Origin of the sequence: Prevotella melaninogenica (assembly GCF_013267595.1) — a bacterium.
In the GTDB taxonomy this organism is placed as follows: domain Bacteria; phylum Bacteroidota; class Bacteroidia; order Bacteroidales; family Bacteroidaceae; genus Prevotella; species Prevotella melaninogenica_D.
Window position 1 is genome coordinate 346,029 of the sequence record NZ_CP054011.1, and the last position, 115,343, is coordinate 461,371.

The following is a 115,343-nucleotide window of genomic DNA, read 5'->3' on the forward strand; positions in this document are numbered from 1 at the left end:
GTAACTGCCAACATTGTAACTGCACATAAAGCCATAAAGGCTGTTTTCATTGTTCTTTTCATTTTTTTGAGTTTTAAAGTTTATAATAGTGCTTTAATTATATTCTCTTGGTCTCTCCACGCAGCAAGTCCATGAACTCGTTGCGGGTCTTACTTGATTCAAATACACCACTATAAGCACTTGTTGTGGTAATAGAGTTCTGTTTTTCTACACCACGCATCTGCATACACATGTGCTTTGCTTCGATAACAACCATTACTCCTTGCGGCTTCAGCGTGTCATTGATGCACTGCATCACCTGCTCTGTTAGGCGTTCTTGTACCTGTAGACGATGTGAGAAGATATCCACAACACGTGCAATCTTGCTCAATCCTGTTATATATCCGTTTGGTATATATGCAACATGAGCCTTACCATAGAACGGAAGAATGTGGTGTTCACACATGGAGAAGAAGTCAATATCTTTCACAATAACCATCTGGTTGTACTTCTCTTCAAACAAAGCATCTGTCAATACCTTATGTGGGTCTTGTGTATAACCACGTGTAAGTACCTGCATAGCCTTTGCAACACGCATAGGCGTTTTCTGCAAACCTTCTCTTTCAGGGTCTTCTCCTAAGAGTGTAAGCACCTGCTTGTAGTGTGATGCAAGTTCGTCTAATCCTTCACGGAATGGTATTTCTGGCGTCATATTATTTTGATTTCTGATTAATTGTATTTGTTAGGGTTCTCTTTATGATAATAAGGTGGAATAATCCTTAGAAATCTACAGGTTCAGTTGTCTTAATTGTTACCATCATGCGGATGACGTTGGCATGTGGGTAACCCTCCTTACGGAGTGTACGCATTATCTTCTTTGCTGCATTGTAGTTGGTAAAATTACCTACAAGACACATCCAACGTGGTGGGTAAAAGTGTACATAAACAGGTTGATCAGGGAAGAGTTCTTTCGCTTTCTGACCAGCCTTGTCTGCTTGTTGGTGAGCAATACGGGTATTACCACCGCTATAAACTTGTACACGGAAGCCTCTTACTTTCTGTGTACCTTTCTTTATACGTTTGGTCACAATCCGCGTATCTTCAGTCTCATCCCATGAAGGGACGTGCGGTCTTCTGACTAAACGCTTGACAACCTTTGTTCTGATAGGTTGTAAGGTACTGTTGTCGGGGCGTGCAATTTCTGGTTTATGGTCTTCAATCTTTGGTACAACGAGCTGTTTTGTGTCTGGCGTTTTGATTGTCGGACGTGCAGTCTCGTTTTGACTCTCTACTTTCTTTTGGCTTTTATTATTTTTCTTTTGTGCTTTCTTGCCATTTACCAATGCGTCAATCTCGGAACTTTGTGATATCGTTACTGACCCTTGAGCATTAACAGCCACAACAGCTGTCAGCATAAAAACTATGATTGTAAGGAGTCTTTTCATTCTTTAGTGTATAAAAATTGAAATAGAGGTTGTATCAAAAATGCCAATGGTTGTTGACCGAATGACAATTTGATACAGCCTCTTAGATTTTCTTTGAATTACTTCTTCCAAGCATCGATGATAGCCTTGAAATCAGCAGCCTTCAATGAAGCACCACCAATCAAGCCACCGTCGATGTCAGACTTGCTGAACAACTCTGCAGCGTTGCTTGCGTTACAGCTACCACCATAGAGGATTGTTGTGTCCTCTGCAGCCTCTTTGCCATACTTCTCAGCAACGATAGAGCGGATGTAAGCCAACATCTCCTGAGCCTGATCAGATGTAGCTGTCTTACCAGTACCGATAGCCCAGATTGGCTCGTAAGCCAAAACGATGTTCTTCCACTCCTCAGCAGAAAGGTGGAATACAGAACCCTCGAGTTCAGCCTTTACTACCTCGTTCTGCTTCTCAGCCTCACGCTCCTCAAGAGTCTCACCGCAGCAGAAGATAACCTTCAAACCGTTAGCCAATGCCAACTGTACCTTCTCCTTCAAAATCTCTGCTGTCTCACCGTAGTACTGGCGACGCTCAGAGTGACCGAGGATAACGTACTGTGCACCAGTGCTCTTTACCATAGCGGCAGAAACCTCACCAGTGTAAGCACCCTTCTCCTTGTCAGCGCAGTTCTCAGCACCGAGAGCAACACCCTCTGCATCCAATACCTGTGCAACACTTGCAAGGTGAATGAATGGAGTACAGATAACAACATCACAGTTTGGCTTCTCTGCCTTCAATGAGTCGTTGATTTCTTTTGCCAAAGCAACACCTTCCTGCAGGGTCTCGTTCATCTTCCAGTTACCTGCTACAATTTTCTTTCTCATTTGTCTTTTACGTTTTAAAAGTTGATATAATTTATTTGATTGTTCTTTTTGTATTAACCATTGCTCCTTTTGTCTCAACCATTCCTCACGTTTTCTTACCCATCGTGTCCATGACCAAATGCGATCGGCTACGATAAGGAGTGTTAGTGGGAAGATATAACAAATAAGAATCAATACAATTTTTGTCCATGTCTCATTCTCTGGTTCACGTCCTACCTCAATAAGGGACAATGGTGCGTTCAGTTCTGCTTGTTTGGGCAGGTCATTGTGACTCCATTTATTAATGATAGTACCTTTATAAAGCAGCACCAAACCAGGGTTACTTCTAATAATGGTCTTTAGAGTTGTGCCATCCATTGTATAGAATGGATATTCAGCTCCAGTAATATCTCGCCAGTGTTTTACAGCTTTATCTGTACTCGCGGTCAATCCATAGAATCCATAACCATTCTCCTTTGCATATTCATAGATAGCATCAATCTCACCAAAGTTGCTGTCGTCAGCACGCTCCAATACTGGAGCAATGAGTAGGAAAGTATATCCATCCTTGGTTAGAATACTATCGGTAAGGTCCTCTCCCGTCTTTTCGTCTGTAATTGAAAAGTCGTGAATAGGCGGTTCGTAACCCTTTTCAAGTATCTCTTGGTGTGTATCTTTGAATACCCATGTTGAGTCATTGTAAGGGTAATCATTCTCAGTGAATTCTTTTGTTACGCCATTCTTCTCACAAATGAAGGTCGTCTTATAAGTCGTTAGCTTAGCCCCTTTGGGTATTTCCATTCCCTTTTTGATATTCTGTCCGATGTAATAAGGACGGAAATCAAAGATAGGCAGATGATAAAGACTCAGTGTGGAGGCTGTGACAATAAAGACAATCGTGAAATAAAAAGCTATCCACTGATTTGTTTTTGATACAAAGCGTATTTGATAAAGTGGCCAGCATGCAAGGATGATGGCTGCTGTCAAGAGGATTAGATTCTTGATGAATGTCTGCGTATTCGTGAGATGAATGGCATCACCAAAGCATCCACAATCCTGTATTGGATTGCTTACAGTAAGCCAAAGGGTCACAAGCGTCATCACTACCATCATGATAAGAGATATCTTGCTGGCGAGTCGGCGACGAATAGCAAGCAAGAGCATCACACCCAAGGTGAACTCTATTGCTGACAGTCCGACAGATAAAATCAATTGTGCCCAATCTGGAATATATGCCGACAACTGCACCGCCTCTAAGTATTCTGCAATCTTATATTGCGAACCTAAAGGGTCAATCGCTTTGACAAAGCCCGAAAAGATGAATGTCAAAGCAAGTAGGGTACGGCTGAGGTTTACCAGTATAGACTTTATTTTATTCATGTAGTTTGATTGCTCCAAAAACAGCGTAGTTCATTATATCCATATAATTGGCATCGATACCCTCGCTGACGAGAGTGGCACCACCAAGGTATTCAATCTCCTTTATGCGTTCAATCTTTGTCAGGATAAGGTCGGTATAGCTGCTGACACGCATATCGCGCCAAGCCTCTCCATAGTCATGATTCTTCTTTATCATCAACTCATAGGACTCCTTTGCATAGCTGTCATAAAGTGCCAAAGCCTCATCAGGGGTCATGTCAACGCTATCGACAAAGCCCTTTTCCAACTGGATAAGTCCTACGATACTGTAGTTTATCAGCGCGATAAACTCTGGGCGAATACCTTCACCCACCAAACTTTCACCCGTGATCTCCAAAGAACGGATGCGTTTCGCCTTAATAAAGAGCTGATCAGTAAGGGAAGAAGGGCGCAGAATACGCCATGAAGCACCATAGTCATGGAGCTTCTTTTCAAAGAGACTTCTGCACTCTGCGAGTACATCTTGAAATTCCTGCTGTGTCTTTGTCAGTTGACTTGCCATAGTCTTATATTGATTTGACTGCAAAAATACGTAATTTCGCTGTAATAAACGAATGAATTAACAACTATTCCTGTCTTTAAGGTCGGTTCGTAAATCATTGTGGGCGATTGCAGCAAGGACTTGAATATCCTTTGTCAATCTTTGTGTTGAAGATAGATCCGTGTCTTTCGCTCGGATTACGAGGCTTTCTGAGAGTCTTAACCCTAAGTCTTTTTGAGAGAAATCGTATGCCTTAAGGTTCTTCCATTAATTTTTTGGTTGTGAATTGAATAAAGGGTTATACACTTGCATAGTATTACTTTCTTGTATCAGTAAGTCTTACAAAGGAGGATAAACCGCAGGGTAAAATACAAATTGATACCATGTATATCTATTTTCTGTAAACAACTTATTTCCTTTTGTTTGGTATTTGTAAACTATTTTCATACGATTCGAAATCAATACGTGGTCTTTTGGCTTCTAAAAGACGGCTAATTGGCTTGTAAAAGGTGCCCTTTTGAGCTCTAACTAACGCCCTTTGGGAGTCCAATTAAGCACCTTTTCTTGCACTACTTTATAACTAATTGATTTTCTGTTGGTTGCAGACTTGCTTTTTATACGTATTTTTGTCCTTGTTTATAGACGTTTTATATGAAATTATGTAATGCTTTTTCATAGTCTTGCCTGCAGTTTTGAAGTATTAAAAGAGTCTTTTAATCTTCGTAATACTTTGCCTAAAACCATACGAAAGATATAAAATGAAAGAGCGGTAACGCCTGTTAAAGGTGTTTCCGCTCTGTGGATGTATGTGTAAATGCAGTATAGTCTTATGGTGCTACTACTACTTTTACCCAGCTATTAGTGTCATCGTAATTGGCTCTGTTATCATTAGCACTTTCTAAGAACGGCTTTACTTGTTCCAGTTTAGCCTTTTGTGCAGCAGTCATTGTGACAGTAATGTTTGCTAAGAAGCCATTTGGACTTTGACTACCAGCGTAAAATTTCGCCAAGTTTGTCATGTGACGTATGTCTAATGACGAGAGTTTGTTATGGGCAATACTTAATTCTACTAACTTTGTATTGTTTGATAAGTCAAGCGTTGTCAATGGTAGAGAGTATGTTCGCAAATATGTTAAGTTTGGATTATGCGTTACATCCAATGCCGTCATCTCCTTTACATTATACAAGTCAAGATTGGTGAGGTTTGGATTGTTTGATACATCCAATGAACTGACATGTGTGTTCGATAAGAAGAGATTTTGTAAGTTGGCTCCAGCAGCAGATAATCCCTTGATTTCTTTCACAGCTGCACTTGCAAGGTTGATTTCTTTTAACTTAGTTTGAAACCTGAAATCAAAATTTTCTATTTTTGAATTAGATGCTTTAAAAACTTCCAGATTTCTATTTCCATCTAAACCAATAACAGCTGTTAAACTACCATTTGAGGTAGCATTAAATTCTTTAAGCTTGGGAGTGTTAGTTGTGTTGATGGTCTTTACGTTACCACTGCTATAAGTCCAAAGAGTAGTTAGCTCTGGCAGATTACTTGCATCAACCTTTTCTAACTTTTCGTTTTCATATAACTTGGCACTCCCCAGATTATTATTATCCTTCATGATAACCTCTTTTACCCCCTTCATGTCGTGGAAGTCTATGTTCTTAACAGCAAGTCCAGTAATATCAATCTTTGTTACATTTGGGCTGCCAGTAATGGTTACATCTCCTGTCAATTGCTTATATTTTGATAAATCAAGGTCTCCTGCAAGATTCTTGTTATTGCTAAGGTTCAATCCTGTGACATTGCGATAGTATTGCAGTTCGTCAAGAGATGTTAGTTTGTCATTGTTTGCTATTGATAATATGCCCTTATAAGAAAGAATCTTCTCCAAGTTGTCTGCCGCATAAATATCCAAGTGACCATCTGCGGTTCTTGTTAAGCCTGAAACTTTCGCATCAACAGCCTCAATCAAACCCTGGTTTTTGAGGATGAAAGCCTTAGCCTTAGACGCATCAAGCGTCATCTCACCGAGGTCGTAAACCTTGGCACGCTGAATGTTGATTTCTTGCTTAACCTTCTTCAAGATAGCTTTACCATCCTGCATGATAAAGACAAGCGTCAAACCCTGTGAAAGCTTTTGTTCTGGGACCGCTATGTAATATGCCTTATTCTCCTCTAGAGTGCCAGACTCAGCTTTGAGGTTTACCACTGGAGAAGCCGTAGTGAACTCGTTTTTAGCCGCACTAATCTTTCCATCATTAGCAAAAGTGATGGTTGACTTTAAATTACCAGCAAGGTTCTCCTGCCCAATAGAAAGTAACTTTACCTGCTTTACGTTTGAAGTTCCTTTGATAGTAAAACGGAGCAAACCACCAACATTGTATGCAATGAATGGTTTTCCACGCTGTGGAATGATACCAACAGATACATTCGCCTTTGGATCAAATGTGCCTGCAATAGCATTTTGTTCCTTTGGGAAGTTGTATTGGTATATTGCTTGGGTGTTGTTGTTTGCTGAAATCTTTGCATCCTGCTGAAAAGGATACATCATGAAGTATGATACGTTATTGACATTTGGTGCTTGTCCCCAGAAACGCACATCACTTCCTGAGGTAGGAGTGGTGAAGGGATAATTCTTGGGTTGGTTTCCAAAGCCAATACCAATCTTATCGTTTGTCTGCCAAGTAACAGTTGCGCCGTCTGAGCCAAGTACTGTACGTGTGACAGGCTGTAATGAGCCTGCAATAAAGCTCATCTCAACGAGCTCCTCACTGTCACTGTCGCCGTTTCCGAAATCGTCTTGAGAACATGATATTGTGATAAGTGCAAGTCCTAAGCACAGTAAGTATGCTTTAAAATGTTTCATATAATTCTTTTTGATTTTTTGTTCGTTTTGTGATAAACTTAATCTCTATTTGATTAGAATGGTGAGTCGTCATCAGTGCCATCCTCAACTCTAAGGTTAGGATCAGTGGTCTCAGTAAACCCCTCGTGATGAGTACCATGCGCACTATCCATTAAGAAATCATCCTCAGTCTCCATTTTCACCAGAAGAGTGGATGGTCTTTGATATTCTTTCTTCATTTTTGTATTGTTTTATAATCCTAATTACGCTTATAGATGTCGTAAACCCTTTGGATTCTTTGTTATCCTTAAAGAACTTTGTTAAAATAGTCGTACTTAGTTCTCATTCTAAATACTTCTGTCAAATAACACCGTAAGGTTATGACATCACAAATGTGTATTCGGTTGTTATACTTCTTTTACCTGGTCTTAAAAACTTGTTGTCAAGCTCTTTATCTATTTCTTTTAGCGGAGTGCAAAATTAGCAATTCTTCTGTAAACAGCAGATAGTCAGCTTGGAAAGTTTTTAAAACAAAAATATAATTAACATATAAATCGTGATAGAGTTGTAGTAGTTTGCTTTTGTTAACAGTTTAATGATGGTTTATTGTCCTCTAATATGGCTTTTATTATATGAATGACTCAAATATGTTGTATAATCTTTTTACCTAAATACTTGACTTAAATCATGTTGGTTCGATTATCATAGAACAAAGTGTTGTGTACAAAATGCACATCCATTTAGTTTTGAACTTGTGAGAGTTAAGGAAAATATGTATCTTTGCATGACTTTTATTATAATAGATAACATTATTTTATGCGAGATCTTTCAGATGCCGAATTGGCACAGCTTATAGACAAAGATATATTTCATCATATTTCAACTGCAGCCGATAAACTTGGATTAGAATGCTATGTTGTAGGTGGTTACGTTCGTGATTTGTTTTTGGAGCGTCCGTCAAATGACATTGATGTCGTTGTTGTTGGAAGTGGTATTCAGGTTGCAAGTGAATTGAAAGCCATCTTGGGTAAGAAGGCTCATTTGTCTGTTTTCCGTAATTTTGGAACTGCGCAGGTAAAGTACAGGAATATAGAGGTGGAATTTGTTGGTGCGCGAAAGGAAAGTTATAGCCACGACAGCAGGAAGCCAATAGTTGAAGACGGTACATTAGAGGATGATCAGAATCGTCGTGATTTTACGATTAATGCGATGGCGGTATGCTTGAATAAAGCACGTTTCGGAGAATTGGTAGACCCATTTGGAGGCATTGATGACCTTTGGGATGGTATTATCCGTACACCACTTGATCCAGATGTAACCTTCTCAGATGATCCATTGCGTATGATGCGTTGTGTTCGTTTTGCTACACAGCTTAACTTCTTCATAGAAGACGAGACCTTCGAGGCTTTGGAGCGTAATGCAGAACGAATCAAGATTATTAGTGGAGAGCGTATTGAGGAGGAGTTGAATAAGATAATGATGACGGCAACTCCAAGTAAGGGCTTTATTGAGTTGTATCGTTGTGGACTCTTACAACTCATCCTTCCAGAGCTTGTTGCACTTGATGTTGTAGACACAAGAAATGGACGTGCACATAAGAATAACTTCTATCACACCTTAGAGGTGTTAGATAATATTTGTAAGCATACGGATAATCTTTGGTTGCGTTGGTCGGCATTGTTGCATGATGTCGGTAAGGCTAAGTGTAAACGTTGGGATGCAACAGTAGGATGGACCTTTCATAATCATAACTTCGTCGGTGCAAAGATGGTCCCAACTATCTTCCGTCGTCTTAAACTTCCGATGGATAGCAAGATGAAGTATGTGCAGAAACAAGTTGATTTACATATGCGTCCGATTGCTATTGCTGATGAAGAGGTAACAGATTCTGCTGTACGTCGACTGATGAATGATGCAGGTGATGATATAGATGACTTGATGACCCTCTGTGAGGCAGATATAACAAGTAAGAATGCAGTTCGAAAACAACGCTTCTTGGATAATTTTCGTATTGTTCGAGAGAAGCTAAAGGACTTGAAAGATCGTGATTATAAGCGTCTTTTACAGCCTTGTGTTGATGGAAACGAGATTATGGAGATGTTTAATTTGAAGCCGAGTAGGGAGGTTGGAGTTTTGAAAAAAACACTAAAGGATGCTGTGCTCGATAATAAAGTTCCTAATGAACGTGAACCGCTTTTAGCTTTATTGAGGGAAAAGGCAAATGAATTAGGGTTGGTATAGAAATTATTGTTAAAAAAGAAGTTATAAACAGAGTTGAATTAAATAATAATATTAAATTTGTACGCTCAAAACTATACTATAGAATTATAGTTTTAGCGTACTTTGCTTAATAATAAATAAACTTTTAGTATACAGGTTAAGCCTTGTTTTTCCTGTTGAATTGAGATAATAAAAAGAATATATAATTTATTTAGGTATGAAAAAAAGTATCTTATTGTCTGCTATAACAGCAGTGACAGTGTTACTTACCAGTTGTGGTGGAGGAGGTAGACAAAGTCTTCCAACAAACAATGAGTATCCTGTAGTAACGATTGGTGCAGCTAATGCACAGTTGAAAACAACATTTCCAGCTATCATCAAGGGCGTGCAGGATGTTGAGGTACGTCCGAAGGTAAGTGGCTTTATTACAAAGCTGTATGTACATGAAGGCGAATATGTACGTGCGGGGCAGGTACTTTTTGTAGTAGATAATTCTACTTATCAGGCTGCTGTACGTCAGGCAGAGGCTCAGGTTGCATCAGCACAGAGTGGTGTTGCAGGTGCTCAGGCTCGTGTCGTACAAGCTAATGCAAGTCTTAATTCAGCCAATGCCCAGGCTGCAACTTCACGATTGACTTATAGTAACAGTAAGAACCTTTATAATAATAAGGTGATTGGTGATTATGAGTTGGAGGCTGCAAAGAATGCATACGAGACAGCCCAGGCTGCTGTTAGCCAAGCACAGAGTGGTGTTGCATCTGCTAATGCAGCAGTGACACAGGCACATGCAGCTGTTCGTCAGGCTCAGGCAATGCTCTCAACAGCTAAAGATAACCTCGGTTTCTGCTATGTGAAGAGTCCTGCATCAGGCTATGTTGGTAGTCTTCCTTATAAGGAAGGTGCTTTGGTTAGTGCTTCTTCTGCACAGCCTGTTACCACAGTCAGCAACACTTCTTCTATAGAAGTTTACTTTTCAATGACAGAGTCTGATGTATTAAAGCTTAGCCGTACTAATAATGGTTTGAACAACGCTATCAAGTCTTTCCCAAGTGTAAGTTTGATGTTAGCTGATGGTACAACTTATAACCATGAAGGTGTAGTTGTTAAAACCAGTGGTATTATAGATGCAACAACTGGTACAGTGAGTGTTATTGCTCGTTTCCCTAACCCAGAGCATTTGTTGAAGAGTGGTGGTAGTGGTCAGATTGTTATTGCAAAGAATAACAACCGTGCTTTGTTGGTACCACAGGAAGCTACTGTACAGGTTCAGGATAAGATCTTTGTATATAAGGTTGATGGTGATAGTAAGGTACATTATACCGAGATAACTGTTGACCCACAGAATGATGGAATTAACTACATTGTGACAAGTGGTCTTAAGATGGGTGACCGTATTGTTAGCAAGGGTCTCTCAAGTCTTGAGGATGGCGCGAAGATTACGGCACTTACTCCAGCAGAATATGATAAAGCCATTGAGAAAGCAGAGAAACTGGGCGAGAACCAAGGCTCAGCATCAGGCTTCCTTAAAGCTATGAAGGGAGAAGATAAGTAAGTGATGGGTGATAGGTGTTGAATGATGGGTGATGATGAATTGCTTAGCTCATTCGATCTTTACAAACCCTAAATAAACAATTAGGTATTATGACATTTACGAATTTTATCAAACGACCGGTATTGTCAACGGTTATATCAATCTTCTTTGTACTCTTGGGTATGATTGGATTGATATCACTGCCTATTGAACAATATCCGAATATTGCCCCTCCTACGATTTCGATTTCGACATTTTATCAGGGAGCAGATGCTCAGACAGTTTTGAATTCTGTTATTACACCATTGGAGGAAAGTATCAACGGTGTTGAGAACATGACCTATATGGAATCAACCGCAACTAATGCTGGTATGGCAATGATTACGGTTTACTTCAAGCAGGGTGCAGATCCTAACATGGCAGCTGTCAACGTGCAGAACCGTGTGTCACAGGCACAGGCGTTGTTGCCTGCTGAGGTAACACGTGTGGGTGTGACGGTATCAAAACGTCAGAGTTCAAACGTTGTTATGTATTCATTGACAACAGATGACGGACGATATGATGACGAGTTCTTGACGAACTATAACAACATCAATATTGTACCGATGTTGAAGCGTATCAATGGTGTTGGTGACGTACAGACACCGGGTATGAAGACCTACTCAATGCGTATCTGGCTGTATCCAGATAAGATGAAGCAGCATAAGTTGGTTCCATCAGATGTATCTATGGCTTTGGCAGAGCAGAATATTGAAGCTGCACCGGGTTCATTTGGTGAGCAGAGCAATCAGAAGTTTGAGTATACCATGCGTTATAAGGGACGTCTAAAGACTCCAGAGGAGTATGGCAATATCATTATTTCAAGCAATACCAATGGTCAAACAGTTCACTTGCGCGATGTAGCAAAGGTTGAGTTAGGTGGTCTGCAGTATTCAGTTATGATGAAGAACAACAGCCGTCCTGCTGTTATTGGTATGGTAAACCAGGTCGCTGGTTCAAATGCTACACAGATTGCAGATGATGTGAAGACTGCCTTGGCTGATGCTCAGAAGCAGATGCCGCCGGGCATGAAAGTTACAATTGAGCAGGATGTAACAGAGTTCCTCTTTGCTTCAATCGAAGAGGTAGTCTTTACATTGTTTATAACTCTTTTATTGGTATTTTTCGTTGTGTATATCTTCTTGCAGGACATTCGTTCAACGTTAATTCCAATGATTGCAGTTCCTGTGGCTTTGATAGGAACCTTCTTCTTCCTTTGGGTATTTGGTTTCTCCATCAACCTGCTGACACTCTCGGCGTTGCTGTTGGCAATTGCAATTGTGGTCGATGATGCCATCGTGGTCGTTGAGGCTGTACATGCAAAACTCGACTTAGGTTATAAGAGCGCTATGACAGCAGCTATTGATGCGATGAACGAAATCTCTGGTGCTATTATCTCTATTACTTTGGTGATGTCAGCCGTGTTTGTTCCTGTATCCTTTATTGGTGGAACCTCTGGCACATTCTATCGTGAGTTCGGTGTAACGATGGCTGTGTCTATCATTATCTCTGCTTTGAACGCCTTGACACTTTCTCCAGCGCTTTGTGCTATCTTCTTGAAGCCACATAGTAAGGACGAGCATAAGAAGTTGTCACGTGTTGACCGTTTCCACATGGCTTTCAATACGCAGTATGACAAGATAAACACAAAGTATCAGAAGATTGTTGAGAAGATTATCAATCATCGTTGGATATCAAGCCTCACTGTTGTTTTGGGTATTGTTGCGCTTGTTGTGACAATGAATTTCACAAAGACTGGTCTTGTTCCAAATGAGGATATGGGTACATTGTTTGCAATGATTAGTTTGCCACCGGGTACATCACAGGTTGAAACCCAGAAGGTGACCGACCAGATTGACAAAATGTTGGCAAGCAACCCATATATTGAGCGCCGTGAGCAGATTGTAGGTTACAACTTCATCGCTGGACAGGGTTCTAACCAGTCAACCTTTATTATCAAGCTAAAGCCATTTGCCGAGCGTGAGTATGGAATGATAGATCGTATTAAGTCTGTCTTTGATGGTGCAGGTATAGCTGGTCTGTTTATCGATCCAACATCATCGAATATGATTTTGGGTATGATTTACAAGCAGACATCAAGTATCAAGGGCGCACAGATTATAGCCTTTGGTCCTCCGATGATTCCTGGTTATGGTTTATCAAATGGTGTGTCTTTTGTATTGCAGGATAAGACAGGTGGCGATCTTAATAAGTTCTATGCGGTAGCACAGGATTATTTAGCTGCATTGAATAAGCGTCCAGAGTTCAGCCGTGCACTTACCACTTATAATCCTAACTATCCACAGTATATGGTTGATGTTGATGTGGCAAAGGCAAAGCAGGCAGGTACATCACCTTCAGCAATTCTCTCTGTATTGCAGGGATATTATGGTGGTATGTATGCTTCGAACTTCAACTCTTATGGTAAACTCTTCCGTGTTATGATTCAAGGTACGGTTGAGAGTCGTATGAGTGAGAGTGGACTGACCAATATCTATGTAAGAACCGCTGGTGGAATGGCACCTGTAAGTGAGTTTTGCACATTGAAGCGTGTTTATGGTCCATCAAACATTACTCGTTTCAACCTCTTTACATCCATCTCTATCAGTGCTACACCAGCTGATGGTTATTCTTCAGGTCAGGCTATTCAGGCTGCAGAGGAGGTTGCAAAACAAGTGTTGCCACAGGGTTATGGTTATGAGTTCTCTGGTCTGACTCGTTCAGAGCAGGAGTCATCTAACTCTACCGCAATGATTTTCGTTCTTTGTATCGTATTCGTTTACTTGATTTTGAGTGCTCAGTATGAGAGTTACATCCTTCCTTTGGCTGTAATTCTTTCTATTCCTATCGGTTTGTCTGGTGCATTTATCTTTACGTTGATCTTCGGACATAACAATGATATCTATATGCAGATTTCACTGATTATGTTGATTGGTCTGTTGGCAAAGAATGCTATTCTTATTGTAGAGTTCGCTCTTGAGCGTCGTCGTACAGGTATGGCGATTAAGTATGCAGCAATCTTAGGTGCTGGTGCTCGTCTGCGTCCTATCCTTATGACCTCTCTTGCAATGATTATCGGTTTGTTACCATTGATGTTTGCAAGTGGTGTAGGTCGTAATGGTAACCAGACGTTGGGTGCAGCTGCTGTCGGTGGTATGCTTATCGGTACGCTCTGTCAGGTATTCGTTGTCCCAGCTCTGTTCGCCTTCTTCCAGTACTTACAGGAGCGTGTTAAGCCTCTCGTATTTGAGGATGAGGCAAGCTGTGATGTAATCAAGGAACTTGAGCAGTTCTCAAAGGGACCTGCAACGGATTATAAGATTGAAGAGTAGACACTAATAAAGGAATAACAATGAAGAAATTAAATATAATCATCATAGCTCTTGCAGCCCTGTTACTGACAGGCTGTAAGAGTCTCTATGGCAATTACGAACGCCCTGACGTGAAAATGAGTGGCATTGTTCGCGACCCTATTGATGACAAGGCTGCGCTTGAGGGTGCTAATGACTTTGGTAATCTGCCATGGCGCAGTGTCTTTACTGACCCACATCTGCAGACTCTTATTGAGAAGGCGCTTAATAATAATCCAGACTTACTTAATGCTGCATTGAATGTTGATATTGCTGAGCAGCAGGTTAAAGCGGCTAAGTTGTCTTTTTTACCATCAGTAGTCTTTGCACCGACAGGAACTATTTCTCATTTCGGTACACATACATCATCAACTCAGTCTTATACTCTTCCTGTTGCAGCGAGTTGGGAGGTAGACCTCTTTGGTAAGTTGCGTTCTTCAAAGAAGGCTGCTCAGATGACGATGATGCAGGCACAAGATTATAAGGTTTATGCACAGACAACGCTTATAAGTAGTGTCGCTAATCTTTATTATACCCTCTTAATGCTCGACCGTCAAAGGCAGATTGTCGATGACATGTTAGGTCTGACCAAGAATACTTGGGATGTGATGAAACTTCAGATGGAGTTTGGTCGTGCTCGTTCAACGAGTGTACAGAGTGCTGAGGCTGCTTTCTACAGTGTTCAGACACAGGCTGCAGATATCCGTCGTCAGATTCGTGAGACAGAGAATACGCTTAGCTTACTCCTTGGTGAGCCTGCTCAGACCGTAGCACGTGGTAGTCTTGACAATCAGAGTCTGCCAGCTAACTTTGCAGGTGGTATCGGTGTACAGCTATTGAGCAATCGTGCTGATGTACATGCAAACGAAATGGCTTTGGCACAGTGCTTCTATAATGTTCAGACAGCTCGCAGCCGTTTCTATCCAGCGATGACGATTTCACCTACAGGTGCATGGACTAATAGCGGTGGCATGGTGAACCCAGGTAAGCTCCTCTTGAGTGTTGTGGGAAGCCTAACACAACCAATCTTCATGCGTGGTCAACTGAAAGCGGGATTGCGTGTTGCTGAAGATAAGTATAAGCAGGCATACAACACATGGCAGAATAGCATTCTTAAGGCGGGTTCTGAGGTGAGCAATGCCCTTGTAGCCTACAATGCAGCTAATGAGAAAGAACAGTTGCGTCAGCAACAGATTGATGTTTTGAAGAAGAATGTTGAGCACACACAGATGCTCTATACTCAGAGTTCAAGTACTTATCTTGAGGTTATTACCGCACAGCAGAGTCTGCTTAATGCTGAAATTTCACAGGTACAGGAGCAGTTTAGAAAGCTTCAGTCAATTGTCAATTTGTACAAGGCTTTGGGTGGAGGCGCGAAGTAATTCACAATTATGAAAAGTTCGTAAGCTTTCAGCAAAAAGCTCCTAAGCTTTCAATGAAAAGCTCTTAAGCTTTCAACAATTACCGACATAACTAATAAGTACTTTGTTCTTTGAGGTGTTGTTGGTAGACACTGATAAAATTTAATATTTAAGATTATGAGTAGCGAAATTAGTCCAAAAGCTGATATATCTCCAAAAGCAAAGATAGGAGACGGCTGTAAGATATTCCCATTCGTATATATAGAGGATGATGTTGTCATTGGTGATAACTGTATTATCTTCCCCTTTGTGAGTATCTTAAATGGTACTCGTATGGGTAACGGCAACAAGATTCACCAAGGCTCAGTACTTGCTGCCTTGCCACAGGACTTTGAGTTTGTGGGCGAAAAGAGCGAACTGATTATAGGTGATAATAATATTATTCGAGAGAATGTTGTCATCAATCGTGCTACACATCGTGGTTGTAAGACAGTTCTTGGTTCAAACAACTTCTTGATGGAAGGTGCACATATCAGTCACGACACTGTTGTTGGTGACCGTTGTGTCTTTGGTTATGGCGCAAAGGTGGCTGGTGACTGTAACATTGGTACCGATGCTCTTATCTCATCTAATGTTGTTGAGAAAGCCAACACTCGTGTAGGCGAATATGCAGTGGTGCAGGCTGGTACGACCTTCTCAAAGGATGTTCCTCCTTATATTATAGCTGGTGGCTCACCTATTGGTTATCATGGTATAAACACAACCATCAGTAAGATTGCAGGTGTTGACGATAAAGTACTCAAACATATTGCAAATGCATATCGTCTGTTATTCCATGGTCAGACATCGGTCTTCGATGCTTGTATCCAGATAGAACAGCAGGTCCCTGATTCACCTGAAATCCGTAACATCCTCGAGTTTGTACGTGGAACAGAAGAAGGAATCATCAGTAAATTATAATTTTCATACCTATAAATTTTGATGATGGGAGAGCCAGCCGTGAGGTTGGCTCTCCTTTTTTATTTAGTTCATTTATTAATTTGGGTTAGACTGGTGCCTGATTTGTGCTTAAATTTCGTAGATAAGGTTTTGAAAAATTATGACATAAATTCGAGTAAAATATCTAAAAACAAAGGTAAAAAGACGTGTAAAATTCAAGTTTGCAATCAACAGAGATTCAATTAGTTATAAAGACGTAAAGTAAAAGGTGCTTAATTGGACTTCAAAAGGGCGTTAGTAAGAGTCTTAAAGGGCACCTCTTGCAAGTCAATTAGGCGTCTTTTAGAAGCCAAAAGAGCATGTATTGAGATTGTAGGAACAAGAAAAGTTATGACATCTCAGGAGGCTCTGTAGGCTTCTGGTAATGCAAGTATTCCTCAACTTAGTTTAAAGTAAAATATTTTATAAGTAGAAAAGACGGAGAATTTATACATTCGTCAAAATAAAATGGACGCATCAAAAGTGCGTCCATTATGGTTGATTTATATTTTCGTATTGGGTAGTTTTTCTATAAATATGAGTTTTTCTTTGATGGTAATATTAAGAATAGAGAAATGTTAATACGATGCTGTGCAAGGGATTCCCAATGCAATCACACGGTCACGGATCGCATCCAGCTCTTCGTGTGTAGCCTTTTGTAGGTGTAGGTCGGGTGTTTCACGATCGATAGTGTAAATCATTACCTCACGTGGAGCAATCTCTTTGATTGTCTCAAGCCACGGTGCAACAAAGGCTTCAGTTGTGTTGTCAACATCATATCCGCCTTCAGTAGTCCCCTTCATAAACATTGTCTGGATAATTGCTTGTCCGTTGAAAGACTTGATATCTGCAATGATTCGGTTTACATCATAGGAAGGCTGCGTAGGGCGGTCTACCTTATTGATATATTCAGCATTGATGGTGTCGAGTTTCAGAATGTTATTGTCGACCTTTGATAGTGCTTCATGAATCTTCGGACGGTGGATAAAGGTAGAGTTACTGAGGACAGAAATCTTTGCTTGTGGGCAATATCTGTTACGTAGACGGATTGTGTCGTCAATGATTTCATCAAAGTGTGGGTGGGAAGTTGGCTCGCCATTACCTGCAAAAGTCAATACATCAGGGTGAATATTCTCTTGTTGCATCTCCTTTAACTTGGTTTCCAAAGCTTCCGCAACATGTTCACGAGTAGGGTGGGGCGTCTTTGTGCGGTGGTCTTTGTTGAAGCCACATTCGCAATATATGCAGTCGAATGTGCATATCTTACCGTCTTCTGGCATCAAGTTAATGCCTAAGGAAATACCTAAGCGACGGCTGTGAACTGGTCCAAATATAGGGGATGGATAGATAATCGTGCTCATTGAATATTTATTTTATAACAACAAAGGTAAGTATTTTTGCTGAATGTTCTGTTGTTTCTTATAAAAGAAAAGAAGAAAAAGAGAATGAAATCTTAATGTAAGAGGGATGTTTTGATAAGGTTTCTCCACGTTTTAGCCTATCTTTTTTATCGTATTGTGGTCCTTCTCACCATTGTAAAATGTTTTTAGAACTTCTGAAAAGATATCATTTGGACTAATAGCATCAAATAATGTCATTGAAGATTTTAGCTTTAAAGCATCAACATAACTGCCCATAAGTTGTTCTATGTTTCTGTCTTTATGTGTCAGTAGGGTGCAGGTTATCTCACGCAGTCGTTTATTCAAGCATGAGTTTGCAAGGAATGTACGAGTTTCGTCCGCATCAGCTAAGCCGTAATATTGTGAATAGCGACTATGTCCAAGTCCTTTTAGTTGTGGGAAGATAAACCATATCCAGTGTGAGGTTTTATGCCCTCGCTGCATTTCTTCCAACGCTCGTTGGTAGGTGTTGTCAGCATTCTGAGCCTTGATAAATCTTTCAATGTCGAAAGGGTCGGGAGCAAGTACTCCTATACTTTCTTCGAACTTATTGAGAATAGTGCGTAAGTATGGTGTTAGCAGTGCGTAACAATAGGTGGCAAGCTTTAGAGGAAGACCATAAAAAGCTTGTGCAATACTTCCAGCCATTGCTGCTATTGTGTCTGAATCACCGCCCAAGGAGACAGCAATACGTATCACGTCCTCAAAGTCCTCGCCTTCTAAAAATGCCCAAATAGCTGCTGGAACAGTTTTCTGACAACTCATAGCATCGCAGACAATGGAGCGGATATGGTCTAACTGCAGGTTTAAATTATATTTGAAATTTGCCTCCACATAAGCTTTTATCTCTGTTTTTGATGCTCCTGTGCGTGCAAGATAGGTTGCGGAGGCAATTGCTTTGGCACCTTTTATACCTTCTGGATGATTATGAGTAACCTTTGCTGAGATAGTAGCAAGTCTTAAGGTCTCCTCTAAGCTCTGTGCATAGAAAGCAATAGGGCTTACTCTCATAGCCGCCCCATTCCCATAGCTGTTATAAGGTTTTGGTTGCTGATTGTACAGCCACCGCCTAAAACCACCGCCGTAACCAACGTAAGGATAACGTCTACCCAAGTCTTGCATTCGCAGTACAAGTCCTTCTTCACTGTGTTCCTTGTCTTCTGTTAGCCATTCTGCAACAGCCAAAGTCATCACGGTGTCATCTGTAAACCGACTCATCGGTGTAAACAGATGAAAGTCTTTCTGCTTCTTGTTGTTGAACTCATATACTGAGCCGATGATATCTCCAATGATTGCTCCTAACATAGTTAAAACCTTTATTTGCTTAGTGTTTTGTGGCAGAAGTTATCGACTTAACTTCTCTTCTGCTTTCTTTAGACACTACTCTTATTTATACTTGAGCTCTTTATTATCAAATCTACTTGTTAGATACAAAGATAAACAAAAAGTAGCATAGTAAGTAACCAATATGAATTATAATAAAAGTTATTCCTGTTTTAAGCGAAAAAAGACGGCTATCCGTTGTGGACAGCCGCCTTTCTAACTTATTATTAGTAAGATGTCTATTCTTTACTCTCACGTTTACGATCATTATGATCGAGCGTAATCTTGCGCATACGAATGTTCTTTGGAGTTACCTCAACATACTCGTTGCCCTTGATGTACTCAAGACATTCCTCAAGACTCATCTCGGTCTTAGGGATAACGCGTGCCTTCTCGTCAGAACCAGATGCACGGACGTTGGTCAACTGCTTTGCCTTCGTAACGTTGATAACGAGGTCATTGTCGTGAACATGCTCGCCAACAACCTGTCCGCCATAAACTTCCTCACCTGAATCGATGAAGAACTTACCACGATCCTGCAACTTATCGATAGCGTATGCGTAGGCAGTACCAGCTTCCAATGCAATCATTGAACCATTTGTACGACGTACGATTTCGCCCTTGAATGGTTGATAATCTTTGAAACGGTGTGCCATGATAGCTTCACCCTGGCTGGCTGTTAAGACGTTGGTACGCAGACCAATGATACCACGTGATGGTATTTCAAAGGTGATGTTCACACGCTCACCCTCAGCATCCATACCGAGAAGGTCACCCTTACGACGAGTCACCATATCAATCATCTTACTTGAGAAATCTGTTGGTACGTTAATTGTCAACTCCTCAATAGGCTCACACTTCTGACCATCAATCTCCTTATAGATAACCTGTGGCTGACCAACCTGCAACTCATAGCCCTCGCGACGCATTGTCTCAATGAGGACAGAGAGGTGAAGTACGCCACGACCACTAACAATCCACTTATCCATAGAGTCCTCCATAGGACGCACACGCAGTGCAAGGTTCTTCTCAAGTTCCTTGTTCAGACGGTCGCTAATGTGCCGAGAGGTACAGAACTTACCTTCTTTTCCGAAGAAAGGAGAGTCGTTGATGGTGAAGAGCATACTCATTGTTGGCTCGTCAACAGCAATTGGTGGCAGTGGTTCAGGATTTTCAAAATCAGCAATAGTATCACCAATCTCAAACTTCTCTAAGCCGATTACAGCACAAATGTCGCCTGAATCTACGGCATCAGTCTTCTTATGTCCCATACCTTCGAAGGTATGAAGCTCTTTAATCTTAGTGCGTTCCTGTGTTCCGTCGCGGTGACAGATTGTAATATTCTGTCCATCTTTCAATGTTCCACGGTGTACACGACCAACGGCGATACGTCCGGTGTAGCTTGAATAGTCCAAAGATGTAATCAGCATCTGTGGTGTTCCTTCAATCTGCTTAGGAGCAGGGATTGCCTCAATAATGAGGTCGAGCAGATATTCAATATTATCTGTTGGTTTCTTCCAATCCTCACTCATCCAGCCATTCTTAGCTGAACCATAGACAACAGGGAAGTTCAACTGATCTTCTGTAGCGTTAAGGTCGCACATGAGATCGAATACCATCTCATATACTTCTTCAGGACGACAGTTAGGTTTGTCTACCTTGTTAATAACAACAACTGGTTTCAAACCAAGCTGAAGGGCCTTTTGTAGCACAAAACGTGTCTGTGGCATAGGACCTTCAAACGCGTCTACGAGCAACAGACAGCCGTCTGCCATGTTCAATACACGCTCAACCTCACCACCGAAGTCAGAGTGACCTGGCGTGTCGAGGATGTTGATTTTTACTCCTTTCCAATTAATACTTACATTCTTACTCAGAATTGTTATCCCTCGTTCGCGCTCCAAGTCATTAGAGTCGAGAACTTCTCCGCTGTTGTCTTGTCCGTCACGGAAAAGTTTTCCAGCGAGCATCATCTTGTCAACCAAGGTTGTCTTACCGTGGTCTACGTGCGCAATAACTGCGATGTTACGAATATCTTGCATTTAAATACCTTAAAAAGCTTACGCTAAATTTATGCTGCAAAATTACGAATAAAAAATGGAAAACGTTTGTGGTTCCAATAAAAAGTTGTAACTTTGCACAGCATTTTCGGAACGTCCGATGCATTTGATGTCGTAACCCGTTGTGATTAAGGTGGCTAACGACGGAAAGATGTAATTGCAAATCACATTAATCAAAACAAAATTATGTATTTAGACAAGACAAAGAAGGCAGAAATCTTCGCACAGTATGGTAAGGCACAGAGCACAACTGACACAGGTTCAGCTGAGAGTCAGATTGCTCTTTTCTCTTATCGTATCAAGCATTTGACCGAGCACGTAAAGAAGAATCGCAAGGACTACGTTACAACTCGTTCATTGACACAGCTCGTTGGTAAGCGTCGTGCATTGCTTGATTACCTCTACGATCGCGATATCGAGCGCTACCGTGCTATCATCAAGGCTTTGGGTCTCCGTAAGTAAGATTTCTAAAAGCAAAAAAATAGAAGGTAAGAAAGTTAAAGTTGGTTTATCCATACTTTACTTTCTTACCTTTTTTCTTTGTCTCGTGCTACTATTCTATTAGTTCTTAAGAGATAGTTTTGTTTCCTTTTTTATATTATCTCAATATTCTAAGTATTAGAATGTCCGTGTAATAGAGTTTTCTAAAAGATTTTAGAAGCCTTGAATTTTCTTTACATTATCTTCTGATATTATAGTGGAAGTAGCGTGAAAAACAGTCTTTTTATGCACCTTTGTAACTCTTTTATATTGAGGATGTTACAGGAATGGTTTGCAAAAGGTGCTTAATAGGCTTGCAAAAGGGCGTTAATAAGACTTCAAAAGGGCACCTTTTAGAAGCCAAAAGGGCGTTAATTCGAATCCAATTAAGCCTTAATAAAAATCGAAGTGGTGAAAAATATTTACAAAGAGGCTGGCAATTAGGGTGTGATTTGCCTTAACAGAAAATCGGTCATCGCATATTATAAGATAACACACAATGACCGATTTGGATTTAAATCTTTTTGTAGGAGTTTGAAAACTCAGTATTATCCGTATTTGTTATGCAGATAGTCTGTTTTCCTATTTCTTAATCACTTTCTTTCCATCAATGATATAGATACCTGCAGGGAGTTCTTCCCAAGTCTTTGACAGGCGAATACCTTGTAGTGTAAAGATATTCTTTGCAGTATTCTTGTTATTATTAACAGAGTTGATTCCATTAGCTGTATTTAAGTCGCTGATGGTGTTGAAGACATTGCGCAGTACCAGTGGGTTCCATGTATCTTGTCGTTGTCCGTCTCGCTCAAGCTCTAAATGTATTTCGTATGAATGGTTAGGCTCTAACAGTGAAGCAGAGAATGTGATACGTGTCTCGGCTGCATTGTTGTCTACATCACAGGGGAGATAAACATTACGGACTGTTCCCAATTCAATCCACTTGTTACTTGTCAAATCGAGTAGACGATAATGAATTGGACCACGGTAGCCATTCCTAATCTGATAGCCAGATACTTTAGAATGTACTTGCAGACTGATATTCTTTATCTTGTTAAGTTGGAAAGTGCTGTAATTGGCGTATTCACCATCGACATAGTAGTCGAGGAAAGTTAATTCGATATTTCCATTATTGACATAAGGTAATACTTCGATCTCGAATGGCTCTTTCATGTCAATAGGTATCTCTACTTCGGTTCCTTTTCTATTAGCTTTTATTGATAGTTTGACGTCATATTTACCTCTTGGAAGATTCCCTAAACTTGGTTTGTTGTAATATAGTGGAAGCATATTAATGACAAAGGTGGTTCGTCCAAGGCGTTGTGCAACAACGTTTGGAGTAAGAAGATAACCATTATATTCTTTCTTTGTCTCTTGATTTGTAAGTGTCATCACAAGCTCACCACGCACCTCTTCACGTCCAGGGTTGTACATCGTGAAACTGAATGCACCTTTAAATCCAGAACCTTCATAGTAGGGTGCAAGTAGACTTGGAGCCTTTTCAATAACAACTACATCCTTTGGGTTGTTTGTATTGAGCTGTACTGCATTTGGAGTGAGTTTTACTTCTATCTCATTGGCGTGATTGATTGGCTTCCAGTCACCGTGTTTCTTTGTCTTGGTATCGAGCATCTCAGAGAATACTGGAACCAAACGGTAGTTTCCGTCAGCAATACCCTTAAAGTTAATATCAGTAACATCAAAGGACATGGAAGTAAAGATAGATGCCCAAGTCTGGTCGCTTGCAGTTGAGTTGAAGAGTTTTACTCGTTCGTTCTTCTCATTATAGAGGGCAAGTGCAACCTTCCCAGTGAATACACCAAGTTCACCTTTCACCGAACTATACGAGCCTAACTTTTCAATCTTTGCACTGAAATTTTCAGAACGGTTTGCTTCAGACTTGTCAATAGTGAGCGATGTGGTGGTTCTTGCATCTAATCCGCGCTCGATATCCTTAAAAGGTACCGCCTTGCCGTCATTAGGATGGGCAAAGACAACTGAGATGTCGTCCCAGAATGTTCCACTATTGAGGGCAAAGCCTGAAACATTAAGAGTTACTATGTTGATGTCGAAGTATCCGTCGTTTTCGCCTCCCCAGCCCCAATTGGTGTGAATGAAGCCCTGCTCATCATAGCCATCATAAACAAAGGCATGAGGTCCACCTACTACCAAGACAGGATATCCGTCTGAGATTTCTTGCATCACTTCATTGAGGAAGTCATTGGCAGGAAGGAAGTTTTTGTCAAGATAACGTACGGTATAGTCGAACTTGTCGCGAAGTGCATTGCAGGCACGTTGTAGATTTGAGTCACTTCCTTTAATGTAGTATCTCATATGTACAGCCTTACCAATATCATACATCAATACGCCAACGGCTTGTCGAGATTGTTCCGTTCTCATCTCATTAGTCGTGTTCTTCATTTCATCCCACCAATAAGTAGTGCTTTTCTTAGCATCATCACCTGTTGATGCTATATAATCTTGTGGTCGATTCTTAGGCCATTTGTTGTAGAACATCACCTGTGCTGTGGCTGTTGCAACACAACCAGTAGGTGTATGCTGACCATTACTTAGTGGGGTGTACTTATTGAATGGGTCATACTGGCTCCACTTACAAGTAAGCAAGGGTTCTACCTTTCGTTTGATAGGACGCTGTGGGGTAGTAGCTGTAGCTTTAGAACGCACTTCTTTTACAACACGTTCATATTCCTTTAAGAACAGTTTGAAGTATGGAGGCTGGTCATTGGGGTTTTCTGTCATCTTATCTCCATAACCCACGAGCTCGTTGAGTTTACTTTCTCCAGAGATAATAACGAATTTCTTGTCGTTTGGATTTGTAAAGATGTAATAGGCTGGTTGCTCATTAGCTTGTGATGAGCGGGTTTTTGGAGTATCGTTCGATAGTTTTGGGTTGTTGATGTATTTGGTAGCTATACTCAAAGCACGTGCTTTGGTGATGGGTTCTGCGTTAGCAAGTAGAATGTTAGAAAACGCAGTTAGTACTAATAATAAAGTTCTTTTCATTTGTTTATCTTATTAGTCAATTATATTGGTTTGTTATATTTTATATCAGGTTCTATATGTTTAGAAGTCTTTGAAATAGGTAGATTTGACTTGTTTTCTTTTAGACTGATGCTTTATTCTTCCCATATCTCTTTTAAAGGAAGCATTACAAAGTCACGTTCCTTCATTAAAGGGTGGGGAACGATAAGGTCTGGTTCATTGATATTTAGCTTGTCATAAAGCAGGATATCAATATCTATGATGCGGTCTGTATATTGTGCATTGATTGACTTTTTTACTCGTCCCATCTCTCTTTCTATGGCTTGAGTAGTTTCTAATAACTGTCGGGGAGCAAGCGATGTGGAGACACATACACAGGCATTGAGGAAGAGATTAGGACTCTCAAAGCCCCAAGGCTCCGTTTCATGAAAAGAAGATTGGCGCAAAACTATGCCAATCTTTTTTTCTATCAATGCTATCGCCTCGTGCATAATAGCCTTTCTATTGCCAAGGTTTGTGCCGAGGGATAAATAAACTATGTGCATATTAATCGTTGAGAATCAACAATGAGTCGCCGAAGCAACCAAACATATAACCATTCTTTACCGCTTTGTCATATGCTTCCATCACAAGATCATAACCTCCGAAGGCTGCTGTTTCCATCAATAAGGTTGAATATGGATGATAGAAGTTGACCAACATAGAGTCAGCAAAGCCAAAGTTGTATGGAGGGAAGATAAATTCATTAGTCCAACCATCGTACTCTTTCAACATACCATCTGTACCAACGGCTGTCTCTGTAGCCTTAACAACACTCGCACCGACGGCACAAAGGCGATGTCCTGCTTGTTTAGCACCATTGGCAATACGACAAGCATCGGCATTGATGTGCATCTCTTCAGAGTCCATCTTGTGCTTTGTAAGATCTTCTACTTCAATGTCATGGAAGTTACCTAAGCCACAATGTAAAGTGATGAATGCTTTCTTGATTCCCTTAATATCCATCATCTTCATCATGTGTTCAGAGAAGTGGATGTTTGTTCCTGGTGCAGAGACTGCGCCTTCGTTCTTTGCAAAGACTGACTGGAAGTGCTCCATGTCGTCAGCTGTTGCGTGTGCAAACTCTTCACCTTCCTCTTTTGGGCGGTTATCAATGATATAACGTGGTAATGGAGCTTCACCCAAAGTAAACAACTCACGCTTAAATTCATCGTGAGGACAGTCGTAAAGGAAACGAAGTGTGCGACCACGAGAAGTCGTGTTGTCAATAACCTCAGCCACCATCGTACCAGATTCATCAAAGAAAAGCTTGTTACCGATACGAATCTTACGTGCAGGCTCAACCAATACGTCCCAAAGACGCATCTCCTGATTCAACTCACGAAGGAGGAATACCTCAATCTTAGCATCAGTCTTCTCCTTTGTTCCATACAGACGAGCTGGGAAAACCTTAGTATCATTGAAGATAAAAGCATCGCCCTCATCGAAGTAATTGAACACATCTTTGAAGCGGATGTAGTCTTCTTCCTTAGGTTCACCATTGATCTCACCCTTAAACATGTCAATCTTTCCTGACTTACGGTGTAGCACCATCAGTCTACCTTCGTCACGACGTGTAACAGTAAAGGTCTGTGTACTGCCGTCAGTACGAGTCAGTACACGTTCAGATGAATGTGGATATAAGGCTACCTGCTCTTTTGGTAGGTTGAATTTAAACTGTGAAAGCTTCATATTTTTATATTGAGGAGTTTATTATTTTTCTATTGTTTGTTGCTGAAGCCATGCTTCAAACTGGTCATAATTGACGCAGTCTTCCACTCTTACGTCTCCAACACGTGTGCGGCGCAATGCTGTAAGATAGGCTCCGCTATTCACTGCTCGTCCAAGGTCGCGTGCCAATGCGCGGATATAAGTACCTTTACCGCAGACGACACGAATTGATAGTTGCATCTTCTCTGTATCGAAGTCTAATACTTCTATCTCATCAATGCGAATGTTCTTAGGTTTTAACGTGACATCCTTACCTTTTCTACGATAGTCGAAAGCACGCTTACCATCCACCTTTACAGCACTGTAAGTTGGTGGAATCTGCTCGATATCACCCACAAACTGAGGAAGTGTAGCGTTTATTAGTTCCCTTGTTATGTGTTCTGTTGGGAAGGTTTCATTCACCTCATGCTCCATATCGTAGCTCGGTGTGGTTGCTCCCAACTGAAGAGTAGCTGTATATTCCTTTGTGTGTGTCTGCAAGGTTTCAATCTGTTTTGTCATCTTACCCGTAGCAAGGATGAGTACTCCTGTAGCCAAAGGGTCTAAAGTACCTGCATGACCAATCTTTACTTTTCCGTCATTCGCCTGTGTACAAAGGTAACGTACGTGCGCCAATGCTTTGAAACTGGTGATTCCGTAGGGCTTGTCAATAGGGATGATTACTCCTTCTTTGAAGTTCATTAGGGCAATAAGTATATAAGATTAGTCAACCATATTCAGTGGAATATCACAGAGCAGCATTATAATAATGATAACGCCAACGATGATACGATACCAACCGAACCACTTGAAACCATATTTTGCAAGGAAACTTACAAACCATTTCATTGCCAATAGCGCAACGATAAATGATACAACACAGCCTACTGCGAGCATTATAAGGTTGTGAGCAGACGCCCATGTACTGTCACCTTTTAATAAATCAAGTAGGTCGAGCAGTGTTGCACCAGCCATAGTAGGTACTGCAAGGAAGAATGAGAACTCTGCTGCACGCTTACGTGTCAATCCGTTTGCCATACCGCCAACGATGGTAGCCATAGAGCGGCTTGTACCAGGGATAACCGATAAGCACTGGAAAAGACCAATGCTAAAGGCACGCTTTTCTGTTACTTGATTCTCTTCTTTTCCCTTATTGAACAATTTATCACAATAAAGCATGAAGATGCCACCCACAACGAGCATTATTGCTACAACCCAAACTGAGTCGAGCAGCCAGTCAAGTAAACCACTTTTCTTAGCTGCTAAGCCAATGATAACAGCTGGTAGGACACCAATGAACAATAACCAGTAGAAGCGGATTGGATGAATAATCTTCTTGAAAGTACAAGTTTCATCAACAGGTACAGGTGTATGGTCGATCTGGAAAAAGCGTTTCCAATATAAGCATACGACAGAGAGGATAGCACCAAACTGGATGATGAAGGTAAAGGCATGTACAAACTCGTCACCTGATGGTACACCTAAAAGATTTTGTGTGATAATCATGTGACCCGTAGATGACACAGGAAGAAACTCTGTCATTCCTTCGACAATGGAGATAATAATCGTTTGTAAAAGTGTCATTATTCCTCCACTTCTTTAGTTTCTTTCGGCTGATAGAGAATAGCACCAATGATAGAGATAAAACCAATAAAGGTAACAATAGGCGCTACCTTGATGTGACGGGCACTGAAGATGTCTGGATCAAATACGGTTTCAGTAGATGTTCCACCACTCATAAGGATAAAGCCGAGAATAACAACGGCTACACCTATAGCCAACAAAATAAAGTTGGTCTTACCAAAAGCTAAATTTCTTTTGTCCATATTCTATTTTTGAAGAGTCCAAGGGGCTGAGATTGAGAAGTTAAAAAGATTAATTGGAATAATGAGGTATTCTCTTTTCCGTTTATAAGAAACTTTTACTCTCTTATCTTTTCCCCTTTTTACTGTTCCTTTTAAATCTTATATAAGTCACCTGCCTTCATACGCAGGAACTTGTTTACTGACAGCCATGCGCAGAAAGTTGCGATAATCACACCAAAAGCTAACATTACGATTGCTGTGATAATCAATGCATCCCATGACAATAATTTCGTAATCTCTGGTTCCTTTTCGTACAGGAGGCATATTCCGATACCCAAGACTGCAATAGCCAATAGGGCTGAAACTAATCCTTCTAATACTGCACGGCGCAAGAATGGCGCACGGATAAAACTCCATGAACCACCAACAAGTTTCATCGTGTGGATTGAGAAACGATGTGCATAGATACTCAATCGGATAGTATTGTTAATCAGAGAGAATGATATGATGGTGAGCAATACAGCAATAACCAATAACACCAAACTAATCTTACCCAATGTTTGGTTTACACTTTCTACCAAACTCTGTGGATAAGTGATGTCACTCACACCACGATAGGTACGCAATTGCTGAACAATATTGCGGATAGAGTCATTGTTAGCATAGTTAGCCTTCAACTGTACTTCTACCTCACCCGTAAACGGATTTTCACCTGCAAATTCGGCAGGGTTGGCACCTAATTCTTTGGTTCCATCCTTCAACGCCTGTTCTTTACTGATAAAGTTCAAGCTATTGATATAATGCAAGGTGCGAATACGCTCGCAGAGAGCAGTACTCTCTTCCGTATTCATATCGGGTTGGAGAATCATTGTGATAGTCAGATTCTCCTTTACATAAGAACTAAGATTGCGACTGGTAAAGCCTGTGAGTACAACTATACCAATCAGCATCAGTACCATAGCTGTACTGATACATAGTGTGACAACCTGCAGACTATGACGACTGCGGGCTTTGTTTCTTTTTTTTGCCATTTCTTTAATAAGGTATAATACACCAAAGTTGTTGCAAAGATACTGCAAAATAAGGTAACGACAAAGGAAATTATGCTTTATTTAGAGATAAAAGATGAAACTTGTGAGCATATTACTATGGAAGGGAAGGTAGGGGAGTTATGCTCGAAAGTTTAACCCAAATCGGTCATTAGACCACAAAATGTACATTCTTACGATAGTATGGTGTTGTTTCCTAACATTTTTTCTTTTCTTATCGGCATCTTGTTAGTCTTTGTAACTTGACGTAGCCCGCTACGCCTGCGTTCCAAAGGCAAACAATCTGCTCGATAATAAAACAAAATATGTTTAGGCTCTAATGACCGAATTGGGTTTAAAACAATTACGTTGTGTTTTTCCTTCAACCGCTATAGGGTTATTTAATGTCTCCTTTTTAAGCTTATAAGTGGGCATTGTCTCAAGGTGATAATTTTCTATTTTGTAATAAAAAACTTCTGTGTGGTGATGTTAGGACTAACAAATGTTAATATCTTATATTATAGTTTCTCCACTTTATATCAGATGTGTAATTTGCGGTACAATCATATAAGGGGGTATGTGACTTCTTTCCATAACAGTACCCTTTGTTAGGAGAGTACGACAACCACAAGTCTTACATTGAAATGCTTTTCTACCATCTAACCATTTGTGCTCAATATAGCCACATTTAGGACAGGTAATTCCTACATCTTCCCGAATCTGACGAAAATAGTCTATACAGCTTTCTTCGTCAGGAAATATTTGAAAGAAATCTTTAAGTAACATTAAGTTCATCATTTCTTGCAAAAGAAATTGAATTACAGATGTTTATAAAGAAAGATTGTTTAAATTAACATTCTTTAGTCCTAACATCACCACACAGAATAAAAAACTCACACTCGAAAATGAATAGATGCTCTTTAAGGCTCTTAAAGACGCCCAATTAGCTTCTAAAAGGTGCCCTTTTGAGGTCTTATTAACGCCCTTTTGAAGTCCAATTAAGCACCTTTTGCGCTGCTGTTTTGTAACTGTCTGATCTGTATTAAGTTACAAGAGTGTTCGCAAAGGCTGTTTTTTTGTCTTTTTAGACGAATGTTTTAAGAAATAATGTAAATAATTTTCGCGACTCTTGTTGTGGTGATAATACTGTTGTATGTCTTCATAAAATATTCACAAATCGTATGTGCTTTGCAATAAAATCATGCAAAATACGTTTAACATATATAATCTTTAACAAAATAAATAACAAAACCTATGAAACGAATAGCTATTCTAATCGTATTAGTTACATCAACTTTGGTATCAATGGCACAGAATAAATTAGGTACATGGTCAGTGATACCGCATGTAGGAGTGTCTATATCTTCTTTGTTAGGTGGGTCTGGAATCTATGAAATTGGTATTGAGCAAGGTATAGAAGTAAAGACACATGCATTGTTAGGGTTTGTTGGAGGGGCTGATGTGATGTATCAGGCTTCTGATGCTGTAGGTCTTTCCGCTGGCTTATCATTTGTTCAAGCAGGCTGTAAGTTGGAGGATTATACTGATGACCACACTGTAGTTTATGATCGTTACTTGCGAATAAATTATGTGAGTATGCCAATTTTAGTTCATAATAAGTTGTTGGCAGGTTTTTCTGTTAAGGTTGGTATAGAACCAACCTGCGTCTTTAATGCTAATAATCATGAAGTATATCAGTCGTATTCTGTAGATAAAGACGGTAAGAAGACTAATTTCCAAGAGAATACATATGATTTTGATATAAAGAATGGTATGTGTAAGTTTGGTCTTTCTATACCAATTGGTGTAAGCTATGAGTATGAAAACGTTGTGTTAGGAGCATTATATCATGTGGGAGTCTTTAAGATTTACAAGGAAGGCGATTCTTCTCGTAGCAGCGTGTTTGAGGTGTCTGTAGGTTATAAATTAAATCTTTAAGACAACGCTAAGACTTTTCTTGTTTATTAAAGAAATGCGATAACCATTTAATATCGTTGTTCGTTGTCTTTCATTTCAGGAAGAAGTGGAAGACAACTAATTAGGGTCTTCAGGATTTTGGAGTGATAAGGTTTGCCACTTATGTTTAGAGTTTGAAGTAATGTCACACGGAGGAACGGAGAGAACGGAGGATTATTAAATACAAAGCTATAGTAGTAACGGAGGCACCGTCGGTGCATAGAGCAACGGAGCTTGTTTGCCAATTCTATTAGCAATTTATATACAAAACGTTTATTCCAAAATATTTAGCAAGAATCTGTACGCTACACCTCCGTCACTCTTTGTGCCCTCGGCACCTCCGTGACATTGCGTTACCTCCGTCCCCTCCGTGACTCTGTGTGCCTTATATGTAAGAGTTTAGTTTATCACTCCATATTTCGGATAAGTCACTAATTATATGAGTAAATTGCTTATAGTGGTTAAGATTTTCAGTAAATAGGGCTGTAAATTAAAAAAAATACCGTAAGTTTGCACATTATAATAAATATGATGAAACGGAACTTTTTAATCACATTATTTCTAATAGTGAGCTTGGGTACTATTGCTCAAGTGAATCATCCTATCTCTGTTCGTAGCGATGAACGGCCGTCAATGGATAAGATTCAAGCGTATATTGATTCACTAAAATCCCTGAAAGATAGTGTGTTTACACGTAAGATGCCGAAAGTTCAACGCGGGCAGAGGCTTCGTCGGAATGATATGCGATTGTTTTTACCACTGACCTATTATGGTAATGTGGCAGAAAGACTGTTTACACGTGATAGAAAGGAAAGTCCAATTCTCTCAGAGTTGATGCACCTTTACTTGACACGTCCAGACCTTGTGGAGGGTACTGATCGTATGGTACAGCAACAGCAGACGAAATTAGATGATATTAAAGCACCAATACATCATGATCCTACATTGGTAGAAAAAGTGGCTGATCGTCCTGTTGAGCCAACAAATGTACCTGTAGATGTTTTGGTAAAGCGTCCTAATTTCTGGACGTTTAGTGGTGATTATGCTCTACAGTTCCTGCAGAATTATGTCTCTGGAAACTGGTATAAAGGTGGCGAAAGCAATTATTCTACTTTGGCTTCATTGGTCATGCAAGCTAATTATAATAATAAGCAGAAAGTGAAGTGGGAGAACCGTTTGGAGTTAAAATATGGTATGCAGAGTAGCCGCTCCGACTCCCTACACAGTTTTAAGAGTACAGAGGACCTGATTCGTCTTACCTCTAAACTCGGTTTGCAGGCAACAAAGCGTTGGTATTATACGGTTCAGTTTATTGGCAATACGCAATTTAGCCATTCTTACCGTTCAAATGATCCAAAGATTTATTCAGCTTTTGCAGCTCCGTTGAACATAAACCTTTCTATCGGTATGGATTACTCGGTAGACTGGATGAACCATCGTTTGAAGGGTAACTTCCACTTGGCACCATTAGCTTATAATATGAAGTATACTCGTATGTTAGAGTTGACGCGTCGTTTGGGTATCAAGGATGGTAATCATTTCCTGCATGACTTCGGTTCTGAGTTTACGGTTGATTTAGAATGGCAGTTGATGGAATCGCTTACTTGGAAGACACGCCTGTATGGCTATTCGACTTATAAGCGTACGGAGTTAGAATGGGAGAATACCTTTACCTTCCACTTCAATCGCTATATATCAAGTCGTGTGTTTATCTATCCTCGTTTTGATGATGGTGTACGTCGTGATGACCATTATGCTTTTTGGCAGTTGAAGGAGTTTGCTTCTATAGGCTTCCAGTATAGTTTCTAATTGAATGATGCAAGTTAAAAGGTATAGAGGCAGTTTCGTGGGTTCTATCATCAATATAACCTTAAACGTAGAGGAAGATGAAAGTAGCGGAGTATCTAAAACTTGAAACGTAAATACTAACCATCCCCTTCTCGTACAGAGAGGGGATAGTGTGTGTTATTATAACTGCATTTCTTTTACTTTTTTTATAATCAATAGACTTTGTGATTCAAGATTTTTATGTACATTTGCATCGTAATCAATATTAATACCGTTTTTATGTAGATTTTATTGAGCGCACATTTGTGAAGGAATCTAATTCTTTTAATAAGTTAATATCAAAAATAATAACAATAAAGACTAATCAATGAAGTATCATCAACGCATGTTTAGAACTTTAAGAAGGTTACCTTCTTTGGTGTTTCTGACAACTTTTATCTTGATGCTTTCGTGGAGTTCTCCTGCTTCTGCACAAGTAGCGGGTAAGAAATTCTCGATTTCGTTTAAGGATAAGAGTGTTGCTCAGATTTTGGATTTCATTTCTACAAAGGGAGACTACAAGATTAATTACTCTGACGATGTTAAGAACGACACGTTGCTTCTTACGATATCGTTTGAGGATGTAGACGAACTGAGTGCTGTGGAAAATCTATTGTCTCACTCATCTTTCGTCTATAATATCGATGGCAAGGTGATTGATGTGTTCAAGATGAAGAACGCAACACAAGGACAATACACTATTCGTGGCACAGTAAAAGACAAAGACGGATTGGGAGTGCCTTTTGCTATTGTGCAAATTAAGGGTACGTCGCAAGGTGTTACCGCTGATATTGACGGTAACTTCTCAATGCCTGTAGAGAAAGAGGAGGGGACGATTACTATCTCCAGCGTGGGCTATGATGCTAAAACGCTAAAGTATCATGCTGGTAAAGCTATGAACGTTATCCTGACTTCTTCAGCTATCGCAATGGGTGAGGTTACAGTTGTTGCCTATGGTAAGCGTAACACACGTGAGCAAGTGGGTGCTGTGGCTTCTGTAAAAGTTGAGGATTTGCAGAAGGCACCAACGGCAAGTATTGAGAATCTCTTGCAGGGTCGTATGGCTGGTGTAGATGTAACTAACCTCTCAGGTTCACCTGGTGGTGGTGGTTCTCGTATTACTATTCGTGGTTTCAGCTCTCTTAATCAGAAGGGTATCAATGATGGATCCCCTCTCTATGTAATTGATGGTATTCCTGTGTCAAGTAGTGCAGGTGATGCAACGGGTGGTATCAACCCATTGTCAGGACTCGATCCTTCAAGTATTGAGTCTGTGCAGGTACTTAAGGATGCTGCATCAGCTTCCCTCTATGGTTCACGTGCTGGTAATGGTGTTATCCTTATTACAACGAAGAAGGGTAAGTCTGGACGTTCTGAAGTGAGTTTTAATTTCTCACAGTCTCTTTCTTGGTTGCCAAGTACACCAATGCAGACCCTTGGTAAGGGTGAACGCGATATTGCTCTCCGTCTTGCTAAGAGCCAAAGAGGTGCACATTATGACTACATGACAGATAAGTTGATTTATCCGGGTTCTTATAAGGATTCATACGGATGGGATGCTGATAATGATGGTGCATACGACTATCTGTGGCGTAATGGTAAGGTGTTGGATTCAGAACGTCGTCTGCCAGGTATTGCGCAAGATTCACTTAATACTTTCTATAACAACAGAACAAACTGGTGGAAGTATGCCTTCCGTGTTGGTAAGGTGACTAAGGCTGATATGTTGTTAGCAGGTGGTACGGATAATATTAGATATATGGTTAATGCTGGTGTCTATGATGAAACTGGTATTATGATTAGTTCTAACTTCCGTCGTTTTAGTTTGTTGAGTAATCTTGATTTCAATCTGTCAACAAAGTTGAGTGCTTTCACACGTATTAATCTTACATATGCTACGCAGAAAGCTGGAGCAGATGGAGGTCGTGTGCAGGGATTGACATTCGATCCGAAACGTACATCGACTCTCTTGCCGGGTAAGGGTAGTACTGCTGAGCAAGTGGCATTGAGGCAATTGAAGGATATTGATAAGACCAACTCAAACTATAATGTTCGTTTGAGTGTTGGTTTGAACTATAACATCTTGAAGGGTCTGAAGTTCTCTTCTACTTATTCGCTTGACCATTACTTCACACGTGTATACACGTTCACACCTGATTATCTGAAGTATGATAAGAAGTCTGAGGTTCAGGCTTCCAATATTGCAATGACGAATATCCAGACAGAGAATATTCTTACTTATAACTTGGCATTACCAAGTGAGCATAAGTTGGAGTTGATGACTGGTATGACATATAACTATGACCTGTTGCAGAACTTAAGCGGTACTGCAAAGGGCGGTCCTACCAACTCTATTAAGTATGCAGGTGAGGGATGGCCTTCACTCTTTAATGATGGTGGAACAGTAAGAGCAGCACAGAGCTTCCTCACTAACCAGCAGGAACAGTCATTGCTCAGTTTCTTAGGTCGTGCAGCTTATAGCTATAAGAAGCGTTACATGGCAGAGCTTTCTATCCGTGCAGATGGATCAAGTGTGTTCGGTAAGGACGTACGTTGGGGTACCTTCCCTTCTGTTGGTCTTGGTTGGGCATTCAGTGAAGAGCACTTCATGAAGAAGTTCTGGTGGTTAAGCTTCGGTAAACTTCGTGCTTCTTGGGGTAAGTCTGGACAGAAGTTCCAGGAGCCTTATTTGGCATTGGGTGTGATGGAGGAGAGTAACATCTTTAACGGTTCGTTAGGTCTTATCCCGCAATCTATGGCTAATAAGAAGTTGACTTGGGAGGAGAGTGACCAGTATGACCTCGGTCTTGACTTGCAGATGTTGGATTATCGTTTGAAACTCAAGCTCGATTATTACTATAAGTATTCAAGCAAACTGTTGATGCAATCTTATCTTCCAGGTAATGTCTTCCTTGCTACAAATATGTGGGATAATGCATCTGCTATCTCTAACGAAGGTATCGAGTTCGAGGCTCAGTATGATGTTATCCGCAAGAAGAATTGGAACTGGAGCGTAGGCTTCAACCTTTCTCATAATAAGAACATGCTGCGTAAGACATACAATGGCGAAGACCTTAATGATAAAGTCTTAGGTCGTCCAGTCTATGGTATCTATACTTTCAAGGATGAGGGAATCGTTCAGAAGGAAGAGGATATCCCAATGTATCTTAATGCATCAGGTAAGCAGATTCCACTTTACTTCCAATCAATCAATAATCCATTGCGTGTGGGCGGAAGAAAGATTAAGGACCAGAACTATGATGGTGTGATCGATGATAAGGACCTCTATTATGCTGGTAGCACACTTCCTGCAGTTTATGGTGGTTTGAATAGCCACTTGGAATGGAAGGGATTGAGCTTTGATGTACTCTTCAGCTATACCATTAGCCGTAAGGTTATGAATATGTATAAGAACAGTGCCTTCACCTTTACAAAGGACTTCGGTGTAATCATGAACTACTTCCATGCTGGTGACTTCTGGACAACAAGCAACAGAGATGCGAAGTATCCATCACTTGAGTTTGCTGATAAGGATTATGTAGGTCAGTTTGACGGTAATGTAGACTCTAACATCGAGAACATTAGTTTCTTACGTCTCAAGCAGTTGGTTATTGGTTATCAGATACCTAAGAACTGGTTGAAGGGTTCTTTCATCAAAGATGCTAATGTTTACCTCAGCGGAGAGAATTTGTTCTTGCTTACCAATTACTCAGGAGTAGACCCAGAAATTATTAATCCTTATTCTGGTAAGGACGATGGAACACAGTATCCATTGAATAGAAAGGTTACTTTGGGTCTCAACTTAAAATTCTAACAGAAATGAAGAAGATTATAATGCTCTCAATATGTGGTTGTCTTCTGTCCTCTTGCAGCCTTGACTTGCAGCCTGAGAACGGATTGACTTATAGCAACTCGTTTAATAAGGAGAAAGAGCTGAATGCAACAACCACTTCTATTCTATATTATATCAACACTGTTGTAGGTAATAATTACGTTCTTTCAACAGCTGGTATGAAGGCTGACGAGATTCTTGATGGCAAGCAGTTACGCGAGTGGAATCCACGAACAGTAATAAAAAGTGAGTATTCATGGAAGGGTCTTTACGACATTATCTTTGAATCAAATCTATTGCTTGATAATATAGATAAGACAAAAGGCTTGGCTGAAGATCGTCGGAAGTATCATGTAGGGCAAGCTGAATTCGCTCTTGGATTGTCTTATTTCCTTTTGGCACAACGTTATGGTGAGGCAATCATCACTGATAATTCTTCAGAGATAAAGCCTTACTCTCTCTCTTCACAGAGTGATGTGCTTAATGCTGCAATAGAACATGCAAAGAAAGCATTGGATATTTTGCCTACATGGGATAAGTTGACAGACTTGAATGGTGTTTCTATCACTAATCGTCAGACTGCTTCAAAGGGTACTGCTGCAGCCTTACTCGCACAGATTTATGCGTGGAAGGGTAGTGTGACAGAACTTTATAAGTTGCAGGGTAATGCGCAAGAAGATTATCAGAAGTCTATCGATTACTCAACACAGGTTATCGATGGTCAGGTCGGTAATTATCAGCTTTGCTCTTCACCAGAGGAACTCTGTACGTATCTGTCTAATGAGAAGTCTCCTAATCCAGAGGCAATCTTCAGCTTGTACTTTGATAAGACGCGCTCAGAGAATGTAGTTTCTCCTAATGAGGTGGCACAGAACTTTGTGAGCTGGCCTGTAAGAGAGGACCAAACATTAGCTGATTTACCATCAAGTAGTACCTATCAGCTTTATACTTCAACAATAGAAAGATTGTTTCCTGATGCTACTGACCAGCGTCTACAGGCATTTTTCTATCAGTGGGGTACCTCACATGAGGTAGATGGAACTGATTACGCTATTATGTATAAGTTCAGAAAAGCAATTATGGATGCCGATCAGTATTCTGCAAGTGGTAAGACTTACCGTACGGTAGATGCTGACTATGTTTACTGGCGTCTTGCTGATTTCTATCTCTTGAGAGCAGAGTGCTATCAAAAGTTAGGTAATGAAGCAAAGGCTATCGCTGATCTTAATGTGATTCGTTCACGTGCTGGTGCGCTTTCTTATCCTTCAACCTATGATACAGAGGGACTGAAGAAGGCTATCTTCCTTGAAAGAGAAAAGGAGTTTATCGGTGAGAATGATGCACGATATGCAGATGTTATCCGTAATGGCTATGTGAAAGAAGAGTTACAGGGTAAGTTCCGCTTGTTGACTAATCAGGATATTCAAGGTGGTGCACTCTTCCTTCCACTTCCAAAGGATGCATGGCAGGATAAGGATGGGCACATCATTAATACATTGTTGCGCCAGAAACCTTATTGGCAGGCTTATAATTAATGATGGATAAGGATTGTACAAATCAAAAAGTGTTCGATATAATGAAAAAGATTATATATATAATAACAATGTGTCTGACAATGGGAGTCTTCTCCAGTTGTACTCAGTATAACTTTGACGACACTGGGCTTGCTAATGGAAAGCATGATATGACGATGTGGGAATACTTCAAAGGGGACAGCTATAATTGGGATTCCCTTCGTGTAATGGCAGAACGTGCCGACTTAGTGTCGCTCTTCCAAGGTACAAGTCAGTACGGAAAGAACTTCACATTCTTTGGTCCTACGAATCATAGTATTCGTCGTTATCTCTATGATAATCATATGGAGAGAGTGTCGGATATCCCAGTTGCTGACTGCAAGAAGTTTATCTTGAATAGTGTTTTGCCTAACAAGCGAGTGATGCTTGATGATTTTAAGGAAGGTGTTAAATCTTCTGATGCATCAACACCTATTGGTAAGGGAGGTGAGACAGTAGAGATGGCTTCTGGTAAGCAGTTGTGGATTTATACTTTCCACGAGTCTTACAACGGTGTGCCAGCCGCTGGCCCTTTACGTATCCACTTGGTTTCCCCAACGACCACCAAGACTTCTGACGTTGCTTCATGTAATATTGAAACAAACACAGGAGTGGTTCACTCACTTGTTTATGACTTCAACTTAACCGACTTTTAAAAATGAAAAAGATGAAGAAAGGAATCGCATTGCTATGCCTTATGGCCCTTACAATAGGTTTTATGGTATCATGTAGCAAAATGGATGTAGGCTATCTGAGAACAACTGGAGCATCTTTTACTCCCGATTCTCTTAATGCCTTCCATAACGTCGATGCAACGAGTGAGCGTGGTATCAATAAGTTACCATTCGTTTCAACACGTATCCAAGGTGTTGCAGGAACCAACCCTATCAATTATGAGTTGTTTGGGGTTAAGGCTGACAATCAGGAACAAGCACAGTTGTTTATGAAACTCTATAAGGAGGGTAAGATTTCTGTTACTGGTGGTCTGATTGTTGTCACACAAGAAGCTACGCAACAGTTGGCAAACGGCAGATATCGTCTCTCTCTTAAGGTGTATAATCAAGACCATGAGGTAGTCTTGGAAGACATCTTTAAGGTGGTAGTAACAGATGATGAACTGCCTGTCGAGTAATTTCGATAAAGGTATATTGTAGATGTATATACTACGTTCAGCATTGACTTTAAGCGTATTCCTCTCATGTATTAAAAAGATAGATATGAATAAAATCAATGCTGTAAGTAGGATACAGTTTAATGAATAGATTGAATAAAATAATCCATTAAAAACAGATTAAATATGAAAAGAAGAAGATATATCTTACTGCTTGTATCTCTTTTGATGATGGTAGTACAGCTTCGTGCACAGCAGGGTATGGAAGCAGCAAATGGTATTAAGTTCTTTAAGGGAACTTTCAGTGAAGCTTTGGTAAAAGCTAAGCAAGAGAATAAAATTCTGTTTGTTGACTTCTACGCAGTGTGGTGTGTTCCTTGTAAGAAGATGGCAAAGACAGTTTTCACACAAGAGGAAGTTGGAAAGTATTTCAATGAACACTTTATCAGTCTGCAGTTAGATGCAGAGAAGGGTGAGAATGTTGATATCGCTAAGAACTATAAGGTAGCAGCATATCCAACAGTAGCTTTCATTGCACCAGATGGTAAGGCCTTGTCTGTGAATACAGGTGCGATGGATAAGGATGAACTCATGGAGGCTGCTAAGATTGCAGCAGGTGAGAGTGTAAGTTTTGAGGAACTTTACAATAAGTACAAGGCTGATAACAACGACCTTGACGTTCAGCAGCAACTTCTTCTCAAGGCACCATCTTTCTTGCAGGCGCAGGAGGGTATGGATGCAGATAAGTGGGTAACACGTTTGCAGAAACTTTATAAGAACTATGTAGCTGCTAAGGCACCATTGAAGCTTATCAATGAGAATGACTATCGTATCATTCTAACATTGGAGGGTGATGAAGATAAGGAGCACAAGCAGTATATGATTGACCTTATGAACGACCACCTTGATGACTGGATGAAGAAACTTGGTAAGGCACCTGCCTACTACATTGTTGAGGCTAACGACATCTTTGCCGAGGATATGGCAAAAGATGGCAACGTAAAGTATAAAGACTATGTAGAGAAAGTTAAGAACCAGTATGCAAAGGCATACGAGGTTGTTGGCTTGACAGGTATTACTCCATACGAGAAGGCAAAGCTCTACTTCGATGCTCTTTTCAACTTGTATAAGAACAAGAATGTGAATGGCTATGTGAAAGCTATGGAGACCTATTTTGGCAAGATGGAGAACAACCTCCGTTCAGCCGACTATGGTAAGGCAGCACAGAACCTCTATATGGCAGCAGGCAAGAGTCTGAAGGCTAAGGATCATGAGGTAGCTATCAAGTGGGCTGAGAAAGCTTTGTCACAGGAAGATGCTGTGATGGACCGTGTCAACTATATGGTAATGATAGGTGACTCTTATCGTGAATTGAAGAACTATACCAAGGCACGTGAATACTATAACCAGGCATTTGCTGAGACACTCCGTTTAGAGAATATGGAGATGCCACAGGCTATGTTGCAGGGTGCAATCAAGCAGAAGCTCTCTACGCTCGAACTCCTTGAAAAGTAAACAATGACTATGTTCAAGAATATCATTAAATGCCTATCGAGCGTGCCAGTGGCACTGCTCATAGGCTTTTTGTTTTCCCCCCTTAGTTCTGCCAATGCGCAGATGAATGGATTGCGAAAGGGAAAACTGGCAAATGGGCTTACTTATTATATCTATAATGATGGTTCTGCTACTGGTGAAGCACAATACTACCTCTACCAAAATGTAGGTGCTATCTTGGAGAATGATGAGGAAATGGGATTGGCGCACGTGTTGGAGCATTTGGCTTTTAATACGACAGACCACTTCCCTAATGGTGTGATGAACTTCCTTCGCAGTAACAATCTCAATGACTTTGAGGCTTTTACAGGTGTTGATGATACGCGTTATGCGGTTCATAACGTACCAACCAATGATGCGAAGCTAAATGAGAATATGCTTTGGGTGCTCCGTGACTGGTGCCATGGCGTCAAGATGACCCCTAAAGACATTGAAAAGGAACGTGGTATTATCCTTGAGGAATGGCGTCATCGTTCGGGAGTAGACCGTCGTCTGACAGATGCCATTGCCCCTGTTGTTTATAATCATGCTGGTTATGCTACTCATAATGTGATTGGTTCACAGAAGATATTGGAGACCTTCCAGCAGAAGCAAGTAAAGCAGTTTTATGATAAGTGGTACCGTCCTAATATGCAGTTTATTGCTGTTATCGGTGATGTTGATGTCGACCAGATGGAAAAGAATATCCAAATAGTTTTCAAGACATTGCCAGCTAAGCAAGCCTCTGCTGTAAATTCACAGACAAGACAGATTCCTGACAATACCACACCGCTCTATATGCGTTTCATTGATCCAGAGAACAAGAGTGCTTCTTTTGGTCTTTATCAACGTTATGAGGTGAAGGGCAACGCTCCAGAAGAGGACCGAGTACGTCAGTTTATCTTCACTAAGTTCTTCAACACATTGGCTCCAAAGCGTTTTGTGATGTTGAAGAATGCTGATAAGGAGAGTTATATTGCCGCTGAGGTGAGTCTATCTCCTTTGGTAAGAAACTATTATCAGATGGCATGGGACATGGTTCCCTATCAGGGTAATGAACAGAAGGCGCTTCAGCAGATGTTAGCTGTACGTGATAACTTGCGCGACCAAGGCTTTACTGCTGCTGAGTTCAATGCTGAGAAGGAGAAGATGTACAATGGAATGAAGGATGTCCTCGAAGCTAAAGGACTGGGTACACCAGACAATGCTTTGATGCTTTTCCGTCAGAACTTCCTCTATGATATTCCTGTACAAGACTTCCGCGGACAGATTAACCGTAACCTCGAAACTTTGGTTGAGTTAGAGGTTGAAGACATGAATGCTTGGATGAAGTCATTGCTTAATGACAATAACCTTGCTTTTGTCACTTATTCTAAGTCGCAGAGTGAGATGAATATCACTGAGAATGATCTTATGGCTGCATTGAAGGCAAAGAGCTCATTCAGCGATATGGCTCGCGCTGATGGTATGAAGCCTATCAGTCAGTTGATTGACTTCCCTCTGACAGGAGGAAAGATTGTTTCTGAAAAGCAGTTGAAGACTTTGCAGGCAAAGGAGTGGACACTCTCTAATGGTGCAAAAGTTCTTTATCGTAACGTTCCGGAGCTGAGTGGTCAGTTCCTTTTTGCTGGTTCTGCAGAAGGGGGTAAGTCAATTGTCCCAGCACAGGAACTTGCCAACTATAATGCAATGCGTTCACTCTTGATGCAGTCAGGTGTATATAATTACAACCGAAATCAGTTGGCGCAGTGGCTACAGGGTAAGAATATCAATCTCTCCCTCTCATTGGAAGACTACAGTGATGGTATCGGTGGTAATGCACCTGTTGACAAGGCTGACGATTTCTTCAGCTATCTGTATTTGATTCTGTCACGTCAGAACTTCTCAAAGTCTGCCTTTGATAAGTATGTCCAGCGTAACTTCTACGTTTATGAGAATCGTGCAACAACAGGTATGGCTGCCGTACAGGATTCTATCCAGCAGTTACTCTATCCTGTTAGTGCGATGAATCCACGTCAGGATGAGGCTTTCTTTAAGTCAGTTCAGTTTGATAAGTTGCAGGAACAGTTCCAGGCACACCTTGGTGATGTATCACGTTTCACCTATTGTCTTATTGGTGATATTCCAGAAGCAAAGGCTAAAGAGTTGGTGCTTCGCTATATTGGTTCTCTCAAGGGTGAAGGTAAGCCTGTGAAGACAGCTATCCAGCCAATGGACTTCTCTTCATCTACGCCAGTCATTAAGCGTACTTTTGAGACCGAAACAGAAGGTGGTATGGCAGAGATTGAGATTTCATTTGCCAATAAGCAGAAACTTTCTGAGCGTGAGCAAGCTGCTTTGGAAGTGATGCGTGGACTTTTGGAGCGTCGTTATTTTGATGTATTGCGTGAGAAAGAACACCTTACTTATACCGTAGGTGTACAGAGTAACTATACTTCACAGCCAGTAGCTGGCGAGAGCCTTAACATTCATCTTTCTACTGCGAAAGAGAATGCTGACAAAGCTGTTAGCCTTGTTTATAGTATTCTTGATGATGTGAAGGCTGGCCGTTTCACTGCTGATGAGTTCAAGGCTGCAATGGTACCTTTGGCTGTTGATGAGGAACAATCAGGTGCAGCATCACAGTCAAACAGTGACCCATCAGTTTGGATGGCTTTATTGAACATCTATGCTGAGACGGGCAACGAGCTATCTCCAAATGATAATGCCGCTTCCGCACCAGTATTCAAGACCCTCACACCACAAGATATCACTGCTGTAGCTATGAAAGTGATGACAAATGCTAAGCAGCGTGAGATTATTGTTAAGCCTGCTGCGCAGGAAGGTAAGCATACCTTTAAGTAATTAATGGTAAGTAAATATAAAAAAACAGAGGTGTACCAAGAGTGCACCTCTGTTTTTTTGACTTTGTACAAGATGTACTGAGACCATTAATGGTCTATTCTATTATATTGCTGTCCGATAAAACCTCCATATACTGCAATATCCTCTCTCAATCCTGCTGAAATAGGCATGATTAGTTCTAATTTCAAATTCCAAGCCCCCTAGAATAATGACAACTCTTCTGGTGGGGCTTTTACTTGGGTAATCAATCTATCCCAGTCTCTATGTGGCTGCTCAAAGAAACTTTGTATTGCGACATAACTCATAAGTAAAATTCTTATCATTGTTGCCAAGCCTGAGAAGCTCCAAGGTCTCTTTATTTTGTTCTTCACTAGGGTTATAAGCAGATTGGCTATAAGCGTAATCCATATTTGTATTTTTATAGCATTCGCACTCTCTCCATAGAAGTATCTTAGCGGGAAATTCTGTTTTATTTGTTTAAATAAGGTTTCTATTTGCCATCGTCTCTTATAGATAGCTATAATATCTTCTACCGACATCTGAAAATCATTGGTCAGCAGTGATATGAATCTGATTTTCCCTTTCTTGGTCTTATCCTGATATGTGATTTTTCTTGCTTTATGGTAAATATCTTTTTCCTTTGTATGCTTATGGAAGAGAATGGTTTCTACGCGTACAACTCCATAATCTGTAGTCATCTGGTAATCCGTATCAGCAATCCTTTCAAAGCTAAGATTATTTTTCATCTTAGTTACATATATAACGCCTCTTTGAGTCAGTTCAGAGAACTTTTCATAGTTTATATAGGCTCTGTCAAAAGCAATCAGTTCCTCATTGGCGTATCGTTCTGGGATAAGTGCAAATTGATCATGACTAGCTGCAGATGTGAACTTGATATCGCTTGGAACATTCTCATTGGCAAATATCTCTGTATGTACTTTTATTCCACCCTTCTTCTTACCAGTTTTGGGATTACGTCCTACTCCTTTAAAGACCAGGTTAGAAAACAGACTGATTGTCGTAGAATCTATTATCTTTAGATTCTTCAGCCATTTGGGCTGTCCACAATTTCGGCTGTCCGAGTAAAGTTCATGGCGATATTTCTCATATAAGTTCATATAGATCGAACCGAATATCTCGGAATCTCGGCGTTTGTTTGCATCTGACAAGGTACTTCGACAAGGAAAATGCTTTAAACCAAGATGATTAAAGCGATTAACATTAGCAAAGAGAGAGGCCTTTATCTCACGCAGAGAGTCTAAACGCATCATTACTGCATAAAGCATGACGACAAGATGATGCCATGCATCAAACTTCTTTATATAGTGTTCACCTCCCTGAGCTTGGCTCAGAGAGAGAATTTTATCACGATTAAAATAGTTTAACAGTTGAACATATAGTGGCTGTCCGATAAAATGTGTACTTTTGTTCATCTTATTTCATTGTTTTATTTTGACAACTACAAAGGAAATAAGAAGGGCTGAATGTGCAAAACAATCAGCCCGTTTTTTTTATTATTCTGAATTAAAAAGATATGAACGCAAAAAAAGTTTTATCGGACACCAATAATTCTATTATTATCCTCCGATACAGAAAACCTTTTCACCTTTCTACTTAAAAAACGCAGGTAGGAGTTTGAAAAATCATTACATGTTTCCAAACAAAAGCTCTATAGATAACGGTAAAAAGATGTCAAAAAGGTGTGTTTGTAACTTACAGGTAGTCAGTTAGTTGTAAAGTAATGTAGCGAGCGGTGCCTAATTGGACTTCAAAAGGGCGTTAGTTAGCCCTCAAAAGGGCACCTATTGCAAGTCAATTAGGCGTCTTTTAGAAGCCAAAAGGGCATGTCTTGGATTTGAACTATACGAAAATAGTTTACAAATATCGCTTTGTAAGGGAGATAGATTGATTGTAGAAGACGAATAGGCATAGTAACAGGAATTACTTTCTCTTGTGTCCAGCACTCCCCTCTCTCTTGGAGAGGGGTTGGGGGAGAGGTTTTTAATAATCCTCCTTATATTTATCTGTCTCAATATAGATATAAATTTTGTAGTCTGGGAAGGCTGCCCGCATATTCTTCTCAATGTCATTAACCAACTGAGGAACTTGTGCTTCGTATTCGCTTTTAATATCAATCTTTGCAGTGACAAGAATGTCTGTAGGACCGAGATGAATGGTCTTGACGTTGATGAGGCGGTCGATTTCTGTTCTGTTGAATGTCTCTTTGATACGTGTCAGGTCCTTCTGTGTGACACTCTCACCAATAAGTAGACTGTAGAATTCACGTGAGAGGAAAAGAGCTGCTGCACAGAGGAGTACACCAATCAGTACACCCGATAGGGCATCATAGAATGGATTACCTGTGAGGTGGGTCAGAAGTGTACCTCCTAAGGCTATCAGTAGACCAACGACAGCACAACTATCTTCTGCAAAGATGATGAGAATTTCGCTGTGACGGCTCTCTCGTAGGAAACGATAAAGTGAAAGATTGTCCTTATTCAGTTCCTTAATCTCCTTGAAGGCAACCCTTAGACTGACAGTTTCTACTAAGAGTCCGAAGGCCAGAATACCAATGACGAGCCATGTGTTCTCCAAGCTGTGTTCTGGGTGAAATAACTTCTCTGCTGCTTCCATGATACCTAATGCACCACCAGCGAAGAATAGCATCATTGCAACAACCAAGCTATAGAAATACTTAGCACGTGCCTGTCCGAATGGATGTTTATCTGATATCTTCGCTGTTGACTGTCGGTTGCCTACTAACAGTAGTATTTCATTGCCACAATCTACGATACTATGGATAGACTCATTCAACATTGCAGCTGAGCCAGACACAGCAAAACCAACAAACTTTGATATCGCTACCAAGATGTTTGCACCTAAGGCAGCGATAACACTCATCATTCCTTCACTTTTCTTTTCCTTTTCCATATCCTGTTTTAAACTTTTTGATATTGGTATATATTTACCAGATGTATTCTGTAACGTACTTACTATTTTCCTCTTTGTTATTTTTATTTAGTGTTGTCACCACTTCTTCAATGCGGGTGGGACGTCCTTCCTTATCATACTCCGTTGTCAGTTGCGACTTGAAATTGAAGTCTTTATCTTTTGAACTAAAGCTATAGCTGCTAATATCTCCTTTCGGAATAACACCCATATAGCCCAAGGTGATGAAGGGGATGGGTATTCTTATACCACTACCAAACATCCAAAAGTAATAGAGGTTATGGTAGTTCGTTTTCTCTCCAGTATCTCTGTATGTGATATTTAATGATTTGTCAGGTAATATCTTCTCTCCCTTCCATTGGAGGATGTTGGTTTGTCTCCCACAGAGTGTGTTAGGTGTGTCACGACAAACGAGTCTTCGCTTATTGTCGTAGGTGTATGTATAATAGCCGGGAGTGTTATTCGCTTCTACGATAAGTCCGTTCTTAACTATATAATAGCCATCAAGGAGTTCGTCTAACTGGTCTTTAATATGCGTCTTATGAATGTGAATGGTATCACCAGCATAGGAGTAAGTGTAATCATCCAAGCTGTCTGTACCCACACGCTCTATGATGAGCTGCCCTTTTTGGTTACAATAATAGGTGATAGTGTCCTTACTCCTCTCCGCTTTCGATGTTACGTCTTTGATAATCGTCAGATAACGATGCAGTTGTTCTCCGTGATAAGTTATCTCTTCTGCTATTCCAGAAGGGACAGACGAACATGAGAAAAACAAACTAACAACTATGATAGCTAATAAGAGCAGTCTGATGTCTTTGTATAAGTCTTTCTTCATTTGTTCTTGATGGTTAAGGAGTTTGTTTATATATGCGGAGTTCTGCAATGTTGAATAGGAGATAGTGAGTAGCAGTAAGGGACAAATACTTCTCTTTTAGAGGGAAAACGAGCTTGTTCAAGTCTTGTTCTTCGTACAGTTAGCCTTACTTCTTCGCAGCCTTCTGTGCCTCTTTCACCATCTTTAGACGTTCCTCGTAGATGGGGCGCCACTTGTTGATCATTGCTTGAAGGTCTTTACTTCTCTGCTCCAATTCACGGTATTCGTCTGTATCTGTTTCGTTGTTCTGACTCTTCATTAGCATCTGTTGCAGCATTAGTTTCTGTTGTTCATCAGCCTTTTGAAGCTGTGCACCAAGCTTTTCAAGATTCTCCATAAACGCTAATGCACGGTCAATATGATTTTCTTTTTCCATCTTTTGACTATCTTTTAATGTCTTTTTTCTGCGTACAAAGTTACAGAAAAAGTTCAGTATCACCACTGCTTCCAAATTATTTTCACGAAGAAAAGAATTTCTTTTCATGAAAAAAAATATTTTTCTTCACGTAAATAAATTTTTCTTTTCATGAAAATAATTCGCAGTTGGTTGTTTTCTTTGTAATCTTCGTGTGTAAGACGGGATTTTATAGTATCTTTGCAAGTAGATAAAAGAACACATTTAGATGGAAAAGAAGAAACAGATAGATTGCTTTCTACCGTATAGCACAACTGCAATGATGGAGTCACTTGCTGCGCAGTTGTACGAGTTAGGTGTGGTAAAGAATATATATACGTTAGCTGCAGATGTCCTACCTACAGAGGCATTGCCTCTGTACACCCATCAGCTGCAGACAGGTGGTTTGCTTTCCCTTGCTACTATGCGCCTTATAGCGACTACAGCAACAGCCGATTATGCCCTGCTTTATTTGAAGCAAGGACCTATCACGTTAGGTTATCATGCGCTTGAGCGTATGCTGCAAGTAGCTGAGGAAACTGGTGCGGGAATGGTTTATGCTGACCATTACTCTGTGAAAGTTGGCAAGACGGTGAGGCATCCTGTTACAGCCTATCAGTTGGGCAGCATCCGTGATGACTTTGATTTTGGTTCTGTCGTACTTCTCAAGACTGGGTATCTGAAGGAGTATGCAACAAGAGAGGTGGAAAAGGACTATCAGTTTGCTGGTTGGTACGACCTTCGTCTATTCTTAAGTCGTAAGGGAGAACTCTTCCATCTGAATGAATATCTCTATACGGAGGAGGAAGACGACCTACGTGCAAGTGGCGAGAAGCAGTTTGATTATGTGAATCCACGCAACCGTGAGGTACAGATTGAGATGGAGCAGGTGGCTACAGCACATCTCTCTGCTATCAATGCCTTGGTAGATACAACGCAATATGCACAGCCAGACTTCTCTGCTGAGGCTTTCCCTGTGGAGGTGTCGGTGGTGATTCCTGTCTTTAATCGTGAGAAGACAGTACGCGATGCGGTTGTATCAGCACTCTCACAGAAGACAGACTTCCCTTTTAATGTCATCGTTGTCGACAACCATTCGACAGACGGAACGACGGAGATTCTCTCTACTTTGGCTGCTGATGAGCGTCTTGTGCATCTTATTCCTACACGCACAGACCTCGGTATAGGTGGCTGTTGGAACTATGCTATCAATGATGCGCATTGCGGTCGCTTTGCTGTTCAGTTGGATAGTGATGATCTTTATTCCTCAGAAAATACTTTGCAGACCATTGTCGATGCTTTCCACGAACAGAAAGCAGCGATGATAGTAGGCTCTTATCGTATGTGTGACTTTGATCTTAACACCCTTCCACCAGGTTTGATTAGCCATAATGAGTGGACGGAAGATAATGGTTGCAACAACGCCCTACGTATTAATGGGCTCGGTGCACCACGTGCTTTCTTCACTCCTTTGGTTCGTCAGCATCAATTCCCTAATACAAGTTATGGCGAAGACTATGCTATGGGCTTGGCTTTCAGTCGTCGTTTCCGTATCGGACGAATCTATGATGAACTTTATCTCTGCCGTCGTTGGGGTGGAAACAGTGATGCCGTACTGAGCATTGATAAGGTTAATGCCAACAATCATTATAAAGATCAGCTGCGTACAGTTGAGATTTTAGCACGTCAGAAACAGAATCAAGATAGAGAGAAAGGGCTAACTGATTTTTTTCATAACCAGCTGAACCAATGGAAAGACGTTGCAAAACGTTTTGAAGAGTTGAAGGGTGTGCAGACGCGTGAGGTGGGTTCAGCCCTTGCGCAATTCAATCCTGCACGCTTGGTGAGTACAGGTGCGAAGATTGATAAGGCTACACTGGCTAAGCGTCCTTGCTTCCTTTGTGAGAAGAATCGTCCAAAAGAACAGATTGTTCTGCCTTTTGGAAACGACTTCGATATCCTTGTCAATCCTTTCCCAATCCTTCCAGTACATTTTACGATACCTTCTCGTCATCATCAACAGCAGGCAATAGCGGATAATTACGTACAGATACATCGCTTGCTAAGAGCTTATCCGCAGCTGATGGTATTCTATAATGGACCGAAGTGTGGGGCGAGTGCACCTGATCATCTCCACTTTCAGGCAGGAACAAGTGGTATTCTCCCTTTACAACGTGACTGGCAGTGGCTTTATGCGACCTCTGTTCCGCTCTTAAAACTGAATGATGTGGAGGGAATCTACGAGATAAAAGACTATATCTGTCCCGTTTTAGCTATCGTGAGTCATACAGAGAAGCACGATGTTGAGCTCTTCAGCCGTTTATATGAGGCACTTCCAATGAAGGAAGATGAAACTGAGCCGATGATGAATATCGTGGCTTGGCGCAGTGGGGAGGCATTTATTTCAGTTGTATTCCCACGTGAAAAGCATCGTCCTGATTGTTATTCTGCTGACGGAGAGGCACAGTGTCTGGTTAGTCCAGGTAGCTTGGATATGGCAGGGTTGATGATATTGCCTCGTCAGATCGACTTCGAAGGGATGACAGCAGAGCGTGCTAAGGACGTTTTACAAGAGGTTTCACTGTCAGATGAGGCAATGAATGAAGTCGTGAAGCGTCTTCGCAATAAGGCAGTTGACCTCGCTTTCGATGATTGGAAGTACGAACCGATTGTCTCAGTAGGTATCGTTAGCGGCGACGAAATACGTTTCCAGCTGAATGGTACTTATACAATAGGAAACAAAGAGGTGACTGGTAAGCAGATTGTAAAGTCCAAAGATGGACAGATTCTGTGGAATTCTACGGTCTATCAAGAACTTTGCTTCACCCCGCAAAATGATGATATATCCTTTACTTTAGAGGATGTTACTATCGGAGTAGACTTCCATTGGGAGCGCAAAGAGGCACAAACCTTCCTCGGAAAGCTACGTTTTGTTGTCGATGGAGATAAGCTCTGGGCTATTAATGAACTACCTGTAGAACGTTATTTAGCAAGTGTTATCTCAAGTGAGATGAGTGCTACCTCTTCATTAGAGCTTTTGAAGGCACATGCTGTAATCTCTCGCAGTTGGCTTTTGGTACAGATGAGAAGACGAAAAGCTATCGAAATGGGTGTTCAGACAGCATCTGCACCTGTAAAAGTGTCGGATGAAGAAGGTGTGGTTTGGTATGATAGTGATGCTCACACACTGTTTGATGTCTGCGCAGACGACCATTGTCAACGCTATCAGGGTATTACAAAAGCAACAAGTCCGCATGTTGAAGAGGCTATTAAGGCTACACGTGGTCAGTTGTTGATGAATGGTAAGGGAATATGTGATGCCCGTTTCAGTAAGTGCTGTGGTGGTGTTTCAGAAGAGTATGAGTACTGTTGGGACAATAACCATAAGCCTTATTTACTCTCGATAGTGGATAATGCACCTTTAGGAACAGCTCCTACAATTGACCTCACGGATGAGGCGGTGGCGAGGGAGTGGATTCTTTCTTCGCCAGAGGCGTTCTGTAACACAAAAGATGCGACAGTCTTGGGTCAGGTACTTAATAACTATGACCAAGAAACACAAGACTTTTATCGCTGGACAGTAGACTTCACGCAGTCAGAACTTGCTGAACTAATCCGTCGTAAGAGTGGTCTTGATTTCGGAGAGATTATTGACCTCCAACCTTTAGAGCGCGGTAAGAGTGGTCGTATTACGCGTTTGAAGATTGTAGGAACGAAGCTCACACGTATTATCGGTAAGGAATTAGAGATAAGACGCACGTTAAGTGAGAGTCATCTCTACAGTTCTGCTTTCGTGGTAGAACGTAGTGAGATTGTGAATGACATCCCACAGCACTTCCGTCTTGTTGGTGCAGGGTGGGGACATGGTGTTGGTTTGTGTCAGATTGGTGCTGCTGTGATGGGCGAGAAAGGCTATCAATATGACGAAATCCTCCATCATTATTATCAGACAGCAGCTATTGAAGCACAATACAAATAAAGCATACGAAGATGCACGAGGAACAGAAGATAATCAATGGAATTCCTATTGTAGACCAGTGGCGTAGCTATTGGCTCTGGCTTCCTACGCTCTATTTGACACGTGGACTACCGTATGTTATCTTGTTGATGACTTCATTAGTCTATTTCAACAGAATGGGCTTGTCGAATGGTTCTATCACACTGACGACATCGTGGTTAATACTGCCCTTTATCCTCCGACCTTTGTTAGGTAGATTGGTCGTTGGCTATTGGAGTAAGTATGCATGGGTAATTCTGACAGAGTTTGTTATGGCACTGAGTCTTGGTGGATTGGCGTTTATGGCATCATCTGTTGATTGGTTTGAGTGGACAGTCTTCTTCTTAATGATAATCGCAACGATGGCTGCCTTACATGATGTGGCTATCGAAAGACTGTATAAGCGTGAAACGGTCTTGCATAATCGTCCTGCTTTTATTGGTACGCGTGCCATTTCTTATATGCTTTCTATCATCGTGGGAATGGCTATCCCTGTTACAATAGCAGGAAACTTAGAGGTCATTTATAGGACGGTAGCCCCTTCATGGGCAACTATTTTTAGAGTTCTGTCAGTCTTATTGACCTGTTTGATGCTACTTCATGCTATCATACTTCCCAAAGATAATATTCATGCGAACCTCCCTATATGGACAGGGGTGACACGTCAATGGTGGCATGATGTCAAGGCTGCCTTTGTCCGCCATCCTCATTATGTGGCAAACTTGTGTTTCCTTTTTGCCTTTCTCATACCCGAAGGGATGTTTTTTAGAATAGCACCACTCTTTTTGATAGACCCAGGAAGTAATGCAGGATTGGCTCTTTCACCACAGGAGTTAGGATTAGTCTTGGGAACAGTGGGTACGTTCTCGTTAATTGGAGGAAGTGCCTTAGGTGCTAATTTGGTACGTCGTGACGGCTTGAAGCGTTGGTTGTGGCTGTTTGTTATAGCCTTGACCTTGCCAAAGTTTGTCTTTGTTTATCTCAGTTATTACTTTGTCTCCACCTTATCAATTATCAATTTGTGTGTGATTATCGAACAGTTTGGAGCAGGTTTGGGATTAACGTTTTATGTTGTATGGCTCGCTCATTGTACAAAAGGGGAGCACTCCACATTTACTTATTCAATAGGTACGGCAATAACAGCCTTCTCGTTGGTGATGACAGGATGGTTTACAGGTTTCTTGCAGGAGTATGTAGGCTATCGTCTATTCTTCCTTCTTGTGGCAATGTTGGGTGTTATCAGTTTTATAGTGACCTACTTTCTCCCTGTAACAAAGGAGATAGGAAAACGAAAAAGGATGGTTTAAATCCATTTAAAACGACGGTTCTGATGTTTTGTTTTCAGCCGTTAACCTTTATAAAAAGGTCATGATTTTATTTGTACCTCACGAAAAATGTTGTACTTTCGCAAGTAGATAGTTATAAAAAACAGTAAATAAAATGAAGATTAAGTATTTCTTAATGGCAGCTGTTGTCGCTTTGATGACAGCCTGTGGTACGGCTTCAAAGGTTCCTTTGACGGGTCGTACACATCGTATCAGTATTTCTGATGCGCAGCTTCTTAGCCTCAGTAATCAGGAATATACAAAGTTTATGGCATCAGCAAAACGTTCTACTGATGCAAAGAATACTGCTATGGTTCAGCGTGTAGGTCGCAACCTTGCCAATGCGGTGGAGACTTACTTACGTAATAATGGTTATGCTAATGAGATTAATAACTTCAAGTGGGAGTTTAATCTCGTTCAAGACAAGCAGGCTAACGCCTTTTGTATGCCTGGAGGTAAGATTGTTGTTTACGAAGGATTATTGCCTTACACACAGAATGAGGCAAGTTTGGCAATCGTTTTAGGTCATGAGATTGCGCATGCTGTAGCTAAGCACAGTGCTGAGCAGATTACAAAGCAGATGAATCAGCAGATGGGAACCAATATATTGGGTACTGTCTTGAACTCTACTGTTGGTAGTGGAGTAGGCGATATCGCTTCACAGGTAGCGGGAGGATACTTCTCTTTCCGTAACTTGAAGTACAGTCGTGATAATGAAAGTGAAGCTGACTACATGGGATTTATCTTTGCTGCGATGGCTGGGTATGATCCTGCAAATGCCGTAACATTCTGGCAACGAATGGCTGCAGCAACGAATAGCAATCGTTCTGAGATTCTGAGCGACCACCCTTCTGATGCTCGTCGTATTGAGAATATCAAGAAGTGGCTGCCAGAAGCAGAGAAATATTATCGTGGTCGTGGCTCTAATCGTGTCTCTTCTGCGGGATATTCACAGTCGTCTGGGACGTTACATATAGGCGGTTCTTCGTCTTCTAAACGCTCAAATAGGCGTTGATAAAGTTGATTAACTATCATTTATGATATCTTCTTACGGCTATTTGCTTTTTCAAGAGCGAAAGCAAATAGCCGTAATTTTTATATGATTATTACTGTTTGATAAAAAACGAAATGACATTCTTTTGTATGTGGAACTCCTCTCAAATTAACATAATCATATAAGGCTTGGAAAAATAAAACTCTTCAGACCAAATATCTGTCTTTGTTTTTTGCTTGAATAGCTTACTTTTGACGGCTGATTAACCCCATTTTTATAGTATATTATAAGCTGATGAGTACTCCGCACCATTGGTGCGAAGCACTAACACGACATGTGCTAAGCATTAACACGTCATGAGCTAAGCACGAATACGTTGGTTGGATATACAAAGATGCGAGCATAATGGTCATCATATTGAATATCAAAAGCCACTAACGGCTAACTTATACGAAATGTTTATTAGGCGTTATGATTTGTATTATATTGTCATCTTGTAAAGAAATACTTTTCTGATAGTTGGTGAGTAGCTGTTAAAGTGTTATTTTTTTTGTGAAAGATTTGATGGAATCATCTTTTATTATTATCTTTACAAACGAAATTAAACCTTTAAAGCTATGATGGATTATCTGATACAAAACCTGTGGTTAACATGGTTATTAGTAGGTCTTGTTTGTCTGATTTTAGAGATGATGAACGGAGATTTCTACATTATGTGTTTTGCAATAGGCAGTTTCTGTGCTTCACTTGCTTCTGCATTTACGGATAGCATAGTTGTTCACGTGATAGTCTTTGTCATTTTCTCGGTATTGAGTATATTCTTAGTACGACCGATTGCACTTAAATATCTTCATCAAGGTGCAGATAACAGACTTAGCAATGCTGATGCGTTGATTGGTCGTGAGGGAAAGGTAACAGATACGATTGAGGCTGGTGGATACGGCAGAGTAAAGGTAGACGGTGACTCATGGAAGGCACAGTCTGTTGATGGAATGGAAATCGATTCGGGTGCTGCTGTGCGTATTTTACGACTTGACTCTATTATCGCAACGGTCGAACGTTGTTAAACAGTAATCTGAAAATAATTAAATAACAAATAATAACCTTCGGTTTCTTGCCCCATTAAGATAACAAAATACTTAGGGTGAGGAATTAAAAACTTTAATGCTTATGGATATAATAGCTTATGTGCTGATTGCATTTGTTGTGTTAGCACTCGTTTTTGCTAAGATGTCAATCGTGATTATCTCACAGAGTGAGACAAAGATTATCGAACGTCTTGGTAAGTATTACGCAACCCTTCAACCGGGTATCAACATCATTATTCCTTTCATTGATCATGCAAAGGATATTGTGGCATTGCGTGCTGGACGTTATACCTATACAAACTCAATTGACTTGCGTGAGCAGGTGTACGACTTTGATCGCCAGAATGTGATTACAAAGGATAATATTCAGATGCAGATAAATGCACTGCTTTATTTCCAAATCATCGATCCATTTAAGGCTGTGTATGAGATTAATAACTTGCCAAATGCTATTGAGAAGTTGACACAGACTACACTTCGTAATATCATTGGTGAGATGGAACTTGACCAAACACTGACTTCTCGTGATACGATTAATACTAAATTGCGTGCCGTTCTTGATGATGCTACAAATAAGTGGGGTATCAAGGTTAATCGCGTTGAGCTTCAGGATATTACTCCTCCAGCAAGTGTTTCTGAAGCAATGGAGAAGCAGATGCAAGCAGAACGTAATAAGCGTGCAACAATTCTTACCAGTGAAGGACAAAAGCAGTCGGCTATCCTCCAGTCTGAAGGTGAGAAGCAGGCAGCCATTAACCGTGCTGAAGCTAACAAGCAGCAACAGATTCTCATTGCAGAAGGTGAGGCACAAGCTCGCATTCGTAAGGCTGAGGCTGAGGCTATTGCCATTCAGAAGATTACAGATGCTGTTGGTCAGAGTACGAATCCAGCAAACTATCTTATTGCACAGAAGTACATTCAGATGCTTACAGAACTCGCACAGAATAACAATCAGAAGACTGTTTATCTCCCATTTGAGGCAAGTAATCTCATGGGTTCTATCGGTGGAATTAAGGATATGTTTAAGTAAGGCTTCTTTTAAGCATCGCTTTTGCTGCGAATAATTAAATATAAACACTAAAATAGATGACTACTCCGTAAGCTTCTCTTGCTATAAAGGAACTTACGGAGTGGGTCTTTGAAGAAATGAAAAAACTTTGTATCTTTTGTGGTGCACGTCCTAACTTTATAAAGGTAGCACCAATCATCAGGGTAATCAATAGACTTTCTGAGGAGAATAGTTCTCATAAGGTTTCTTATTCATTGGTTTATGCAGGTAGTGAGAATGATCCTACACTCGAAGATCAGCTCTTTGATAATCTCTCTATTCGCAGGCCAGATGTTTATCTTGGTGTTGAATGTGAGAACTTGAATGAACTTACAGGTCAGGTGATGTCTAAGTTTGAGAAGTATCTACAAGAGAATCCATCTGATGTGGTTATCGTTGTGGACGATCTTGCTTCTACAATGGCGGCTGCTATTGTGACAAAGAAGCAGGCAATCACCCTTGCGCATATTGCAGCTGGTACTCGTTCATTTGATATAACGATGCCTAAGGAAATCAATCGCTTGGTAATTGACGGTCTTTCTGATATACTTTTTACAGCCGGATTTAGCAACAATAGCATTGCTAACAAGGAAGGAGCAGAGTTGTCAAAGGTTTATATGGTGGGTAATATTCTCATTGATAATATCCGCTATGACCGTGAGCGTATTGAGGGTATGAGGCTTTCGGATATTGACGAGTTGGCAGGTTTACCTTTGAAAGAGGGTAACTATCTTGTCTTTACATTGAACCGTAAGGCGTTGTTGGCTGATCAAGACAATCTTGAACGAATGTTACACGTGTTGAGTGAGACAGCAGGTGATACCCCTATCATTGCTCCTCTACGCGACTCAGCAGTGCAGGTTATCATGGCACTTAGCTTGAAGAAGAACATCAAACTCCATAACCTCCATATCGTAAAACCATTGGGTTATCTTGAATTTGCTTATCTTACAGCTCATGCTAAGGGTATCATTACTGACTCAGGTAATGTTGCAGAGGAGGCAACATTCAATGGTGTACCATGTATTACGCTTAATAGCTATACTGAACACATTGAAACTGCAAAGGTAGGTTCAAACGTTTTGGTTGGTGAAGACCCAGAACTGCTCCGTTCTTCATTGAGCGATATGGTTGCAGGAACATGGAAGAAGTGTGGTGTACCTGAGCGTTGGGATGGCCGTTCAGCTGAACGTGTTGTTCAAATCCTACTCGAACGTCATTAATTCGCATTTATATTGAGAGTGGCTTTAACGCTCTTAATGTAGGGACAGATATTCTTGTTGTTCGCTATTATTATAGAATAGTCGGACAATAGAGGATATCTGTCCTTATTGTTTCTATAGGATAAAAGTGCAAAAGACTAAATGTTGCTTTTATGTATGCAGTATTAAGTAATTAGGTTAGTAAGAGATTGCGCGGTAATTAGTGCTTAGCACTATTGGTGTTTACCACCAGCACGATATGTGCGGAGTACTAACACGTCGGCTGAGGGTGGGAGGGTAGGGATGTTACGGTTATCATTACAAATATAGTATGACGTTAATGTTTGTCTAATATTGTAATTGTTTGCCAGACAGATGTATTTCTTAATCCATGAATCTTTCCTTGCCAGTAATCATAATTATGATTTGTGAATTATAAATTATGAATTAAAGAAGTAATCATAATTATGGATTTTAGATTTTGAATTCTGAATTATTTAGTACCTTTGCATGAGTCTTTTAAATGGCAAAAGTTTATGCATGGACATACAGATAATTATACCTTCCTAACGCAAGCACCAGTTCATCGAGTCATTGTCACGATGGCTATACCGACTATTATCTCAATGCTTGTGACGGGATTATATAATATTGCCGACACGTTCTTTGTTGGTAAGATTGATACACAAGCAACTGCAGCAGTGGGAATAGTGTTCTCTCTAATGTTTTTTGTGCAAGCAATGGGCTTTTTCTTTGGGCATGGTTCGGGCAATTATATCTCTCGTGAGTTGGGCGCACGTCGCCATGAGAACGCTGTGAAAATGGCTTCAACAGGTTTTTTTAGCTCGTTCTTTTTCGGATTAGTTATCCTTATTCTTGGCGAGATATTCCTCACTCCACTTTCCTTGATGCTTGGTAGTACAGCTACCATCCTTCCTTACACAGAAGACTATATGCAAGTCATCCTACTTGGCGCACCTTTCTTGACCTCATCACTTACCTTGAACAACCAGATGCGATTGCAGGGAAACGCCAAGTTTGCTATGTTTGGAATCGTTACGGGAGCTATGTTAAACGTAATTCTTGACCCAATCCTCATCTTTACTTGCGGTTTGGGTGTTAGCGGTGCTGCGTGGGCAACAGTGATAGGACAGGCTGTGTCCTTCGTTATTCTTTTCTTAATGACGCGCAGAGGAGAGAATATAGCCATTCATTTTCGTAATTTCTCACCCTCATTACAGCGTTATAAGGAGATATTCTATGGTGGCAGTCCTTCCATGATGAGGCAGGGATTGGCTTGTATTGCCACAATGTCCTTAAACTTAGCAGCAGGTGTTTATGGCGATTCGGCTATTGCAGCGATGAGTATTGTTGGGCGTATTGCCATGCTTTCCTTTGCTGTTGTCATCGGATTGGGACAAGGATTTCAGCCAGTCTGTGGCTTCTGCTATGGTGCAGGCTTATATGACAGGTTGAAGGAAGCCTATAAGTTTACTGTAACTATTGGTACGATTTTTCTTATCGTGTTAGCTATTATTGGCTGGATGATAAGCGGAACGTTGATAGGTGTCTTCCGTGATGACCCCGAGGTGATTGCTATTGGTGTTGTAGCCTTGCGATGGCAGCTTTGTGTTTTTCCTGTTAATGCTCTTATTTTGGCAAGCAATATGCTTGCTCAGACCTGCCGTAAGCCGTGGCGTGCGAACTTTTTGGCAGCAGCCCGACAAGGTTTGTTCTTTATTCCGCTGATATTTATTCTTCCATCTTATTTTGGGCTGTTAGGTGTTGAGATGTGCCAAGCCGTCAGTGACGTACTCTCTTTCACGCTTACAGTACCTATTGTTATTTATACCTTCCGTGAGTTTACACGTGAAGCAGCAGCAAAGAAAACAACAGTATGAGTACACTTTATATTAAGAATATGGTTTGTGATCGCTGTAAAATGGCTGTTAGCCAAACTTTGCAGCAGGTCGGACTACACCCCCAAAAAGTTGAATTAGGTGAGGTTAGTATTGAGGAAGACCCTTCTTCTGTCCAACTTTCTACCCTTCGGACAGCCCTTAAAGAGCTTGGTTTCGAACTTCTTGACGATCGTCGTCAGCAAACCATCGATCACATCAAGTCTGCTTTAATCAGACTTGTACATTACCATGATAATCAAAGTTCAACTAATCTTAGTGATTATCTGTCATCTGAACTTCGTCAAGACTATAGTGCGCTTTCAAAACTCTTCTCTGAGGTCGAAGGAAAGACTATCGAAAGATATTATATTGAGTTGCGTATAGAGCGAGTGAAAGAGTTCATTCGTTATGATGAGTTGACTTTGACGCAGATAGCGCTTCGTATGAATTACTCTTCTGTGGCTTATCTTTCCAGCCAGTTTAAGTCTGTAACTGGCATGACTCCCAGTCAGTTCAAGGGAATGAAAGATAATCTTCGAACACCTTTGGATAAACTTTAGACTGCTATTTACAATGTTAAGTCTACTGCTTATAGGTGGAATATAATTTTTGTTCTTACTGTCGGGATGGAAAATAGACAGATGTTAGGAGGAGAGTGAGCATATGTTTAATGATGCAAAGAAGAATGTTTTGTTGTAATATTTTACTTGTCATATTTTAATAAAGCACTAATAGCGTTTCAATTGGGCCTTAATTGGCTTCTTAAAGACGCCCTTTAGGAAGCGAACTAACGCCCTTTTGCACTCGTGTTAAGCACCTTTTGAAATGCGATTTTGTAACTAATTGATTTGCTGTTGGTTATAAACTCGACTTTTATATCTATCTTTTAGCATTATTCTAAGGCTTTAGTTCGAAATTATGTAATAATTTTTCAACATCTGGATAATGATATTTCAGACTCTTTTCTTACCATGTTATGAATGAACCTCTTGTAGAACCGATGCGAGAAGTTATAATCTTTATCCATAATTCTATAAGACATGATAGATAATATATGTGTAACTTTGCAAACGATAAGAAGAAAATAGAATAGTAATCACATAATATTAATAGAAAGGAAAGACTTATGAAAAAGAATGTTTATGCAGTAAGTGGTATGAAGTGTGTACATTGTAAGGCAAATGTTGAGAATGCCTTAAAAGCACTCAATGGTGTAGTGTCTGCTGAAGCTAATCTTGAAGATGCTAATGTCACAGTAGAATATGACGAAAGTAAGGTTAATCCTTCTGAAATCAAGGAAGCTGTAGACAATAGCGGACGCTATGAGTTGAGTTTGTAACAGCTTATTTATACTCTAAAGAGCATATTTTATGCTCTTTTCATTTGTAGAATCCTTCCCCTTCGTTGGTAAGGGGAAGATAAAAATAGTATCATTATGAAACAGACAATTCCAGTTATAGGTATGGCTTGTTCCTCCTGTTCAGCCAATATAGAGAAGAAGTTGAATACACTCAAGGGTGTTAATTCTGCTTCTGTTTCGCTACCTGGTCGTTCAGCCTTGATTGATTTCAATCCTCAGGTAATCTCACTTGAGAAGATGAAGGCTGAAATCAATGCACTCGGATATGACTTAGTGATAGATAAGGAGACGTCGGTAGACGAGATAGAGAAGCGTGAGTATGTACTCCTAAAGCGTAAGACAGTGTTGTCATGGTTGTTCTCAATCGCTGTGATGTGTGTGTCTATGCGATGGATAGACTTGGGTTCTCGTGATATTACCAATCAGGTTGCATTATTGATAGCTTTGGCAAATATGCTTTATTGCGGTCGCCAGTTCTATGTATCTTCGTTTAGACAGTTGCGTCATGGCAGTGCAAACATGGATACATTGGTGGCTTTGTCTACGGGTATTGCCTTTCTTTTCAGTGCGTTTAACACGTTTTGGGGAGATGCAGTATGGGCAAGTAGGGGAGTTGTATGGCACACCTACTTTGATGCTTCAGTAATGATTATTACCTTCGTTTTGACTGGTAGACTGTTAGAAGAGAAGGCTAAAGACGGTACGGCATCTTCTATTCGTCAGATGATGGGTATGGCTCCGAAGACAGCACATATCGTTGATGGCGACAAGATAGAGGAGGTTCCACTCTCAACCATTGAGGTTGGGGATGTTTTGGAGGTTCGTCCTGGTGAAAAGGTACCTGTAGATGGTGAGGTGATTTGGGCAGAAAGCTTTATGACAGCTGATGCAGCCTACGTTGATGAGAGTATGATAACGGGTGAACCAACGCCTGCGGAGAAGAAAAAAGGCTCAAAGGTGTTGGCAGGAACAATACCAAGTCAAGGTAAGTTCCGTATGCGTGCTCGTCAAGTTGGTGAGGACACAGCCTTAGCTCACATAATTAAAATGGTGCAAGAAGCACAAGGTTCAAAGGCTCCAGTCCAACGAATCGTTGATAAGGCAGCCTTAGTATTTGTACCAGTGGTAGCTTGTATTGCTCTTGTTACCTTCCTTTTATGGTGGTTGATAGGTGGGAATAGTGCTTTACCACAGGCAATCATGTCGGCTGTAGCCGTCTTAGTCATTGCTTGTCCATGTGCAATGGGATTGGCAACACCTACTGCGCTTATGGTTGGTATTGGTAAAGCTGCTCAGAAGCAAATCCTTATTAAGGATGCTGCAGCCTTAGAGAGTCTGCGTAAGGTAGATGTGTTGGTGACCGATAAGACTGGTACTTTGACCATACCTAATAAGAACATCGACTTTACAAAGGCTGATAACCTTCCTTTTGAAGAGCGTGAAACATTAAAGCCTAATGCTCGTGAGGCAATGGATGAGCTGCAGAAGAAGGGGATTGAGGTCTATATGATGAGTGGAGATAAGGACGAGGCGGCTCGTTATTGGGCTGAAAAGGCTGGTATAAAACACTATCATAGTAAGGTGTTACCACAAGATAAGGAGAATCTTGTTAGACAGCTGCAAGCCGAAGGGAAGCGAGTAGCAATGGTTGGTGACGGTATTAACGATACACAAGCCTTGGCTTTGGCAGATGTAAGTATTGCTATTGGTAAGGGAACGGACGTAGCTATGGATGTAGCACAGGTGACACTCATGGGAGATGATTTGTCTGCTATCCCAGAAGCGATACAGTTGAGTCGCAATACAGTACGTATGATTTGGGAGAATCTCTTCTGGGCTTTCATCTATAACATTGTTTGTATCCCATTAGCAGCAGGTTTGCTTTATGCTTTTGGCATTGATTGGCAGATTACTCCATCGTTGGCAAGTGCGCTGATGGCATTCTCCAGTGTTAGTGTTGTACTTAACAGTCTTCGCTTACGGTGGATGAAATAGGATGAATTTAGTATTATAAAAAATAGAGTTTACTAATTACTCGTTCAGCAATGTGCTGTAGTAATTGTAAACTCTATTTTCTTATGTAAACCTGTTGACTGTTTATCTTACAGGATAATCGTATCGATTATTATTATAGAAACCATTACGTTGCGAAGGGAGGCGGTCAAACTCTACGCTAACAGAAATTGAATTCTGATTGTTTGAGCCCCATTGATAGGTCACACCACCACCAATTCTATCCATGTAGCGACTAACTCCGGTACCATAAGCCCAAGCCATTGGTCCATATCCGTATCCCATTGAAGCATAACCATAGCCGAAAGGTGAATAGCCAAAGCCACCATAGCCAGCCCAATAAGGTGAACCATAACCTCCGTAGCCAAAGGCATCTCCGAAGTTGTTAGATGTAAAAGCTTTCTGCACGAAGGCGTATGCACTCCAATGTTCATTGAACTGATATCCAAAGACAGCATTGATACCACCCACGAAGTAGTTATCACCACGATAGGTAAGATGGTTTACATATCCACCCACAGCCAATGTAGCCTTCTTTGATAGGTTCGTTACATACATTAATGACACATCCTGTGAGAAACCTGCACCATGATTGCTACCGTGACCAAAGCTTGCAAAGGCCGATGCACCAAGGTTGATGTTCAACCCCTTATGTAATCTCCATGCTCCAACACCATAACCCCAAGCCGGATAATAGAAATCATTGGGTGTAACGGTTTGTCCGTTCTCAGTAATGAGAGGTAGATTGTTGTCTATTTGTGCCTGTTGTGCACGGTCTTCAGCCAATCGTCTGGCATACTCCTTCTCAGCCTCTGTGGCTTCGCGTGGTCCTTGCAGACGTGCTGACTCTATAGGTTCCACAGTGGAAGTACTTCCATTGTGGTCTCCTTTTGTATTCTGTGCATACAATGGTATACAGAGAATAGCCGCTATTATGAAACTATATTTCCTCATTTACTTGCAAATATAAATATTTGGCAGTCAACTGCCAAGGATTTTAAAGATAATTAGTGCTTTTTCAAACTGGGGATATAAATACTCGAGTAATCCAGAAGTTCTTAATCCTTATAGTTTTATTTGGTGCGCATTATCAATGGAGGATCAGTCGTAAAGAAGAATACCGTTGCCCCATGGAACACCTGTCCAGGATACAATTCGTTACTTACTTTATCCATACCACTATTATATCCAGCATGTATTGGCTGTAATGAGATACCGCAACTCTCCTTACCATATGTGTTAATATTGAGTGTTGGTTCACTTGAGTAGACTGTCATAGCACGTCCACTCTGTGCATCAAAGAGGATTGCTGCAGCCTTCTGCATGTTATCAGGATGTCGCAACTGATAGGCATTGTCGTATCCCTTACTCGTACTCTTGATACGCTCACCAATTTCTCTTGGTTTGGTAAAGTCGAATGGAGTGTTTTTTATACGTTGAAGCACACCTGTCAACTGTCTTTTAATGTTGTAGGTGTTTATCTGAACAGCATCAATCCAGAGATGTTGTTTGAGGATAGAGCGGTGCATCTCTCCTGACAAGTTGAAGCAAATACCATTTGTTACTTCCAATTTGGTTTCGGCTGTCGTTGCAATACGATAGTCTACATCAAGGGCGTTTTGGTCAGATAGGGTGTAAGTAACTGTGGCGTTTAACTTTCCATCTAATCCATTCTCTCCTTGTGAAGTCACATATCGTAGTGTAACTGATTGGTTGTCAGAACTAACAAGTTCCCATGTCTTTCCAGACAGTGTCTCCTCATTATTTTTACCAAAGTAGATGAGCGTAGCACCTAAAGTCCGATCTTTCAAATACTCCTCCTTATTGGTATATCCTTTTACGACAGGCTCTAACCTACCATTCCAGTTGTGGGCAGTAAGTGAGACAAGGCGAGCACCATAGTTACTGATAACTGCCTCCATACCATTTCCGTTCACAAGTCGGATTTGTACCTGCTCTTGTGCGTGTGAACAGAGAACAACGCTAAGCATTGCTACTGTCAGTATTGCATATAACTGCTTCATAGGTTTCTTTATATGTTTATGCAAAGATAGTACCAGCGAGTGCAATGAAAGTTTTACTTTTGTATTGCCGAGTGCAGTCTATCTTATGCAAAGATAGTAAAAAAGATGATATGTGACTCAGAATTTCTTTATTTTAATAGAAGAGTATAACGTATTTTAGTGATAGAATTCATCGTATGAGTTAGCAGTTAGCGTTTTTCGGTCTTTAATTGGGTCAGTCCTAAAACCCAGTTGCAAGTCTACCCTCTTAAGCACATAATTTCATAAGTATTTATTAACCTGAACTCGGGATAAGAAAAGTCTGTAAAAAGTTGGTAATCTCATTATATTTTTGTAACTTTATAGTTGAAAATCAATCAATTACAATAAACATAACGATGATTACCAAGGACAAAATTACTGAAATTTTCTGTATTGCAGATGATTTCTGCAAAGAGTTTGAGTTAGAAACTGATAAAATAGGTCTCTCAGAAAAGAATAAAGGATGTCATCGCCATCGCAGGTGGCGTATGAGTAAGTCTGAAATCATAACGATTTTAATTTGCTTCCACTTTAATTCCTATCGTAATTTTCGTCACTATTATACCTTTTTCGTTAAAGAGCATTTAGCAGATTTATTTCCAAATCAATTGTCTTATAATCGTTTTCTTGAATTAGAGGCAAGAGTCTCTGTAGAGATGATGATGTTCCTGCAGATATGTTGTTTTGGGAGGTGTACTGGTATTAGTTTTATTGACTCAACTTGTATTCCAGTTTGCCATAATAAACGTATTTGTCGCAATAAGGTTTTTAGAAATTATGCAGTAAGAGGGAAAAGTACAATGGGATGGTATTTTGGATTCAAACTACATCTTATCTGTAATGAAAGAGGTGAGATTCTAAACTTTATGCTCACTAAAGCAAATGTTGATGACCGAGACAAAAATGTATTTAATAGGTTGACAGACAAAGTGTTTGGTAAATTATTTGCAGACAAAGGGTACATTTCTCAAGGATTATTTGAGCGATTGTTCAATGATGGAATAAATTTAGTTACTGGCATTAGGAGTAACATGAAAAATAAACTGATGCCACTTTATGATAGACTTCTTTTAAGGAAAAAATCTGTAATAGAGACTATCAATGATGAGCTAAAGAATGTAGCTCAATTAGTGCATTCAAGGCATAGAAGCATATTTAATTTCGCAATGAATGTTCTCTCTGCTATTGCAGCCTACAGCTTCTTTGAGAAGAAGCCAGCAGTGAACATAGACTTTGCTATAGAGCAACATTCGGGACAGCTTACATTATTCTAAAGTAATCTGTTTTATTATTATCTTTAGGCTCAATCAAAAGATTGAGTCTAAAGAGCCGTTGTACTAAACCAAACAGAAGAGTGGGATGATACTTATCCCGAGTTCAGGTTATTACCTTTGCATCATGAAGAGTCACCAATTATTACGTTGCATCTTTCCAGATGTACTTGCCGACTACTTTGATGTTGTCGATATTCACGAGAGTGTTTCGCAGTTTGACTTTTGGCTTGACGAGCGTAACTTTATGGAAAAGTCAGACCATAAGTTAGGCACTGTAAGCAGTTATGGTTTTACCAGCGAGCGTGTAATTCAGGACTTCCCCCTTCGTGGCAAAGCAGTTTACCTCCATGTTCGCCGTCGCAAGTGGCGTGACAGTTCCAACGGAGAGATATTTACTTATTCATATGATGACTTGACGGCCGAGGGCAGTAAACTATCCCCCGAGTTCGTTTCTTTTTTAAAAGAATAGAATTGAGTCCACTGCAGAGAGCATCGCAAGTATCGGTGCGCACTATGGCGTAAATGGTAAGCTGTTATCCACACAGTACAAGGAATATTTCAGTGATTACCGTAGCTGGGATCAGTTGGATCATGCTCAAGACTGGCTATTGTTTGAAGATAACATAGGTGAGAGTCTAAGTATTGATGAGACCTGTCTAAGCAGTGGCGAGGTTTATACTTTTCTGACCAACAAGGCGGGAAAGGGAAGAAAAGGGACTTTGGTAGCTGTGGTTAAAGGGACCAAAGCAGAGGATGTTATTCAGGTTCTCAAGAAGATAAACCTTTCTAAACGGAAGACAGTCAAGGAGATAACACTCGACTTGTCATCTTCTATGATGCGCATAGCCCGTGCCGTTTTTCCCAAAGCACTTATTACCAATGACAGATTTCATGTGCAGAAACTATATTATGATGCCCTGGATGATATGCGTATCGCTTACCGGTGGACGGCAAGAGATAAAGAAAATGAGGAGATAAAAGAAGCTAAATGTAAGGGAAAGGAATATATACCATTTAGATACAGCAATGGTGACACGCGTAAGCAGTTGCTCGCCAGAGCAAAGATCATATTGACCAAGCACAAGACCAAGTGGACTGAAACACAGAAAGGTAGGGCACAAATCATCTTTGAACATTATCCGACACTGAAAAGGCATATGATTTGGCTATGAAACTTACCGATATTTATAACATCAAGAGCATCAAGGATGCTGCAAGGCTGAAGCTGGCTAAATGGTTTAATGAGGTTGAAGAGCTGGGAGTGGACAATTTCTACACAGTGATTGACACGTTTGAAAATCATTATCAAACCATACTCAATTTCTTTGTAAACAGAGCTACGAATGCAAATGCCGAGTCATTCAATGCTAAAGTTAAGGCATTCAGGGCATAGTTCAGAGGAGTCACAGATTTTCCTTTCTTTTTATATTATTGCTGTCTGGTAAAAACAAACTGAAAGCTCTGTATCTTTTTACTCATCGGTGTTGCAGCCGTTTTACTTATCCAGGGGGCTTGGTTTTCAGTTTCAAACTGTAAGCATTATAAAATGTGCTTATATTGACAAGGAGAGCCCTATAATAACCAGATAAATTAATGAAATCATAAGTTTAAGTCTATTTTAACTAACACAGATAACTCCAAAAAAGTTTTATCGGACACCAATATTTTTATATAGACTTCACTAGTGTCCACTAAAAGTGGTCCTAGTCAAAATTAAACAATAGCAGTTCATTTGAACTAATTCGTTCTTTGTCATTATTGAATATAGTTTTGTCAAAAGGTTCTCTCAAAGGAGTCTTGTCTGTTAATGAGATACTAAGTATCTGTAATACTTCATAAGTACTCCTTTCGAGTCTCATGTCATGTTGGATAATAGCTACCAGACAATAAGCCGATATTGCTGAATAGATTTGTGTCCTAACGGCGTTTTCTGTTGTCCCCCAGAATTTCTTAACCTTGAGATGCTGCTTGAGCCATTTGAAGAAAAGTTCGACTTACCACCTATTTTTATATAGGTTTGCAATCTGCAGTGCTGAGAGATGTTTAGCATTAGTCAGATAAGTAAACTCTCTGTTCAACTCTTCATCCCAGTACTGGCTAAGCCTGAGAGATTCAGGATAGTATTGGTGAGGATAATATCCTGTCAATTTGATTTCAGCATCCGAGAGTATATTTTTGGGGAAGTCTACGGCTCCATTTAACACACTTCTACTGGAGATTCTTCTTGGACCTGACCACAAAGAAAGAATCTAATGTCTTGATTCTATAGAGTCGTTTAAAGTCATTATAACCTCGATCAAAAACATAGTATGAGCCTATTTCATAAGGGATTACGTCCATTGCATTGACATCATTCACTTTAGCACTCGTGATATGGAAGAATGTTGGTATTTGAGTCTCAATGTCGTAGAGAGTATGTATTTTAATACCACCCTTATGTTTGCGAAACTTTGCCCACCAGAATACGTCCAGACACAAATCTATTGTCTTAGAGTCGAATGCATAGATATTGCCAGCTAGCTTAAAGATGTCAACGGCGCACTTACGCCTAGCTTCATCAACAAGAAAATAAGCAAAATCCTCAGAGATGCGATAGTCTCGATTCTGATTTGCTTTGGCAAGATTACTCTTTGTCACATGTTTGCCAAATCCTAGGTGATAACTTTTCTTTTGGTGAGCATTGATAGCGACTATTAGATCACGAAGACTTTCTCGATTACTAAGTTGACCAAATATGAGGGTAAGCAACTGATTCCAGCAACTAAAGAACTTCACATACTTATCACCTCCGTATTTACGTACGAGATAATTGAAGTGATTTCTGTCAAGAAATGAGACTAACTGAGCGAAAACGTATTTGTCTTTATACATATGCAGAATCTGATGATACCCTGCAAAGGTACAAATTCAAATCCGTTGACTCTGAAAACCTTTGCAACTAGCTATTTTTCAACTATTTCAAAGAATAATTACTGATTTTAAGTGGACAGCAGTGTATAGACTTATGAAATTGTGTGCTTAACCCAAGTTTAACACCCACTTTCGCCTAATTGTTACTGTCACCGTACTTTTCTCGTTTTTCTTATGGGCTCTGTGTCCTACAAATTTTATTCTTTTTGAATGGTGAGTGTTTTAAGTTCAACTTATCGTATATTTGTTTTGCTTGCTTCGAAGGACTACCACATTGGCGCATCTCGATGGTTTCACCTAATGGATTCTTCCCTTTTGTGGTGACGAGCTTTTGGGTGCTCATACGTCGTACTATCTCGGTCCAGTAACAGGATTCTCCTTCTCGTTTTAATTGACAACGGATGGTGTTTACCACCCAGTAGGCTAATAAACCGAAGAAAAGGTGTGCGTCGCTTCGCTCATCTTTCTGATGATAGATAGGACGGAGGTTGAGATCATTCTTTAGTTGTCTGTTCGTACATTCTATTTCACGAATGAGATTGTAGTATTCCCATGTCACACGCTCAGAAAGTGTCCTGACATTGCTGCGGAGGAAATAGACTCCGTGACCAGATTCCATTGCCGAGAGGTCTTTTATCTCCCAGTCTACACGCAGCATCTCCTTGAGTATCTTCTCATTTTTTATGTAGCTTATCTGGTAGAATTTCGCTATAGAAGGGTACTTCTGTATGGCACGTCCTGTACGTTCAACAACCTTTTCATAGGTTTTTGTTCCACCTTTCTTGGAGATTCCATCGTTTATCCTCTGCAGTTCCATCTCAAAACGCTCTTTCCAAACCCTGTTCATGGACGACTCTGTCATAGCTTTCGAAGGAGATGTTATTTCGAGATAATAATCCTCATCATCCTCTGTCTTAACCTCTTTCAGCGTTATCTTCTGCCGACGGGCATCCATTACCGTAACACTCTTGTTATCATCACTGAGCGTATAGTCTTTCATTTTCGTACGGGATACGCAGAGATAATTGTAACCCTTTTTCTTTATTAGCTCCAAGTTCTCTTCCGTGGCAACACCTGCATCCATGACAACAAGCGTATCCTTGGTTCGTGATGGATTCCTCTTTGCCAGCGTATCAATCATATTGGGTAGAGACTTGGGATCTGCTGTATTACCCTCTAAGATAGAAGAATAACGTATAAAACCTTCTTGATTGATACATAATGCAAGTACAAGTAGCTTACAGTCAGAGCGTTTTTCTTTTGAACGACCGAACTTGGCTTTATCGCTATTACGCTTACTACCCTCGAAATAGAAGTTGGTTAAGTCGAAGAGCATCAACTTGTTGTCTATATTAAAGATATCGTCAGTAACGCTGCACAGATGACGCTCTAACTGTTCCTTTAGTTCATACAACTTGTCAGTGATTTTATACAGAGAATTGATCCCTGGTGTCCAGCCAGGAACTCCACTGTAAAGTTCGCCAGCAGCTGAGTTATCGCGCAAATAATAATAAGATGAACGTTCAGAGACTGCATATACCGTGCGAACAATCAATGCTGACAAAGCCGTGTGTATCGCATTCTCCGTCCACCCGTTTTTGCGCAGAAAACCCTCTAACTGCAGCTTGTCTATCGTCTGCTTGCAGAGCCACTCTGCACCAACATTCCTTGCGTCAGTATAGTTTGCCGTCTCGAGGTCAATGTAGTTCTCATATTTTCTCAGCGACTTCTGCTCTTCCTTATTAAACCGATCGATTCCACCTTCTTTCTCCATACGGCTCCACCATTCGTCAGCCTTTGCCTGTTCAATAGGAGTAAGTCCCTCAAGGCGTTCTTTGAAAAGCGAGGGTGTACTTCTGGTTTTGAAGCGTTCGGTAAGAGCGTATGCAATTTTTCGAACCTGTACAGCAGTAAGTGAAGGTTCAAAACCTATGTTCAACAGAATTAGCGAATGTACATGACCCTGCACGTCACGATATGACTCCTTGATGCGATAATAAGGAGCCATGTCGCCTGTGGCAGGGTTGAATCGTGTCTGTACATTTGCGTGCATGAGTGCAAAGTAACAAAATATTTTTGATATGGCTGTGTCCTACAAATCAGATTTTACTCCTCGTTACAATACCCTATACTTGATTATCAATCATTTATCAAATTGATACTACACAAAACATCCCGAAAATTTATGAAAAATAATTTTGCCGGTTAAACTTGGGTTAAATATTGTAGTTTACTGTCTTTTATCGTTTCTCCAATAAGACAACGTTCTCAACGTGTGGTGTTTGTGGGAACATGTCTACAGGTTGGACGGCAGAAACTTTATAGTCTGCATCGAGCAGAGCAAGGTCACGCGCTTGTGTTGCAGGGTTGCAACTGACGTAAACAATTCGCTTTGGACTTGCTCCGAGTATAACGTTCACAACGTCTGGATGCATACCTGCACGTGGAGGGTCTGTGATGATAACGTCCGGACGTCCATGCTCACTGATAAAGTCCTCTGTAAGAATGTCTTTCATGTCACCTGCATAGAATAGTGTGTTGTCAATCTTGTTGACTTCTGAGTTAACCTTTGCATCTTCTATTGCCTCTGGAACATATTCAATACCAATTACTTTCTGAGCTTTCTTTGCTACGAAGTTAGCAATTGTACCCGTACCCGTATAGAGGTCATATACAAGCTCGTTACCTGTAAGGTTGGCAAATTCGCGTGCAACAGAATAGAGGTGATATGCCTGTTCTGTATTGGTCTGGTAGAAACTCTTTGGTCCCACCTTGAATCTTAAGTCTTCCATCGTTTCAAAGATATGGTCATTACCTTTGAAAAGTGTTAGTTCAAGGTCGTTGAATGTATCGTTACCTTTCTGATTATCAACGTAGAAGAGCGAAGAAATTTGTGGAAAACGGTCTGCAATATGCTGCATTAATGCCTTTGCACGCTCATCGTCTCCCTCCTCATCATAGTGGAACTGTACAAGTACCATCCATTCGCCTGTATTAGAGTTGCGCACCATAATATCTCGCAATAAGCCATGTTGTGCACGAATATCGTAGAACTTCATTCCAGTAGAGAATGCATAGTCGCGTATAGCCTTGCGAATCTTGTTGCAGAGGTCGTCCATCAACCAGCATTTCTCTATAGGATATACCTTGTCAAAGGCACCTGTAATATGGAAGCCAATGGCTCCTTCAGCCAAGCCAACGCCTTTTGGTAGAGCTTTTAACTCTTCTTCTGTATACCAACGCTTATTAGCACAACCAAATTCGAGCTTGTTACGATATTCCTTGGTGTGTACTGAACCCATGATTGGACGAAACTCAGGGAGCTCAACCTTGCCAATACGACTCAGTTGATCATATACTTGTTGTTGCTTTGCTTTCAACTGTTCTTCGTAAGGAAGGTTTTGCCACTTACATCCACCACAGATGCCAAAGTGTTCACACATAGGTTCCTGACGTACAGCACTTTTACTGATGAAGCGTATGACTGTAGCTTCACAATAACTACGCTTCTTCTTGCGCACCTGAAGGTCAACTATGTCCCCTGGTACAACAAAAGGAACAAAAATAACTTTATCATCAACATGTGCAACACATTTACCTTCGGCCGCCACAGCTTCTATTGTGACATTCTCCAGAATGGGTAATGGCTTTCTTTTTCTACTCATAATCTGTTTTGTATTTCGCTGCAAAGTTACTAAATTTTTCCCGTTTGTAGTCTGCTTGATAGTTTTTATCAAGTCTGTGTTCGCTAACAAAGCAAAAATGTAAGGTGAAGATAGCAATTTTTATAGAAAAGTTTGTTACTTTACCTATTTATTGGTATATTTGCACTATAGAAATAACTAAAATTCATTATCATTTTTAACTTATGAGCGAAAAGAGAGTTTATACCTTTGGTAATGGTAAGGCTGAGGGTAAGGCTGATATGAGAAATCTCCTTGGTGGCAAGGGCGCCAATCTGGCTGAGATGAATCTCATCGGTGTACCTGTTCCTCCAGGTTTCACAATTACCACTGACGTATGTACTGAGTATTATGAGAAAGGTAAAGAGACTGTAGTAGGCTTGCTGAAGGCAGAAGTAGAGAATAGTGTTAAGCATGTAGAAAGCTTGATGAATTCAACCTTCGGTGACCCAGCTAATCCTCTCCTGATGAGTGTACGTTCTGGTGCACGTGCTTCTATGCCAGGTATGATGGATACAATTCTTAACCTTGGTCTTAATGACGCAGTGGTTGCTGGATTGATTGAGAAGACGGGTAACGAGCGTTTTGCTTACGATAGTTACCGTCGTTTTGTACAGATGTACGGTGATGTTGTTTTGGGCATGAAGCCTGTAAACAAAGAAGATATTGATCCATTTGAGGCAATTATCCAGCAGGTTAAGGCTGAGCGTGGAATTAAACTCGACAACGAGATGACTGTTGAAGACTTGAAGCAGCTTGTAGCTCTCTTCAAGAAGGCTATCAAGGAGCAGACTGGTAAGGACTTCCCTGATGATCCAATGGAGCAGTTGTGGGGTGCTATTTGTGCTGTGTTTGATTCATGGATGAACGAGCGTGCTATCCTTTACCGTAAAATGGAGGGTATTCCACAAGAGTGGGGTACAGCAGTAACAGTTCAGGCAATGGTATTCGGTAATATGGGAGAATCATCTGCAACAGGTGTTTGCTTCTCTCGTGATGCTGGTACTGGTGAGAATCTCTTCAATGGTGAGTATCTTATCAATGCACAGGGTGAGGATGTTGTTGCAGGTATCCGTACTCCACAGCAGATTACAAAAGAAGGCTCACTCCGTTGGGCTGCACAGCAAAATATTGATGAAGAGACTCGTGCAACTAAATATCCTTCAATGGAAGAGGCTATGCCTGAGTTGTACAAGCAGCTCTATGCACTCCAAGATAAGTTGGAGAAGCACTACCATGATATGCAGGATATGGAGTTTACAGTACAAGAAGGTAAGCTTTGGTTCCTCCAGACTCGTAATGGTAAGCGTACAGGTACTGCAATGGTTAAGATTGCTATGGACCTGCTTCATGAAGGTGAGATTGATGAGAAGACAGCGCTTATGCGTTGTGAACCAAACAAACTTGACGAACTCCTCCACCCAGTCTTCGATAAGGAGGCATTGGCTCAGGCACATGTGTTGACACGTGGTTTGCCAGCTTCTCCAGGTGCTGCAAGTGGTCAGGTTGTATTCTTCGCTGACGATGCTACAAGGTGGCATGAGGATGGTCGTCAGGTTATCATGGTTCGTATTGAAACATCTCCAGAGGACCTCGCAGGTATGTCTGCTGCTGAGGGTATCTTGACAGCTCGTGGTGGTATGACTTCACACGCAGCCGTTGTTGCTCGTGGTATGGGTAAGTGCTGTGTCAGTGGTGCTGGTGCAATCATGGTTGACTATAAGGCGCGTACCTTAGAGATTGATGGAACTATTATCCGTGAGGGTGACTATATCTCTTTGAATGGTTCAACAGGTGAAGTTTATCTCGGTGAGGTTAAGACTCGTCCAGCTGAGGTAACAGGTGACTTCGCTGAGCTGATGGATCTTTGTAAGAAGTATAGCAAGTTGGTTGTTCGTACCAACGCAGATACTCCACACGATGCAGAAGTAGCAAGCAACTTCGGTGCTGTTGGTATCGGTCTTTGCCGTACAGAGCACATGTTCTTTGAGAACGAGAAGATTAAGGCTATGCGTGAGATGATTCTCGCTAACACTACTGAGGAGCGTGAAAGAGCACTTGACAAGCTCTTGCCTTATCAGAAGCAGGACTTCTATGGTATCTTGAAGTGTATGGACGGTTTACCAGTTAACATCCGTCTGCTCGATCCTCCTTTGCATGAGTTTGTTCCACATGACCTTAAGGGACAGGAAGTTATGGCTGAAGAGATGGGCGTTAGCGTTCAGTTTATTCAGAGTCGTGTAAGTGCACTCTCTGAGAGCAATCCAATGTTGGGTCTTCGTGGTTGCCGTTTGGGTAACACATTCCCAGAGATTACTGCAATGCAGACTAAGGCTATCCTCGGTGCAGCTGTTCTGTTGAAGAAGGAAGGCTTCAATCCTAAGCCAGAGATTATGGTACCATTGGTTGGTATTGTTAATGAGCTGGATATTCAAGAGAACATTATTCGCAAGACTGCAAATAAACTTTTCAAGAAGGAAGGCGTTGAGGTCGAATTCAAGGTGGGTACGATGATTGAGATTCCTCGTGCTGCTTTGACAGCTGATGTTATTGCACAGAAGGCAGAATACTTTAGCTTCGGTACAAATGACTTGACTCAGATGACCTTCGGTTATAGCCGTGACGATATCGCAAGCTTCTTGCCAAGCTACTTGGAGAAGAAGATTCTCGATGTTGACCCATTCCAGGTTCTCGACCAGAAGGGTGTCGGTCAGTTAATTCAAATGGGTGTTGAGAAGGGCCGCAAGACTCGCAAGAACCTCAAGTGTGGTATCTGTGGTGAGCATGGTGGTGAGCCAAGTTCTGTTAAGTTCTGCCATCGTGTAGGTCTTAATTACGTTAGCTGCTCTCCATTCCGCGTGCCTATCGCAAGACTTGCTGCGGCACAAGCAGCAGTGGAAGAAATGAAGTAATTTCTTAGAAATATATTTTTTAGGCGGTATACCATGTTTTTACGTAGGTATACCGCCTATTTTTATATTTTATAAATGTATACCAAAAGAAGTAGAGCCTTTACCTTTCGCTCTCACTTCTAATTTACTAAGTTCATTACAACAATCTTACTTTATACCAATATGCAATTTATTAAATCAGCGTTTATAGCACTTGCGTTGTTCTCTACGATAGGAGGAACGACTGCTTCTACAAAGAGAAATACGAATATTCAGTCTGGAACGGTTTACATTTGTACGGGTCCAAAGGCAAGAAAGTATCATTCAAACCAAAATTGCCGTGGTCTTAATAGATGCTCTGGCAGTATAAAAAGCCTTTCTGTGAGTGCGGCAAAGTCAAAAGGCTTTAGTCCATGCAGGATTTGTTATAGATAGTTTGTTTATAAACTATGTTTTAAAACATAGCAAGAAGTATGTAATATGCAGTCTTGAACCTTTATAGTTAAGTGTAAAGCAACGCTTTTTATATTCGTTCTCTACTTTTTACAGTTTCTTTTTACTATGAGTAGAAGGCTATTAGTGCTATACACTATGTTTAATTTATGAATAGAATTATTTTTACGCGAGAAGAAATATTAATCTTACTAACGTAAGAGTTGAGTACGTCTAATAATCCTGTTTATATGTTGTTCTTTGAGAAATGAAAAGTTGTTTGCTCTCTTAAAAATGTAACGATATAACTATAGTATTTTTAATTTCATTTTGCTGTCACTTTTAATACTTTATGTAAACGTGTTACAAATCAGTAGGTTATAAGCTATTCTCTTGTGACACGAGTGACAGGAACTTTCATATTAAGGATTTCTTTCATTGTAGAAAAAATAGGGATATTATAATGAATGTGAGAAATAGCGTTTCTGAGGCGGACTCGTTCTTGGCAGTAAGGATCTTAGAGGTGTTTTTACAGTTATGATACATCTTATTTTTTCTCCATAGTGGATGAGCCACAATAGCCCTTTTTATCATGTCATATCATCGAGCGGATACTTAGCACCAATGGTGTGGACGGTGAACACTAATAGTGCGGACGGTTATGACACGTAGAATCACTAAGGATAATAAAACATGTTGGTCACGAATAAGCCTAAAGGAGAATAGAGGTTTACCTCATAAATATCTATAGTAGTATCACTTTAAATGGCCGATGAAACAAAAAAAAGGAGTGTGCCAAATGACACACCCCCTTTTTATATTAGTTTCTAAATACTAAGCCTTCGCCGAAGCTGTCGATGATGACAGGCTTGTCACGGTTGACTGTACCTGCAAGCAATGACTTACTGAGGTCGTTCAATACGTAACGTTGGATAGCTCTCTTGACAGGACGTGCACCGAACTCTGGGTCGTAGCCAACATCTGAAAGATAATTGATGGCTGGGTCGGTCCACTGAAGTTCAATACCCTGTGGCTCTAACATATCCTTAACTCTCTCCAACTGTAGACGAACAACATCACCAATCTGCTCTTTTGTCAATGGCAAGAACATGATAGTCTCGTCGATACGATTGAGGAATTCAGGACGAATTGTCTTCTTCAACATATCCATTACTGCAACTTTTGCCTTGTCGATTACCTCCTCACGGTTAGTATCGTTAAGATGTTCAAACTGTTGCTGGATATATTGTGAACCAAGATTAGACGTCATGATGATAATCGTATTCTTGAAGTTCACTGTTCGTCCCTTATTGTCTGTCAGATGACCATCGTCCAACACCTGCAGAAGGATGTTGAATACGTCTGGATGTGCCTTCTCAATCTCATCAAAGAGTACGACAGAGTAAGGCTTGCGACGTACAGCCTCAGTCAACTGACCACCCTCATCATAGCCTACATATCCTGGAGGCGCACCGATGAGTCGAGTTACACTGAACTTCTCTTGATACTCACTCATATCAATTCGGGTCATCATAGACTCGTCATTGAAGAGATAATCAGCCAATGCCTTTGCCAACTCGGTCTTACCAGTACCCGTTGTACCTAAGAAGATGAAGGAAGCAATTGGCTTCTTTGGATCTTGCAATCCTGCACGTGAGCGACGAACAGCATCTGCTACAGCTGTGATAGCCTCATCTTGTCCGATGACACGCTTGTGTAGTTCATCCTCCAAGTGGAGTAGTTTATCCTTCTCACTCTGTAACATTCGTGTGACAGGAATACCCGTCCAACGGCTCACAACCTCAGCGATATCATCTGCTGTAACCTCCTCGCGCACTATTGCTTGCCCATCTTGTGTGGTTTGCAACTGCTGTTGGATGTTCTTGATATCGTCTTCTAATTGCTTTAGTCGTGAGTATCTAATCTCGGCAACACGCTCGTAATTACCCTCACGCTCGGCACGGTCAGCCTCATACTTGAGCTGTTCAATCTCTTGTTTGTCCTGCTGAATTTTATTCACCAGTCCACGTTCGCCTTCCCACTTTGCACGGAATCCATGTTCCTGCTCTTTGAGTTCAGCGATTTCCTTGTCGAGTTGTGCAATCTTTTCTGTGTCGTTCTCGCGCTTGATAGCCTCACGCTCAATCTCAAGCTGCTTCAATCTACGAGTGATTTCATCCAACTCCTCTGGTACAGAGTCACGTTCCATACGCAGTTTTGCAGCAGCCTCATCCATCAAGTCGATAGCCTTATCTGGCAAGAAACGGTCTGAAATATAACGCTCAGAGAGCTTAACAGCTGCGATACAAGCATCATCTTGGATACGTACCTTGTGATGATTCTCATAACGTTCCTTCAATCCACGAAGGATAGAGATAGCATCCAACTCGTCTGGTTCATCTACTAATACGGTTTGGAAACGACGCTCAAGCGCCTTATCTTTCTCAAAATACTTCTGATATTCATTGAGTGTTGTTGCACCGATAGCTCTTAATTCGCCACGTGCTAAGGCTGGTTTAAGGATATTTGCAGCATCCATGGCACCTTCGCCACCACCTGCACCAACCAATGTGTGAATCTCGTCAATGAAGAGAATGATGTTACCATCAGCCTGCATCACTTCCTTAACAACGCTTTTGAGACGCTCCTCGAATTCACCTTTATACTTAGCACCAGCCAACATCGCACCCATATCCAATGAGTAGAGTTGCTTGTCCTTTAAGTTTTCTGGCACATCACCACGAACGATTCTCTCTGCTAATCCCTCAACGATAGCTGTCTTACCAGTACCTGGCTCACCAATGAGAATAGGGTTGTTCTTTGTACGACGAGATAGAATCTGTAATACTCTACGAATCTCCTCATCACGACCAATCACTGGGTCGAGTTTTCCTGCACGAGCATCTTCAATAAGGTTGCGTGCATATTTCTGTAATGACTGATAGTTCTCATCACCACTTTGCGACTGTACCTTCTGACCTTGTCTAAGGTCATTGATAGCAGCTGTCATTTCCTTCTCTGTACAACCCGCATCTTTCAATATACGGCTTGCGGTTGAGTTCACAGCAAGTAGGGCGAGTAGCATCGGTTCGATACTAACGAATTCATCACCCATCTTCTGGGAGGTCTCTACTGTACGCTGCATCACCTGATTGGTTTCAGAAGAGAGGTAGGGTTCACCACCAGATACTTTTGGTAAGTGGCTCATCTCATTCTGAATGGCAGTCTCCACAGCTTGTGCATTGACGCCAATTTTCTGGAAGACGTAATTTATTACGTCCTTTCCTTTATCCATTACACCAGCTAATATGTGTACTGGCTCAATGGTCTGCTGTCCATTTCGCTGTGCAATGTTTATCGCACTCTGAACAGCTTCTTGTGCTTTGATTGTAAATTTCTCAAATGTCATATTCAAATCTCCTTCCTATAGCTCCTACACCTTTATAATAGGCTTCAGAACTTGTTCTTATTTTTTTGTTTCTATTGCCTATATCTCAAACCTTGTGCCTATAGGTGTTTTGTGTCAAATTGTCGCTTGTGTTAGACAATTTGGCAGTTGTTTGTTTCTTAAAAAGAGAGGGAAGGGAGGTGGGGAATGTGCTTTTCAATGTTTAGTTCTCTTGGCGTTGACAGTATATAAATGCACAGATATAAATAAGTAAGCCCCAAAGAATATAGAAAACCTTTCGTAAAGCATATCTGTTTGTTCCATCCAAAGATAAGAAAAGATATCAGGCTCATCCAATATATAGAGTGATAAACTGAAGCATTTATATTATAAGGCACACATAGCAACTCTAAGTTTGCAGTAAGAAACTTAAAGTTGCTCTGTTTGATATTTCTTATAATTCTAAATACAAAAGGTAAACTTTATCATTTCCAAGTTTTGAAGACGCATTTTTGTCCGTATTTTTCGTATGATGATTTTGTAAAGACCATAAAACGGCTTGCAAATAACACCCAATTGGCTTGCAAAAGATGCCCTTTTGATGTCTAACTAACGCCCTTTTGAAGTCTTACTAAGCACCTTTTAAAATCTGTTTTTGCAACTTATTGATAACAAGAAACTTACAGGGGTACTAAAATAAATAACTTTTAGTCTATTTTTCTACCTTTGCTTTAACTGTTTTGTCAATATATTTCTTTATCTTTCTACGTTAAAACTCACACAGATTCATCGAAGGCTTAGAGATCAAAGGAGTATAATTGCAATGTTTATTGGCAAAAATAACAAAGATGTTAATAATCTGTGTAGAATATCTCTATTACTTTTTTTGTTTCGTCGGAACCTCCATGTATTGTTTTTAACTCCGTCTTTTCTCTGCTTATCTGTGTGCCTTATTATGTAATAGGTTTGTTTTTATCACTCCATATTTTGATAGAGTCAAATATAAGAATAGGTATAAGATTATGGCTGTTGTTTATTATTTCTTACATAAGCTTCACTGTTACTGGGGTTACTTCTTTGATAATAAACGGTGATAGTATCACCAATATGTAGACTTTCATATTCTCCATATTGTTTACCCCTACCTTCATAGGTTTTCTGATCTACGTTATATGAATAGGAGTAGTAAGGAGTTGCGCGAATTTTATAAAGTCTATTGACTACACCTTTAGTGTAAGCTGGGTTCTCAGCAATCTTGCTACTCTTCCATACATGCCATAAAGAGATTCCTAACAGTGCGATAACAAGATAGGCTATTGAGCGTTGATGCTTTCCTTTCATTTGTCAGATTGAGCTTTATTATTCAACTTCTCCTTCATATAGTTATGAAGACGGTGTGTAAACTCATAGTTTTTCAGTCCCCATTTGGGTGCTATGAGGAGGTCGGGGGGGCTCTGACTGACAAAGCGTTCGAGTACAAGGTCGGGGCGAAGAAGGCTAATGTAATCTGCTATGAGCTTGATATACTCTTCAACCGTATAAAGGTGAAATGGCTTTTCAGCGTACATCTTTGCCAGACGAGTTCCACGAATAATCTGTAACTGATGAATCTTCAATGTCGTTAAGGGAAGAGAAGAGATGATTGGAGCTTGTCTTAAACTCTCTTTTGCATCTTCACCAGGTAGTCCGAGAATGATATGTGCACCGACACGGATACCACGTCGGGCAGTCTCTTCTATAGCTTTACGTGCACAAGCAAAGTCATGCCCGCGATTAACCAGTCGTAATGTCTCATCATTGCAGGTTTCCACACCATACTCAACGATGAGGAATGTGCGGCGATTTAGTTCTTCAAAGTAATCTAAGAGGTCATCATTGATACAGTCGGGACGTGTACCGATAACGAGTCCAACCACATCCTCCACAGCAAGTGCTTCCTCATAGAGCTTTTTAATATGGTCGTTAGTGCCGTAAGTATTGGTATAAGCCTGGAAATAAGCAAGATATTTCATTTCAGGATACTTGCCAGAAAAGAATCGTTTGCCGTCTTCAAGCTGCTGGGTTACACTCTTTCCATTATCGCAATAGGCTGGGTTGAACGTCTGGTTGTTACAGTAAAAACAACCGCCACGCCCAATCCTACCATCTCGGTTAGGACAGGTAAAGCCAGCATTAACTGATATCTTTTGTACTTTATAAGGGAACTGAGAGCGCAACCAGTTCCCGAAATCGCAATAATATTGTTCCATTCTTTTGCAAATATACGGAATATTTTATATTTTTGTGCTGTTAAAACTTGAATTTATGAAACGTATATTACTTCTGTTTGCAACAATGCTAACCGTATTTCAGTTGATGGCTGGAGAACCTATCTCTTTGAAAGACATTACTAATGGTGCTTTTGCAACTAAGCGTATCTCGGGTGTTAATCCTTTAAAAGGAACTTCTGAGTATGCACAAATCTCGTCTGATGGTCGTCAGGTAGTTAAGTATTCTTTTAAAACAGGTAGCTCTACAGGGGTTATCTTTGACCTTGCTGATGCAAAAGGCGAGCAATTAAGCTCCTTTGATGATTATCAGATCTCGTCTGATGGAAGTCGACTGTTATTACAAACGAATACAAATCGTATCTATCGTCGTTCGTTTACAGCAGACTTTTATCTCTATGATGTAAAGACAAAACAGTTAAAGAAACTGTCAAAAGATGGCTCTGAGCAGATTCCGACCTTCTCTCCTGATGGTCGTCAGATTGCTTATGTTCATCAGAATAACATCTATATTACAGATGGTGAGAATGTAAAGCAGGTTACTACGGATGGTGAGTTTAATAAGGTAATCAATGGTTTACCTGACTGGGTTAACGAAGAGGAGTTCGGCTTTAATAATGCACTTGCTTGGAGTGCAGATAGTAAGACGCTAAGTTGGATTAGATATGACGAGAGTGAGGTAAAGAGTTATACTCTACAGTTTTACAAAGGTTCTCACCCTGCATATGATATGTTTGATATCTATCCTGGTGATTACAGCTACAAATATCCAAAGGCTGGCGAGGCAAACTCAAAGGTTAGTGCATGGTCTTATAGCTTGAGTGATGGTGCTGTGCGTAAATATGATTTACCATTAGCTGCAGATGGTTATATTCCACGCATCAAGTCTACCTTTGATGCAAATAGAATTATCCTCTATACAATGAATCGTCATCAGGATGAGTTGAATCTCTATGCTGCTAATCCTCTCACAGGTACATGTAATCTACTGATAAAGGAGAGTGTACCTAAGTATGTGAAGGAAGAAGCTATGGAGGGTATTAGCATCATGAAGGATTATATTCTTGTTCCTTCTGACCGTGATGGCTATATGCACCTTTATTTATATAATAAGGATGGTAAGCTTTTACGTCAGATTGATAAGGGAAATTATGACGTAACTGAAATCTATGGATATGATGAGAAGACAGGAAATACCTACTTCCAAGCAGCAGCACGTAAGCCAATGCAGCGTGAGATATATGTTGCAGACAAGTCGGGTAGGTTGACTTGTCTTTCTGCTCGTGCGGGATGGAATGTTGCTTCGTTCTCAGGCGATTATAAGTATTTCCTCGATACATGGAGCGATAGCAATCATCCATACGTATTTGCTATCTATGATAACAAAGGTAAGGAGATACGTGAAGTGCTTAATAATAATGAACTGCAGGCAAAGTTGGCAAAGTATGGCAACACTGGTGTTGAGTTCTTTACATTTACAACCTCTGAAGGTGTGAAACTTAATGGCTGGATGGTGAAGCCTGCTAACTTCGATGCAACAAAGAAGTATCCTGTAATTATGCACCAGTATAGTGGTCCGGGTAGTCAGCAGGTTGTCGACAACTGGGGCGTTGGGTCTATGGGTAGTGGTGCAATGTTTGACTACTACTTAACACAAAAGGGCTATATCGTTGTTACTGTAGATGGTCGTGGTACTGGTGCGCGTGGTGCAGAGTTTGAGAAGTGTACTTATTTGAAGCTTGGCGATTTGGAATCAAAGGATCAGACAGAAGCTGCATTGTGGTTGGGCAAGCAAAGTTATGTTGATGCTTCGCGTATTGGAATATGGGGTTGGAGCTTTGGAGGCTTCAATACATTGATGAGTATGAGCGAGGGACGTAATGCGTTCAAGGCAGGTGTAGCTATTGCTCCACCAACGAACTGGCGCTATTATGACTCTGTTTATACTGAGCGTTATATGCGTACACCACAGGAGAATGCTGCTGGTTATGCTATTAATCCAATCAATAGAGCAGAGAAGCTTCATGGTAAACTCTTAATATGTCATGGCTTAACGGACGATAACGTACATCCGCAGAATGCCTTTGAATATTCTGAGGCTTTGGTTCAAGCTGATAAGGACTTCAAAGAGAATCTTTATACCAATCGTAACCATGGTATTTATGGTGGTAACACTCGTAATCATCTTCTGAGACAGGTTACTGAATGGTTTATCGAGAACCTGTAATAGGCGCTGATAAAAGAACTGTGCTGTTTGCTAAGCGCCCTTATGTATAAATGAACCATGCGTGTCTTACTACATAATATGATGATGACAAGGGGCTTTTAATTCATCTTTTACTGATGTGTTAATGCTCAACACATAGTGTGCTGATGCTTAACACGTCATGTGCGGATGGTAAACACCAATGGTGTTGAGTACTTAGTGTAGTGCAATATGATATTATCAGGGAACAAATTGTTGGTATTAAGGAGTTGTTCTATCAGATAACTGTAAATCAAAGGTGATGTCATATGGACGAGTATATTGTTCAAAGGTCTATCAGATAGCACTAATAAAGAAAAAACTCGGACACTGAATTGCTATAATCAGTGTCCGAGTTTTTTATGTATAGTTAGTTTTATCTTGCTCCTTAGCCAAAGAGACGCTCAAAGAAGCCTTTCTTTTTAGGCTTTTCTTCGCTTGTAGCTGCCTCGAGGTGTGTAGAATCAGCTTTCTTAGAGATTGTTTCCTTCTTAACAGCAGAATCATTTGCAGGGATGTCTTCACCCTCGATGATACCCGCAGTACCCCATTGTGCAGCAAGTATTGTGGCATCCTTGCGAGCCGTATCCTCGTCAATTTCATATTGACCGCAGATTAACTCTACGAGGTTATCTACTGTAAAAGAATCCATCTTCTGCACCTCTTCCCATAAGTATGCAGAACTTTCGTTCATAGATATAATATTGCTGAAGTCAATATTCTCATCTCCTTCTGCAACGATAATATGTTCTCCGCATACTTCACGGAGGTTGAAGCCATTCTTTACTTTCATTCTTATTGATAGTTTATATTATTATCTTTCTTTTTATATTCCATTAAATGGTGCCAAAGATAGGAATCCAGATACGTCTGTAAATACCTAATAAATATCTTCGGATAGGAAGAAGTCGAGTCCAAATAAAACTATATGACTTCCATTTCCAAGCATTTGTAGCATCCATCTTGTTTCGTCCTTTACGGTAGAAACCAATGACTGCTCCAACAATATTCTCTTTCTTACAATGCTCAACACCAAGGTTGCCATCACCGCGTAAGGTCACGTTGTCACCTTCTATGCTGTCAATACGATGTAAGACGAAGTGTCGTGGTGTTATCTCCGCTAAGACTGGGTCGCCAACTTTTATTGTGGAAGGCTTGACAAGCAAAGCTTTGTCACGGTCATTTTCAAGGAAAGGACGCATAGAATAGCCACGAAGGCGTAACGTAACAGTATGTCCTTCATTTAACATCTTGACAACTTCTGGTAGAAACTCTGCATTAGCAAACTGGATTTCAGAAGTCGTAAGTACTGTTTTTGACATAAGTTTTATCTTTTCGTTACGGTTTGATAGCACACTTCTGCTGCTTCTTGATTAGGCAAGCAATGTAACGTAAATATCCTCCCAGCTTCTACAATTTTTGTAATAGTATCACAAACGCCATTGTAAATGTCTGAATCCCACTTCATGCTGGAGCAAGAGGGGAGTAGTGAAGCAAATGCTGCAATAGGATTGGGCTTCTCAACAGAGTTTGTTGTAGCGCGGTCAATACGTGTAATAGCACCTAAACGAGCCTTGACATTGCGATAGCATGGTGTCTTACCACTCCATGGGCTACCATATATCCATGTTTCTCCATCAATGATTCTCACGATAGGATTGTCATCGTTCATGAGGTCACTGCCTGGAATATAGCGTAGCCACATACTAACCTGGGTTGACTTACCTGTTCCGCTCTTGGCAATGAAGGCATAGCCATAGCCATTGTTACGAACAAGAGATGCGTGAATCAGCAAGGTTTTCTTATGTGCACCAGCAAAGGCAAAGATAAGCATCAATGCATTATTAAGTCCAAAGGTGCGCATATTCTTGGTGCCATTGAGTGCACAACGACAGTCAGAGAAGTCTTTATTACTCTGTAGCAGACAACAATCAGAGCCATTAATGTCCTTGATAATATACTGATAGCTACCATCATCAACACGATCCACAATAGTATCACCATTTCCTGTATCGAAAGCACGGATACGTTGTCTCCTTTCCTTTGGAACTGGTCGAAGCGTATCGTCAACCGTTAAGCGGAAAAAGACATTCTCTGAAACCTCTTTGATTCTGAAAGGTTCAAACGAACTTAGCAAGTGCATTCCGTTGACATCAGTCTCACGGAATATAATTTGTATATCAAAGTCTGCTATTCTGAAGTTATTTATTTCCATCTTTAGAGGCTCTGCTTACTTTGACTTTGTGGTTTTAGTATTCACTTGTGTCTCTTCGTTTGAAGTATAGTTGTCTGGTGTTATAGTCTTATAGCTGAACTCTGCATCAGAGATAGACTTAACTATATATTTCTTCTTACCCTTTTCGTATTTATTTTTCAAAGCTGTGAACTGTTTCATAGCTTTATTCTCATTCTCAGCATACATCGTAACGCAAGTTGGATAGCTTACCAAACCATTGTTCTGAAGGTAATAACGGAGTTGATATGAGTAGTCTTCACGATTAGCAAGGAACTTAGTACGGTCGTTTGCAAGGTAGGCATCCACTTTCTGGATATTGGTCATATAAACCGTTGAATCATTAAAAGAGGCTGCAAAACCAAACATATATACCTTTGCAGGCTTGTATCCTTTTGCGTTACTACTATTTACCCATCCCAGCAGGAGTATTGCTATAATTAATACCTGACGTAATTTCATCTTAAATTAATATCTTACAATGTTAATGTTATTGTCCTAAATAAGCCTTCAAAACCTTGCTATTGGATAGTTGGCGTAGGCGTCTTATTGCTTTTTCTTTAATCTGTCTTACCCGTTCACGTGTGAGATTATATTTACTTCCTATCTCTTCCAATGTCATTTCACGTTGGTTAATTCCGAAGTAAGCCTCTATAACCACCTTCTCTCTATCCTCAAGTATCTGTAAAGCTCTTCCAATTTCTTCCCGTAGACTCTCTTCAACCAACTCTTTATCAGTTGATGGTGTGTTATCATTAGGAATAACGTCAAGTAAGCTACTTTGCTCGTCGTCATAGAATGGAGCATCTACCGAGACATGACGTGAATTAACTTTCATTGCATCAACAATCTTGTCTTCTGGTATATCAGTGTTCTGTGCTATCTCATCAATACTCGGACGGCGTTCGTTCTCTTGTTCAAACTGTGTCAATATCTTATTGATTTTATTGACAGAGCTTACTTGATTTAGTGGTAATCTGATGATACGACTTTGTTCTGCTATTGCTTGCAAGATGCTTTGTCTTATCCACCATACAGCGTATGAGATAAACTTGAAGCCGCGTGTTTCATCAAACTTCTCTGCTGCTTTGATTAATCCTACATTACCTTCGTTAATAAGATCGGGCAGAGAAAGCCCCTGATTTTGATATTGCTTTGCAACTGAGACAACGAAGCGCAGGTTAGCTTTCGTCAGACGTTCTAAAGCTTTTCGATCACCATTTCGAATCTTTTGAGCAAGCTCAACTTCTTCTTCGATACTGATCATTTCTTCGTGACCGATTTCCTGCAGATACTTATCAAGAGAAGCACTCTCTCGATTCGTAATCGATTTTGTGATTTTCAATTGTCTCATGTGCTTAGCATTATTTTAAGTGATGGCAAATTTACACAAATTCAATGAGTTAAACAAATAAAAAAGTAAAAAACTCACATAAGAATCTATAATGATTTTGTGTTGTGTATTAGGTTTTTGGTCTTTTAACGGTTTCTTGTTGACTGATAGGTGTTTTATTGGTTTGTAATGGTTGAATATTCTTTTCATGTTCATACAACGTCTTTTAGTGCGATAAGAGGTGGTTAGATTTGGATTCTTGGTGGTTATTATGTTGCGTTTATAGGGTGAGAAGAGGGTTCTTACGATAAATGCATAGAACGTTAATAGAATAAGATTAATCCACTTACATGCTATGATTAGCTCCGATTAGATGGTTTTATAAAAGGGGATAAACTACATGATACGTGTAATTAGGTGTGATTTCCATTCGGTTTCTACAAACAACTTATTCCCTTATTAGTTGAAGTTTGTAAACTATTTTCATGTGATTCGAAACCAATATATGCTCTTTTGGCTTCTTAAAGACGCCTAATTGGCTTGCAAAAGATGCTCTTTAGAACCCTTATTAACGCCCTTTTGGAGTGCAATTAAGCACCTTTTGTTTTGCTGTTTTATAACTGATTGATATACTGTTGGTTATAAAGCTGCTTTTCATATGTGTTTTTGCCGTTGTTTATAGATGTTTTTACTTGGTATTATGTAATGATTTTTCAAGGTGTTGCCTATCAAAAAGTAATCCCCCATTCTTGTATCTAAAACCAAGAATGGGGGAATTCTTATTTTGTCAGCTTTTCAGCTGAAAGTTATCTGTCGTTAATCAGCAAGAGGAATAGCGAAGTAAGCCTTCTTACCAGTTGGGTAAATACCCTGAACGTAGAGAACTGGGTCCTTGCTGGTAGATGCCTTCTTAACGATATTCTGCAAGTCGTCAATATTCTTCACCATGGTCTCGTTTACATTCTGAATGATGAAGCCACGATTGATTCCGGCAGCCTTCAATGCACCATTGTTAACCTTCAGTACCTCAAGACCATAGTTGATGTTCAACTGCTTCTTAAGGGCATCTTGTACTGGACGGAACTGACCACCAAGAACGTCGATGTCAGCCTGCTCAATTACCTTTGTCGTACCCTGTGCATTCTTCAGTGTGATAGTCTTTGAAATCTCTTTCTTATTGCGGATGAAAGTAACGGTTGCCTTATCGCCAGGACGCTTGCTGTTGAGTGCCTGCTGAAGCTCAGACATACGTGTTACCTTTTGTCCGTCAAACTTAGTGATAACATCACCCTTTGTCAAACCTAAGGCTGCACCATTTCCTTCCTCTGAAACCTCGCTAACGTAAACACCTGCATTTGTACCAAGGTCAACGTTCTTGCCTTCTTCTTTCTGAGCATTGATGAAGTTCAGTACGTCACCACCTTGAATGCCGAGCATTACACGTTGTACGCTACCATACTTCTTAATATCATCAACAACCTTATTCATTATTGATGTAGGGATTGCAAAACCGTAACCACTATATGCACCAGTCTGTGAGTAGAGCATAGCGTTGATACCTACTAACTCACCCTGGGTGTTAACCAATGCACCACCAGAGTTACCTTGGTTGATGGCTGCGTCAGTCTGGATAAAGCTCTCGATACCATTGCGCGTAGCACCCAAACCACGTGACTTAGCACTTACGATACCAGCCGTTACGGTATTGTTGAGGTTGTAAGGGTTACCTACAGCAATTACCCATTCTCCAACTTTCAACTTGTCTGAGTCGCCAATAGGAAGGGTAGGGAGGTTTGTTGCGTTTACCTTTAGCAGTGCAAGGTCAGTCTGCTTGTCAGTGCCAACGATGCGAGCAGAGAACTCACGGTTGTCATTCAGTGTGACTGTCAATTCATCAGCACCCTCAACAACGTGATTATTCGTTACGATATAACCATCAGGTGAAATGATAACACCGCTACCTGTAGCCTCCTTCTTAGGAGTCTGAACCTGCTGACGGCGTGAACCATTACCTTGGTTAGGATTTCCAAAGAAACCGAATGGGTCAAAGAAACCACCAAATGGGTCATCTTGAACCTCAACGGTTTGTGTCTTAGAATTCTGTACATACTTAATGTGAACGACAGCTGGAAGCGCTTTCTCAGATGCGTATGTGAGGTCAACTGGCTGACCAGGAGCTACAACTGGGGCTTCTGCAGCATACACTTTGATGAAGGCGCCAGTAGAAAAGGCGAGGGCTGTAACACATGCCGCGCCTGCCAAATACTTTGATAAATTCTTCATATTCTTAATTATTTGTTCGTTAATTACGTTTTTATGTGTCAAGCCGTCATTATTTGTAAATGTCTTGTTGACATATTCTGGAATGCAAATATAGGAGCAAATTTTGTAAAACCGACAATTTGTCAGTTATCTTTATCCGATTTTAACAATTAAAATTTAACACTTAACGACTATTAATCTGATGTGATGTAAATTTTGCATTTATTTGTTTTGGGTAGTTGTTTTATTCCTAATTATCATCTTATTGTTTTAATAAGTTGACAAAATGAAAGGAAATGTAAGTCGTCGTATCATGTGGTTGATGTAATTCGACTCTTTGGAGAGGGCTTTTGGTGAGTGAATAATTTAATACTTATAGGCACTTAAAGGTATGGCAGAGATGCTAAAACTACTGTATGTTGTGATTATTTTTATGAAAAGAAATATTCATTGTCATGAAAATAATTTCGTAAAGGTATACTCTAATGTGTGTAAAGCATTGTTTTATAATACGTAGAGCATAGGTATAAATAGGTGTAAAGGTAGCTTTAAGAATCTTGTTTATAGCTTGATATGCTATTATGTTGTTATAATTATCTTAATGTCTATGTGTTTAGGTTCACACAATAACTTCTTTCTGTCTTTTTATACTATCTCTTTTCGTGGCTAAGTTTAGATTATCATTGAAATATTTTGGCTTTTCCATGTTTTCCATTATCTTTGCATTCTGATAAGGCAGTGTTCCGGCTCTGTCGCTGGCATCTGTAATGGATGCGAGAGGAAAGTCCGGGCAGCATAGGGCATCCTGCTTCCGAAAATAGAAGCTATTGGTGACAGTAGATGTAGGCAGAAGAAAATAACCGCCACGCAGTAATGTGTGGTAAGGGTGAGAAGGTGGTGTAAGAGACTACCAGCAGGCGGGTGATCGTCTGGCTGTGCCGTTCAGGAGCTGCAAGTTCATGTAAACCGTTGTTTGAGGGTAGCCCGCCCAAGCGCAAGCACAATGGAGGGTAGAATGCTTTAATTGCAAGGTGACTTGTAATATAGATAAATGACAGGCATCTTCCTATTATCGAAAGATGAGGAAGAAACAGAACCCGGCTTATAGGAACACTGTTTTATTTTTCTTTCATATACGCCCATCTTCTCACATTCTGTTTGGAATGATGGAGGAGAGTTGGGAGTTTTTTATTAATATAAAAACATTGGAGAATCATGAAAGATTTAGAAGAACAGTATGTAACTGTGTTGGATGATTTTCAACACACTGTAGAAAATAAAATCAGAAACCATAAAGATGAAGTGGGCTTCCCTCAGTTACCAGATAATGTTAGTGAGGAGGAACTTTCTAATTATCTTTTTGATTACCAAGCGGCTTTGGATAGTGAGGGTACAGAGCGGTCACGTTATACAATAGCGGGCTTCCTTTTGTGCTTACCGATATTGATAATGTCGGCATTTCCAGACGATTCGCTACCTTTTAAAGGAATACTGAATGTGTTGGCTGCTATCGGTGTCGGCTTGGTTCTCTTCCTTCTTTATAGGGTAATGATGAAAGTTTTAGTGCGTAATAAGATTCGTCGTGCTAATCAAGACTATCCAGAGGCGAAGGCTTATGTAGACCGAGTTATGGATTTTAAGTAAGTTTTGTTAATGATTTAGTTGTAGTATGGAATTACCTGATTTTCAAAAGTATAAAGATAAGTTTACCCAACAGGGTTTCTTTGATAAGATTCAACGTGTAGCAAAGCGTGCTGGTGCTAAGTTGGTATATGTGGCATTGATTTTGTATTATTTGATACAAAGTGATAAGGTGTCACTTAAGGATAAGGCTATTATCATTGGTGCATTGGGTTATCTAATCTCACCGCTTGATGCTGTGCCTGATGCTATTCCTATTGCAGGACTATCAGACGACCTTGGTGTTTTGCTTTACGTATTAAATAAGGTGTGGTCTTCTGTTGATGATGATATGAAAAAGCAGGCACGCGAAAAGCTGTCAAAGTGGTTTGATGATGATGAGATGGAGGTAGCAGAAGATATCTTTACGGAAGATACTACTAATACTCCAGTGTGAAAAGTAGAATAAGTAGGAAAAGATGTGGCAGTATGTTGTCTTAGCCATAGTGATTTTATCAGCTGTAGGCTATGTGGTTTATCGTACGTGGCAATCGTTTCGAGCAGCAAGTGATCCATGTCATGGATGCTCAGGTTGTACCATTCATAATCAGTTAAAGAAAAAGCAAAAATTGGAAGGTCGTAAGAAGCCCGCTTGTTTTAAATAGTTTCATTTAAGAAACCTATCAATAGGATTACTTGAACTTATCTTTTTGCTCGATGTCTGTGAAAGATTCTTGGTATCTTACATGAAGAAGATTTTACGTAATCTTTATTGAAAAAAGTTTCTGAATTGTTTGGTTAAACCGAAATAATTGATTATCTTTGCACTCGCAAATCGCAATTATGATTTGTAATAGAATGGTGCTTGGGCCGGGAGGTTAGGCAATGGTCTGCAAAACCATGTAGAGCGGTTCGATTCCGCTAGGCACCTCAAAAGACTCTCAGTATTGGGAGTCTTTTTTATTTCTATAACTTTGTCAGTACATCATTAGTTGCCCCCCATACAGTCCAATGTTTCGTCAGCGGTATGATGGTAATGGGTATAGAAAACAAAAGAGTTGTAATCAAATGATTATAACTCTTTTGTGGGTAGTGATGGATTCGAACCACCGAAGCTAGAAGCAGCAGATTTACAGTCTGCCCCATTTGGCCACTCTGGAAACTACCCAAGGTGGTGGGCGTTGACGGATTCGAACCGCCGACCCTCTGCTTGTAAGGCAGATGCTCTAAACCAGCTGAGCTAAACGCCCTTACTTTTCGTAAGCGGTTGCAAAAGTAGTCATTTTATTTTAATTGTGCAAACTTTATCATGGTTTTTTCTTCTTTTTTCTATTATATGACAAAGAAATGTTCTTTTAGAGTAGGTGCGGTATGGTGATATAAATAAAAACTCCCTATGAGTAGCTTTATGACTCATAGGGAGTTGCTTATTTAAAAGGCGTTGTTAGCTTCTCACAAAGTTCAGGATAAAGAGAACTGCTAATACAACGAGTGTCCAGTTCAGATCCTTCCACTGACGTGTAAACGTCTTCATGAATACATATGCAATGATTCCTAAGCAAATACCATCAGCGATAGAATAGCAAAGCGCCATTGTAATCATTGTGATGAAAGCAGGGAAAGACTCTGTAATATCCTGAAGATTGATTTTTTTTACAGAGTCAATCATCAGTACACCTACCATAACCAAAGCTCCACTTGTTGCAGCACTTGGGATAAGTAAGAAGATAGGGGAGAGGAAGAGGGATACAATGAAGAAAAGACCTACTGTAAATGCTGTTACACCAGATCTACCACCTTCTGCAATACCGCTTGCGCTCTCAACGTATGTTGTCAGCGTTGAACTACCTAACATAGCACCACAAGTTGTACCGATAGCATCACTCATCATGGCTTCCTTTACATGAGGGATGTTGCCATTTGGTTCAACTATACCTGTTTTATCAGCTAAGCCCATCAGGGTGCCGATAGTGTCACAGATGTTTATTAAGAGTAGAGAGAATATTACCAATACAGTCTTAAGATTCAGAAGACCTGAGAAGTCAAACTTACAGAAGATAGGAGTTATGTCCTGTGGTGCAGAAACTGGTAGCCATCCATTAGGAAAAACTGTTACGCCCATTGGTATACCTATAATTGTTGTGATGATGATACCCCAGAACAAAGAGCCTTTGACGTTTCTTGCCATGAGCGCACCACTGAGTAAGATAGCAATGATACCAAGAATACAGGTAGGTGTGAAGGCTCCTAAGCCAACGAGGGTTGCATCGTTATTAACGATAATGTTTGCATTCTTCAGACCGATAAAAGCAATGAACATACCAATACCAGCTGATATGGCATAGCGTAAATTTGTCGGAATGGCATTGAGAATCATCTCTCGCACGTTGAAAAAGGTAATTGCAATGAAGAGAACACCCTCAATGAGCATGATAGCAAGCGACTGCTGCCATGTAAACTTTAAAGATACGCAGAGTGTATAGGCAAAGAAGGCGTTAAGACCCATAGATGGAGCTTGTGCAAAAGGAAGCTTTGCCATAAATGCTAACAACAATGTAGCTATAGCTGCTGCCAGTGCTGTACCTGTGAAGAGTGCTCCCTTATCCATACCAGTACTTGCAAGAATACTTGGATTGACAGCTAAGATATAGCTCATAGTTAAGAATGTTGTTGCTCCTGCAATAATCTCAGTGCGGAGCTTCATAGATTTGGAATCAAATCCGAGGGCTTTTTCTAAGAAAGTCATCATTGTTTTAAGGTTTAAATACTCTTTAGTTTATATTGATGTTTTATTTATCCAATCATCAAGAATCATTCGTGCTATTGATAAAGGCTCAGGAATGGTTGGTAGATTGTCTTTGGTAAACCAGGCTCCTTTTGATAGTTCGCTTTGTTGTAGATGAATGTCCCCACCGTCATAATCGGCATTAAAGCCTACCATCAGACCACAAGGATAGGGCCAAGGTTGTGAACCAAAATAACGGATGTTCTTTATCTTGATTCCTGTTTCTTCTTTTACCTCACGATGTACAGCCTCTTCGAGTGTTTCACCAGTCTCAACAAAGCCCGCTACAAGTCCATAGAAATCGGTCTTGAAGTTACGAGCATGTACCAAAAGGACTTCGTCGCCTCGGTGTACAAGAACGATAACTGCTGTTGCCAATTGTGGCCATACTTCTTTTCCACAATTCGTACAACGCTTTGATATATCAGTGTGCATCTTCATTGGTGCACCACAAACGCCACAGAACTTAGTGTTATTATCCCAGTAAAGTAATTCATGACACTTGCCAGCCTTAAGATAAAGTTCCTTGGAAAGGTGGTAGAAAGATGGACGTAAGCCACACATCTCATACAGAGGATTGTCTGTAATTGGTTGGTCTATCATGACCGCCTTCACTTCTGTACCGTCTTCCATTGGTGTGACGTTTAGCACATGTGTCCAAGGATGTAGTGTTACTGGAGCTTCTTCAGAAAGTGGAATGGTATAATGTTCACTCTCTTTCTTAAGCATGATATCTGTTTTGCAGAAAACAAACCAGTATTTCTTCATTGGTCTAAGTATTAATCTTTGCCTAATTCTATTAACCTTAAACTCTAAACTGTCATTATGTTTATTGCTCTTTGGTTACTTTCCTTTCTTTCTTGTTTATTCTCCAAAAAGAAGTTTACGGTCACGTGCTGCAGCAGGAACGGTCCATGTCTCTGGAATAAACTTCCAATTATGGTTTGGCTGTGGATTCATCACACCTGCCTTCTTTATCTCTTCCATCAAATAATGGCGTTGGTCTTTTGGACTTTCCCAAATGATTCGACTCTTCAAAGAGTCACGTGGAATACCAGCACCCTTGGTTAATAACTCACCACCACCATTAGCACGATAGCTATTAACTGCTACTGTATACCACTTATTCTCATCAAATGGTTCTCCATTACTCATGCGAAGGATACGCACTTTTTGTCCGTCAGGTTTCGTAACGTCTACTTCATAATCAATGCCAGCTGCTGAATCAAAGTTGAACGAGAAGTTTTTGAAGCCAAGACGTTGTGCATCATTCTGTGTGTTAGAGAGCAAAAGTAGATGATCTTCAGGGCTTTTCATTGTGTTACACCATAGGTCATAACTCATTTCAAGATGCTTACGAATCTCTTTACCTGTCAAACGCATGGTACAGAGGTTATTCTCATACTTATAAAGATTGAACATATCAGCAACAGTGATAGGACCAGCCTTGATAGATGCGTTGAATAATAAAGGTGCATTGAAAGCAATATCTGCCTTAGTAATCTCCAACTCCAAGTTGAGGATAAGGTCGTTGAAAGCAGAGTTGCCGAAGTAACTATCTTTTGTATAGATAGTATTTTCAAATCTTCCAATTACCTGATCGCTCCATGCCTTTACAGCATCAATCTCTAGTTGGAAGTGTTGAATGAAAGCATCGTCAGCTTTGAGTTCCTTTACATCAACTAATTCACCTGTAGCTTTTGTTACGGTGTATTGACGCTTACCTTTGACAGTCTTAGGTCTAAGGGTTAATGTTGCTATCGCTACACGTTGTGCATTGTTAGCAGGGTCAAGGCAGATTACGTCTTTACCAACAATATTCTTTTCAATAGAACTATGTGGAGTATGGTCATGACCGAAGAAAACAATATCAAAACCAGGCACTTCCTTTGCTACTTTCTTTGAAGCATCTTCATCGTATTCAGGTGTCTTGATACCACCATCCCAGCCAGAATGGAATAAACCAACAATAACATCTGGCTTCTCTTTCGTCTTCACCTCAGCCATTGTTCGCTTGGCACAAGAGACCATTTCTTCAAAGCGTAGACCACTCCAAATGCTCTCTTTTAACCAGTTGGGTATAGCAGGAGTGAGCATACCAATGACACAAACCTTAATACCATTCTTTTTCTTGATAGTATAATAAGGTAAGATATAAGGCTTATTAGTCTTTGTGTCAATAATATTTGCACCAAGGATAGGGAACTTCAGCTCCTTAAACCATTTGTCATAAACCTTATGTCCTGTTTCAATATCGTGGTTTCCAACCGTTGCTACGTCATATCCCATATAGTTAAGTACGCTTGCTGGGATGTTAGTCTTCTCTGGTGCAACGTAATTATAATAGTAGGAGATAGGCTGACCTTGTAGGATATCGCCATTATCCAATAAATAGACATTGTCTTTTCCATCCTTCTTACGCAGTTCTTCTACTAATGTATAGACTCTTGCCATAGAACCGCTTTTAGGCTTTCGAGTGATGAAATCGTATGGAAAGAAAGAACCATGCACGTCAGTTGTTTCGATAAGTTTGATGGTAACATCCTTCTGTTGTGCCATAGTTGAAGAACTGAGTCCTAACATGATGGAAAGTACTATTGTTGAAAGTTTCATAATCTTAATTTTAATTCAGCTACAAAAGTACTAAATTATACGGAAAAAAACGAACTTGATTTGTTATGTTTCAAAAGTCTTTTTGAAGGTTAGTTGAGTTGGGGTAGGCGTGTTCTATGGGTTAATATAGAATTGTTTAATAATGTAGGAATATGTAATTCATTTAAGGTTGATTGTAGGAAAATAACAGGAGCACATAACTTAGAATCTTTTATCACGCTTTCAAACATTCATAGTAGAGAATTTACCGATTGAATTCTTTGAGCATGTATAAAAGTTTAAGTTGTGTACTCCAGTTCTTTTATTGCGGTTCTAACTGTGAAGAATCTAAATAACGCCTTGCGCCATCATTGCCTTAGCAACCTTAATGAAGCCTGCGATATTAGCACCCTTTACATAGTTGATATATCCATCAGACTCTGTTCCGTATTTTACACAGTTTGCGTGGATATCATCCATAATCTGATGGAGTTTCTGGTCAACCTCTTCACGGCTCCACTTCAGACGTCCAGAGTTCTGACTCATCTCAAGTCCTGACACTGCTACACCACCAGCATTACTTGCTTTACCTGGGCAATAGAGTACCTTTGCGTCTTGGAAAATCTTTACTGCCTCTGGTGTAGAAGGCATGTTTGCACCTTCTGTCACAGCAATAACACCATTCTTTACGAGTTCAGCAGCTGCTTCTCCGTTGATTTCATTCTGTGTTGCGCATGGAGTTGCGATGTCAGCCTTCTCAGACCAAGGTCTTCCTCCTGGAACATACTTGACATTATACTTTTCTGCATACTCACGAATACGTCCACGCTCAATGTTTTTGAGTTCCATTATATAAGCCAATTTCTCCTCATCTATACCATCTGGGTCGTAGATGTAGCCATCTGAATCGGAACAGGTAAGCGGCTTAGCACCTAATTCAAGCAACTTTTTTATTGTGTATTGTGCTACATTACCCGAACCAGAGACGAGGACGGTCTTACCTTTGAGGTCAATGTTGCGAGTCTTAAGCATGTTCTGTAGGAAGTATACATTACCGTATCCTGTTGCTTCAGGACGGATAAGTGAACCACCGAACTCCTGACCTTTACCCGTAAGGATACCAACAAACTGATTCGTCAGTTTCTTATATTGTCCAAACATATAGCCAACTTCGCGTCCACCAACACCGATGTCACCAGCAGGAACGTCACAGTCTGGACCAATGTAATTCCACAATTCTCTCATGAAAGCTTGACAAAAACGCATTACCTCTGCATTTGACTTGCCTCGAGGAGAAAAGTCTGAACCACCCTTAGCGCCACCCATAGGGAGTGTTGTCAGTGAGTTTTTAAATGTCTGTTCAAAGGCAAGGAACTTCAAGATAGACTCATTAACTGATGCGTGGAAGCGAAGTCCCCCTTTGTAAGGACCAATCGTGTTGTTATGTTGTACACGGAAGCCCATATTGGTTTGTACATTTCCCCTGTCATCAACCCAGTTTACACGAAACTTAATGATTCTATCTGGCACACAGAGTCGCTCGATAAGATTGGCTTGTTCAAAACCAGGATGTTTATTATATTCATCTTCGATCGTATCTAATACCTGTGAAACAGCCTGAATATATTCTGGCTCATTTGGAAAACGATGTTTTAATCTCTCTACGACTTCTGTTGCTTTCATAAATAGTTGTTTTTATTATTATACCCTGAAATATTTTATTTTTATAATTACGCTTGTTTATGTTGCAAAGATAACGATTTTTACTTAAATATCTATCATTTCGTAGTAGAATGTTTGAATATAGTGTGAATAAGTCATTATCTATCCTCTTATAGCTTGAATAGATGAGCATATTATCTTTTGAAGCATATAGAATTCGCAAGTCATCCTACTCGTTTTTATTTTTTTCTCGATTTGTTTTGGCGTTTTAATATTTTTTGTTACTTTTGCGTCCGAATTAGAGATTGATAACGATGATACAAGCAATAAATTTTAATTTTTATAAGCGTAGCACCTTACAAAACAAAGGTGTTCGCCACGCTATTGCTGTATCTAATTCATTGATGGACGAGAGTAAGAAAGTTGAAAAAAAGATAGCTAATTATTTGGTAGTTCCAAATAATTTTATACTCTCTCTCTCTCTCTCTCTCTCTCTCTCTCTCTCTCTCTCACACATAGAGCAGGCTTAATTTATTTTTTAATTTCTTTCGTACGCGCGCGAGGCTCGCCGTGTATAAACCATAGTAAACAAAGGACTTTTAGGAGTTTCCTTTGTTCTTTTTTTGTGTTCTTATTCAAAGCACAATATAGAGAATTTAAGAATGAAATAACGACTAATTTAAATCAATAAAGTTTATGAGATTTAAAACTAATAGTTCGCAGTTTATTAATACTTCTAAAAAACAAAAATGTATGATTGAAACAAAGAAATGGGCTTATTTAAAACCCGAATGTAATGTTATGCCTACCGAGTTAGAACACTTACTCGCAAATGTAAGTGGAAGTGCAGGAACCATCAGTCATGGTGAACAGCATGGTGATGCTAAACAACAAATTCTGTGGCAGGAAGTATCCGAAGATTTTGAGGAAGAAAAACCTTAAGAACTTCAATTCTTCAGAAGAATCAATATATAACATAAATTTAAAGTATATATAGTTAAGAAAATAAATTATATGATTATGATTAAAGGATTGATAAAGCAACTATTACAGTTGTCGGCTTGTATTCTTATAACTGTTGCTTTTTTTGCTTGCTCAAGTGACGAAAATGCAATAGAAAATAGAAGAAGCGAGCAAGCATTGGATGGAGGTGCAAACTTTATAGGCTCACAACCAACAAGTAATCCTGTAACTCGTACTTCTGCGATTTATACCCTTGGAGGTACAGCAAAGGTGTTTTGGGATACAGCAGATAAAATTTTCGTACAAGATGACGCTGGCATTTTCCACCAGACGACAGCTGCTCAATTTGTTAATGCCTCAAATAAGACAAGAGCAAACTTTACGTTAAATACTGGTACATTCACACAGAATAATCGTGAAGTTCGTTATACAGGATTGAATGGTACAAATGCTAATACTGTTACAATAGCTTCGGCACAAGTACAGTCTTCTCCTAATAATTTTGAACATTTAGGTGTATCTGGTGATTGTGGTATAGCAACAGCAAAAGGTTCTAATGGTAGTTATGATTTTACATTGGAACATAAGTCTGCATATCTTTGCTTTCTCCCACGAACAACAAATACAGCACTTCAATCTTGTAAGCTAAGTCGTATTGTAGTATATTCTGACCAAGAAATTGCAGGTAACTTCACTCTTACAAATACAGGGCTTTCTTCAGCTCCTGTAAGTGCAGGTTCTCATGAGATTACTTTAACTACTGGTAGTGGATTTCCATTGACAAACTCTACTACAGATGTTTCAACAAATGGTGCTTATATGGTAATAGCACCAGGAACACACGCTCTTACAATACGCTATTGGCTTGAAACACCAGATGGAAGAACTGGAACAATATCAAAATTTATATCTGCCACAAATTTTGATGCAGGAAAAATCTATGACATAACAGCTAATTTTGATAGCCGTGTTTATTCCAGCAATTTATATGCTTGGGATGCAGTATCAAATGCATATCCATCAGGTGATGTTAACATGACTTATCCGACTCATTCAAATGGAGTAGAGGCTACTAATATGGCAAAAATTGCCCCTAATATGCACGAAATGTATTGGTATGCTGTTAAGGGCGATATTCATTGGGATGACACAGAAGAACTATTTGTTGTAGATGGCGTTATTTATAAAGGTGGTATTTGGATTAAAAGAAAAGAAAATATATCAGGTTTTAGTTCTACTATAGATCCACCAGGGGTAACTTATTATGGGTCATCTACATACGTAACTACTCCTCCTACAAATAATATTCTTAACCAATATTTTTATCTACCTGCTTTAGGTGCTAAGGGCATAGAGAATTTTGGATATGGTCGCATTGATAAACCAATTGGTACTTGTGCAGCCTATTGGACCTCAACTGGTACAGGAATGGATAACACCGTTTTTCGCTTGCGAGCTTACCGATTAATGATAGAAAAGGGTACAACACTTCTTAATTGCATATATGATGTACGAGCTAATGGTTATGCAATTGCAAAATTTGAGTAATTTTTGTTTGTAAAGTATAGAATTCTTAATCTATTTATAATACAAAATAAAGGCTCTAATTTATATTATAGTAAGAACTCTATAAGTAACCCTCCGCAAGTTTAAGGTCTCTGACTTGCGGAGGTTAACAAGAGGAGACCACCTTAATAATAATATGGCTAATAAACCTATTCAATTTGTTTTAAAAGAGCAGAAGTTGAACATTGGAAAACAGGCAGGAAAGACTGTAATCGTAGCGCGCCCGACAGGCAGACAGCGTGTTGACTTCCGCAACTTTTGTGAACGTATTGCTAAGTCAACAACCTTTAATGCACAAGAGGTAGCAGCCGTGCTTAATCTTGCGAGTGAAACCGCTCGTGACATTGTAGCCAATGGCGACATCGTAGAGTTTGGCGACCTTGGTACTTTGACTCCTTCGTTTAAGAGTAAGGCTGTCTTAAAAGGTGAACAGTTTCGTGCACAGCAGCATATTGAGAAGCCTGTAGTGAAACTCCTTGCTTCTCGTAAATATTTCACGCTGAACGATGTTACCTTTGAGCAAGTAACACCAGGGGAAAAGAAAGCAAAGAAGGAAAAGAAGACAGAGAAAAAGAACGAAAATCCAGGTCCAGTTCCTGCAGATTAATAAAGATATAATTCTTTTACCTAAGACATCCAATGTAGAGTTCGCGAACAAATCGAAAAAAGTTCGCGAACTTTTTTGAATTTGTTCGCGAACTTTTTTGTGTTTATCATAGTAGTATTTTACTTCTTACCAAGTCCACGAAGCCACTTCAGAGGCTTTTTAATAAGTGCCTTTAAGCCTGATTCGTTGTTGGATGTTGATGGCAACTCCTCACGAATATCATATTTTGTACTTCTTCTTACAGACTTGTCTTCTGGTGTACGCTGGCGGTTGTTACGCTTCTTACGCTTATTGTTAGGCTTCTTGTTCTGCTGATTGGTAGTGTTTTCAGCATTACCTTTATTATTAGCAGGTTTCCTGTCATTGCGCTTCTCGTTGTCTACTTTTGGCTGACATTCCTGCTGCTTACCCTTATTCTGACGGTTATTCTTCTTGTTTACTGGTTTACCCTCAGTTGCTGCAGGATTGTTATCTTGCTGCTTTTGAGGTCTATGGTTCTGTTTGTTTCCAGCCTTACGCTCCTGTTGGTTCGCGTTGTTCTCGTCAGTGTTGTTCTGTGTCTGCGGTGCAGGACGTCTGTTGCGCTGCTTGTTGTTTCCTTGTTTCTTGTCCTTGTGGCTCTGATGATCACGGTCCTTACGACGACGGCTCTTTGCACTATTTCCAGCCTTCTTAGGCTTTCCGTTGCTCTTATATTCAGGACCTTCGCCAAGTTCTGCTGGTAGTTGCGCCTTCTCAACCTCCTTCTCTAAGAACGATTCAATCTGTTGGAAGAAATAGATATCATCTTCATTTACGAAGGTAATCGCCTTTCCGTCACGGTCAGCACGTGCTGTACGACCAATACGGTGAACATAATCCTCTGCGTCATGAGGTACATCATAGTTGATGACCATTGCAATGTCATCGATATCAATACCACGTGAAACGATGTCGGTTGCAACCAACACATCAATCTGACCACTCTTGAACTTGAACATAACGTCATTACGCTGTTCCTGATCAAGGTCGGAATGCATCTCACCACAGTTGATGTGCATGCGATTAAGCGATCCTGCAATCTGCTTTACCTTCTGTTTTGAACCTGAGAAGATAATGACACGCTTGAGATCTCCAGCCTTGAAGATATCCTTAATGATACCCATTTTCTGCGTTTCATAGCATACGTATGCTGTCTGCTGAATCTTCTCAGCAGGTTTACTTACAGCGAGTTTAATCTCAACAGGATTCTTTAGCAATGTCTTAGCAAGTTCTTCAATCTTTGCAGGCATCGTAGCTGAGAACATAATTGTCTGACATGTTGCAGGCAATTTCTTTGCAATTGTCATAATGTCATCAGAAAATCCCATATCGAGCATACGGTCAGCTTCGTCAAGGATAAAGAAACTCACCTTAGATAAGTCTACGTTACCGAGAGAAATATGAGAGATGAAGCGCCCTGGGGTAGCAATTACAACATCTGCTCCCAATGCGAGACTCTTCAACTCTTGGTCGTATCTATTACCATCATTACCGCCATAGACAGCAACACAAGATACACCATTAAGATAGTAGGCAAAGCCCTGCATACCTTGGTCAATCTGCTGTGCTAACTCGCGAGTAGGCGACATGATGACACAATTAATTGCTGACTCAGGGTAGCCACCATCAGCCAGTTTAGAGAGAACTGGGAGTAGGTAAGCCGCTGTTTTACCTGTTCCAGTCTGGGCAACACCCAATACGTCGTGTCCTTTTAATATTTCGGGAATGCACTTCTCCTGAACTGGAGTACATTCATCAAAACGCATGTCATATAGTGCGTCAAGTACGTTATCGTTTAAATCTAAATCTTCAAAATACATATTTTACTGTTTTGCCCTTCTTTAATGAGGGTAGTTTTACTTTAGTTTTATTCGCCTTATTAACTTGGTGCATGTCTATAGCAGAAGTAGGCGATGATAGCAAAGATAATGTTTGGTATCCACGCTGCCAATATAGGCGGTGTGTCATCCTGAATAGCAAAGGTTGCTGAAACGGTCTGGAGCATGATATAGCCGAAACTCAATGCCAAACCGATTCCAAGATAGAGTCCCATTCCACCTTTCCTCTTACGTGAAGAGAGGGAGAGACCAATGATGGTGAGGATGAAAGACGAGAACGACATCGCTATTCGTTTGTGGAACTCAACTTCATACTGTACCACATTACCAGAGCCACGGCTGGTCTGCTTGGAGATATAGTTTAGTAGTTCTGGAGAGGTAAAGGTTTCTTGTTGACCTTTAGAATAGACAAGGTCGGTCGGTTCCATGAGTAGAACGGTGTCCTTTGAGGCTCCACTTTGGATATGCTCCTTTAATCCTTTGAGTGTACGTATCTTCCAATTACTTACCTTCCAATGATACTTTGTGTCAGCAACGGTATCATACTGAATCTCCATTGCAGTCATGTGGCTGACGATCTTCTTGTTTTTAGTCTTTACAAGTGAGAATCCATAGCCCCGTTTATACTGGTCGTCGTAATGCTGAATATAAGCGGTAGTATTCTTTGCAACAAACAGTTGTACGTTCTCTGCCGATGTGTTCTTTTTAGAATTACGATAGAGAGACTCAAAGTTTTGGCGAATAACAGTCCCATGAGGTATCACAAAGCTGTTAAGATAGAATGTTAAGCCTGCGATGAGAACACATGATATCATGTAAGGGCGCATCAGTCGTCTAATAGACACGCCTGCTGCCATCATTGATATAATCTCAGAATTACCCGCCAGTTTGGAAGTAAAGAAGATAACTGCAATGAATACGAATAGTGGTGAGAAGAGATTAGAATAGTAAGGGACGAAGTTGGCGTAGTAATCAAAGATAATTGCTCGCCATGGGGCATGATATTGCGTGAACTTAGAGAGGTTCTCGTTGAAGTCGAACACAATAGCAATGGAGATAATCAATAAGATAGCATAGATGTATGTACCTATGAATTTCTTAATGATATACCAGTCCAGAATACCGATAAAACGAGAAGGGGAGAGCATCTGAAGTAGATGTCCTACCTTCTTCAAGACAGGAAAGCGTGCAAAAACACGTTGCCCGAAATGGTTAATCAGTTTCTTAACTTTATCAACAATCTCTTTAACCTTACTCATTTGGTTTCTTCTTAAATTCTTCTTCCTAACTGTTCAATGACAGAAGCTTTCCACTGTACGAAGTCACCTTGCTCAATATGTGTACGTGCATCCGTTACGAGACGGAGATAGAACGCAAGGTTGTGGATGCTGGCAATCTGCATTGCGAGCAATTCTCCTGCTTTGAAGAGATGATGGAGATAGGCTTTACTTGTGATAACATCAATATCACAGCCATCAGAATCAATCGGTGAGAAATCGTTTTCCCACTTCTTATTCTTCATGTTCATCGTACCATTGTAGGTGAAGAGCATTGCATTACGGCCGTTACGGGTAGGCATAACGCAATCGAACATATCCACACCGCGCTCAATAGCTTCAAGAATGTTCTGTGGTGTACCAACTCCCATCAGGTAACGAGGCTTGTCCTTTGGAAGAATCTCATTGACTACCTCAATCATCTCATACATCACCTCTGTTGGTTCACCAACTGCCAAGCCACCGATAGCATTACCATCTGCACCCTTGTCAGCCACAAACTTAGCTGCTTCACAGCGTAAGTCTTTATATGTACACCCTTGAACGATAGGGAAGAGACTCTGGTTATGACCATAGAGTGGCTCCGTCTCGTTGAATCGTTTGATACAACGGTCAAGCCAACGCTGTGTCATTTCCAAACTCTTTTTGGCATATTGGTAATCGCTCTGTCCAGGAGGACACTCGTCGAAAGCCATCATAATATCGGCACCAATGATTCGTTCGGTATCCATCACATTCTCTGGTGTGAAGATATGCTTAGAACCATCGATGTGACTTCTGAACTCACAGCCCTCTTCTGACAGTTTGCGAATACCTGTCAATGAGAAAACTTGGAAGCCACCAGAGTCTGTCAGGATTGGACGATCCCAACCATTGAAACCATGCAGACCACCTGCAGCCTTGATGATATCAAGTCCCGGACGCAGGTAAAGGTGATAGGTATTACCCAAGATAATCTGTGCCTTAACTTGTTTTCGCAACTCCTCAAAGTGTACACCCTTAACAGAACCGACGGTACCAACAGGCATAAAGATAGGAGTCTTTATCTGTCCGTGGTCGGTTGTGATGATACCTGTGCGGGCATCACTGGCATTATCTGTATGCTGAAGCTCAAATGTCATTATTTTGTTTCCTCCTTCTTTTCTTCAACAATCGTAAAGTCTACAGGGTGTTCTACCTTTTCATCGGTCAAAGCAAAGTCCCATACCTGCTGAATGTTCTCAACGAAGTGGAATTGAAGTCCCTTACGATAAACCTCAGGAATCTCCTCAACATCCTTCTTATTCTCTGAACACATCACGATATCTGTAATTCCTGCACGTTTAGCAGCAAGTATCTTCTCCTTGATACCACCCACAGGAAGAACCTTACCACGTAGGGTTATCTCGCCCGTCATAGCTGTGTTCTTACGTACTTTACACTGTGTGAGTGCTGAAGCAATACTTGTTGCAATCGTTATACCAGCTGAAGGACCATCCTTTGGAGTTGCTCCTTCTGGTACGTGGATATGGATGTTCCACTGTTCAAAGATGCGATAATCTACGTTCAATGCGCTGATATGTGCCTTGACATACTCCAATGCAATGACAGCAGACTCTTTCATGACATCGCCAAGGTTACCGGTCAGGGTTAACTTACCCGCTTTACCCTTAGAAAGTGAGGTTTCAATAAAGAGAATCTCACCGCCAACACTGGTCCATGCAAGACCTGTTACCACACCAGCATATTTGTTGCCCTGGTAGATATCACGTGTGAAAGGTGGCTTACCTAATAAGTCCTCTAACTTATCTGGAGTAATCTTCGTATAAGGAAGTTGCTTATCCATTGCCTGCTTGAAAGCCAACTTGCGCATAGCCTTGTTGATTTGCTTCTCAAGTTGACGCACACCACTTTCGCGTGTATAGCTTTCAATAATCTTTTCTAACGTTGCCTTGGCAAACTTTGGTTTCTCTTCTAACTGGTCTAAACCTGTATTTTCGAGTTCTTTTGGTACGAGGTGGCGTTTTGCTATCTCAACCTTTTCTTCCGTAATATAACCTGAAACCTCAATAAGTTCCATACGGTCGAGTAGTGGACGTGGAATAGTATTGAGGTCGTTTGCCGTAGCTATGAACAATACCTTTGACAAGTCATAGTCCATATCCAGATAATTATCATGGAAAGCGTTGTTCTGCTCAGGGTCGAGAACCTCCAACAAGGCTGATGATGGGTCGCCATTAACAGTGTTCTGAGTAACTTTGTCAATCTCGTCAAGAATGAAAACAGGATTTGATGAGCCTGCCTTTTGGATATTCTTGATGATACGTCCAGGCATAGCACCAATGTAAGTCTTACGATGTCCTCTGATTTCAGATTCGTCGTGTAGACCACCGAGAGATACACGCACATACTTACGCTTCATAGCTTCCGCAATACTCTTACCCAAACTGGTCTTACCAACACCTGGAGGACCATAAAGGCAGAGGATTGGCGACTTCAAATTGCCACGCAACTGAAGGACTGCAATGTATTCAAGGATACGTTCCTTGACCTTCTCCATACCATAGTGATCCTTGTCAAGAATACGCTTTGCACGCTTCAAGTCAAGATCGTCCTTAGTATATTCATTCCATGGTAGGTTGACCATTGTCTGCAGATAATTCACCTGCACACTATAATCAGGGCTCTGTGGGTTTAAGGTGTCAAGTTTGTCTAATTCCTTTTGGAATATCTTGGCAATATCTTCTGACCACTTTTTATTCTTAGCCTTTTCAAGCAATTCTTTCTTGTCAGGTGCAGAATCGCCATCACCCAATTCTTCCTTAATGTTCTTAATCTGCTGATGTAGGAAGTATTCGCGCTGCTGTTCGTCAAGGTCCTCACGTGTTTTTGAGCGTATATCCTGACGGAGATGCTGGAACTGAATTTCACGATTCAACACCTTCATCAACGCAAACAGACGATCTTTGATAGAATTTTCTTCTAACATTTGAATCTTGTCTGTTACTGGGAATGGCATAGTTGAACACACATAATTCACTGCGACAACAGGATTATTGATATTGTCGAGTGCAAACTGTGTGTCATCTGGGATGTCATCGCTACCATGAATATACTCCTTAGTGACCATCTTCATGTCCTCAACAGCCGTAGAGAATTCCTTGTCTCTCTTTGGCTCAGCTTCTTCTGGTATAGCAACAGTATATCCTTTCATGTAGGGTTCAGTAGTTGTGATGTCCTTAATCTTACACTTACCAAGTCCCTGTAAGATGACCGTGCGGTTGTTCCCCTCGTAATTGCCAGGCATATCAAAGGCACGAACGAATCGTGCGTAGATACCTGTCATATAGACATCGTCTACTTGAGGGTCATTAATATTGCTATCTTTCTGACTTACAATTGCTATAATCGTGTTAGGGTTCTCTTCCAAGTGTTCGACAAGAGCCAGAGTTGGTTTTCTGCCAACGAGGATAGGGGAGAGAATACCTGGGAACATAACGAGGTTACGGGTTACGAAAATAGGGATTTCGCCATCAACTTGTACGTCCAAGTTTGGCATGTCTCCTTCGTAATCAGTAATCATTTGTATAGAGCTATTTTGTTTCATAAAGTTCTTTTATACCTGCTTTTAGCTTGCAAAGGTACAAAATAAAACCGAAAGACTAAAAGAATAATTGTGCTTTAATTAGCTATCTTGTAAAAAGGTGGGGTTATGTGCATAAGAAACAGGTGGCAAATAGTAGGGTGTTTGTACTCCGCTCATTTGGTGTTGATGCTTCGCACCATTGGTGTTAAGCCTCCGCACTATGTGTGCTAAGCCTCTTTGATCCGATAAAAGCTGGTGAGTAAGTCTACTATTGTAGGAACAATAAGCTACAGTAAGCCCTTAATGTCTTACTTGTCTGTTAATGTGTTTTCGGATGATAATAGCTTTAAATACGTTTCTTTACTGAATGTTAGTTATTATCTTATCATTTATAGCCTTCTTACTTACTTAATGTAGAATGCTTGTGTAAGATTTTGATACCACATTGTGCGTACTCCATTATCGTCGTTTAGTACTTGTTCTTCTATCTTATATACTGTGGTAGTATCCTTTCCAAACTCTATTAAGCAGCGTTTAGCAGGTTTTGAAGATTTTGTTTTAATATTAGTTATCTTTAGGATTGATAATCCGTTAAATATAGCTTCTGCTTCAAGTATATCTTTGTTGTTATAAGGGATGATAACGGATAGTGTTCCGTTTGCTTTAAGGAGCCTTTTAGAATGGTAGATTAGTTCTTGGTGAGAGAGGGTGTCAGTGTGTCTTGCAGTTGTTCTTTGTTGTAAAGGATTTTTTAATGAATTAATAAAATAAGGTGGATTGCATACAATTGCATCGTAAATTCCTTCTTCTTGGGTTTCACTGCATGGGATGTAATCTTGTAGGGAACTATTGAGAATATTTATTCTATCATTAAATGGAGACGCTGAAACATTAAGATGTGCATCTTCAAGCGCTCCCTTGTCAATCTCAATAGCATCAATCTGTGCTATTGAGAAACGTTGTGCCATCATAAGGGCAATAAGTCCAGTTCCTGTTCCTATATCAAGGATTCTTGTACCACCTTTTGCCCAAGCTCCGAGCAATACGCCATCAGTCCCGACCTTCATGGCCGTGTGATCATCAATGATATGAAATTGCTTGAAAGTAAATCCCATTCGTCTCGTTTCTGGACTTATACACCCAGTTTACGGAGCAGATTTTTGTTGAGTGCCTGTACCTTTCTACTTTGTTTAGTAAGGTCTTGTCTCATCAAGTCAATGTTGTAGAATATTTCGGAAAAGGCAGTTTGCAGCATGTTGGGTTGTCTACAATCTTTCCCTCCCTTAGGATTGACTACGATATTTATTCCCTTTGGTACCACAGAGATGTCTACATCAGCGTCAGATGTGATAGGATCGCCGTCGTAATGAATAACTCCTTCTTTCTTGCGGCGTATATGAATATGTTTGGCTCTAAAAGTCTTTATCTTTAAGTTTTTATCCAACGTTTTATTGAAAAGCTCAATGGCAACCTGTGGGGCTTCGATGAGGTCAAATGGTTCCATGATAATAATATCCAACAGACCATCGCTCATAGATGCTTGCGGAGCGATATAGGCATTGTTACCATATTGTGAAGCATTGGCTGCTGATACGAGGAAAGCCTTATAACGATGTGTTCCATCCTCATCTTCTATTACATAAGTTTCAGGCTCATAGCTTAATCCTTCTTCAAGAACTTTCTGCATGTAAGTGATAGGTCCACGTTTGCCAGCTTCTGCAAATTTCATCGAAATAAAAGCATCAAATCCCATTCCACACGTGCAGAAGAACGGATGGTTATTGATGATACCATAGTCGAGTGCTTTAACATCATAACAGTTTATGATGTCAATACATTTCTTTAGATTCATCGGTAGGTTTAGATGCCTTGCAAGCCCATTTCCTGAACCGCAAGGGAGTATGCCTAAAGCAGACTTAGTATTGATAAGTGACCTTCCAACTTCGTTGACCGTTCCATCTCCACCCACAGCCACAACGAGGTCTACGCCTTCTTCCACGGCTTCTCGGGCAAGGTCGGTCGCGTGACCCGCATGTTGCGTTTCTGCAATGCGATAGTCAAACTTGTCTTTATCGAGTCGTTCTTCAATAAGGTCTGGAATACCCGCCTTACTAATTGTACCCGATATAGGGTTTAGGATAAAAACTACTTTTTTCTTATTCATTGTGCCAGATAATCAGCGCATGGTTTATTTGTACAAAGATACATATTTATCAGTTATATCGTGGATATTATGAGAGTAAAAATGTTTAAAAATCACTTTTCTAATCAAAAAGACTTTTTTGTCATTCTAAATTAGTATCTTTGCAGCCTAAAATAATATTTAAGTAGTCAATGACTACACCACATTAAAAAATAATGGGACAGTTACAAGACAAGTACAAAAGCTACCGCGAGCCGCAGAAGTTTATGGATGCAGGTGTTTATCCATACTTCCGCGAGATTACAAGTAAGCAAGGAACAGAAGTTACAGATATTGATGGCAACGAGATTCTTATGTTTGGTTCTAACGCCTATACAGGTCTTCCAAACGATCCACGTGTGATTAATGCTGCTCAGCGTGCCCTTGAGAAGTATGGCTCAGGTTGTGCTGGTAGTCGTTTCTTAAATGGTACACTCGATCTTCATGTTCAGTTGGAGAAAGAGCTTGCTGCTTTTGAAGGTAAGGATGAGGCGCTTGTTTTTTCAACAGGTTTTTCTGTAAATGCTGGTGTCCTCTCTGTTGTAGTAGGACGTGGTGATTATGTTATCTGTGATGACCGTGATCACGCAAGTATTGTTGATGGACGACGTTTGAGTTTTGCTACTCAACTTCGTTACAAGCACAATGATATGGAAGATTTGGAGCGTGTTCTTCAGAGACTTCCTCATGAAGCTGTTAAGCTGATTGTTGTTGATGGCGTCTTCTCGATGGAGGGTGATTTAGCTAATCTGCCAGCAATTGTTGAATTGAAGCACAAGTATAACTGCTCAATCATGGTTGATGAGGCACATGGTTTAGGTGTCTTTGGTCGCCAGGGTAGAGGTGTTTGTGATCATTTTGGCTTGACAGATGAGGTAGACCTCATTATGGGTACTTTCTCAAAGAGTTTGGCTTCAATTGGTGGCTTTATTGCTGGTGATAAGGATACTATTAATTATCTCCGTCATACCTGCCGTACATATATCTTTTCTGCAAGTAATGCACCTGCAGCAACAGCTGCTGCTTTGGAAGCTCTCCATATTATAGAGCAGGAGCCAGAACGTTTGGAGCAGTTATGGAAGGTGACAAATTATGCTTTGAAGCGATTTAAAGAAGAGGGTTTTGAGATAGGTGAAACAGAGAGTCCGATCATCCCACTTTATGTTCGTGATATTGAAAAGACCTTTGTGGTTACAAAGTTGGCGTATGAGGCTGGTGTGTTTATCAATCCAGTAATTCCTCCAGCATGTGCTCCACAAGACACCTTGGTGCGTTTTGCTTTAATGGCTACTCATACAGAAGAGCAGGTTGAACGCGGTGTTCAAGCTTTGACTAAGATTTTCAAGGCGCAAGGCATCATTAAATAAGTATTATCTGTTTCCTTATCTAAAAGGATTTGTAATATTAAAACGATGGGGTTATTCTTATAGAGTAAGCCCATCGTTTTTTGTTTATACCTTATATATATAGTGTTGGGTGATGGGTGTTGGGTGTTGGGTGTTGGGTGTTGATGTTTTGTAGATACTTGAGTGTAGAGGGCGTGAATAATTAAGATTATGGTATTATTAGGCTAATTAGCCCAATTAAGCCCAATAAGTCTAAGTCTAATAAGCCCAATAGGTTATATATATAATAACTGTTTCTTGGGATTATTCGGCTTTTATTTTGTTTATTGTATAGGATGATTCTTCATGATGAGAAGTTTTTATGAAAAGAATTTAATGGTAATGAGTATAAAAGTTGTAGTCGGACTGCTATTATGCAGTGAAGATATAGATTTTTTTTTGTGATTTTGGACTTACATGGATTAGAAAGTTTGCTTTTTTGCATCTATTGTCGTCTTACTTGAAAAGTACATTGGCTTATGATAACGTTGACTTGATTAAAAATAAAATATTTTTTTGAGTTTAGTCATCATAATTCCTTTTTCTTCTTACTTGCTTGTTTATCAATAACTTTGCGTCTATTTGAAATTATATGCAAACGGGATTCGTAAGAAAAGTATTATTTTTTATTGAAAAAAAACATGTAAAAGTTTGGAGGTGTCGGAAATATGTAGTACCTTTGCACTCGCAATTCAGAAATGAGTCAATTATTAATGAATATGCAACGGGGTGTAGCGCAGCTCGGTAGCGCATCTGGTTTGGGACCAGGCGGTCGCAGGTTCGAATCCTGTCACCCCGACTTTTTGTCTAACTCTTTAGAGAAAGAGAGACGTTAAATGCGGCAATAGCTCAGTTGGTAGAGCACGACCTTGCCAAGGTCGGGGTCGCGAGTTCGAGCCTCGTTTGCCGCTCTTTGATATTCTGAATTATATAGAAGTTTTCTTCTAAGTAAATGCCCAGGTGGCGGAATTGGTAGACGCGCACGTTTCAGGTGCGTGTGTTTCACGACGTGCAGGTTCGAGTCCTGTTCTGGGCACTTTCTAAATCAGAATGTCTCGTATATGCTGGAGAGGTGGCGGAATTGGTAGACGCGCTACTTTGAGGGGGTAGTGAAAATTGTTTCGTGGGAGTTCGAGTCTCCTCCTCTTCACATAGAGTTTTGAAGTAAGTCGTTACTTACTTAGTAAATGCGGCAATAGCTCAGTTGGTAGAGCACGACCTTGCCAAGGTCGGGGTCGCGAGTTCGAGCCTCGTTTGCCGCTCTTTTTTTAGAGAAACATACATAGCATTTCTTTATGAATTTATATTTGCGATATTTCGATAATGAAGTATTAGTACACAATGTTGAGGAAGCTTTGGATTTTTTAAGTTCTATTCCTGACATTCAACTCACTCCAGAATTGGAAGATGATATTAGAAATTATGCTTCCAACGATGTCTTTTATCCAAAACGTTATAAGGTTCGTCCTCGAGTTTATTTTATAGTTATTAAGACTGAGGCAGCTACTATGATGGATTTTAAGCAGAAGAAAGCTCTTCGTCCGGTTGTTGATGGAATCGTGCGTAAGGATAATCCAGCTATTATGCATCTCAATGAGGAACGTGAGGGATGGTATGAAGGTGAACTTGATTTTAAGCGTGTCGTCCTCATTCCTACTTCTGGTAAACATGAATATCGTGATACTCATTTTGTAGCACAGTGTAAGGCTGTTTCAGGATGGGATTGCTATAATCGTATCGTTGAGTATCTAAAAGATAGGGTTGACAATAGAAGTCAGTTCCCTTCTGCTAAAGGTAAGAATTTTAAGTTTAGATATTTAGGTATGTGGAAGTAATTTCACATGCCTTTTTGCTATTGCTTTCTTATGAATAAAGTAATGTTAATTGGTAATGTCGGTCGAGAACCAGAGATAAAATATTATGAGGCAGACCAATGTATTGCCTCTTTTACTTTGGCAACAACGGAGCGTGGATATACACTTCCAAATGGTACGGTTGTACCTGATCACACTGATTGGCATAACATAGTTCTCTTTAAGGCATTGGCTAAGTATGCTGAGAAGTATATTCATAAAGGCGATAAACTTTATATTGAGGGGCGTGTGCGTTATCGTACTTATGATGATAAGAAAGGTATGCGTCGTTATGTTACAGAGATTTATGGTGACAACCTTGAATGGCTTTCCGCATCCCGTAAATCTGAAAGTGTGTCTGGAGAGAAAGTAGATGATAATACTTCTGATACTACAGATAATTCTAATTTACCTTTTTAATGGATAGTTTTTTAGTAGTTTTTTCTTCTTATATAAGTATTAATCCAATAGATATTAGTGTGATTCTTGCAATTCTATTGGCTGTTTTTCTACTAAGTCTTTCGGCTTTTGCAAGTGCGTCGGAGATAGCTTTTTTTAGTTTATCTCCAACTGATATAGAGTCGCTTGACCCGGATAAGAATACTTCTGATAAGCTTATTCAGCAGTTTAGAGACGATAGTGAGCGTACGTTGGCAACAATTCTTATTACGAATAATCTTGTCAATGTTGCGATTATTATGCTGTGTAATTATATCTTTTCCAGTCTGTTTACCTTTAAGGAAGAGTGGTTACAGTTTCTTTGTGTTACAATTCTTTTAACCTTCTTACTTTTACTTTTTGGTGAGATAGTTCCGAAGGTTTATAGTAGAAGAAATCCATTGGCATTCTGTAGAAGTGGTGTCAAAGGCATTGTTTTCTTTCGTAAGTTGTTTTGGCCTATCGAAACTATATTGTTGAAAAGTGGTGCTTTTGCTGAAAAGGTAGTTCAAAAGGAGAATCGTCAGTTGTCTGTTGATGATCTTGAACAGGCTTTAGAATTGACTGATAAGAATGATATTAAGGATGAGCAGGGTATGCTGCAAGGTATTATTCGCTTTGGAGATGAGACTGCAAAAGAGGTAATGACTTCTCGTCAGGATATTATAGATTTGGATATCCGCTGTTCATATGAAGATGTCTTGAAATGTATCGTTGATAATAACTATTCTCGTATTCCTGTTTATCAAGATAATCAAGATAACATACGAGGTGTACTTTATATTAAGGATCTCCTGCCTCACCTATCTAAGCCAACTAACTTTAGATGGCAGAGTTTGATTCGACCACCTTATTTTGTTCCAGAGACGAAGAAGATAGACGATCTCTTACG

The 115,343-nt window shown here is 40.3% G+C and carries 83 protein-coding genes, 8 tRNA genes, 1 other RNA gene and 2 pseudogenes (2 of these 94 cut by a window edge); 46 read left to right on the forward strand and 48 right to left on the reverse strand.

The features are described from left to right. The 7 genes from FIU21_RS06645 to FIU21_RS06675 all read right to left on the reverse strand — a co-directional run. On the reverse strand, positions 1-62 hold the beginning of the coding sequence (locus FIU21_RS06645) for a DUF4840 domain-containing protein (RefSeq protein ID WP_004360490.1). Its footprint begins 577 nt before the window's first position; 62 of the gene's 639 nt are visible here — the first part of the coding sequence; its start codon is at positions 60-62; the stop codon falls past the left edge of the window. Between the two features lie 35 nt (positions 63-97). Further along, positions 98-691, reverse strand: coding sequence for a GTP cyclohydrolase I FolE (folE, locus tag FIU21_RS06650; protein ID WP_004360491.1), 594 nt, complete (start codon positions 689-691; stop codon positions 98-100). Between the two features lie 67 nt (positions 692-758). After that, the gene (locus FIU21_RS06655; RefSeq protein WP_036886402.1) at positions 759-1,424 is read right to left on the reverse strand and encodes an SPOR domain-containing protein; all 666 of its coding nucleotides are present in this window, start codon (positions 1,422-1,424) and stop codon (positions 759-761) included. A gap of 98 nt (positions 1,425-1,522) precedes the next feature. Next, positions 1,523-3,643, reverse strand: a complete 2,121-nt coding sequence (locus FIU21_RS06660) for a BT_3928 family protein (RefSeq protein ID WP_036886403.1) — start codon at positions 3,641-3,643, stop codon at positions 1,523-1,525. Further along, the gene (locus tag FIU21_RS06665; protein WP_004360494.1) at positions 3,636-4,184 is read right to left on the reverse strand and encodes a DUF1599 domain-containing protein; all 549 of its coding nucleotides are present in this window, start codon (positions 4,182-4,184) and stop codon (positions 3,636-3,638) included. Before FIU21_RS06665 ends, FIU21_RS06660 begins: the two co-directional genes overlap by 8 nt. An 806-nt stretch (positions 4,185-4,990) precedes the next feature. Beyond that, positions 4,991-7,027: a hypothetical protein gene (locus FIU21_RS06670; RefSeq protein ID WP_172891335.1), complete on the reverse strand. Its 2,037-nt coding sequence runs from the start codon at positions 7,025-7,027 to the stop codon at positions 4,991-4,993. Positions 7,028-7,080: 53 nt separating this feature from the next. Continuing rightward, positions 7,081-7,203 (reverse strand): single-stranded DNA-binding protein, encoded by a 123-nt coding sequence (locus FIU21_RS06675; protein ID WP_254361450.1) that lies wholly within the window; start codon positions 7,201-7,203, stop codon positions 7,081-7,083. 619 nt (positions 7,204-7,822) lie between these two features. Here FIU21_RS06675 and FIU21_RS06680 point away from each other — a divergent pair. The 5 genes from FIU21_RS06680 to lpxA all read left to right on the forward strand — a co-directional run bounded on the left by FIU21_RS06680 (position 7,823) and on the right by lpxA (position 16,467). Then, positions 7,823-9,247, forward strand: a complete 1,425-nt coding sequence (locus tag FIU21_RS06680; RefSeq protein WP_004360498.1) for a CCA tRNA nucleotidyltransferase — start codon at positions 7,823-7,825, stop codon at positions 9,245-9,247. A gap of 196 nt (positions 9,248-9,443) precedes the next feature. Next, entirely contained in the window at positions 9,444-10,778 is a 1,335-nt protein-coding gene (locus FIU21_RS06685) for an efflux RND transporter periplasmic adaptor subunit (protein WP_036886404.1), read from the forward strand. 89 nt (positions 10,779-10,867) lie between these two features. Continuing rightward, positions 10,868-14,128, forward strand: a complete 3,261-nt coding sequence (locus FIU21_RS06690) for an efflux RND transporter permease subunit (protein WP_036886405.1) — start codon at positions 10,868-10,870, stop codon at positions 14,126-14,128. Positions 14,129-14,148: 20 nt separating this feature from the next. After that, complete coding sequence (locus FIU21_RS06695; protein WP_004360501.1) at positions 14,149-15,528, forward strand: TolC family protein; 1,380 nt, start codon at positions 14,149-14,151, stop codon at positions 15,526-15,528. 156 nt (positions 15,529-15,684) lie between these two features. Continuing rightward, positions 15,685-16,467, forward strand: a complete 783-nt coding sequence (lpxA, locus tag FIU21_RS06700; protein WP_004360502.1) for an acyl-ACP--UDP-N-acetylglucosamine O-acyltransferase — start codon at positions 15,685-15,687, stop codon at positions 16,465-16,467. 596 nt (positions 16,468-17,063) lie between these two features. On the opposite strand, the gene FIU21_RS06705 is transcribed toward lpxA, so the two are convergent. The 3 genes from FIU21_RS06705 to typA form a co-directional block, all read right to left on the reverse strand. After that, positions 17,064-17,846 carry a radical SAM protein gene (locus FIU21_RS06705; RefSeq protein ID WP_004360503.1) on the reverse strand — a complete coding sequence of 261 codons (783 nt, stop codon included), beginning with the start codon at positions 17,844-17,846 and terminating at the stop codon, positions 17,064-17,066. A gap of 132 nt (positions 17,847-17,978) precedes the next feature. Beyond that, on the reverse strand, positions 17,979-19,190 hold the full coding sequence (locus FIU21_RS06710) for a DUF1810 family protein (protein ID WP_036886406.1): 1,212 nt from the start codon (positions 19,188-19,190) through the stop codon (positions 17,979-17,981). Between the two features lie 257 nt (positions 19,191-19,447). Then, entirely contained in the window at positions 19,448-21,250 is a 1,803-nt protein-coding gene (typA, locus tag FIU21_RS06715) for a translational GTPase TypA (RefSeq protein ID WP_004360505.1), read from the reverse strand. Positions 21,251-21,454: 204 nt separating this feature from the next. Here typA and rpsO point away from each other — a divergent pair, with 204 nt between their 5' ends. Beyond that, positions 21,455-21,730: a 30S ribosomal protein S15 gene (gene rpsO / locus FIU21_RS06720; RefSeq protein WP_004360506.1), complete on the forward strand. Its 276-nt coding sequence runs from the start codon at positions 21,455-21,457 to the stop codon at positions 21,728-21,730. Positions 21,731-22,330: 600 nt separating this feature from the next. On the opposite strand, the gene FIU21_RS06725 is transcribed toward rpsO, so the two are convergent. The 8 genes and pseudogenes from FIU21_RS06725 to FIU21_RS06760 form a co-directional block, all read right to left on the reverse strand. Next, positions 22,331-24,769: a C10 family peptidase gene (locus FIU21_RS06725; protein ID WP_004360507.1), complete on the reverse strand. Its 2,439-nt coding sequence runs from the start codon at positions 24,767-24,769 to the stop codon at positions 22,331-22,333. Between the two features lie 113 nt (positions 24,770-24,882). Continuing rightward, positions 24,883-25,293 (reverse strand): 2-amino-4-hydroxy-6-hydroxymethyldihydropteridine diphosphokinase, encoded by a 411-nt coding sequence (gene folK / locus FIU21_RS06730; RefSeq protein WP_004360508.1) that lies wholly within the window; start codon positions 25,291-25,293, stop codon positions 24,883-24,885. A 1-nt stretch (position 25,294) separates the two neighbouring features. After that, positions 25,295-26,479 (reverse strand): S-adenosylmethionine:tRNA ribosyltransferase-isomerase, encoded by a 1,185-nt coding sequence (locus tag FIU21_RS06735; RefSeq protein WP_004360509.1) that lies wholly within the window; start codon positions 26,477-26,479, stop codon positions 25,295-25,297. A gap of 21 nt (positions 26,480-26,500) precedes the next feature. Continuing rightward, entirely contained in the window at positions 26,501-27,199 is a 699-nt protein-coding gene (truB, locus tag FIU21_RS06740; RefSeq protein ID WP_004360510.1) for a tRNA pseudouridine(55) synthase TruB, read from the reverse strand. Positions 27,200-27,220: 21 nt separating this feature from the next. Beyond that, complete coding sequence (locus FIU21_RS06745; RefSeq protein WP_004360511.1) at positions 27,221-28,081, reverse strand: undecaprenyl-diphosphate phosphatase; 861 nt, start codon at positions 28,079-28,081, stop codon at positions 27,221-27,223. Further along, a complete protein-coding gene (locus tag FIU21_RS06750; protein ID WP_004360512.1) occupies positions 28,081-28,323 on the reverse strand; it encodes a DUF3098 domain-containing protein in 243 nt (80 codons plus the stop codon). The genes FIU21_RS06745 and FIU21_RS06750 overlap by 1 nt, the downstream gene beginning before the upstream one ends. Positions 28,324-28,454: 131 nt before the next feature. Continuing rightward, positions 28,455-29,333: a cell division protein FtsX gene (locus FIU21_RS06755; protein WP_004360513.1), complete on the reverse strand. Its 879-nt coding sequence runs from the start codon at positions 29,331-29,333 to the stop codon at positions 28,455-28,457. A gap of 564 nt (positions 29,334-29,897) precedes the next feature. Continuing rightward, positions 29,898-30,116: pseudogene (locus tag FIU21_RS06760) on the reverse strand (transposase); the annotation flags it as partial. A gap of 468 nt (positions 30,117-30,584) precedes the next feature. On the opposite strand from FIU21_RS06760, the gene FIU21_RS06765 reads away from it, so the two are divergent. From FIU21_RS06765 to FIU21_RS06800, 8 genes are all read left to right on the forward strand, one after another. Next, positions 30,585-31,268, forward strand: coding sequence for an outer membrane beta-barrel protein (locus FIU21_RS06765; protein ID WP_004360514.1), 684 nt, complete (start codon positions 30,585-30,587; stop codon positions 31,266-31,268). Positions 31,269-31,817: 549 nt separating this feature from the next. Then, positions 31,818-33,095, forward strand: a complete 1,278-nt coding sequence (locus FIU21_RS06770) for a DUF3078 domain-containing protein (RefSeq protein ID WP_036886434.1) — start codon at positions 31,818-31,820, stop codon at positions 33,093-33,095. Positions 33,096-33,441: 346 nt separating this feature from the next. Continuing rightward, entirely contained in the window at positions 33,442-36,927 is a 3,486-nt protein-coding gene (locus tag FIU21_RS06775) for a SusC/RagA family TonB-linked outer membrane protein (RefSeq protein WP_036886407.1), read from the forward strand. 5 nt (positions 36,928-36,932) lie between these two features. Continuing rightward, positions 36,933-38,480 (forward strand): RagB/SusD family nutrient uptake outer membrane protein, encoded by a 1,548-nt coding sequence (locus tag FIU21_RS06780; protein WP_036886408.1) that lies wholly within the window; start codon positions 36,933-36,935, stop codon positions 38,478-38,480. Positions 38,481-38,521: 41 nt separating this feature from the next. After that, a complete protein-coding gene (locus FIU21_RS06785) occupies positions 38,522-39,154 on the forward strand; it encodes a fasciclin domain-containing protein (protein WP_036886436.1) in 633 nt (210 codons plus the stop codon). A gap of 2 nt (positions 39,155-39,156) precedes the next feature. Beyond that, positions 39,157-39,630, forward strand: a complete 474-nt coding sequence (locus FIU21_RS06790) for a hypothetical protein (protein ID WP_004360519.1) — start codon at positions 39,157-39,159, stop codon at positions 39,628-39,630. 165 nt (positions 39,631-39,795) lie between these two features. Further along, positions 39,796-41,124 carry a thioredoxin fold domain-containing protein gene (locus FIU21_RS06795; RefSeq protein WP_036886410.1) on the forward strand — a complete coding sequence of 443 codons (1,329 nt, stop codon included), beginning with the start codon at positions 39,796-39,798 and terminating at the stop codon, positions 41,122-41,124. 9 nt (positions 41,125-41,133) lie between these two features. Then, positions 41,134-43,986 (forward strand): M16 family metallopeptidase, encoded by a 2,853-nt coding sequence (locus FIU21_RS06800; protein WP_036886412.1) that lies wholly within the window; start codon positions 41,134-41,136, stop codon positions 43,984-43,986. Between the two features lie 200 nt (positions 43,987-44,186). Here FIU21_RS06800 and FIU21_RS06805 read toward each other — a convergent pair whose 3' ends face one another. From FIU21_RS06805 to FIU21_RS06820, 4 genes are all read right to left on the reverse strand, one after another. Further along, positions 44,187-45,419: an IS4 family transposase gene (locus FIU21_RS06805; RefSeq protein ID WP_172891336.1), complete on the reverse strand. Its 1,233-nt coding sequence runs from the start codon at positions 45,417-45,419 to the stop codon at positions 44,187-44,189. A gap of 568 nt (positions 45,420-45,987) precedes the next feature. Next, positions 45,988-46,917, reverse strand: a complete 930-nt coding sequence (locus tag FIU21_RS06810) for a cation diffusion facilitator family transporter (protein WP_004360522.1) — start codon at positions 46,915-46,917, stop codon at positions 45,988-45,990. 34 nt (positions 46,918-46,951) lie between these two features. Next, positions 46,952-47,773, reverse strand: coding sequence for a hypothetical protein (locus tag FIU21_RS06815; protein WP_004360523.1), 822 nt, complete (start codon positions 47,771-47,773; stop codon positions 46,952-46,954). A gap of 145 nt (positions 47,774-47,918) precedes the next feature. Beyond that, complete coding sequence (locus tag FIU21_RS06820) at positions 47,919-48,188, reverse strand: hypothetical protein (RefSeq protein WP_036886439.1); 270 nt, start codon at positions 48,186-48,188, stop codon at positions 47,919-47,921. A 247-nt stretch (positions 48,189-48,435) separates the two neighbouring features. Here FIU21_RS06820 and FIU21_RS06825 point away from each other — a divergent pair, with 247 nt between their 5' ends. The 10 genes from FIU21_RS06825 to FIU21_RS06870 all read left to right on the forward strand — a co-directional run bounded on the left by FIU21_RS06825 (position 48,436) and on the right by FIU21_RS06870 (position 63,116). Further along, positions 48,436-52,185 carry a DUF4922 domain-containing protein gene (locus FIU21_RS06825; protein ID WP_172891337.1) on the forward strand — a complete coding sequence of 1,250 codons (3,750 nt, stop codon included), beginning with the start codon at positions 48,436-48,438 and terminating at the stop codon, positions 52,183-52,185. Positions 52,186-52,196: 11 nt separating this feature from the next. Next, the gene (locus FIU21_RS06830; protein ID WP_004360526.1) at positions 52,197-53,510 is read left to right on the forward strand and encodes an MFS transporter; all 1,314 of its coding nucleotides are present in this window, start codon (positions 52,197-52,199) and stop codon (positions 53,508-53,510) included. A 133-nt stretch (positions 53,511-53,643) separates the two neighbouring features. Continuing rightward, positions 53,644-54,543, forward strand: a complete 900-nt coding sequence (locus tag FIU21_RS06835; RefSeq protein WP_036886418.1) for a M48 family metallopeptidase — start codon at positions 53,644-53,646, stop codon at positions 54,541-54,543. 596 nt (positions 54,544-55,139) lie between these two features. Beyond that, complete coding sequence (locus FIU21_RS06840) at positions 55,140-55,589, forward strand: NfeD family protein (protein WP_004360528.1); 450 nt, start codon at positions 55,140-55,142, stop codon at positions 55,587-55,589. A 103-nt stretch (positions 55,590-55,692) separates the two neighbouring features. Continuing rightward, positions 55,693-56,640 (forward strand): SPFH domain-containing protein, encoded by a 948-nt coding sequence (locus FIU21_RS06845; RefSeq protein WP_013263822.1) that lies wholly within the window; start codon positions 55,693-55,695, stop codon positions 56,638-56,640. 116 nt (positions 56,641-56,756) lie between these two features. Continuing rightward, positions 56,757-57,881 carry a UDP-N-acetyl glucosamine 2-epimerase gene (locus FIU21_RS06850; protein ID WP_004360530.1) on the forward strand — a complete coding sequence of 375 codons (1,125 nt, stop codon included), beginning with the start codon at positions 56,757-56,759 and terminating at the stop codon, positions 57,879-57,881. A gap of 515 nt (positions 57,882-58,396) precedes the next feature. After that, positions 58,397-59,761: an MATE family efflux transporter gene (locus FIU21_RS06855; protein ID WP_004360531.1), complete on the forward strand. Its 1,365-nt coding sequence runs from the start codon at positions 58,397-58,399 to the stop codon at positions 59,759-59,761. After that, positions 59,758-60,321 carry an AraC family transcriptional regulator gene (locus FIU21_RS06860; protein WP_004360532.1) on the forward strand — a complete coding sequence of 188 codons (564 nt, stop codon included), beginning with the start codon at positions 59,758-59,760 and terminating at the stop codon, positions 60,319-60,321. The genes FIU21_RS06855 and FIU21_RS06860 overlap by 4 nt, the downstream gene beginning before the upstream one ends. A 566-nt stretch (positions 60,322-60,887) precedes the next feature. Further along, complete coding sequence (locus FIU21_RS06865; RefSeq protein ID WP_004360533.1) at positions 60,888-61,100, forward strand: heavy-metal-associated domain-containing protein; 213 nt, start codon at positions 60,888-60,890, stop codon at positions 61,098-61,100. Between the two features lie 96 nt (positions 61,101-61,196). Next, complete coding sequence (locus tag FIU21_RS06870; RefSeq protein ID WP_004360534.1) at positions 61,197-63,116, forward strand: heavy metal translocating P-type ATPase; 1,920 nt, start codon at positions 61,197-61,199, stop codon at positions 63,114-63,116. 102 nt (positions 63,117-63,218) lie between these two features. Here FIU21_RS06870 and FIU21_RS06875 read toward each other — a convergent pair whose 3' ends face one another. Then, a complete protein-coding gene (locus FIU21_RS06875) occupies positions 63,219-64,088 on the reverse strand; it encodes a hypothetical protein (RefSeq protein ID WP_036886422.1) in 870 nt (289 codons plus the stop codon). A 119-nt stretch (positions 64,089-64,207) separates the two neighbouring features. Beyond that, complete coding sequence (locus tag FIU21_RS06880) at positions 64,208-65,158, reverse strand: aldose epimerase family protein (RefSeq protein WP_004360536.1); 951 nt, start codon at positions 65,156-65,158, stop codon at positions 64,208-64,210. 377 nt (positions 65,159-65,535) lie between these two features. Here FIU21_RS06880 and FIU21_RS06885 point away from each other — a divergent pair, with 377 nt between their 5' ends. From FIU21_RS06885 to FIU21_RS06895, 3 genes and pseudogenes are all read left to right on the forward strand, one after another. Next, complete coding sequence (locus FIU21_RS06885; protein ID WP_172891338.1) at positions 65,536-66,453, forward strand: IS982 family transposase; 918 nt, start codon at positions 65,536-65,538, stop codon at positions 66,451-66,453. A 124-nt stretch (positions 66,454-66,577) separates the two neighbouring features. Continuing rightward, on the forward strand, positions 66,578-66,922 hold the full coding sequence (locus tag FIU21_RS06890) for an ISAon1 family transposase N-terminal region protein (protein WP_007369112.1): 345 nt from the start codon (positions 66,578-66,580) through the stop codon (positions 66,920-66,922). Between the two features lies 1 nt (position 66,923). After that, positions 66,924-67,846 (forward strand): annotated as a pseudogene (locus FIU21_RS06895) (ISAon1 family transposase). A gap of 815 nt (positions 67,847-68,661) precedes the next feature. Here the strand turns inward: FIU21_RS06895 and FIU21_RS13535 are convergent. From FIU21_RS13535 to rlmD, 3 genes are all read right to left on the reverse strand, one after another. Continuing rightward, on the reverse strand, positions 68,662-69,324 hold the full coding sequence (locus FIU21_RS13535) for an IS4 family transposase (RefSeq protein ID WP_004360818.1): 663 nt from the start codon (positions 69,322-69,324) through the stop codon (positions 68,662-68,664). A 211-nt stretch (positions 69,325-69,535) separates the two neighbouring features. Further along, a complete protein-coding gene (locus tag FIU21_RS06910) occupies positions 69,536-71,416 on the reverse strand; it encodes an IS1634 family transposase (protein WP_172891341.1) in 1,881 nt (626 codons plus the stop codon). A 187-nt stretch (positions 71,417-71,603) separates the two neighbouring features. After that, the gene (gene rlmD / locus FIU21_RS06915) at positions 71,604-73,028 is read right to left on the reverse strand and encodes a 23S rRNA (uracil(1939)-C(5))-methyltransferase RlmD (RefSeq protein WP_004360820.1); all 1,425 of its coding nucleotides are present in this window, start codon (positions 73,026-73,028) and stop codon (positions 71,604-71,606) included. 203 nt (positions 73,029-73,231) lie between these two features. On the opposite strand from rlmD, the gene ppdK reads away from it, so the two are divergent. Then, on the forward strand, positions 73,232-75,958 hold the full coding sequence (gene ppdK / locus FIU21_RS06920; protein ID WP_004360822.1) for a pyruvate, phosphate dikinase: 2,727 nt from the start codon (positions 73,232-73,234) through the stop codon (positions 75,956-75,958). Between the two features lie 1,231 nt (positions 75,959-77,189). On the opposite strand, the gene clpB is transcribed toward ppdK, so the two are convergent. From clpB to mnmL, 3 genes are all read right to left on the reverse strand, one after another. Next, a complete protein-coding gene (clpB, locus tag FIU21_RS06925) occupies positions 77,190-79,778 on the reverse strand; it encodes an ATP-dependent chaperone ClpB (RefSeq protein WP_004360824.1) in 2,589 nt (862 codons plus the stop codon). Between the two features lie 999 nt (positions 79,779-80,777). Beyond that, positions 80,778-81,098: a DUF3592 domain-containing protein gene (locus FIU21_RS06930; RefSeq protein WP_004360826.1), complete on the reverse strand. Its 321-nt coding sequence runs from the start codon at positions 81,096-81,098 to the stop codon at positions 80,778-80,780. Beyond that, positions 81,095-82,006: a tRNA modification radical SAM protein MnmL/YtqA gene (gene mnmL, locus FIU21_RS06935; RefSeq protein WP_004360827.1), complete on the reverse strand. Its 912-nt coding sequence runs from the start codon at positions 82,004-82,006 to the stop codon at positions 81,095-81,097. The genes FIU21_RS06930 and mnmL overlap by 4 nt, the downstream gene beginning before the upstream one ends. 55 nt (positions 82,007-82,061) lie before the next feature. Here mnmL and FIU21_RS06940 point away from each other — a divergent pair, with 55 nt between their 5' ends. Further along, complete coding sequence (locus FIU21_RS06940; protein WP_172891342.1) at positions 82,062-84,251, forward strand: S9 family peptidase; 2,190 nt, start codon at positions 82,062-82,064, stop codon at positions 84,249-84,251. A 406-nt stretch (positions 84,252-84,657) separates the two neighbouring features. Here the strand turns inward: FIU21_RS06940 and FIU21_RS06945 are convergent, their stop codons facing one another. The 6 genes from FIU21_RS06945 to FIU21_RS06970 form a co-directional block, all read right to left on the reverse strand. Next, on the reverse strand, positions 84,658-85,062 hold the full coding sequence (locus FIU21_RS06945; RefSeq protein ID WP_004360830.1) for a PqqD family protein: 405 nt from the start codon (positions 85,060-85,062) through the stop codon (positions 84,658-84,660). 43 nt (positions 85,063-85,105) lie between these two features. Continuing rightward, positions 85,106-85,591 (reverse strand): S24/S26 family peptidase, encoded by a 486-nt coding sequence (locus FIU21_RS06950; RefSeq protein WP_004360831.1) that lies wholly within the window; start codon positions 85,589-85,591, stop codon positions 85,106-85,108. 5 nt (positions 85,592-85,596) lie between these two features. Beyond that, complete coding sequence (locus FIU21_RS06955; RefSeq protein WP_004360832.1) at positions 85,597-86,484, reverse strand: hypothetical protein; 888 nt, start codon at positions 86,482-86,484, stop codon at positions 85,597-85,599. Positions 86,485-86,499: 15 nt separating this feature from the next. Further along, a complete protein-coding gene (locus tag FIU21_RS06960; RefSeq protein ID WP_004360833.1) occupies positions 86,500-86,964 on the reverse strand; it encodes a hypothetical protein in 465 nt (154 codons plus the stop codon). Positions 86,965-86,992: 28 nt separating this feature from the next. Further along, the gene (locus FIU21_RS06965; RefSeq protein ID WP_004360834.1) at positions 86,993-87,856 is read right to left on the reverse strand and encodes a sigma-70 family RNA polymerase sigma factor; all 864 of its coding nucleotides are present in this window, start codon (positions 87,854-87,856) and stop codon (positions 86,993-86,995) included. 795 nt (positions 87,857-88,651) lie between these two features. After that, positions 88,652-90,118: a trypsin-like peptidase domain-containing protein gene (locus FIU21_RS06970; RefSeq protein WP_036886623.1), complete on the reverse strand. Its 1,467-nt coding sequence runs from the start codon at positions 90,116-90,118 to the stop codon at positions 88,652-88,654. Between the two features lie 714 nt (positions 90,119-90,832). Here FIU21_RS06970 and rnpB point away from each other — a divergent pair. From rnpB to FIU21_RS06995, 4 genes are all read left to right on the forward strand, one after another. Next, an RNA gene (rnpB, locus tag FIU21_RS06975) (RNase P RNA component class A) lies at positions 90,833-91,218 on the forward strand. 94 nt (positions 91,219-91,312) lie between these two features. After that, entirely contained in the window at positions 91,313-91,741 is a 429-nt protein-coding gene (locus FIU21_RS06980) for a hypothetical protein (protein ID WP_004360836.1), read from the forward strand. A gap of 25 nt (positions 91,742-91,766) precedes the next feature. Beyond that, positions 91,767-92,174 carry a YkvA family protein gene (locus FIU21_RS06985; RefSeq protein ID WP_004360837.1) on the forward strand — a complete coding sequence of 136 codons (408 nt, stop codon included), beginning with the start codon at positions 91,767-91,769 and terminating at the stop codon, positions 92,172-92,174. Between the two features lie 403 nt (positions 92,175-92,577). Continuing rightward, positions 92,578-92,648, forward strand: a tRNA-Cys gene (locus FIU21_RS06995). 155 nt (positions 92,649-92,803) lie between these two features. Here FIU21_RS06995 and FIU21_RS07000 read toward each other — a convergent pair. From FIU21_RS07000 to FIU21_RS07025, 6 genes are all read right to left on the reverse strand, one after another. Continuing rightward, positions 92,804-92,885 (reverse strand) — tRNA-Tyr (locus tag FIU21_RS07000). 4 nt (positions 92,886-92,889) lie between these two features. Beyond that, positions 92,890-92,967 (reverse strand) — tRNA-Val (locus tag FIU21_RS07005). 194 nt (positions 92,968-93,161) lie between these two features. Further along, entirely contained in the window at positions 93,162-94,463 is a 1,302-nt protein-coding gene (locus FIU21_RS07010) for an NCS2 family permease (RefSeq protein WP_004360838.1), read from the reverse strand. A 30-nt stretch (positions 94,464-94,493) separates the two neighbouring features. Next, positions 94,494-95,270: an NAD(+) diphosphatase gene (nudC, locus tag FIU21_RS07015; protein WP_004360839.1), complete on the reverse strand. Its 777-nt coding sequence runs from the start codon at positions 95,268-95,270 to the stop codon at positions 94,494-94,496. Between the two features lie 96 nt (positions 95,271-95,366). Then, entirely contained in the window at positions 95,367-97,115 is a 1,749-nt protein-coding gene (locus tag FIU21_RS07020; RefSeq protein ID WP_004360840.1) for a bifunctional metallophosphatase/5'-nucleotidase, read from the reverse strand. Between the two features lie 327 nt (positions 97,116-97,442). Beyond that, positions 97,443-98,777 (reverse strand): NADP-specific glutamate dehydrogenase, encoded by a 1,335-nt coding sequence (locus tag FIU21_RS07025; protein ID WP_004360841.1) that lies wholly within the window; start codon positions 98,775-98,777, stop codon positions 97,443-97,445. Between the two features lie 293 nt (positions 98,778-99,070). Between FIU21_RS07025 and FIU21_RS07030 the strand changes: the two genes are divergently transcribed. From FIU21_RS07030 to FIU21_RS07045, 4 genes are all read left to right on the forward strand, one after another. After that, entirely contained in the window at positions 99,071-99,286 is a 216-nt protein-coding gene (locus FIU21_RS07030) for a hypothetical protein (protein ID WP_172891343.1), read from the forward strand. A gap of 166 nt (positions 99,287-99,452) precedes the next feature. Further along, the gene (locus FIU21_RS07035; RefSeq protein ID WP_004360842.1) at positions 99,453-99,698 is read left to right on the forward strand and encodes a hypothetical protein; all 246 of its coding nucleotides are present in this window, start codon (positions 99,453-99,455) and stop codon (positions 99,696-99,698) included. A gap of 72 nt (positions 99,699-99,770) precedes the next feature. Beyond that, entirely contained in the window at positions 99,771-101,267 is a 1,497-nt protein-coding gene (locus FIU21_RS07040; protein ID WP_004360843.1) for a hypothetical protein, read from the forward strand. 154 nt (positions 101,268-101,421) lie between these two features. After that, positions 101,422-101,892, forward strand: a complete 471-nt coding sequence (locus FIU21_RS07045) for an HU family DNA-binding protein (protein ID WP_004360844.1) — start codon at positions 101,422-101,424, stop codon at positions 101,890-101,892. Positions 101,893-102,011: 119 nt separating this feature from the next. Here FIU21_RS07045 and FIU21_RS07050 read toward each other — a convergent pair whose 3' ends face one another. From FIU21_RS07050 to FIU21_RS07075, 6 genes are all read right to left on the reverse strand, one after another. After that, entirely contained in the window at positions 102,012-103,733 is a 1,722-nt protein-coding gene (locus FIU21_RS07050) for a DEAD/DEAH box helicase (protein WP_172891344.1), read from the reverse strand. Between the two features lie 59 nt (positions 103,734-103,792). Beyond that, a complete protein-coding gene (locus tag FIU21_RS07055) occupies positions 103,793-105,010 on the reverse strand; it encodes an LptF/LptG family permease (protein ID WP_036886629.1) in 1,218 nt (405 codons plus the stop codon). Between the two features lie 11 nt (positions 105,011-105,021). Further along, positions 105,022-106,149, reverse strand: a complete 1,128-nt coding sequence (tgt, locus tag FIU21_RS07060) for a tRNA guanosine(34) transglycosylase Tgt (protein WP_172891345.1) — start codon at positions 106,147-106,149, stop codon at positions 105,022-105,024. Then, positions 106,149-108,614 carry an endopeptidase La gene (gene lon, locus FIU21_RS07065; RefSeq protein ID WP_004360848.1) on the reverse strand — a complete coding sequence of 822 codons (2,466 nt, stop codon included), beginning with the start codon at positions 108,612-108,614 and terminating at the stop codon, positions 106,149-106,151. Before lon ends, tgt begins: the two co-directional genes overlap by 1 nt. A 383-nt stretch (positions 108,615-108,997) precedes the next feature. Continuing rightward, the gene (locus FIU21_RS07070; protein ID WP_004360849.1) at positions 108,998-109,708 is read right to left on the reverse strand and encodes a tRNA1(Val) (adenine(37)-N6)-methyltransferase; all 711 of its coding nucleotides are present in this window, start codon (positions 109,706-109,708) and stop codon (positions 108,998-109,000) included. 17 nt (positions 109,709-109,725) lie between these two features. Beyond that, entirely contained in the window at positions 109,726-110,757 is a 1,032-nt protein-coding gene (locus FIU21_RS07075; RefSeq protein ID WP_004360850.1) for a diacylglycerol/lipid kinase family protein, read from the reverse strand. 194 nt (positions 110,758-110,951) lie between these two features. Between FIU21_RS07075 and spt the strand changes: the two genes are divergently transcribed. From spt to gldE, 9 genes are all read left to right on the forward strand, one after another. Beyond that, positions 110,952-112,142, forward strand: a complete 1,191-nt coding sequence (gene spt, locus FIU21_RS07080; protein ID WP_004360851.1) for a serine palmitoyltransferase — start codon at positions 110,952-110,954, stop codon at positions 112,140-112,142. 743 nt (positions 112,143-112,885) lie between these two features. Further along, positions 112,886-112,959: transfer RNA gene (locus FIU21_RS07085), tRNA-Pro, on the forward strand. Positions 112,960-112,998: 39 nt separating this feature from the next. Beyond that, positions 112,999-113,071: transfer RNA gene (locus FIU21_RS07090), tRNA-Gly, on the forward strand. Between the two features lie 43 nt (positions 113,072-113,114). Continuing rightward, positions 113,115-113,196 (forward strand) — tRNA-Leu (locus FIU21_RS07095). Positions 113,197-113,226: 30 nt separating this feature from the next. Continuing rightward, positions 113,227-113,310: transfer RNA gene (locus FIU21_RS07100), tRNA-Leu, on the forward strand. A gap of 39 nt (positions 113,311-113,349) precedes the next feature. Continuing rightward, positions 113,350-113,422 (forward strand) — tRNA-Gly (locus tag FIU21_RS07105). 33 nt (positions 113,423-113,455) lie between these two features. Beyond that, entirely contained in the window at positions 113,456-113,995 is a 540-nt protein-coding gene (locus FIU21_RS07110) for a hypothetical protein (RefSeq protein WP_004360852.1), read from the forward strand. A 30-nt stretch (positions 113,996-114,025) separates the two neighbouring features. Continuing rightward, on the forward strand, positions 114,026-114,433 hold the full coding sequence (locus tag FIU21_RS07115; protein ID WP_231291364.1) for a single-stranded DNA-binding protein: 408 nt from the start codon (positions 114,026-114,028) through the stop codon (positions 114,431-114,433). Beyond that, positions 114,433-115,343 carry the 5' portion of a gliding motility-associated protein GldE gene (gene gldE, locus FIU21_RS07120; RefSeq protein WP_172891346.1) on the forward strand. The gene runs 409 nt beyond the window's last position, so only the first 911 of its 1,320 coding nucleotides appear in the window; it begins with the start codon at positions 114,433-114,435; the stop codon falls past the right edge of the window. Before FIU21_RS07115 ends, gldE begins: the two co-directional genes overlap by 1 nt.

Coding starts and splice junctions, on each gene's coding strand:
- folE (WP_004360491.1), bottom strand. CDS start 691: ATGACGCCAGAAATACCATTCCGTGAAGGATTAGACGAACTTGCATCA.
- FIU21_RS06655 (WP_036886402.1), bottom strand. CDS start 1,424: ATGAAAAGACTCCTTACAATCATAGTTTTTATGCTGACAGCTGTTGTG.
- FIU21_RS06660 (WP_036886403.1), bottom strand. CDS start 3,643: ATGAATAAAATAAAGTCTATACTGGTAAACCTCAGCCGTACCCTACTT.
- FIU21_RS06665 (WP_004360494.1), bottom strand. CDS start 4,184: ATGGCAAGTCAACTGACAAAGACACAGCAGGAATTTCAAGATGTACTC.
- FIU21_RS06670 (WP_172891335.1), bottom strand. CDS start 7,027: ATGAAACATTTTAAAGCATACTTACTGTGCTTAGGACTTGCACTTATC.
- FIU21_RS06675 (WP_254361450.1), bottom strand. CDS start 7,203: ATGGAGACTGAGGATGATTTCTTAATGGATAGTGCGCATGGTACTCAT.
- FIU21_RS06680 (WP_004360498.1), top strand. CDS start 7,823: ATGCGAGATCTTTCAGATGCCGAATTGGCACAGCTTATAGACAAAGAT.
- FIU21_RS06685 (WP_036886404.1), top strand. CDS start 9,444: ATGAAAAAAAGTATCTTATTGTCTGCTATAACAGCAGTGACAGTGTTA.
- FIU21_RS06690 (WP_036886405.1), top strand. CDS start 10,868: ATGACATTTACGAATTTTATCAAACGACCGGTATTGTCAACGGTTATA.
- FIU21_RS06695 (WP_004360501.1), top strand. CDS start 14,149: ATGAAGAAATTAAATATAATCATCATAGCTCTTGCAGCCCTGTTACTG.
- lpxA (WP_004360502.1), top strand. CDS start 15,685: ATGAGTAGCGAAATTAGTCCAAAAGCTGATATATCTCCAAAAGCAAAG.
- FIU21_RS06705 (WP_004360503.1), bottom strand. CDS start 17,846: ATGAGCACGATTATCTATCCATCCCCTATATTTGGACCAGTTCACAGC.
- FIU21_RS06710 (WP_036886406.1), bottom strand. CDS start 19,190: ATGTTAGGAGCAATCATTGGAGATATCATCGGCTCAGTATATGAGTTC.
- typA (WP_004360505.1), bottom strand. CDS start 21,250: ATGCAAGATATTCGTAACATCGCAGTTATTGCGCACGTAGACCACGGT.
- rpsO (WP_004360506.1), top strand. CDS start 21,455: ATGTATTTAGACAAGACAAAGAAGGCAGAAATCTTCGCACAGTATGGT.
- FIU21_RS06725 (WP_004360507.1), bottom strand. CDS start 24,769: ATGAAAAGAACTTTATTATTAGTACTAACTGCGTTTTCTAACATTCTA.
- folK (WP_004360508.1), bottom strand. CDS start 25,293: ATGCACATAGTTTATTTATCCCTCGGCACAAACCTTGGCAATAGAAAG.
- FIU21_RS06735 (WP_004360509.1), bottom strand. CDS start 26,479: ATGAAGCTTTCACAGTTTAAATTCAACCTACCAAAAGAGCAGGTAGCC.
- truB (WP_004360510.1), bottom strand. CDS start 27,199: ATGAACTTCAAAGAAGGAGTAATCATCCCTATTGACAAGCCCTACGGA.
- FIU21_RS06745 (WP_004360511.1), bottom strand. CDS start 28,081: ATGACACTTTTACAAACGATTATTATCTCCATTGTCGAAGGAATGACA.
- FIU21_RS06750 (WP_004360512.1), bottom strand. CDS start 28,323: ATGGACAAAAGAAATTTAGCTTTTGGTAAGACCAACTTTATTTTGTTG.
- FIU21_RS06755 (WP_004360513.1), bottom strand. CDS start 29,333: ATGGCAAAAAAAAGAAACAAAGCCCGCAGTCGTCATAGTCTGCAGGTT.
- FIU21_RS06765 (WP_004360514.1), top strand. CDS start 30,585: ATGAAACGAATAGCTATTCTAATCGTATTAGTTACATCAACTTTGGTA.
- FIU21_RS06770 (WP_036886434.1), top strand. CDS start 31,818: ATGAAACGGAACTTTTTAATCACATTATTTCTAATAGTGAGCTTGGGT.
- FIU21_RS06775 (WP_036886407.1), top strand. CDS start 33,442: ATGAAGTATCATCAACGCATGTTTAGAACTTTAAGAAGGTTACCTTCT.
- FIU21_RS06780 (WP_036886408.1), top strand. CDS start 36,933: ATGAAGAAGATTATAATGCTCTCAATATGTGGTTGTCTTCTGTCCTCT.
- FIU21_RS06785 (WP_036886436.1), top strand. CDS start 38,522: ATGAAAAAGATTATATATATAATAACAATGTGTCTGACAATGGGAGTC.
- FIU21_RS06790 (WP_004360519.1), top strand. CDS start 39,157: ATGAAAAAGATGAAGAAAGGAATCGCATTGCTATGCCTTATGGCCCTT.
- FIU21_RS06795 (WP_036886410.1), top strand. CDS start 39,796: ATGAAAAGAAGAAGATATATCTTACTGCTTGTATCTCTTTTGATGATG.
- FIU21_RS06800 (WP_036886412.1), top strand. CDS start 41,134: ATGTTCAAGAATATCATTAAATGCCTATCGAGCGTGCCAGTGGCACTG.
- FIU21_RS06805 (WP_172891336.1), bottom strand. CDS start 45,419: ATGAACAAAAGTACACATTTTATCGGACAGCCACTATATGTTCAACTG.
- FIU21_RS06810 (WP_004360522.1), bottom strand. CDS start 46,917: ATGGAAAAGGAAAAGAAAAGTGAAGGAATGATGAGTGTTATCGCTGCC.
- FIU21_RS06815 (WP_004360523.1), bottom strand. CDS start 47,773: ATGAAGAAAGACTTATACAAAGACATCAGACTGCTCTTATTAGCTATC.
- FIU21_RS06820 (WP_036886439.1), bottom strand. CDS start 48,188: ATGGAAAAAGAAAATCATATTGACCGTGCATTAGCGTTTATGGAGAAT.
- FIU21_RS06825 (WP_172891337.1), top strand. CDS start 48,436: ATGGAAAAGAAGAAACAGATAGATTGCTTTCTACCGTATAGCACAACT.
- FIU21_RS06830 (WP_004360526.1), top strand. CDS start 52,197: ATGCACGAGGAACAGAAGATAATCAATGGAATTCCTATTGTAGACCAG.
- FIU21_RS06835 (WP_036886418.1), top strand. CDS start 53,644: ATGAAGATTAAGTATTTCTTAATGGCAGCTGTTGTCGCTTTGATGACA.
- FIU21_RS06840 (WP_004360528.1), top strand. CDS start 55,140: ATGATGGATTATCTGATACAAAACCTGTGGTTAACATGGTTATTAGTA.
- FIU21_RS06845 (WP_013263822.1), top strand. CDS start 55,693: ATGGATATAATAGCTTATGTGCTGATTGCATTTGTTGTGTTAGCACTC.
- FIU21_RS06850 (WP_004360530.1), top strand. CDS start 56,757: ATGAAAAAACTTTGTATCTTTTGTGGTGCACGTCCTAACTTTATAAAG.
- FIU21_RS06855 (WP_004360531.1), top strand. CDS start 58,397: ATGCATGGACATACAGATAATTATACCTTCCTAACGCAAGCACCAGTT.
- FIU21_RS06860 (WP_004360532.1), top strand. CDS start 59,758: ATGAGTACACTTTATATTAAGAATATGGTTTGTGATCGCTGTAAAATG.
- FIU21_RS06865 (WP_004360533.1), top strand. CDS start 60,888: ATGAAAAAGAATGTTTATGCAGTAAGTGGTATGAAGTGTGTACATTGT.
- FIU21_RS06870 (WP_004360534.1), top strand. CDS start 61,197: ATGAAACAGACAATTCCAGTTATAGGTATGGCTTGTTCCTCCTGTTCA.
- FIU21_RS06875 (WP_036886422.1), bottom strand. CDS start 64,088: ATGAGGAAATATAGTTTCATAATAGCGGCTATTCTCTGTATACCATTG.
- FIU21_RS06880 (WP_004360536.1), bottom strand. CDS start 65,158: ATGAAGCAGTTATATGCAATACTGACAGTAGCAATGCTTAGCGTTGTT.
- FIU21_RS06885 (WP_172891338.1), top strand. CDS start 65,536: ATGATTACCAAGGACAAAATTACTGAAATTTTCTGTATTGCAGATGAT.
- FIU21_RS06890 (WP_007369112.1), top strand. CDS start 66,578: ATGAAGAGTCACCAATTATTACGTTGCATCTTTCCAGATGTACTTGCC.
- FIU21_RS13535 (WP_004360818.1), bottom strand. CDS start 69,324: ATGTATAAAGACAAATACGTTTTCGCTCAGTTAGTCTCATTTCTTGAC.
- FIU21_RS06910 (WP_172891341.1), bottom strand. CDS start 71,416: ATGCACGCAAATGTACAGACACGATTCAACCCTGCCACAGGCGACATG.
- rlmD (WP_004360820.1), bottom strand. CDS start 73,028: ATGAGTAGAAAAAGAAAGCCATTACCCATTCTGGAGAATGTCACAATA.
- ppdK (WP_004360822.1), top strand. CDS start 73,232: ATGAGCGAAAAGAGAGTTTATACCTTTGGTAATGGTAAGGCTGAGGGT.
- clpB (WP_004360824.1), bottom strand. CDS start 79,778: ATGACATTTGAGAAATTTACAATCAAAGCACAAGAAGCTGTTCAGAGT.
- FIU21_RS06930 (WP_004360826.1), bottom strand. CDS start 81,098: ATGAAAGGAAAGCATCAACGCTCAATAGCCTATCTTGTTATCGCACTG.
- mnmL (WP_004360827.1), bottom strand. CDS start 82,006: ATGGAACAATATTATTGCGATTTCGGGAACTGGTTGCGCTCTCAGTTC.
- FIU21_RS06940 (WP_172891342.1), top strand. CDS start 82,062: ATGAAACGTATATTACTTCTGTTTGCAACAATGCTAACCGTATTTCAG.
- FIU21_RS06945 (WP_004360830.1), bottom strand. CDS start 85,062: ATGAAAGTAAAGAATGGCTTCAACCTCCGTGAAGTATGCGGAGAACAT.
- FIU21_RS06950 (WP_004360831.1), bottom strand. CDS start 85,591: ATGTCAAAAACAGTACTTACGACTTCTGAAATCCAGTTTGCTAATGCA.
- FIU21_RS06955 (WP_004360832.1), bottom strand. CDS start 86,484: ATGGAAATAAATAACTTCAGAATAGCAGACTTTGATATACAAATTATA.
- FIU21_RS06960 (WP_004360833.1), bottom strand. CDS start 86,964: ATGAAATTACGTCAGGTATTAATTATAGCAATACTCCTGCTGGGATGG.
- FIU21_RS06965 (WP_004360834.1), bottom strand. CDS start 87,856: ATGAGACAATTGAAAATCACAAAATCGATTACGAATCGAGAGAGTGCT.
- FIU21_RS06970 (WP_036886623.1), bottom strand. CDS start 90,118: ATGAAGAATTTATCAAAGTATTTGGCAGGCGCGGCATGTGTTACAGCC.
- FIU21_RS06980 (WP_004360836.1), top strand. CDS start 91,313: ATGAAAGATTTAGAAGAACAGTATGTAACTGTGTTGGATGATTTTCAA.
- FIU21_RS06985 (WP_004360837.1), top strand. CDS start 91,767: ATGGAATTACCTGATTTTCAAAAGTATAAAGATAAGTTTACCCAACAG.
- FIU21_RS07010 (WP_004360838.1), bottom strand. CDS start 94,463: ATGACTTTCTTAGAAAAAGCCCTCGGATTTGATTCCAAATCTATGAAG.
- nudC (WP_004360839.1), bottom strand. CDS start 95,270: ATGAAGAAATACTGGTTTGTTTTCTGCAAAACAGATATCATGCTTAAG.
- FIU21_RS07020 (WP_004360840.1), bottom strand. CDS start 97,115: ATGAAACTTTCAACAATAGTACTTTCCATCATGTTAGGACTCAGTTCT.
- FIU21_RS07025 (WP_004360841.1), bottom strand. CDS start 98,777: ATGAAAGCAACAGAAGTCGTAGAGAGATTAAAACATCGTTTTCCAAAT.
- FIU21_RS07030 (WP_172891343.1), top strand. CDS start 99,071: ATGATACAAGCAATAAATTTTAATTTTTATAAGCGTAGCACCTTACAA.
- FIU21_RS07035 (WP_004360842.1), top strand. CDS start 99,453: ATGAGATTTAAAACTAATAGTTCGCAGTTTATTAATACTTCTAAAAAA.
- FIU21_RS07040 (WP_004360843.1), top strand. CDS start 99,771: ATGATTATGATTAAAGGATTGATAAAGCAACTATTACAGTTGTCGGCT.
- FIU21_RS07045 (WP_004360844.1), top strand. CDS start 101,422: ATGGCTAATAAACCTATTCAATTTGTTTTAAAAGAGCAGAAGTTGAAC.
- FIU21_RS07050 (WP_172891344.1), bottom strand. CDS start 103,733: ATGTATTTTGAAGATTTAGATTTAAACGATAACGTACTTGACGCACTA.
- FIU21_RS07055 (WP_036886629.1), bottom strand. CDS start 105,010: ATGAGTAAGGTTAAAGAGATTGTTGATAAAGTTAAGAAACTGATTAAC.
- tgt (WP_172891345.1), bottom strand. CDS start 106,149: ATGACATTTGAGCTTCAGCATACAGATAATGCCAGTGATGCCCGCACA.
- lon (WP_004360848.1), bottom strand. CDS start 108,614: ATGAAACAAAATAGCTCTATACAAATGATTACTGATTACGAAGGAGAC.
- FIU21_RS07070 (WP_004360849.1), bottom strand. CDS start 109,708: ATGGGATTTACTTTCAAGCAATTTCATATCATTGATGATCACACGGCC.
- FIU21_RS07075 (WP_004360850.1), bottom strand. CDS start 110,757: ATGAATAAGAAAAAAGTAGTTTTTATCCTAAACCCTATATCGGGTACA.
- spt (WP_004360851.1), top strand. CDS start 110,952: ATGGGACAGTTACAAGACAAGTACAAAAGCTACCGCGAGCCGCAGAAG.
- FIU21_RS07110 (WP_004360852.1), top strand. CDS start 113,456: ATGAATTTATATTTGCGATATTTCGATAATGAAGTATTAGTACACAAT.
- FIU21_RS07115 (WP_231291364.1), top strand. CDS start 114,026: ATGAATAAAGTAATGTTAATTGGTAATGTCGGTCGAGAACCAGAGATA.